This window comes from Flavobacterium xueshanense (assembly GCF_900112975.1).
Taxonomy (GTDB): domain Bacteria; phylum Bacteroidota; class Bacteroidia; order Flavobacteriales; family Flavobacteriaceae; genus Flavobacterium; species Flavobacterium xueshanense.
Genome location: NZ_FONQ01000006.1, coordinates 56,387 through 170,703 on the forward strand (window position 1 = coordinate 56,387; position 114,317 = coordinate 170,703).

Below are 114,317 nucleotides of genomic sequence, written 5' to 3' on the forward strand. Positions count from 1 at the left end.
TCAACAGAATATACGAAAGCGACTATAGAGAATTATTCTAAAAGATGGTTGGAATATCCGTATCCTGCAGCTACCAACGTTGCCGGTAATGAAGGAGGAATGGAATATCCAGGAATTGTTTTTTGTAGTTGGGAGTCAAAGGGAGCTGATTTATGGGGTGTTACAGATCACGAATTTGGACACATTTGGTTTCCTATGATTGTTGGGTCAAATGAAAGAATGTTTGCCTGGATGGATGAAGGTTTTAATACTTTTATTAATTCATTGAGCTCCATAGATTTTAATAATGGCGAATACAAAGTCAAGCCAGCTGATATGCATCAAAGAGCGGAAGTGTACACAAGTCCTAATCTTGAAACCATAATGAGTTCTCCGGATAATATGAAAGAGAGTAATATTGGTCTTTTAGCCTATTCAAAACCAAGTTCGGGATTAGTGATTTTGCGCGAACAAGTATTGGGACCGGAACGTTTTGATTTAGCATTGAAAACCTATGTCGAGCGTTGGGCATACAAACATCCGCAACCAGACGATTTTTTCAGAACAATTGAAAATGTTGCAGGAGAAGATTTAAGTTGGTTTTGGAGAGGTTGGTTCCAATATAATTGGCGTTTAGACCAAGGAATTAATTCGATAAAATATGTAAAAAACGATCCTAAAAAAGGCGTTATAATTTCTATTGAAAATTTCGAAAAAATGGCAATGCCGGTAAGTTTAGACGTAAAATCGAAAAGTGGAAAAATAACTCGTGTTAAATTACCGGTTGAAGTTTGGCAAAAAAACAAAGCTTGGTCATTCAGACATAATTCGACCGAGGAAATTGAGAGTATCACGCTAGATCCGGATCATGTTTTACCGGACAGTAATGAAGGGAATAACACTTGGACAGCAGCTAAAGGTTTGATTGAAAAAGATGTAATTCTGGATGGTTACTTAGGAACATATTCTACTAAAATGGCACCGCTAAAAATTACTTTTTCAGAAAAAAATGGTACGTTAAATGTTTTGATAACGAATTATCCTAGTTTTACGGTGGAACCTACAGGAAAAAATAGTTTCGAGTCGAAACAAGCGGGACTTAAATTTCAATTTGATGACAATCTAAACGGATTTGATATGACTGTTCCCGAAGGACAAAAGATACCATTTACAAAAGATAAATAGTTCCCAGACATCATAAAAGAGAAAAGACTTGTAAGAATTAAATCTACAAGTCTTTTTTATTTCTTTATTTTAAATCTATTCCGGAATTTGCTGACTTAAGCAGTGCAATGTTCCAAAACCCCATATAAAATCAGTTGCACTAATTCCGATGATTTCTCTATCAGGAAAACATTCTGAAAGGATATTCAGCGCTTTTCTATCGTTACTGTCGTTAAAAGTCGGAACCAGAACACAATTGTTCAAAATCAAGAAATTAGCATAACTGGCGGGTAATCTTAATCCGTCAAATTCTAAACGTTTTGGCATTGGTAAAACCACAATTACAGGTGATTTTCCATTTTCCAGTTTGGCGTTTTGCAATCGTTTTAAGTTTTCTTGCAAAGGTTTGAAGTTCTTATCGGTTGGATCTGTTTCTACAATGGTAACAATCGTATCCTCGTTGACAAATCGGCATAAATCATCAATATGTCCGTGCGTATCATCGCCTTCAATTCCGTCACCTAACCAAATCACATTTGTAATTCCAAGGTATTCTTTGAAAACGGCTTCGTAATCGGCTTTGGTGAAATCTGGATTCCGAACCTGAATATCGGGGTGCATTAAGCATTCTTCTGAAGTCAGTAAAGTACCGCGTCCATTAGTGTCAATCGCACCACCTTCAACGATTACCGCTTTTCCTTTGTACATCACTTGAGTCACAGGAATATGGAGAAATTCGCCCACTTTTGCAGGGATAAATTTGTCTAATTGAATGTTTTTATACTTAGCCCAGCCATTGAAATTAAAGTTTAAAGCTTCTCTTTCGGTTCCGTTTTTCACAATAATTGGACCCGAATCACGCATCCAACTTCTGTTGGTTTTATGAATGATGTACGAAACATTAGTTAGTTCAATATGAGCTGTTTCCAGCATCGTATTGACTTTTTCTTTTTGGTTTTCATCCGCGACTACCAAAAAGACTTGTTCGAAAGTAGCCACTTTTTTAATGAATTCTACAAAAGCCCATTGAACCGCTTCATATTTTCCTGGCCAATCCTTGCCGTTGTGTGGAAAACAAAGTAAAATTCCTTGTTGCTTTTCCCACTCAGCAGGGAATCTTCTGTTATTGGTCGTTTTCATCATTAGTCAATTGCTCTTTTTATGATATCACCAAAAGCGTCTATTCTTCTGTCTCTAAAGAAAGGCCAGTTCTGACGCACATTTTCTTGTAAGTCTAAATTTACTTCGGCAATAAGAATTTCTTCTTTATCGTGTGAGGCTTGCGCCAAAATTTCGCCTTGTGGTCCCGCAATAAACGAAGATCCCCAAAACTGAATTCCCGCCGTATCAGGCAAGTATTGTTCTAAACCGATCCTGTTTGCTGCTGCCACATAAACGCCATTTGCAACAGCGTGACCTTTCATTACACTCATCCAAGCACCATGTTGGTTTACTCCATATTCATCTTTTTCACTGGGGTGCCATCCAATTGCTGTTGGGTAAAACAAGACTTCTGCACCATGCAAAGCAGTTAATCGAGCCGCTTCAGGATACCATTGGTCCCAACAAATCAGCGTTCCAACCTTTCCTTTTTTAGTTGGAATCGTTTTAAAACCCAAATCACCGGGTGTGAAATAGAATTTCTCATAAAAATGTGGATCATCCGGAATGTGCATTTTACGATACAATCCTGCTTCTGAACCGTCTGTGTCAATAATGTACGCACTGTTGTGGTAGATTCCTGCCATTCTTTTTTCGAAGAAAGGAACAATAATTACCACGCCTAATTCTTTTGCCAAAGCGCTAAAAGCAATAAACGAAGTGCTGTACAATGGTTCTGCCAAAGCAAAATTATCTACATCTTCGCTTTGACAAAAATAATGACTGCTGTATAATTCCGGTAATGAAATCACCTCGGCACCAAGGTTTGCAGCATCACGAACCCAACTCAAACATTTTATCAGGTTGTTTTCGGCAATATCATTAAGGTTTAATTGAATGACTGCTATTTTGTATTTCTTGTTTGACATGACTAAAATTTTATACCGCAAAAATAGTGAATTTTATAAGGAGTAGAAAATAGGGGTCCAGTGTTTTTTAAAAAGTATGTGAATGCATAGTTACTCTGGTGCAAACTAAATTTTTCTCGGTTATAATTTCCATTCTGGAGTCTATTGCTATTTATTATCTTACTTTAAAATTTCTCCTACCGGATAGGAATAAGTAACTTTAAATCAATCTTATAAATTTTTAAATTAATTACATTGCGGTCTCGTTTTTGGCTTTATATTTATTTTTTAGAGAAAAAATTTAGGATGTTGCCGCAATCTCCTAATTGAGTTACCCGAAAAAACTTAAATATTTTCATCTCCTGATTGAAAATCATTAAATTTTATTTTCTTGAAATAATATTTCCAATTGCTAAAGACAAGCGGTATTACCTTATTCAAAGCTTATTTCAATTATGGTTTCTATTGCTTTTTCATTGGAATAAAACATTTTCAATTCTACTGAAATACCTGATGCTGTGGCAGTAAAAACAATGATTTCTTAAGAAACCGACAACCAAGAATTTACGTTTCCTTCATCATCACAAAAACTATCTTTAATTTCAAAACTTAAATGCGGCGTTATGGCTTTCTAATCCATGTGTACCCAATATTTTTCATTTTGAGGTTCTACTTTAGCGCACAAACAGTGACCGCCAAAAGAAAAGTGAATCGTTTTTGTTTCAGTTTTCCAAGGTTTTGTCACTCATCATTGTTCTAACAATTCACTTTCCGTGCAGCCACGCCAAACTTCTTCAAGCGGGGCGCTAAATGTTCTGGAAACTAGAATTGATTTTTCTTCTAAATCTTTTACAACAAGTGTTTTGGGAGTAGTTGCCATTTTATTTTGACTAAAGAATAATAATTCTAATGGATTGATTCAAACTTTATTACTTTTCATTCGGAATGAAAAATGAACAATAAAAGTTAATTTATTTCTTACCAAACAAAAATTTGATTCATGTACCAATTGGATTAAGTATTGAAAGCCCTCTTTTTGCTGTAAAGCACTTTATCTTGGTAGAAAAAATGAAGTAGAACGAATTTAGCGTGCCGTGGGAACGCAACGAAAAGGTGAATGTTGCGTACCTAAAGCACGTTAACAAATTTCATATCTAATTGCCACCAATATTTAATTCCTAACGGCACATTCCAATCCTTGATTCAAATGAAAAATCAGTTAATAAAAATCATCCAATCCTTTTTTCCATAACAATAAATTCCAAAGGTTCTTCTGTAATAGGAATATGAACATCACTTGCCGGGAACGGTTCTTTTGTGCCCGTATCCTGATAACCGTTGCGTTTGTACCAAGCAATCAGTTCCTTACGAACAGAAATTACAGTCATTACAATTTTGTGCAATCCTAATTCCAAAGCATGAATTTCTGCCTGTTGCAGTAATTTTTTTCCAACGCCACTGTTTTGTAATTCGGGTGAAACCGTCAGCATCCCTAAATACAATTGCTGCTCTTTTTCGACCAATAAAACACAACCTATAATCTGGTTATTTTCCGTAAATTTTAGAATTGTATTTTTATGGTCTTGAATGGTTTCAGTCAGTTCTTCTTCAGTAGTTCTGAGTCCTTCCAAAATGTTTGCTTCAGTTGTCCATCCTTTTTTGGAGGATTCCCCGCGGTACGCTGAATTGATTAATTTATTTAATTGCGAAACGTTCTCTAGTGTTGCTTTTGTAATCATCCGTAATAGTCTTGTGTTTTCGTATTTTTCAAAGGTAGAAAAAAGGTTTACACAATTGCATCTCGCTGTAGATTCTCTTTATTACCCTGGTTTTTTTTACGCTACAATTAATTTGTTAAAGAAAAAAATTAAATTATTGATAATCAATATTTTGTGTTTTTAAGTAAAGATTTTTTTTTATCTTTATCTAAAGAAGCGTAGCAAACAATTTAAAAGTTATAATTATGAAAAAGCTAAATAGTATTTGGTTAATAGTAATGGTTTGTGTTCTAAACACAGCATTAATATTTGGGCAAACGACCACTAAAAAGAATAAAATTATTGCTGATAGCGAAACCGCAAAGAAAGAATTTATCAAAAGTGATCCGTTGATGAAAGCACTTTTTGATAAAGCATACGGCTATGTTATTTTTCCTAATGTGGGCAAAGGAGGATTCGGAATTGGAGGAGCAGCGGGCAACGGTGTCGTTTATGAACAGAACAAGCGAGTGGGTATGGCCAAGCTGTCGCAAGTGAGCATAGGATTTCAAGCGGGCGGACAAGCGTATCGGGAAGTAATATTTTTTGAGTCCAAAAATGAAATGGACCGTTTTAAAGAAAGCCGATTCGAGTTTTCGGCACAAGCCTCAGCAGTTGCGGCAACTGAAGGCGCTTCCGCAAATGTAAAATATACGAATGGCGTGATGGTCTTCACCATGCAAAAGGGAGGACTCATGTACGAGGCATCAGTTGGCGGACAAAAATTTAAGTTTAATAAAATGTGATAAAAACTAAAACGGCTGAAAAAATTTTCTCAGCCGTTTTGGTTTTTTACTGATTAAATCATTTCTTTTTCTTCTCTAATATAATGTACTTTTTGAATACATATTTCCAAGGCATGAAAAGTATCGGTATAATAATTCCTATGAACATATACGCCATTTCTTCTGCTGGTGAACCTTTTAGCGTGCCTGCGGACCATAAAGGATGTGCGACAACAATAAGCCAAAGTCCTTTGTAGAAAATCATAAAAAGCATAATGGGTAACATTCGCAACGTATGGAATACTCCTAAAAGTGCCAATGTTGAATAAGCAGCCCAAGTACACCAAGCAACAGCTTTTATGGGGTCCCATGCACCTTCATGTGTAAGAATAAACTTCCAGGAATCTGTAGCAACAAAAACAAACATTAACGCGAAAAACAGCCGCATCACATAAATATTGATTCTGCGAACCCCTTCGTAGTTTTCGTAGTCCGGAACAAAAATGTTTTTGATACTGAACTTTGATGACTTTTGCTGTTGTGACACTTGTTCTGTTGTGTTCATATTTTTTCCGGTTGGTTTTTATTGCGAGCGCGATCGGGTTAAATTTTAATCTAAATGTTTACAAATTAGCTCATCTATATTAATAATATATTTTTTAAGCGCTATGATGTTTTCAGTCAAATCTTTATTAGAAACATCTGATGCTTCATCATTGTGATGAAGAATTTTATTTCTTTTCACAACGATTGAATTTATAGCTTCTTTTTGTATGTTGAATTCTGAATTTTTTTCAAGTTCAATTCCAAATTTTTTAAATAAATCTCTTGTTTTGAAAGGGTTTCCTGAAATGGAATCATCTAAGTCTTTCTTTTTTATTTCCAGTTTGAGGCTTTTAAATTTTAAATCTGTTTCTTTAATATCTTTTTTTGCACCTAAACCCCACAAAATTAAGTTATGTGGCAATTTTGCAGAAACTAATTTGGCATTTGTGTCATCAACTATGGTCATTAATGAATCTTTTAAGTAAGATTCCAGATATGCACACATCGTTATTAAAAATGCTTTAGTGAAAAAATTAGCATTATCATAAATTAGCGAATCCGGTGGATCGGAAATTATACGACTATTTGTATCCTCAATAATTGACGACAACTTCTCTAACTGCAAAATATATGATTCTTTGTACGGCGTTTTATCCATTAAGTGTTTCCAGTTTTTTAGTCCAAAGTTGACGTCTTATTAATATCGAATATTTAGACTGAAGTCCACCAGAGAGACTCTTTGTGAAATTTGGTTCGTTACAAAGCTCATTGAACTTCGTCAATATGCTTGCTTTATGTTCGGTTAAAAACTCTATTGATAAGCCTTTAAAGCTCCACATTAACAAATCGTAATAAACTAAACTTTGTCTTTGCTTCGTTTTTGTTATATCAACAAAAGGATTATTATTAAATACGAATAAACATTTTTCGAGCGTTTCTGTAAAATCCTTTTTTAATTGATTAATTGTTGCTTCATCGGGGTTTTGATTTGTCTCAATATATTTGTCTAAATATTTTGAAAGTTTATTTTCATAATCTCCCAAATCATTTTGCATCGCAAAAAAGCGTAATATCATTTCCTCTTGTTCGCGACTGTCTTTTTCTTTAGTGCCTGATTTTCCTTTACCAAATGCGTTAATAAAATGATGTCCGCCAAGTTCAATAAGTAAACTATCAAGATTTCCAGGATAAATAGCGTGTCTTATCTCTTGATCCGAAAGTTGAACAGCTCCTTGATTTAAACGAGCGAAAATTTCTTTGACAAGTTCTTTAGGATTTTCTTTTCTAAGAATAACGCATCGAATTGTTGTGCTTTCAAGTTCATTTTTATAATCTCCGAGTTCAGAAAACAATTTTCCCTCTAACTCTCGAAAAACGGTCATTCTTTCAAGTTTAAATTCATCATTAAAGAATTTTTTGATAGTGGTTATTCTTTGGACACCATCAATAACATCGTGATATCCGTTATCATTTTCCGCGAAATAACAAGCCGGTAATGGAATTCTCATTAGACAGGATTCAATAAATTTTGAGGATCTTTCATTTCCATCTTTATCCCACTTATATTTTCTTTGGAACTCTGGATTTAATATTAATTTAGGAGGGTTTGAATTTGCTCGCTGAATTAATGTTTCGAAAGGATAATCAATCGGATAAAGATTTAAAACTTTACTGGTATCGCTCATTTGTTTGGTTTTAGCTGTGGAATATAATTAAAATTTACTGATTACCCGATTTCTTAAAGCATATCAGCTAACTTCTGTTTACTCGCTACTTTGTAGCGACTATAGGTCCATATTTGTTTAATATGTACTATAATTTATTTTTTATGCTAACCAAACATAATGATTTTACTTACAGTAAACTAATTTAGAATAAAAAGAATTTCGACTGCGCTCGATTTTACATTAATTCAAATTATTTCCATAAAAAACACTAATAATTACTTTTCAGTCGGTTTGTTTTTTAGAATAAATCCTAAAATCCATCATCAGAAACACTCTCAATTCCTTCTAAATCTTAATAGGCAAACTCCCTTTTTCTTCAGACCAAATAGTACTTCTTATTGCTGTTTGGTGCTGTTATTTTTTAGAATTAGTTTAAAAAAAATCTAAAAAATAATGGTTTCCTGTGATGCTTTCTTGGTTGTTTTTAGTATTTTGGCAGTAGAATCATTTATAATTAACTGATTAGTATGAAATATAGAGTCGCTACTCCGTCATTAAATCTAAGAGATTTTCCGGCAACGCAGGATAATTCCAAAATTTTAATACAAATACCTTTTAGACATACCGTTAAATTAATTGAAAAAACAGCATCAGATTGGTGGAAAGTAAAGCTTTTGAACACTGAAAAAGAGGGGTTTGTGTTTTCAAAAGACATCGAGCTTGTCGATGAAACTAATCAAAAAAGTATGGATATCGAAGTACCCAATTTTGAGCCGGGTGCCGTAGCAAGTCTGGACAGTAAAGAGGAAACGTACAAACCTATTGGCGATCCTTCAATTCCGTTTAGAGATTTAACGAGTCTGGAGTCTAAACTGAGATCAATTCGTAAGATAATTACCGTGCTAAATGTTTCAAAAAGTTTCCGGTATCAGAAAGACGCATCGGATACTTATTGCAATATTTATACTTTTGATTATTGTTTTTTTGCCAAAGTCTATATCCCCAGACTGAGATGGACTGATAAGGCAATTGAGCAACTGGAGAAAGGGAACGAAGTATCATTGGTTTTTGATGAAACGGTAAGGCCTTTTTATTCCAATTATATCTACGATTGGTTTTTGCAATCGGGAAGTGAGTTTGGTTGGGAAAGAATCGATGATGTTGATGAACTTCAAAAGAAAGTAAATGCTAATGGAGGAGTAGGAATCATCTGTGCCAAAAGATTTATCCTGAATAAATCAGGGCATATTGTAGTGGTCGTTCCGGAAACGGATACTGATAAAGCCTTTAGGAAAGACGGCAAAGTCATTTATCCGTTGCAATCGCAAGCAGGAGCGGATAATTACAATTATTTTTCAGAAATCAGAAAAGATTGGTGGGACAATAAAGATCCGGAAAAAGGATATGCGGCTGCAATCTTTTATTATCACGAATAGTTTTAAAAAAAAAACCGTATTAATAAATACCCTTCTTGCGGGCTTACAGTCAACAAGAAGGGTAATTGTATAGAGCTTATTCTAAAAAGACAACTTGCATTTGTGATGCATGCTTATTTTTTAATTAGTAAAGAACTACAAAAGCCTTTTTCATAATAGGTAGCGTGTAAACTGCTGAATATTTGATCGTAAATTTCTAAAGGATCATTCGATTCTATCGTAATAGACAATATGTTTTCTAAAAGGCCGATGAATTTTGATGGTACATGCGTTTCCTTGCCGTGGATAATAGATTCGTAGACAAAGTTATTCCATTCCAAATCGCAAATCGGATTTTCGATTTCGTTTAACAAGGCATGATCCATAATAAAAACAAGAAAATTCAAAACCTCCTGTAAGTGCTTTTCATCGAAATAATCAAATATTCGAAATTCAATGCCATGATTTTTGTGCTTGTGAAAATTGATGTCTAGCCCAATTTTATCAATTTTTTCATAATCTGATATTTCAGAATAGCGGTTCACCCACCACAGCGGATTCTCATGCATCGGATGTTCGTCAAAATTCATCTGGACGATTTTCCCTGTTTTCATTACATTGGTGTCATAGGTTCCAACCCCAATGTATCTCGACATGGCACATCGTTGTGATGCTTTTGTTAAATTGACGCTGCTGTCATTGTGCGATAAATAATCAGAAGAACCGAATTTTATCATAAATAATGGGCTCAACCATTGGAATAATCGAATTGCTCTCTGGTGTTTTTTTATAAAACCTATTTTGTCTTTAATTTCACCATCTTTATTTAACTCAGTAGGAATAGTTAAATTGAAGTGATAGGTCATATTATTAAAAACAGAATAATTAGTGTTGTTTGAAATAAATATCGCAAAAGGATGGTTTTTAGAACATATTTTTATAGTGCCATATTCCGTAAAGATTTTATCTTTATCAAAGGCGCTTTGTAAGTTGTTTATGAAACCTTGTTTTATTGTTGCCAGTTCAGCAATGGCCGAGTCAATATCTGTTTTGTAAAATTTTTGCGTAACAAATTCAACTGTGTCACCGTCAAAAATGAATTCTTTTTGAAGCTCGTCTATAAAATAAGGATTGTTTTTTTGTAATATTTCAAAGATACTTTCCCCTGAATATTCAGGATTTGGTTCATTATCTATGGGGTCAAAAGTCTTATGTTGGTTGTTGATGTCCGTTTTTGTAAACGAATGGGAGTTCATCAGTACCGGCAAATAATATTCTTTATCGGATAGTATTTTCAGCAATGAATTCTGGTATATGTTTTCTTTGTAATTCTTAAAATGATTAACACTATACTTTTCATGAAGTCCTTTAGTCAGTAAAAAATCTTTGTCAACCACACGATGGTTTTCAAACTCTAAATAACATTCATTTTCGATTCCTACGCCCCAATACAAATCATTTGACTTATATTGATTCCTATAATCTTTGTGCTTATCCAATAATTCAATTTCAAAACTAACAGCATTCATGCTATGATCCGTCATAAACTTTTTTCTCCTTCTTTTAATAAATTATGTTGATATGGGAAGCTACTTTATCAGGTAGTTTTTTTGAAGTATTTTTTAGTCCGTTGAATTTTTAGTTAAAATTCAAACAGCTTCTCAAATACTTAGTTGTTTTTTTAATGGGGTTCAGGTTTGTTTTTTTACTCGCAAAAGACCTGAATAGAGACAACTCAATTTTTTTGCAAAATTAGGTATAATTTAAATCATATTCAAGCTATATTTTCAGATATGGAATTTTATTTTTTTGTGGAGTAAGGTATTGTTTTGCTTCTCTGTAAAATACTCATAATTATATATTTAAAATGAAAGTCTAAAACGCGTAGAATTGTTTTGTGGTTCCAAAATACAAGTTTAGAACCACTTTATAACTAGACTTATTTAGCGACAAAAAAACAGCTAAAATTGGATTCTTAGTCGTTTTTTATTTGATTGGACAAACATTTTTTATTCCAAAAAAGCTTTCAAATCCTCATACGTTTTAATTTTTACGCTCACTTTTTCCTTTCCCAATACGCTTTCAATTTGTGTAGGAATCGGAAGTTTTACATTTAATGTTGGTTCTACGGTGTCTAAAAACTTAATTGGGTGAGCGGTTTCTAAGAAAATACCAATCGCATTCGGGTGATTTTGTAATTCTTTTTTCAAACCCAAATAACCAACAGCTCCGTGCGGTTCTGCGATGTAACCATCGGTATTGTAAATGGTTTTCATAGCTTCAATCGTTTCTGCATCAGAGAACATAAACGAAGAAAAATCTTTTTTGAATTGTTCCAAATCATTTAGGTACATTTCCTGAATTCGGATAAAATTACTTGGATTTCCCACATCCATCGCATTCGAAATTGTCGCTTTGGAAGGTTTTGGGTCATAAATTCCGTTTTCTAAAAACCGTGGAACTGTATCATTTAGATTCGTAGCCGCTACAAAATGTTCGATTGGCAATCCCATTTTTTTTGCAATAATGCCCGCGCAAATATTTCCGAAATTCCCACTTGGGCATGAGAAAACTAACGGTTTGTTTTGTTTTTTTAATGTTTTATACGCAAAGAAGAAATAAAACATTTGCGGTAACCAACGCGCGATATTTATCGAATTCGCCGAAGTCAGGTTTTTATGTTTTAGACTTTCGTCCAAGAATGCTTTTTTGACCATATCCTGACAATCATCAAAAACACCATCCACTTCAAGCGCTTTTATATTCTGTCCTAAAGTGGTCAATTGTCGTTCCTGAATATCGCTCACTTTTCCGGATGGATAAAGTATAATCACTTCTACACCTTTTACGCCAAGGAAACCACTTGCTACAGCACCACCGGTATCACCAGAAGTAGCTACAAGAACGGTATTTTTACTGTCTTTGTTGTCTTTATTGAAATAACCCAAACAACGAGACATGAAACGCGCGCCTACATCTTTGAAAGCCATAGTTGGACCATGAAACAATTCAAGGGAATAAATGTTTTTTTCCACTTCAACCACAGGGAAATCAAAACACAACGTTTCGGCAATGATTTGTTTTAAAGTGGCTTCTGGGATTTCGTCGCCCACAAATTGTTGAATCGATTCAAAGGCAATTTCTTCATTGCTCTTATTTTCGATAGCATCAAAAAAAGTGGGAGGCAAAGGCAATATCGTTTCCGGAAAATATAATCCTTTATCAATGGCTAATCCTTGAATTACAGCTTCTTGAAAAGAAACTTTGGGTGCGTTATGGTTTAAACTGTAATATTTCATTGTGTTTAGTAGTTGTAGAATCCTCAACCCAATCCTGCCCGAAGGGAAGGTAGATCAAACTGGATTCAGAATGTATTTATTGTAATTTTAAAATCACTATGTTTTTTCTTTTATTCCCCTTTCGGGGGTTAGGGGGCTATTATTTTCATTCCTTCATCATTCACTTTAGAAACGTGAATTTCATACGGCAAATTCATTTCGTCGTATACGGCGCTCATGGCTTTGGCGATTTTATCAGCGATTTCCTTTCCTTTGCTTAAAGCAAAAATAGAGGGACCGGAACCTGAAATCCCAGAACCTAAAGCTCCGTTTTCTAAAGCAGTTTGCTTGATTAAATCAAATCCGGGAATCAAAACACTTCGCAACGGTTCTACGATTTCGTCATGTAACGACCGACCGATTAAATCGTAATCTTTGGTATACAATCCTGCGATTAATCCGCCCACATTTCCCCATTGCATAATAGCGCTTTTCAAGGAAACCGTTTGCTTCAATACCGAACGCGCATCCGATGTTTTCAACTCAATTTGAGGGTGAACCACTGTGGCATACAATTCTGAAGGACTTTCTATTTTGATAATGTCCAAAGGATTTGAACTTCTTACCAACGTAAAGCCCCCCAAAAGGGCAGGAGCAACGTTATCGGCATGGGCGTTTCCGCTAGCTAGTTTTTCGCCTTGCATGGCAAATTGAACCAACTCTTTTCGAGTAAATGGACGTCCCAATAACTCATTGATTCCAAAAACCGCTCCAGCTGAACTGGCGGCACTACTCCCAATTCCGCTTCCGGCTTTGATGTGTTTGTAGATTTCGATTTCAAATCCAAATTCTGTTTCAATGGCTTCCAGCATTGATAAAGCAGATACTCCAGCTACATTTTTTTCGGTTTCTAAAGGCAAGTCGGCACCCACAATTTTAGTGATGCGAATCCCTTTTATATTTGATTTTCGAATAATCATTTCGTCACCCGCAGTTTCTAAACACAGTCCGAGGACATCAAATCCGCAGGAAAGATTAGCTATTGTAGCAGGACAAAATATTTTTATTTCATTCATAGTTTTTATTTTTTTTGCCAGTAAGGCATAAAGACACAATGTTTTTTATCCATTTTTAAACTGAAAACTGCGACTTTACACTGACCACTAATTAAACGTTTCCAATTCTGATTACATCAGCAAATATTCCTGAAGCCGTTACTGCAGCTCCTGCACCAGCACCTTTTATTAATAAAGGTTGGTCCACATAACGGTCCGTAAAGAATAGTACGATATTGTCTTTTCCTTCCAGATTGTAAAAAGGATGGTCTTTAGGAATAAATCTTAAACCAACATTTGCTTTTCCGTTTTCGAATTGCGCGACGTATTTTAGTCTGGATTCTTTGCTCAACGCTTCTTTATAAATAGTTTCAAAATGTGTTGCATGATTTTTCAGTGATTCGAAGAAAGCTTCATTTGAAGTAGTATCCAAACATTCTGCCGGCATGAAGGATTCATTGACAATTTCATCAATTTCCATTTTGTATCCACTTTCTCTGATCAGGATCAATATCTTTCTGGCAACGTCAATTCCGCTCAAATCAATCTTAGGATCCGGTTCTGTAAATCCTTGTACTCCTGCTTCTTTTACAACATCATGAAAAGTATTGTTTTCGTCAAAATTATTAAAGATAAAGTTCAAACTTCCTGATAAAACCGCTTGAATTTTATTCACTTTATCACCTGAGGCAATCAGATTTTTTACGGTATCAATAATTGGTAATCCAGCACCAACATTGGTTTCAAATAGGAACGGAGCGTTAAATTGTCTGGATAATTTTTTTAATTTTTTATAATTATCGTACTCCGAAGCACAAGCAATTTTGTTACAAGTTACTACGGCAGTATTGCGTTTTAAATACTGTTCGTAGGTTTTAGATACACTTTCATTTGCAGTAATATCAACGAAAATGCTGTTGCGTAAATTGAGTTCTTTTACATTTGCAATGAACTTTTCTTTATCAGCTAGTTCTCCGGTTTCTAGTAAAAATTGCCATTCTTTTAAAGCGATTCCATCCTCATCAAAATACATTTTTCTGGAATTGGACAAAGCAATAACGCGTAGGTTTATTTTCAGATTGTGTTTAAGGAATTTCTTTTGTTGGTGAATTTGCTCGATGAATTTCTCCCCCACATTTCCAACGCCCATCACAAATAGGTTTAACTGTTTCGTGTTTTCTTCAAAAAAGTTTTCGTGTAAAGTATTTAGTGCTTTCTTAACGTCTCTTTCATTGATAACCGCCGAAATATTTCTTTCGGATGCACCTTGAGCAATCGCTCGGATGTTGACGTTATTTTTACCTAAAGTGCTAAACATTCTTCCGCTTAAACCTTGATGATTTTTCATGTTTTCGCCAACCAAAGCAATTATGCACAGGTTTTTTTCAACAATACAGGGATCAATTTTATTTTGTAAAATCTCTACTTCGAAAGCTATGTTGATGGCATCTTCAGCCACATCAGCATCCGAATTTAAAATTCCAATGCAAATTGAATGTTCCGATGAAGCCTGAGTAATAAAAATCACATTGATATTTTTATGTGATAATACTTCAAAAAGTCTTTTAGACGAACCTGTAACACCAATCATTCCTGGTCCTTCAAGTGTAATCAAGGTAATATTATCGATATGGCTAATTCCTTTTACCGGATTAGTGTGAGCCATTTCCTGATTTGAAATATAAGTTCCTTCGGCTTCCGGTTCGAAAGTATTTTTGATGAGAATTGGAATATTCCTTTTCAATACCGGTTGAATGGTTGGCGGGTATAAAACTTTGGCACCAAAATGCGACAACTCCATCGCTTCCTGATAGGAAATGAAGGCGATAGGTTGCGCTTGCTTTACAATTTTTGGATTAGCAGTAAACATTCCGTTTACATCAGTCCAGATTTCTAAGTCTGATGCATTCAAAGCTCCAGCTAGAATTGCAGCTGTATAATCGGAACCACCACGACCTAGCGTAGTGTTTATGCCATCAAGTGATGCGGCAATAAATCCTGGCATTACAACCACTTGATTCTCATTCGAAGCAAAGAAATCAGCAATTAATTGGTTTGAAACTTCAAAATTTACGGTTGCTTTTCCGAAATGATTGTCGGTTTTTATCAATTCGCGACTGTCTTTATAACCGCTATTTTTTAGATTTTGTTTTAATGCTTCTGCTACAATGTAAGAAGACAATAATTCGCCAAAACTCAAAATAGTATCGGAAGTTCTAGCAGATAATTCTCCCAAAAGAAAACAACCATCCAGTAAAGTTTCCAGATGATTTACAATTCTTTTTACATGACTTAATAAACTGCTTTGCTCACTTACGGGAATAAATTCTTTTAAAGCATCTAAATGTTTTTTCTCTATTTCGACAAGAATATCTTTGAAACTTTCATCACCGGCAGCCGCTTTTTGGGAAGCGAGTTGAAGTAAATCAGTTACTTTACTAAAAGCAGAAATTACTACTATTAATTTTTCTTCTTGTGCTTTATTGATGACTATGTCCAGTACGAGTTTTATATTTTGCGCATTGGCTACCGAAGTTCCGCCAAATTTTAATACTTTCATAACGAAGTTATTTATTTTTAATATACTAGTAAATCGCCATTTTCGTGATTAATGGAATGTGGGCGATGTATTGGTGTGTGTTGTTTTTTATGAAAAATGTAATGTTTATTATATATCCAAAGACTGCCTTTCTTTCGAAAAAAAAATATAATAAAATAGGATTATATGTAAAATGTTTACCCCAAAGGGGTAGTTGTAGTTGTTGTAGTAAACGTAACAATAGCGCCAACCCAGATTTGAGTTGTTGTTGAAGAGTGATATGTAGCTTTGTTGTTTACCATTTTGATATTTCAAAAGTACGAATTTTTATAAAAGACAAATCATTCAATAGTGTTTTTGCGAATATTTGAAAATAGTAGGTTCTATTTGAGGATTGTTAAATATTGTATGATTTGCGAAGGAGGTAATGGAGTTATTCGTATAAATCTTGAGATTTTTCGAATAATATTCACGGTTGCAGCATAATTTTATTAGAGATTGAGAATGCAAATCGGCCCTTATTTTTTTTAAAATAATCAAATTTACTTTTCTCTTATTGAAAAAAAGTTCTCCTTGCATCATAGAGGGAAGACAATGTGACAATTATAAATATTGTATTGTAAGTCGAATAAGAATATTTGCATGAAATCTAATTTTTGGTTTTGTTTAACTGTAAGTTTAAATTATTAGCAATAAATGTTGTGTAATTATAAAGATTTATTCAATTTTACCTTTTAAACACTTTCAAAATGGATAATACGCATTATATTAGTAATGAATTACTTAGCCTGGAAACATTAGCTGAAATTGTTTCGCATCATAAATCATTGGCTTTGTCAGATGAGGCGAAAATAAATATTCAAAAATGTCGCGATTATTTAGACAAAAAAATGGCTTCGCATTCGGATCCTATATATGGGATAAATACAGGTTTTGGTTCGCTTTGTAATGTGAAAATATCCAAGGAGAATTTATCAAAATTACAGGAAAATTTAGTAAAATCACATTCTTGTGGAACAGGTGAGGAAGTGCCAACTGAAATTGTGAAACTGATGTTGTTGCTCAAAATCCAGTCGCTGAGTTATGGACATTCGGGAATTCAATTGCAAACGGTCGAGCGATTGATTGCATTTTATAATAATAATATTCTGCCGGTAATTTATACACAAGGTTCATTGGGAGCTTCGGGAGATTTAGCGCCTTTAGCACATTTATCATTACCTTTATTAGGAGAAGGCGATGTTTATTTTGAAGGAAAGAAAGTGCATTCCAGCGAAGTTTTGAAACATTTTGATTGGAAACCGATTGTTTTGCAGTCAAAAGAAGGATTGGCTTTGTTGAATGGAACGCAATTTATGACTGCTTATGGAGTGCATATTTTGATGAAAGTGAGCAAATTTTCTTATTTGGCTGATTTGATAGGAACAATTTCACTTGAAGGTTTTGATGGGAGAATTGAACCTTACAACGAATTGATACATTTTATTAGACCTCACAAAGGACAAATTGTAACAGCCAACCGCATAAAAGGATTTTTGGAAGGAAGTGAAATTATTAAACAGCCCAAAAATCATGTGCAGGATCCGTATTCGTTCAGATGCATGCCGCAAGTTCATGGCGCTTCTAAAGATGCGATTGATTATGTCAAAAAAGTGTTCAAAACAGAAATCAATTCAGTGACAGATAATCCTAATATTTTTATAGAAAGCGACCAAATTATTTCTGGAGGGAATTTTCATGGACAACCTTTGGCTTTGGCTCTAGATTTTATGGCAATCGCTTTGGCCGAATTAGGAAGTATATCGGAGCGTAGAACCTATCAATTGATTTCAGGGACTCGAAATCTTCCGGCATTTTTGGTGGATAATCCGGGTTTAAATTCAGGTTTGATGATTCCACAATACACTGCCGCCAGCATTGCGAGCCAAAACAAGCAACTGGCAACTCCCGCTAGTGTCGACAGCATTGTTTCCAGCAACGGACAGGAAGATCATGTCAGTATGGGCGCAAATGCCGCTACGAAAGCATTACGTGTTTTGGATAATCTGGAACGCATTTTAGCTATCGAATTAATGAATGCTTCGCAAGCCATTGAATATAGAAGACCATTGCTGTCAAGTGATTTTATTGAAATGTTTTTACAAGCGTATCGCGAAGAAGTACCTTTGATTAAAGAAGACCGAATTTTGCATTATGATATTGAAAAGACAGTTTCTTTTTTGAACACTTTTCAAATAGAAAATAATTTGTTAACAATAGCTTAACATTAGCAGGTAATAATGAAGTAATTTTGCCAAACTAAATTTTAATGAAATGAACATAAATAATTTTTTCCAATTTTTGGTTCCTAAAGACAAAAAGTTCTTTCCACTTTTTGAAGAAGCGTCAAGTAATTTAATTGAAATTGCTACAAATTTGCATGAAGCTGTAAACCTTCCTTTAAAAGAGCGTGAAGTTCTTTTTCAAAAAATTGATGTTTTGGAGCAAAAAGGGGAGGATATAACACGTCAAACCAACCTTGAGTTGAGCAGAAATTTTATTACTCCATTTGACAGAGAAGATATTTACTCATTAATAAGTTCGATAGACAACGTTGCCGGTAATCTTCATGGTGCAGCGAGTAGAATGCGATTGTACCAAGTGGATAAAATTACAAAATCTATCAGAAAACTGACCGAAATTAATCTTGAAGCATGTCAGAACATTGATGTCGCGGTAAGAGAATTGAGAGATTTGAAAAAAATGAAGAACATCACTGATGCTTGTCTTCGAATTAATAAGTTGGAAAATAAATCAGATAACGTTTATGATAAAGCAGTTCTTGATTTATTCGAAAATGAAACTGATGCTAAAAACATTATCAAATACAAAGAAGTGTTGTCAGTTTTAGAAACTGCAACGGATAAATGTAAAAGTGTAGCGAGTGTTTTAGAATCAATTTCTGTAAAACATTCTTAATTCAATCAGTTTTATTCTGAAATTATAATTATGGAATTTACTCTACTTATAGTTATTATAGTTCTGGCACTGATCTTTGATTATATCAATGGTTTTCATGATGCTGCCAATGCTATAGCGACGGTTGTTGCCACAAAAGTATTAAGTCCTTTTCAGGCGGTTGTTTGGGCAGCTTTTTTTAACTTTTTGGCCTATTGGGTCTTTGGTTTTGGAGTAGCGGATACTGTTGCAAAAACAGCTAACACGATGGATATCAATTTAGTTGTGATTCTGGCAGGGGTAATTGCTGCAATTATTTGGAATTTATTTACCTGGTGGCAGGGAATTCCGTCGAGTTCTTCCCATACTTTAATAGGTGGATTTGCCGGAGCAGCAATTGCTCATGCAGGTTTTGGTGTTGTTTCTTGGTACAAAGAAGGAAAAGATGGCGGCATGCCTTCAGGAGTTTTAATCATTGTTGCTTTTATTATATTAGCACCCTTATTAGGAGCTTTAATTTCTTATTTAATCTCGATTTGGTTGCTTAATGCTTCTAAAAAGAGTATTTATCCAAAGATTTTTACAACTTCTTTAATGATTTTGACAATCTGGTTTGTAGAAAGCCAGATGGTATATTACAATCAAATCGCAAAACCACGTTTCGATTCCCATTTTTGGAGTGTAGCGTTAGAAGCTCATAATATAAAATGGTTTTTAGTAGCATTCATTGTTCTTTCCATCAGCACATTCTGTTTGATATTTAGTAGTTTAAATTTAAATCAAGCTACGGCATGGTTGAAAAAAATGCAATTGCTATCTTCCGCCGCTTTTAGTTTAGGACACGGTGGAAATGACTCGCAAAAAGTGATGGGTATTATTGCCGCAGCGGTTGCTGTTTATATTAATACAAGTGGTGTTGCTCAGGAAGCATTGCCTAATTGGTTAGATGTGGTGTTGCCAAATGATGAAGGTGCATTCAAAATGCCGACTTGGATTCCGCTAGCGTGTTATTCTGCAATTGCAGCGGGAACATTAAGTGGTGGTTGGAAGATCGTAAAAACGATGGGTTCAAAAATCACAAAAGTAACTTCTTTTGAAGGTGTAGCCGCAGAAACTGCTGGAGCTTTGACCTTATATTTTACTGAACATTTTAAAGTGCCTGTAAGTACAACACATACTATAACCGGATCTATTATCGGGGTGGGACTTACTAAAAGAGTTTCTGCAGTACGCTGGGGAATGACGGTAAGCTTATTATGGGCTTGGGTTTTAACCATTCCAATTTCAGCAATATTAGCAGCAATCATTTATTATATTTTCAGTATTTTTATCTAATATGCGAATACTATTCATAAAAAAACCATTCCTTAGGAATGGTTTTTTTATGTTCTAAATTTAAGTTTGCTAAAATTGGAGATCTTGAATTTCTTTTGTTTTATCAAATATGCTTTTTGCGAATGAACATGTGGGAACAATTTTAAGATTATTTTCGCGAGCATATTGTGCGGCTTCTAATACCATTTTTTTGCCCACACTTTGTCCCGAAAAATCAGGATTTACTTCGGTGTGATCAATGATAAATTTATCAGTTCCAGACCAAGTGTATGTCAATCTGCCGGCTTCTACCTTATGGACAACCGCTTTAAAATGGCCACTTTTAGTTTCGTTTAAATGTTCAATTGTCATGAATTTATAATTTAATTTGTTACTATTTCAATGGGACGTATGGTTAGTTTATTCCACTTAGACTTTTGTAAATGTGTTTTCGCTTGTGATACGTTTGTTTTAAATTTTGATTGCCTGAGATAATGCTGATGTTGCCATCAATTTCAAGCATAGCGAGTTTTACATCTTTAAAATATTATATTCCATGTTCGCGCATGGCTTCTTTCAATTCATCAGCAGAAATGTTCAATTTGCATAATGTTTTAAAATCCAAATTTCCCTCGTGGATTAAGATTTCTGGTTTTTCTTGCATGAAATCACTAAATTTGGGGTACTTAAACATCAATTTCTTTAAAATAAAATTATTGATAAATAGGACTGAAGCTGCGGCCAAAACTCCCCATAAACTGGTATTGTTTCCTACCATTGCATTTTGAACGGAGTTGCTGATGAGCAGAATCAATATTACATCAGCGGTGTTCAGCTGCGACAATTCTTTCTTGCCAAAAAGACGTAATGCAATAATCATAAAAAAATAAACGGCACTACTACGGAGAATTATCGTTAAATACTCATTCATTTTTTTAGGTTTAATTCATCTTTAAAAACTACTTTACTGACAATAATTCAATATCTGGTACTTGCAGTAATGCAGAATTATTAATTATTTCAACTCAGTTTTTTGCTTGAAATTTTTTTCAATTGCTTTGATCATTTCTCCGGCTATGTCTTTATTAGTAGCTCCTTCAATTCCTTCTAATCCCGGTGATGAATTTACTTCCAGCAATAATGGTCCTTTAGCGGAACGAATAATATCAACACCAGCTACTTTCAAGTCCATTGCTTTCGTTGCTTTGATGGCAATCCGTTTTTCCTCTGCAGTAACTTTTATGACAGATGCCGTTCCTCCAAGATGAATGTTGGCTCTAAATTCGCCTGGCATCGCTTCGCGCTGAATGGCAGCCACTACTTTTCCGTCAATTACAAAACAACGGATATCTTTTCCGTTGGCTTCCTTAATGAATTCCTGAACTAATATATTGGCATTTAAACTTTTGAAAGCATTGATAACGCTTTCTGCGGCTTTTTTTGTTTCGGCTAAAACCACACCCTTTCCTTGAGTTCCCTCTAACAATTTTACGATTAATGGAGAACCGCCTACCATTTTTATCAAATCATCAGTATCCAAAGGAGAATTAGCAAAACCAGTCGTAGGAATTTCTACACCGTGATTTAGAAGTAATTGCAAAGAATATAATTTATCGCGTGATTGCGTAATGGCGTTCGATGAATTCAAACAATATACTTTCAATGCTTCAAATTGTCTTGTCAAAGCGCAACCGTAAAATGTAATACTTGGTCTGATTCTAGGAATGATGGCGTCAAATTGATTTAATATCTTACCTCCACGATAATGGATTTCAGGTGTTTTTGCATCCAGTTTCATGTAACATTCCTTTATGTTTAAGAAATGCATTTCATGGCCTCGCATTTCTCCGGCTTCCATGATTCGCTTGTTGCTGTACAATTCAGGATTACTGGCTAAAAGCCCAATACGTAAACCAGAAGTCGCTTTTTCAGAATTTTTATATAATTCTTTTAAAGTATCTGTTGTAGGTTGTCCTAAAAGATATTTTTGTTCCGGATCTACTAAAACTCTTCCACTCATTGCTTCACGTCCCAAAAGCATTCTGAAACCCATCGAATCTCGATTAGTCAGTGTCATTTCTATTGGCCACTGTGAACTTCCAATTTGTAGATTTGTTTGAATAACATAACGTTGCTCTCTAAAACCACTGGAACTTTTTACAATACGTTTATCAATTAATGCTGCTTCACAATGAATTACCGTTTTTTGATTATTTTGTATCGGATTAATGTCAAATTTTACCCAGTTGCTCTCATTTTTTATAAATGGAGCGATGTTGATAGCGTGTAAAGCTGATGTTTTTGCACCCGAATCCACTCGGGCTTTTATAGTGGGAATTCCTAATTCTGGAAAAGAACACCATTCTTCACTACCTAGAATAACTTTATTATCTGACATAAAATAATTTTAATTAACCTTTTTTATAAAGACCAAATGTAAATATTTGTTTTCAAAAAAAGTGTGTTAATGGTAAAGAATAAACCCGCTATGTTATAAAAACGTAACGGGTTTAAATTATATATTCCTACCAGGATTTAAAGGTTGGTAGGCTCTCCAGCTTTGTGAACCTTAACTGTTAATTCTTGTGCACCATCTTCTATATCCATGAAAATTTCATCTCCAATTGTAATCTTTGAAGTGATAATTTCCTCAGCCAGCGTGTCTTCAACATATTTCTGGATGGCTCTTTTTAATGGTCTTGCGCCAAATTGCCTGTCGAAACCTTTATCTGCAATAAAAGCTTTGGCTTTGTCAGAAAGATTCAATTGATAGCCCAATTCTGCTACTCGAGCATATAGTTTTTTCAATTCAATTTCAATAATCAAATCAATATCATGTTTTTCTAAAGCATTGAACACAATTACATCGTCAATTCTGTTAAGGAATTCTGGAGCGAAAGTTTTTTTCAATGCGTTTTCAATAATGCTTTTCGAATTGTCATCAGCCTGAGCGACTTTTGCAGCAGTTCCAAAACCAACTCCTTGACCAAAATCTTTTAATTGTCTGGCTCCAACATTCGAAGTCATGATAATTATAGTGTTTTTGAAATCAATTTTTCTACCTAAACTGTCGGTTAAATCGCCATCATCCAAAACTTGCAACAACATATTGAAAACATCAGGATGCGCTTTTTCTATCTCATCTAACAATACAACACAATAGGGTTTTCTGCGAACTTTTTCCGTTAGCTGCCCACCTTCTTCATATCCTACATATCCTGGAGGCGCTCCAACTAAACGGGAGATTGCAAATTTTTCCATGTATTCACTCATGTCAATACGAATTAAGGCGTCTTCAGAATCGAATAATTCTTTAGCCAGAACTTTAGCTAATTGGGTTTTACCAACACCAGTTTGTCCCAAGAATATGAAAGAACCAATTGGACGATTCGGATCTTTTAATCCGGCACGATTTCTTTGTATCGAACGAGCAATTTTCATTACTGCTTCTTTTTGTCCAATAACCTTCCCTTCAATTAGTTCTGGAAGTTTAGCTAGTTTGTTACTTTCTGTTTGGGCAATACGATTTACAGGAATTCCGCTCATCATAGAAACTACGTCGGCTACATTATCTTCTGTAACTTCTATTCGGTTATTTTTAGCATCTTCTTCCCATTGTTCCTGAGCAACAGCTAAATCTTTTTCAATGCGTTTTTCATCGTCACGAAGTTTTGCGGCTTCTTCGTATTTTTGTTTTTTCACCACAACATTCTTCAATTCACGTACGTCTTCTAATTGACGTTCGAGATCTAAAATTTGTTTTGGAACTTCAATATTGGTAATGTGAACTCTAGAACCTGCTTCATCTAATGCATCAATCGCTTTGTCCGGCAAGAAACGTTCAGACATATACCTGTCCGTTAATTTAACACAAGCTTCAATTGCTTCTTGTGAGTAAGTAACATTGTGATGGTCTTCGTATTTGTTTTTTATGTTGTGCAAAATAGTTATCGTTTCGGAAACTGATGTAGGTTCCACAATTATCTTTTGAAAACGTCTTTCTAATGCACCATCTTTTTCTATATATTGTCTGTATTCGTCTAATGTTGTGGCACCGATACATTGAATCTCTCCGCGAGCTAATGCAGGTTTAAACATATTAGAAGCATCAAGTGAACCTGTTGCGCCACCGGCACCTACTATCGTGTGAATTTCATCTATGAAAAGAATGATATCGTCATTTTTTTCCAATTCGTTCATCACCGCTTTCATACGCTCTTCAAACTGTCCTCTGTATTTCGTACCCGCAACAAGACTGGCTAAATCTAAAGTAACCACACGTTTATTGAATAAAGTACGTGATACCTTCTTCTGGATTATACGTAATGCTAAACCTTCGGCGATAGCTGATTTCCCCACTCCTGGTTCCCCAATAAGTAATGGATTGTTCTTTTTTCGACGGCTCAAAATTTGAGAAACACGTTCAATTTCTTTCTCGCGTCCTACTACAGGGTCAAGTTTTCCTTCTTCGGCCATTTCTGTTAAATCCCTTCCAAAATTATCTAAAACAGGAGTCTTCGATTTTTTATTGGATTTATTGGCTGGATTGTTGAAAGTTCCTTCTTTCAGACTGTCATCTTGTCCTGAATCGTCATTGTATGATTCGTTTCGGGGCAAATTTTCTATGAAATTTTCTTCGTTTGGAGTCATGTTTAAATATTGTTCTTTAGCTACGTCATAATCAATTTTCAGTTTATTTAGTAGCTTGGTTGTTGGATCGTTTTCGTTTCGTAATATGCACAATAATAAATGTGCGGTGCTAATAGACGAACTTTGAAATACTTTAGCTTCAAGAAAAGTGGTTTTCAATGCTCGTTCTGCTTGTCGTGTTAAGTGTAAGTTTTTCTTTTCAACATTTACTTCCAAGCTTGGACTTGCTGGGCTTAGGATTTCCACTTTTCTGCGTAAGTAATCTAAATCAACATCCAAGTTGTTCAATATTTGAATTGCTTTTCCGTTTCCGTCTCTTAGAATGCCTAACATTAAGTGTTCTGTGCCTATAAAGTCATGCCCTAATCGCAAGGCTTCTTCTTTGCTGTAAGTAATAACGTCTTTTACTCTTGGTGAAAAATTATCATCCATAATATATATTTGATATCGTAAATTTAGTGAATTAATGATAGAGAAACAAAAACCATTCCTATAAGAAGTCATGTCAGCTAAGAGACAAAAATAATCATAATATAATAGTTAATTTTCCCTTAAATTATTAACTAAAAACGAAGTTTAATTTGTTAATAAATCATTGAAATAAGTATTTTAAAATTAGTTTAAAAATTTCAAAAAAGCGTATATTGGCACGTTTTGAAACTAATATAATTATTTAATATAACAACCTATGTCTGAAGGAGAAAAGTTAATTCCTATTAACATTGAAGATGAAATGAAAACAGCTTACATCGATTATTCGATGTCAGTAATTGTATCAAGAGCACTTCCAGATGTCAGAGATGGCTTGAAACCAGTACATCGAAGAGTACTTTATGGAATGCATGATTTAGGAGTAAACTCTAGATCTGCCCATAAAAAGTCCGCAAGAATTGTCGGGGAAGTTCTTGGAAAATATCACCCACACGGTGACACATCTGTTTATGATGCCATGGTTCGTATGGCACAAGAATGGAGTATGCGTTATTTATTGATTGACGGTCAAGGTAATTTTGGTTCTGTGGATGGTGATAGTCCTGCAGCAATGCGTTATACGGAGGCTAGAATGCGTAAAATTTCGGAGGAAATTTTGGCGGATATAGATAAAGAAACGGTTGATTTTAAATTAAATTTTGATGATACGCTAGAAGAGCCGACAGTTATGCCAACGCGTGTTCCTACCTTATTAATAAATGGGGCAACAGGAATTGCAGTAGGTATGGCTACAAATATGCCTCCTCACAACTTAACCGAGGTAATCAACGGTACGTTAGCCTTCATGGATAATAATGATATTGAGATTGATGAGTTGATGACGCATATCAAGGCCCCGGATTTTCCTACAGGTGGTATTATATATGGATATGAAGGCGTTCGCGAAGCATTCAAAACAGGTAGAGGACGTATTGTAATGCGTGCCAAAGTAGGTTTTGAAGAAGTGGACGGAAGAGAATGTGTTATCGTTACCGAAATTCCTTATCAAGTTAACAAGGCCGATATGATTAAGCGTACGGCTGATTTGGTTAATGATAAAAAAATTGATGGAATTGCGAATATCCGAGATGAATCGGATAGAAACGGGATGCGTATCGTTTATATTTTAAAACGTGATGCTACGCCAAACGTAGTTTTAAATACACTTTATAAATTTACACAATTACAGTCTTCTTTCAGTGTAAACAATATTGCAATTGTAAAAGGGCGTCCGCAAATGTTGAATCTGAAAGATCTAATTCATTATTTTATAGAGCACCGTCATGATGTGGTGACTCGCAGAACGCAATTTGAATTGAAAAAAGCGGAAGCTAGAGCACATATATTAGAAGGTTTGATTATCGCTTCGGATAATATTGACGAAGTAATTGCTTTAATCAAAGCTTCAAAAAGTACCGAAGAAGCAAGAGAAAAATTAATCGAAAGGTTCAATTTATCCGATATTCAATCTCGTGCAATTGTTGAAATGCGTTTGCGTCAATTAACAGGTCTTGAACAAGATAAATTAAGAACAGAATACGAGGAAATCATGAAGTTAATCGAGCATTTAAAAGCTTTATTAGCAGATGTAAACTTAAGAATAGCCTTGATTAAAGAAGAACTAACAGAAATTCGTGATAAATATGGCGATGAACGTCGTTCTATAATTGAATATTCAGGAGGAGATGTAAGTATTGAAGATTTAATTGCCGATGAAAATGTAGTTATCACGATTTCACATGCAGGATATATTAAACGTACGAATCTTACAGAATACAAAACTCAGAATAGAGGTGGAGTTGGACAAAAAAGCGCAGGTACAAGAGATCAAGATTTCTTGGAGCACATGTTTGTGGCAACAAATCACCAATACATGATGTTCTTTACCCAAAAAGGAAAATGTTTCTGGATGCGTGTTTATGAAATACCAGAAGGAAGTAAAACGGCTAAAGGCAGAGCAATCCAAAACCTAGTAAATATTGAAAGTGACGATAAAGTAAAAGCATTTATTTGTACCCAAGATTTAAAAGATCAAGACTACATCAAAAGCCACAACCTTATTATGGTAACTAAAAAAGGTCAGGTTAAGAAAACTTCTTTAGAGAAATATTCTAAACCTAGAGTTAATGGTGTTGCTGCAATTACGATTAAAGAAGGCGATGAATTATTGGAAGCAAAACTAACTAATGGTGAAAGTCAAATTATTTTGGCTGTAAAATCTGGTAAATTAGTTCGTTTTGAAGAAACAAAAACCCGTCCAATGGGCAGAACGGCTTCTGGTGTTCGTGGGATTACACTAAAAGACGATACGGATGAAGTAATTGGCATGGTTACTGTAAACGATATGAGCAGTGAAATTTTAGTTGTTGCCGAAAACGGATACGGAAAACGTTCCAGCCTCGACGAATACAGAATCACAAATCGTGGTGGTAAAGGAGTGAAAACTTTAAATATTACCGAGAAAACTGGAAAACTGATTTCGATAAATGCAGTTACAGATGCAGATGATTTAATGATTATCAATAAATCTGGATTGACGATTAGAATGGCTGTCGAAGATTTGAGAGTAATGGGACGTGCGACGCAAGGTGTCAAATTGATCAATATAAAAGGAAACGATTCGATTGCTGCAGTGACTAAAGTAATGAAAGACGATGTTGCAGAAGTGGTCGTTGACGAAGAAGGTAATGTCATAGAAACGGAAGCTATCGAAAGAGTGAAGCCTATTTTAGAAGTTCTTGAAGATGAAGGTACAGATGAAGATGACAAAGAAGATGATTCTGAAGAAGAGGACTCTGATGACGAGGCTGAAGGAGAAGATGAAGATGATGAAGCATAAATAAAAATAGATAACAAGAATAATTATAAAACAAACTTAGAATATTATGAAAAGTAAATATGTATTACTAGCATCAGCGTTATTGATATCAGTAGCTACTTTTGCTCAAAAAGATCAAATAAAAGCAGCTGAAAAATTATTAAAAGGAGGTAAATCGCAGGAAGCGGCAACCATCTTGATGGAAGCAGAGTCGTTACTATCTAATGCGACAGATGCTGAGAAAGCTCAGTTTTTCTTTTTAAAAGGAAATGCGTTATTAGATTTGGCAAACAAAAATGTTGATGCAAACACGAATCTTTCACTTGCGGCAAAAGCGTATCAAGATTTAATTGCTGCTGAAAAAACTTCTGGAAAAGCTAAATTTTCAACACAGGCAGCTGCTTCAATTACTGATATTAAATTTAAATTGATTAACGGTGCAATTGCTGATTCAAAAGTGGATAAGCATTCAGATAGTGCTAAAAAATTATCTGACGCTTATTTGTTAGATAAGAAAGACACAATCAATTTGTATTACGCAGCTTCTACTTATGTTAATGCAAAAGAATATGACAAAGCGCTTGAATTGTATGATAATTTAAAAACGCTGAACTATTCCGGCAAAGGAACGAGTTATTTTGCTGTTAATAAATTAACTACTCAAGAAGATTTTTTTACTACTGCTCAAGAAAGAGACAGAATGGTGAAACTTGGAACGCATGAAAAGGCAAGAACTGAAGTTGTACCTTCTAAAAGAGGAGAAATTTATAAAAATATGGCTTTGATTTTAGTTGAAAAAGGTAAAACTGAAGAAGCTAAAAAAGCAATTTCTGAAGCGAGAAAAGCAAATCCTGAAGATACATCTTTGACTTTGACAGAAGCTAATCTTTATTTAGAAACGAAAGATTATGAAATGTATAAAAAACTAATCGCTGAAGTTTTGCAAAAAAATCCAAATGATGCGGATTTGATTTTTAACTTGGGAGTATTAAGTGCAAATGCAAAAAATGTTGCAGATGCTGAAAAATATTACAAAAGAGTTATAGAAATTAATCCAAAATATATCAATGGTTACATCAATCTTGCTGCAATGAAGTTAGAGAATGAAAAAGCAATTATTGACGAAATGAACAAATTGGGAACTTCTGCAAAGGATATGAAACGTTATGATGAATTGAAAAAGAAAAGAGAAGAGCTTTTTAAAGCAACAATTCCTTATCTTGAAAAAGCGGTTGAATTAGATCCTAAAAACGTAGATGTTTCTAAAACTCTTTTAGGCGTTTACAGTGCGTTAGAAATGACTGCGCAATACAAAGCATTAAAAGCAAAAATGTAAAATTTGCTTTTGAAATGTACAAAAAAACCTGTCTATATTTAGACAGGTTTTTTTATACTATTTTTTTAATGACTCTCAATTTGTGGGTATGCTTGTTTGTTTCAGCATTAAATATTCCTAAATGATCCAAGCGGTCTATCCGAACTTTTCCACTGGCGTGAATGATATAATTGTCAGCCATTATAATTCCAACATGAATGATCTTGCCTTCTTCATTGTCAAAAAAAGCTAAATCTCCAGGTTCGCTTTCTTCAATAAAACTTAAGGCTTCTCCTTGCGTTGATTGTTGCGAAGCATCTCTCAGCAATTTGTAGCCATTGAGTTTGTATACCATTTGAGTAAATCCGGAACAATCTACACCAAAAGGAGTTTTTCCTCCCCAAAGATAAGGAGCATTCAAATACATAAAGGCTGTATTTAGTAGGCTTTCTTTAGTTTTCTCGCCGCTGATTTTAGTTCCTTCAAAATCGAAATTTGAAATATTTATCTCATTGTGATTTATAAACGACACCGAAGAACCAAGCGGAATCGGTATCAACAGACTATTTGGTGTCGTGATATATTCTATTAAATCAGCATTTAAAATGATAGCCTCGTTCGATAATTGATTAAAATTGGCTTCGGAAATCAGTTGCAATTGTTTAGAATCTATCCATCCTTCATAATTGTCATACTGCATTCTGATTTTGGACCATTGCTTTAGTTGTTCTAAAATTTCAAAATGTTCACCAAATAAAACTTGAGAGACGATTTCGCTTCTGTCATTAGGTTCAATTCGAAGTGGGATTATGGCTAGATTACAAATTCCGAACATTTAGATTGTTTTATGAGTTAAGAATTAAGAGTTATAAGTTTTTTAAGCCGATAACTCTTAAAATATAATTATTTAAGCTCTTTCAATAACAATTGCTGATGCGCCTCCGCCACCATTGCAAATTGCAGCAGCACCGATTTTAGCATTGTTTTGCTCTAAAACATTTAATAATGTAACGATGATTCTGACTCCGGAACAACCGAGAGGATGACCTAAAGATACGGCACCACCATTTACATTTACGTTGCTGTCACTTAAACCTAAAATTTTTGAATTAGCTAAACCTACAACAGCAAATGCTTCATTGAATTCAAAATAATCCACATCATTAATTGTTATTCCAGCTTTTTCCAATGCTTTTGGAATCGCTTTTGAAGGGCTTGTAGTAAACCATTTTGGCTCCTGCGCCGCATCAGCATATCCGTTGATATACGCCAATGGTTTCAGTCCTAAAGCGATTGCTTTTTCTTCACTCATCAAGATTACTGCTGCTGCACCATCATTTATTGTTGATGCATTGGCTGCGGTTACAGTTCCATCTTTTGTGAAAACGGCGTTTAGTGATGGTATTTTATCTAATTTTACATTAGTGAATTCTTCATCTTTAGAAACTATGATAGGATCTCCTTTTCTTTGTGGAACAGGAACAGGAACTACTTCATTGTCGAATTTTCCGGAATCCCATGCTTTTGCGCTACGCTCATACGATTGAATTGCAAAGTTATCTTGGTCTTCACGGGTAAAGCTGTATTCTGATGCACATAAGTCAGCACACACTCCCATAGCGCTGTTATCGTAGGCATCAGTAAGTCCGTCTTTCTGCATTCCATCAATCATGGTTGCAGGGCCAAATTTAGTTCCGTTTCTTAAATGCATGTAATGTGGAATTAAACTCATGTTTTCCATTCCACCAGCAACCACAATTTCGGCATCGCCACATTGAATAGCTTGCGCACCCAACATAACTGCTTTCATCCCTGAAGCGCAAACTTTATTTATTGTAGTACAGGCAACCGTATTAGGTAAACCGGCAAATATAGCAGCTTGTCTGGCAGGAGCTTGTCCTACACCAGCTTGAACTACGTTACCCATAAATACTTCATCAATCAAATTTGGATCTAATTTTATTCTATCCAAAGCACCTTTAATAGCTATTGCACCTAATCGTGGAGCGGTAACTGTAGACAATCCCCCCATAAAACTTCCGATAGGTGTTCTAACGGCAGAAACGATAACAACTCTTTTGTTCATGACTTTCATAATGTTAGTTTATGTAGCAAATTTAATCTTTTTTAAACAATTTAATCTTTTGATGTTCAGATTATCTTTTTTATATTAATTTTTATTCTATATGTTTGATTGTGAAGCTTTTTTATAAAAATGATAAAAAAGATTGAAAAAAAGAAGTAAAATAGTTGTGAGAAGTCTAAAGATGTCTTAATTTTGCAACCGCAAAACAGGACACGTTTCCTTGAGCTTGGAGGGGTGCCAGAGTGGTAATGGAGCAGTTTGCTAAACTGTCATCGAGCAATCGGTGCCAGGGTTCGAGTCCCTGTCCCTCCGCTGTTATAATTTTGTTTTTCGGGGTGTAGCGTAGCTCGGTTATCGCGCCTGCTTTGGGAGCAGGAGGCCGCAGGTTCGAATCCTGCCACCCCGACTTAATTTTTTACATGAGCAATGGAGGCATAGCTCAGCTGGATAGAGCACCTGCCTTCTAAGCAGGCGGTCGAAGGTTCGAATCCTTCTGCCTTCACAACAAAACCCACTGGATTCAGTGGGTTTTTTGCGTTTAGTGATTTTTGTATTTCTTATTTTCCTACATTTACAACAACAAAACGCAACTTTTTCCGCTATTTGTATAGCAATGTAACTCGAATACCTAGTTCTATTGCTAGTTCATTAATATTAAATCTTTTATTACTAAGTTCAACGGTTTTTTCTTTAAAAGACATATCGTAAATTTTGCGAACTGTTTTCATATGTTAAAATTAAGCTTTTCTCTTAACTTTATCTCCCAGCTAAATTATTATATCCAAAAACCGGTGCATTGAAAAAGAATTGGTGTTTTATTCTGATAGAGGTGTCCAAAATGCCAGTAAAAAGTTTACCAATTTGATTGATTCCTGTAAAATGATTACAAGAAACATGAGCAGAAAAGGGAATTGTTGCGACAATGCCTTGGTTAAGAGCTTTTTTAAGACTTTGAAAACGGAACAAATCTATGGTAATAAACTTATATCAAAAGAGCAAATGAAACTCGATATATTTGACCCGAACGAAGCGAACAGACGAAGCAATTTGTTGAAATCTAGTACAACAGAAAAAGAAGACATTCCGCTTTAAAATACAAAACAATAGAAGAATTCTGGAAACAGGAAAATAATTTTAAAAATGTTGCTTAACTAATGCAGCGAGTTTTATTTGCATATCCATTATAGTTGACCTCAAAAATTCCCTCATAACTTTTTTCAAGTTTATTGAGGTCACTGTTGATTGGCATTACATTTTGATACCGAATACGTTTATTTTCCTCTGTAAAAATGGTTGCTGTTTTATAAGCCAATCCGCCACCATGCCTTGATGTTAGGTTGGAATTGATTTTAAATAGAGCCGAAATTCTTGGTAAGAGAGAAAATTCTTAATCAAAAACATAATCACCTTTAAGACCTGCTTCAATATCGAGCCATTCTTTAGTTTTTACAATATTTTGAACAAAAGCTCCATCAGTATATTTAAAACTTTCTAATTAATAGAATAAAGCAGATTTAATCCCATAAAAAAAGCGCAAGGTTTATTAACTTGCGCAGCTTAGAGGGAAATATATTTTTTGGAAAGTACAGCTTTGCAATGCGCAGGTCAGATTCTCCAGCAAATATAATTATAAAAGGTAATTCCTTTATTTAAGGACGAATTAAAAATCGTACTGTTGTTTTATCATTAGCTTGATTATAAATATCAACTATTAGGTAGGTGTTAGTAGTAACACCGGTAATTAAATACGCAAAATCATAGTCAATTTTATTTTTTGCTGTCGTATCATCCGTTAAAAATGGAGTACTTGATCCCTCTTTTGTAATTATAACCTTAGAAAGCGCAATCTCAGATTGGATACGGCCGCTCACTACATATTCGCCTTGCGAATTAGCTTTACCCTCGGTTTGATTGAAAGTTATTGTTGGCCGTGCAGCATCATCCTTTGAGCAAGAATTCAAAAATAATCCACATGCTAAAACGAATATTGCAGTAATAAAAAAATATTTCATTCTCATAATTATTTGTATTTAAATTATTGTAAATTAAGCGTTTAAAAAAAATGTTTCCTTAAAAAATGTGTTAATGTTATTAAGACGGTTGTACAAAACTAAAATATTTTGAAAATATACAAACGAATTTACAACTAATTGCCTCGGACTCGCCCAATAGAAAGATAAAGAAATTGGAAAAAAGTAACTATTATGACGCGTTTATAAAAACTCTCTCGACTATTTAAAGCATTATCATACCGAAGGGAGAAACTTCTTTGCATCAGAATTAATGATGTTAAAAGAGGTAACGGTAGAATGGATTATTTAGAAGACTCATGAAACACTTACCAAAACAAGTAAAAAAGACTACCATTTAAAGGTAGCCTCTTTTTTAATTAATCCGTTTTAATTTAATTAATCCTTGTCATCTAAGTCTGTTTCATTTTCAAGCAAGTTTTTTATTTGCTCTCCAATATTCTGATGACCATCGTCGTTATCGGTACTAATTTCGATAACTCCATCCCCATCTGTATCTATCAATAAATTTTGATTGGCTAAAGTAACAAGTCTTGCCATTATGGCATCAAGATGTATTTTTATGTTAAGTGACATATCGTTACCATTAACTATAAAATCTTTAGTTTGATCTGCAAAGTCCATTTCAAGTTCAGCATCTTTTCCACTATAGATAACAAAGTTTTTACCGTTTATTGTCCCTTTAATTAAAAAAGTTTTACCTAACATTTCGCCCGGCACAATACTTTTTTCAAATTTAAATTCAATTTCCTCATACTTGGCATTCGGAATATTAACTGAAGTTATAAACTGAGTCAAAGTTTTGTTAGGATCTAAAATATCTATTAAAAAAGGACCTACCAGTTTTACATCATCATCATAAAAAGGATCTACAAGATTATATTTATCATCTTCTTCATCTAATTCAAATTTTATCTTTCCAATGTTTATTTTAAACTCCGTGAACACAACTGTTGATGCAGCAGTACGTGCAGTTGCAGAAGTTTTTCCTGTTGCAGAAACGGATGAAGCTTTTAAGGTAACATTACCGCTTGTAGATGGATCATCTGTGCAAGAACTCATCATAATAACAAGTAGTGCTAAAATCGATGTTTTTTTCATTTTTTTCATTTTTTCATTTTTTTTAAGGTTAAATAATATATAATTAGGGGGTATTAATTAATGGTTGTGAAAAACAATTTCAATAACTGTATCTATAAAAAATAGTTCCTTTAAAATTTAGAGTAAGTTGTTTTTGTTCAGTTTTAATTAGTTCTTGGTGAAATAAAGATAATCAGTTGCTCCATCGCTGGAATTTTTATTTTTCAGTCTAACATTTGTGGTTGTAAATTCTGTAATTTTCCAATCTTCCTCCAATTCATCTAATTTACTGTCATCAAATTTTAACAGAAATATGTCTTGACCACTATTTACAAAAGTGGACCAATTTCCGGCTATTGTATTTTTTTCCTTTACAACCGTAACAATTCCATTAGAATTGAAAGTAAAATTATATCCCTTGTAATTTAAAGTCTCATCACTATCATCAAAATAATAAGATACATGCCAGGTTCCATTTGTCAAAATCGAAGCGAAATTCTGGTTTCCTACAGAGCCTGAATTAGTATTACAATCTTTAATTCCATCTTCAATACTGCTTTCAAAATTAGAGTTGTTTGTAATTACAACAGTTTGACCCTTAAAATTTGTAATAGAAACTGGATAATTGATAGATATAAACACATTACTTTCTACATCTTTCAAAAAGTTGTATAAATCTTTATTGTTTTGAATGGTAATAGTTTTTGCAATTTGATTATCTGCATTGTAAATACTAATCTTTATTGGATAATTTATATGTAGGCAATCAATCTCATCAAACCCGTCATCATCATCGCAATTATCAATAACATCCTCTAATTGATCCGGATTTATAATAAGTTCTGTCTTGAAACTTTGATATTGAATTGTTATTGGATATACAAAGTTTACTATATCATCATCATTTGAAAAAGCATCTAATGCGTTTTGAACCACTTTATAATCATTTTGGCTAGACACTGTAATATGCTTTCCATTTACAATAACGCTAACCGGCAACCGAACATTAAAACAACTTGATTTATCCAAAATATTATCCTTAGACGTAGGGTTTTGTGATACCCTAGATATCAAACTCGCAAGAGGAGATTTAGCTGTTAAATTTTGTGTAATGTCTTGAATAACCAATGTTTCCTCATCTTGACACGAAATAAATACCACTACAGCAACGCACATTAATAAATATTTAATTGTTTTCATATGTAGCTAATATTTAATACGTAGAATACCGAACTGATATTTTTTTATATTGTTTTTTGTGGCATAGAATTCCGTTTTGCGTATCCGCTTCGGTGTTTATAGACCGTTTTCATTTCGCGTATTTCATATTAAAAGATTAACGGTTTAATAGTAAAACAGTTTACATCTATATTACCCTACCAAAATTTAAAAATAAATATATCTTTGTAAAGCAAAAAATTACGAAATAAATGACAATACATTCATTATCAAAGACTTGTGATAAAATTATTTTTTCAATATTTTTCAAAAGTCATGCGAAAGCGCTTCGCAATTTTCTTTTTTATAAATATGGGAACAAAGACCAAGCCGATGATATAACTCAAGAAGCTTTCATTAAACTCTGGCAAAACTGTGCTGCAGTCCCTATTGAAAAAGCGAAATCTTATATATATACCATTGCAAATAATAGCTCTCTTAACGAAATTGCACATCAAAAAGTAGTTTTGCAATATGAAAAAAATTTTGTTGGTCATGATAATACAAATGAAACTCCGGAATTTATACTCGAAGAAAAACAATTCAAAAGTAAGCTCTTAAAATCAATTGAAAATTTGAAAGAAACACAGCGAGTTGCTTTTTTGATGCATCGAATAGACGGTAAGAAATATAGCGAAATAGCAGCGGAATTAAATATAAGTGTAAAAGCAGTTGAAAAGCGGATACACTTGGCTTTAATTGAATTACGAAAAGAAATTGATATGATAAAGTAGGGTAAATTTGTTTTTACATGTTTTAAATATAATACGATTAATGCAATGGAAAAAAATCACATTTTGGCAAAATGGCTAAACAACGAATTAACAGAAGATCAATTAGCTGAATTCAATGCTAATCCTGATAATGAAAAATACGAACAAATTAAAAATTACACTGCTCATTTAGAAGTACCACTATTTAATGAAGAGAAAGTTTTAGAGCATGTTATTAATCACAAAAAAACAACACCTAAAGTTATTCCTTCATACAAAAAATGGTTATTCAAAGTGGCTGCCGTTTTTGTTATTGGATTAGGAATTGTATTTATGATGCAAAATTTTGCGTTACAAACACAATATGCTCTTAATGGTAAAAAAACCACTTTCTTATTACCGGATAATTCTAAAGTAGTTCTGAATGCCGGCTCTGAAATTAAATATAAAAAATGGAATTGGGACAATAACAGAAACCTTGAGTTGCATGGCGAAGCCTATTTTAAAGTAGCAAAAGGTAAAAAATTTGAGGTTGCAACTGTTCTTGGAAAAGTTGCTGTTCTTGGAACTCAATTTAATGTAAAAGTACGGAAAGATCGTTTTGATGTAACTTGTTTTGAAGGAAGGGTACTCGTAAAGTACCAAGAAAAAGAATTGATTTTAACTCCCGGACAAAGTGTTGCTTTTAAAGATGGAAAACAAATAAATACAACCGTTGCTACCGCTCAACCAGAATGGATGGAAAACACCATTGCTTTTAATAAAGAAAATTTACGCAACATTTTAGATGAAATTGAAAGGCAGTACAATATTTCTATTGAAGTGAAAACAAAATATTCGAGTGCATTATTTACTGGAAAAATTCCAATTAACAATCTTGATGTTGCCCTTCAAATTATTGCTACAACCTATCATTTAGAACCCAATAAAATTACTGCAAACAAAATAATTTTTGAAGGAAAATAAATATTTTAAATGAAATACACTTCTGTTTTATTCTTTTGCCTTGTTTTTGTCTTGAGTATGACAGCTCAAAACAGAAGTAAAGCAATTGCATTAAAAGATATCCTGCAATCTATTGAAAAACAACATCTTATTTATTTTAATTATATTGACAATGAAATAGTTACTCTTAAAATTGTACCTCCAAAAAAATCGTTGTCTTTGAACAAGAAAATCAGTTATCTTGAAAAAAAAACGAATCTCTTCTTTGAAAATATCGATAATAAATTCATTACTATTCATAGCAATAATACGGTAGACTCAAAGAATATTTGTGGATATGTATTTTCTAAAGAAGATAATTCTCCACTGGAAAATGTGAATATTAAGTTTGAAGATGGTTTCAGTACTTCAACCAATAAAAAAGGATATTTTGAACTAAAAAAAGAAAAGTCAACTGATTTATTAATTAGTAACATTGGGTATACTACTGAAAAAATTTCTGTCTCTGATTTACAAAATAAAAATTGTTTAAAAATTTACATTGAAGTGGAAGTTTCTGAATTAAATAATATAATTGCGAATCAACTTTTAACATCTGGAATCTCAAAAAAAATTAATGGAACATTTGAAATTAAACCAAAAAAACTGGGAATATTACCTGGCTTGATTGAACCTGATGTTTTACAAACCATGTTGCAAATTCCCGGTATTTATAGTGCTGATGAAAGTATTTCTAGTATTAATGTCAGGGGAGGCACGCATGATCAAAATTTGTTTTTATGGAATGGAATAAAAATGTATCAAACGGGACATTTTTTTGGATTAATTTCGGCGTTCAATCCTAATTTAGCCCATACCATTTCTATAACTAAAAATGGAACTTCTGCTTTTTTTGGAGAAGGCGTTTCAAGCTTTGTGGATATTTCCTCAAACTCCAATAAATTTAAAAAAAACAGTTTTAGTGCAGGAATAAACATGATAGATGCCGATGTGTATTCAAAGTTCAAAATCTCCAAAAAAAGTTTTATAGAAATTTCAGGAAGAAAATCCATTACCGATTTAGTAAAAACACCTACCTACAAAGAATATTATAATAAAGCCTTTCAAAATACAAGTATTACTAATTTTTCCAATAACCAAAATATAGATTATTTAGGTGATGAAAAATTTAATTTTTACGATATTACGGCTAAATATTCTCAACAAATCGGAGAAAAAAACCATTTTATTTTAGATTTTATTACAATTAACGATCAACTTAAAATTTTTCAAACAACCAACGCCAGTTCTCAGATTCAGTCTGAAAATAATATTTTATACCAAAAAAATTACGGAGGTAATCTTTCATGGGTACGAAACTGGAATACTAAAAATAGCACTCATTTAAATGCTTATACATCGTCCTATGTACTTAATGCCGAAAAAAACAAAATACAAGATAATCAAATTATAAAACAAAAAAATGAAGTATTAGACAATGGCTTTAAGCTTGAAAATAGCCATGCAATCAATTCGAAATTTACTCTTAAAAATGGATATCAATTCAACGAAATTGGCACCATAAATTCAGATGAAGTAAACAGCCCTATATTTTATAGAAGAATTAAGGAAGTATTACGAATTCATGCGCTTGTAGTTGAAGCAAAATATAATGATACTTTATCCAAAATATATTTTAATGCAGGATTGCGATTAAACTACATCGAACAATTCAAAAAAAACCTTTTAGAACCACGATTACAGTTTAATTATGCAATTACAAAATATTTTAATTTAGAAGTATTAGGAGAATTTAAAAGTCAAAATTCTTATCAGGTTATTGATTTGCAAAACGATTATTTTGGTATTGAAAAAAGAAGATGGATATTGGCAAACAATACTACGATCCCTATTCAAAGAAGTAAACAAGCATCAATTAGTTTATTTTACAACAAAAATAATTGGTTATTTACGGTAGATAATTTTTATAAAAAAGTAACTGGAATTAATAGCTCGAGTCAAGAATTTCAAAACCAATTAGAGTTTGTAAAAACCAATGGCGATTATGAAGTTTTAGGAATGGAAATGCTGGTTCAAAAAAAGATAAATCATTTTATTACCTGGTTTAGTTATACTTACAATACTAATAATTATTACTTTCCAAATTTAGAACAACCTGTATTTCCAAATAATTTTAAATTAGACCATATCATCTCTTGGGCTGGTATCTATGAAAGAAAAAATCTAAAAATAGCATTGGGATCAAAGTGGTATTCTGGAAAACCAGAGACCACTCCTGTAAGTTCGACAATAAATTATAGTAATTTCTCCAATCCAAAGATTGATTACAATACTCCAAACAATAAAATACTAGATGACTTTTTTCAAGTTAATTTTTCGACAACATACAAATGGGAAAGCTTAAATCAAATTCAATATAAATTGGGGTTCTCTCTATTGAATGTATTGAATCGAAAAAATGAAATCAATGAATATTATAGAATAAATACGGTTACCAATTCTATTGAAGATGTAAAAACTTTTTCACTTCGACGCACTCCAAATTTAAGCTTTAGAATAGCTTATTAAACGAGTTCCATAACATTTAATAAATTTACCAGTTTACTCAATTGTATCAATTGTTTAAAAAAACCATGTATCTGCATACTCTGCTATTTAGTGTATTAAAAAGTATTAAAAATCGCATTGTTATCGGAACGCTACTTGCCTAATTTGTAAAAAAAAATAAAAAATCAGCCTTAAAATAGGTTAAAAAACAAACTCAAGGGTAGTATAAAAAGTTCTTCCAGCAGAAAGTATCATTCTGGCCGTGGATAATCGGTTGCTCTGCTGGTGAAATAACTGTTATTTGTAAAATCGAGGATTCCGGCTATTAGTTTCATTTTTTCCATTTGTAAAAGGTTGAAAATTCAGCAACATAGTAGTGTATATGCTAACTTATCAATCACAGATAGTTAGGAAATATTCTTAATTATAACTTATGAAACAAGTGCGCAAAATTGATGATAAAGCTATCAAAGAAAAAGCTGTCCATTTGATTTATATGAGAATAAACATATCAGAACTCGCCAGAGAGTCAGGAATAACAGCGCCATAGTTGTATAAATGGCGTCAAGAGTTCGAGGAATTTGGAGAAGGAAGTTTTCCTGGAAAAGGAAATATAAAATCAAGTCTCAAACAAGAAAAAATCCGTGAACTGGATAAAAGACTTAAAGATGCAGAGTTAGAGTGCGAAATATTAAAAAAAGCAATCGGCATTTTTTCTAAGAGCGGTCGATGATTTATAGTTTCATTAAAAACAATGAACAAGTACTTCCGATTGAAAAATAGGTAGGCATTTTCCCTTTCGGCAAATCAGGTTCATCAGCAAGCAATGACGCAAAAAAACGAAATTTGGAAAGTGGGAAATAGAAGGTTGAAAAAACTAAACCGCCAAACTTAAGCTGACAATTAAAATGTGGAAAGTGGCAAAGTAAGACGTACGCAAAAAAAACAGAGATCCTACAAAATTATTGTAATTATTGAACAAAAAACAATGATAAATTAAGATTAATACTCTGATAAACAACAAGCTACTTTTTTTCTGTTTTTTGCTAACAATCAATTAAAATAAATAAAAAAAAACAATTATATTGCTAAAGAGACACTTTTTTATAACTAAATTTACTTGTAATAACAGGACCATAATAGTGTAAAAGACAGCCCTGATAAAATTGAGACAGAGGACAAACATAAAATATCAAAAACTTAAGATCAATTTTCGGAGGGCTTTTTGTCGATTTATCAAGCCCTCGCTTAAAAATTGAAATAATTAATCTCCAACTTCAATCTGTTAAAATAAATACTATGAAGAGCGATGATAAATTTTTAAGAATAATTATAGCCACTAATAAAAATATAATTCGTGTTTTAAGTAGCATTATGACTTTAATACTAGGAACAGTACATCTAATCTATTAAGAATTTAAAAAAATCACCGCTCCTCCTTATCTATTGATTAATATTTCCACTTTATTCGAAGTATTTAATTTGATATCGATTATTGCGGTAAGATATGAACTTATAAAAGCATTGCTATTAATTATTTCGTCCAATAAAGTTCCTACTATTCAAATTATAGAAATCTTAATAATTGCTATTTCAACTAAAATAATTACACTAGATATACAGCAAGCAAATAGCAATATTATTATGAGTTTAGCTTTGATGATTGCTGCACTGGGTCTTGCTTATTTTTTGTTAAAATATTGTAAGAAATCACAAAACAAACCCTAAACAAATCCAGTAACGCTCTGTATTTTAATTATTTAATTGTATTAAAAAAAAGATAACAACTATAAATTGAAGTTTTTATGGATCACTTACTACAAAATAAAAAATGGCATTCAGTTTCTTATAATGATGTATTAGAGAACTTCAATGCTTCCTCGCAAGGTCTTAATACGACAGAAGCCGAGAAACGTCTGAAAATAGTAGGACCCAATATACTGCACAGGCAAAATAGAGAAAGTGCCTTTAAAATTTTGCTGAGGCAATTTCTTAACCCACTTATATATGTTCTCCTTGCTGCTACCATCCTTGCTATAGCTATGGGTAAAATCACTGATGGAGTAGTGGTATTTTGTGTTGTAATTATTAATGCTACTATCGGGTTTGTTCAAGAATACCAAGCAGGTAAAACCATTCAGGGGCTTCTTCAATTGATACCGGAGAATGTTACGGTAATGAGAGACGGAAAGCAAAAGAATATCCAGGCTGCTGACCTTGTACCAGGGGATTATGTATTGCTTCAGGCTGGAGACAAGGTATCAGCAGATATACGGCTTACATTCGTAAAAAACATGCAGTGTAATGAATCTATCCTTACCGGAGAATCCTTCCCGGTAGAAAAACACTCGGATAGTATTGACTTATATGCAGGCGTTGCTGATCGTAAGAATATGGTTTTTAGCGGTACAATGATTACTTCTGGTACTGCGGAGGGCGTAGCTGTTTTAACAGGTATAGAAACTGAAATCGGTAGAATTTCCGTACTTCTTCAAACCACCACGTCAGTCAAATCTCCACTGACAAAATCTCTTGAAAAAATTGCGCGCGGAATTACGTATTCCATCATATTTGTTGGTGTCTTAGTTTTTCTAATTGGAATATTTCGTAATTATACACTCATTGATGCAATATTTTTTGCCATTACTCTTGCGGTAGCAGCTATCCCGGAAGGACTGCCTGCCGTAATTACTATCGCATCAGCTATCGGTATTATGCGAATGGCAAAAAGACAAGCTATTATCCGGCATTTATCCGCTGTAGAAACCTTGGGCAGCACCACTGTAATCTGCTCAGACAAAACGGGAACGCTTACCCTTAACGAAATGACCGTTCAGGTACTGTGGAATGGAAAGCAAAAATTCGATGTTACAGGAGTAGGCGTCAATGCTGATGGTGAAATTTTAAAAAATGATTCCGATGAAGAAGGAACAGATGAGGAAATTGGAGAACTTATACGGGCTGCTGCATTATGCAATGACGCAACACTCCACAATAAAGAGGGCCATTGGAAAGCAGTAGGAGATCCTACAGAGGTTGCCCTCATAGCAGTAGCCGGAAAATTTGGAATAAACGAAGACGAATTAAGAAGCAAATGGCCGAGGCTGGATGAATTACCCTTTGATTCCGAAAAAAAAATAATGGCGACGCTACATCTATCCCCTTTAGGAGAAAAAATAATTTACCTTAAAGGCGCCCCTGAATCAGTTATTCCACTTTTATTAAATAGTGAAAATTCATCCGCCGTCTTTGATACAGAACTGGTACGAGCGGAGGCTTTACAGTTAGCAGGAACAGGAATGAGAGTATTGGCTTTTGCTTTTAGAAAGTTAGATCGCGAACATTCATCACTCATTACGGAAGAGGATCTTGACGATTTTACTTTTTTAGGAATACAGGCCATAAGTGACCCTCCAAGAATGGAAGCAAAAGAAGCGATCGATGCGTGTCATAATGCAGGTATTACGGTGAAAATGATTACAGGAGACCATCCTGCAACAGCCGCAGCAATAGGCAGGGAACTTGGATTTATAAATGCAGATTGCGTTATCACCGGAAAGGAGCTTCAGAATTTGAATGCCCTAGAGATTCAAGAAATAGTAAAAAACACCAATATTTTCGCAAGGGTATCCCCCGAAGATAAATTAAATCTGGTAAAAGCCCTTCAGGCCAACGAGGAAGTGGTAGCCATGACAGGAGATGGTGTAAATGATGCCCCAGCACTTAAACGTGCAGATATTGGTGTAGCTATGGGTATCAGTGGTACGGCTGTTGCCAAAGAGGCGGCAGACATGATCCTGACCGATGATAATTTTGAAAGTATAAAGGCTGCTGTTGAAGAAGGACGCAGAGTATTTGATAACCTGCTGAAATCGATTGTATTTCTTCTGCCTACAAGTATAGGATTGGGATTGGTTATTTTTATTGCCGTTTTATTTTTTCCCTCAAAAGAGGGAATTCTACTCATCCCAATACAACCTGTTCAGGTATTATGGATCAATCTTATAACTGCCGTTGCCTTGTCATTGCCGCTTGCGCTTGAAGCAATGGAACCCGATGTAATGAATCGTCCTCCACGTAAGCCCAATAAACCTTTATTAAGTTCCTTGATAATTTTCAGGATGATATTAGTTTCTCTGGTAATGGCAGGTGGAACAATTGGATTATTTCTTTGGGAATATAATAAAGAACTGTCTAGGGGCATGGCACATTCACTTGCCATTTCGGAAGCTCAAACAATGGCTGTAACAGCGATGGTTTTATTCCAGGTGTTTTATCTTATTGATTGTCGCTCTCTTAATTTTTCAGTCAATAAAATCGGGCTTTTCTCCAATCCATTTATTTATATTGGAATTGCAACAGTACTACTTGTTCAGGTTGCTTTTGTTTATTTTCCATTTATGAATCGGTGGTTTCATTCATCTCCATTAAAAGCGGAGGCTTGGGGTGTGTCAGCCATGGTAGCTTTTTCAATTCTAATAATCATTAGTATTGAAAAATGGATTCAAAGAAAATATTTTAAAAGTGTCAAGATGTAATATTGCTGTGAAGAGAAACCTTTTGCAACGCATTTATTTTTAGTTTTGATCTTGATTGAAATTACCGATTTGATTTTTTCGGCAGATAGCATTCCTGCAATATTGGCCATTGTGCAAGACCATTTATACTTCAAATCTTTTTGCTATACTTGGCTTGCGCTCTCTAAATTTTGCTTTAGCGGTCATAATGGATAAATTCTGGTATTTTTCGAAGGGGTTTGCTGTGATATTCTATAAACCGTAAACTTTCATAAAACCACCACGGTTATCCTTCCGTTCAATGGAGTGCTGCACAATTAAATCCCCAATTGTAATCATGTTTAGTAATTCGTACAGCGCGACACTAATTTGATGGGTTTTACTAATTTCTTCCATTTCATTTTTCCAATGTAAAAGCTGTTCTTTCGCTTTCGGTAAATCCAATTCATTTCGCACAATTCCTGCATTCTGACGCATCAAAAGCTGTAATTGGGCCTTCCTTTTAGCCAAATAATCCGAATTAATTTCAGGTTTTTCAGCGGATTTCCAATTTGAAATGATCCCATTAAATGGACTATTTTCAATAGAAACATGGGACAAATAAGCATAAATTTTGTCGGAATATACGAGCGCTTCCAATAAGGAATTGGAGGCTAATCTATTGGCACCATGCAAGCCGGTTCGGGAACATTCGCCACAGGCAAATAAATTTTCTATTGATGTTTTCCCGTTTTTATCGACTGTAATTCCGCCACACAAATAATGCTGTGCGGGAACAACGGGAATCCAGTCTTTTGCTATATCAATCCCAATGCTTTTGCAACGCTCATAAATCATGGGAAAGTGCTTGATAAAAGCGTCTAAGTCCAGATGGCTACAATCTAAATAAACGCAATCATCTCCTGATTTTTTTAGTTCCAAATCAATGCTTTGCGAAACGATATCTCTGGACGCTAATTCTCCTCTTTCATCATAATTCAGCATAAACCGAAGTCCTTTTTGAGTACGCAAATACGCTCCAAAACCGCGAACTGCTTCCGAAATTAAAAATTTAGACCCTGCTGAAGCATCATATAAAGCGGTAGGATGAAATTGAATAAACTCCATGTCTTTGATGGCAGCATTTGCACGAAAAGCCATGGCGATACCATCTCCGGTAGCTATAACCGGATTGGTCGTATGACCGTAAAGATGGCCTATTCCACCTGTGGCCAGCACTGTAAAATCAGATTGGAATGTGATAACTTCTTTTGTTTTTTCATGCAATGCATAAGCGCCAAAACAACAATTATTTTGGGTTATCAAATCAAGTGCAAAATAATGGTTCAGAACGGTTATGTTTTCTTTTTGATGCACTTGCTCTAAAATGGCACGCTCAATTTCATAACCCGTTTGGTCTTTATGATGTAATACTCTGTTGCGTGAATGGCCGCCTTCTTTGCCTAAATCAAAACTTCCTTTTGCCGTTTTATCAAATTTGGCACCCCACGCTATGAGTTCCTTCAATCGTTTCGGGCCTTCGGTAACGACCATTTTAACGACATCAACATCACATAAACCATCTCCGCAAATGAGGGTGTCGTCAATGTGTTTTTGATAAGAATCCTCGGTTTCGTCAGTGACTATGGCAATCCCGCCTTGAGCATATTTTGTATTGGATTCATCTTCGTTCGATTTGGTAATTATCGTGATTTTTCTATCAGGAAATCGTTCTGCAATTTTTATGGCAAAAGTCAATCCTGCCACGCCAGAACCAATGATTAAGTAGTTTGTTGCAATCATTATTTTGATAATTCAAGCATTCGTTCAATGGGAACCAAGGCTTTTTTTCTAATATTTTCAGGGATATTAATTTCCGGACTTTCATTAAGCAAGCAATCATATACTTTTTGTAATGTATTCATTTTCATGTAGCCGCATTCGCTGCAAGCGCACGTATTATCTTCTTTTGAAGGAGCCGGAATCAAAATTTTATGTGGTACTTCCTGTTGCATTTTGTGTAAAATTCCCGCTTCGGTAGCCACAATAAATTGATTGTTCGGATTTGTTTTTACATAGTTAATCATCCCGGCTGTTGAACCAATATAGCTTGCTGTTTGCAGAATATGTGTTTCCGATTCTGGATGTGCAATTATCGTCGCAGCAGGATATTGTTTATGGACTTCGATTAATTTATCTAGCGAAAAAGCTTCATGTACCACACAGGAACCGTCCCATAGCAGCATGTCTCTTCCTGTTTTGCTGATGATGTATTTTCCTAAATTCTTATCCGGGGCAAAAATAATGGGCGTTTCTTTGGGAATGGATTCCACTATTTTTAAAGCATTTGATGAGGTACATACAATATCACTCAACGCTTTAATTTCGGCAGAACAATTCACGTAAGTGATGACAATATGATCGGGATGTTCATCAATGAATTTTTTAAATAAATCCGGTGGACACGATTCTGCCAATGAGCAACCTGCTTTCAAATCGGGCAGAATTACTTTCTTTGTCGGGTTTAATATTTTGGCAGTTTCGGCCATAAAATGTACGCCGGCAAAAAGGATAATATCGGCATCCACTTTCATGGCTTCTTGTGATAATCCCAAGCTGTCACCCACATAATCCGCAATATCCTGAATATCGGCTTCTTGATAGTAATGGGCTAAAATAACCGCATTTTTCTCTTTTTTCAATTCCAATATGCGCTTTTTAAGATTTTTCATTAGTTAAGTTTTAAAAAAAAAACATCATTTGTCATGAATTTCCACTTCAAATTTAGGAAGTAGATTTTATAGTTCATTACACTAGAACAATTTCGTTTTTCTGTTGAAGTGCAGTTTTTAAGTCTGTTATAAAAGCCATCAAATGGTCGATTTCGACATGATCCATAATAACAATTTTGTACCATTGATTATTTCCGTCGTGTTTTTGGGGAACCAAATCGAATTTTTTTACCAGTTCTGGTGTAATATATTCGGCTTGAATGGTTGCAATATTCATAAAAGGTTCTCTGAAATAGTTCACGTGTAATGCATCCAACTGTTCACACAACCACTCTGTTCTCATTTGTAAAATGCGAATTTTTTCACACCATCCAAAAGGGCCGTACGTAAATAATATCATCCAAACCGCTACGGCATTTGCACCGGAACGACTTCCGCAGAGCGTCAAATCCATTCCTTCGACATATTCAGCTTCTTTTGTCAAAACATTTTCGATTAATCCTTTTCGGCAAATAAAAACTCCTGTTCCATAAGGAGCCTGAAGCATTTTGTGCGCATCAATGGTGATGGAACTGATTTTTGGGTTTTCAAAATTGATTTCGGAGGCTTTGTTGCTAAACGGATATACAAAACCACCATAAGCGGCATCAATGTGTAATTTGTATTTTAAGTCGTGTTTTTCGAGAATTTCAATATAATCATTCGGGTTATCGATCGCGCCAAACATTGTAGTTCCCATATTAGCAACTACGATAAAATATTTTTTCCCTCGTTTTTTAGCATTGACAATGCTGTTTTCTAGCGCGAATATGTCAATGGTGCGGGTTTCAAAATCAACAGGAATTTTTAACCAATCCAGCATCAATACATTGGCCGCTTTCGGAATGGAATAGTGGGTATCTTCTGAAGCTATTATAGCAATTTCGGACAGACTGGAATTCAGTTTGTTCATGAAATAGTTGCGATACATCCAAATGGCCTGAATATTCGCTTCGGTGCCACCAGGAGCAATATAACCGTCAAAGGAATTGGGTTCAGCTTTAAAAACATCAACGGCAAGCACATTCAAAACCTCCCGTTCTATTTCCTGTGTTCCTCTAAAAGCTTTTTCAGAAGTGCCAAAAGTATGGCAGCCAATATGATTGGGATTGGCAACATAGGTTTGTAAAATGGGCGCATCTTTTAGAAATTGAGCTTCTTCATTGAATACTTTTCCATCTAACTTGGATGCAGGATACCCCAAAGAGGCATCATGAGAGAAATTCACATTCTCGCCTAATGCTTTTTGAATGCGAATTTGCCTTTCTGTTGGGGTGATTTTTTTCCAGAATTGCATGATTACTTTTTTTACCAAAGCTACATGCTAAAAAAATCAGAAAATATGATAAATGTTAGGTTTTGGTTTTAAAAAATAGAAATTTTATAAGCGTAATTTTGATAGTGTGGGTTCAGGAAATTGCGCAAAGTCAGAGATATTTGCGCAGCCTTAATGAGAAAATTATTTATAGGGAAACTTTGCGGAGCTGGTTTTTGATTTGCCAGTAAAGAGCTTTTTTATTTTGAAAGTATAAAAAAATAATAACTTTAATTATTTGTTGTTGTGGCTTATTTTTTAGGGCACGGATTGCAAATCCGCGCTATCGGGTATTTTTGTCTAAGACCAATATTAAATTAAGCGAAAACCCACAATGCAAAACTTTTGTTGGACGATGTTTTTTTTAGCAAACTTTATTAATTTGGTTCAAAAGTTTTTGGTATTTTTTCTGCTCTTTCTCTTTCAAATAACAGTGAGACGATACTCCATTTTTCTTTGTCAAAGAAAAGCTGAATACTATTTATTCCTCTTCTTGCTACCGATCCATTTTTTATTAATCTTGTTTCATAAGTGCTCCAAACTTGCGCAATATTTCCAAATATTCTCACTTCTCTGTTAATTTCACTTTCATAAAAGGCTGTTTTCATTACCATTGCATCGGTCTCTTTGTGAAAATCTTTCAACGACATTGTTACTTGTTGTAAATTTCCATTTATAGTATCCAAATAGGAATAAATTGCATTGGGGTTATGAATTGACAAATCTCTTTCCCACTGTCTTTTTTCTCCTGCTTCTCCAGAAACTACCTCATAAAACGCTTTAATGATTCCGTCGATTGTTGAAACGTCTTTTTTTAATGGATATTTTTCACTTATTTCTTGTGCTTTTGAATTTTGAGTTGTCATAATTAAGATTGTAATTAGTTTAAAAAATGTTCTTTTCATTTTCATTTTTGAACAAACTAAAACGTAATAAATCTTTTAGAAAATTTTTTTATTCAAACGTATTGATTTCTTGTTTGGTTGTTACTATTTCTTATTTTCTTGTTACAACATAAATTTATTTAGGGAGGAATTTAAACATTCTTTGTAACTTTTTCCGACAGCAATTTTTACGTTTTTCAGGATGATGTGATTATCTTCTAAAATATCAATGTTTGTTAAATTTACAATATAAGAATTATGAACTCTCATAAATTCATCTGGTAAGTTTTCAATCAAATCTTTTAACGATTTGTAATAAGTGTATTTTTTGTTTTCGCTTGTTAGAATTTCTACATAATTTCCTAAACCTTTAATTATAGTAATTTCGTCAAAATATATTTTTATTAATTTTTTGTCAGATTTAATAAAAGTAAATTTTTCATTTTTCATAAAAAGGTCTTGTTTCTATTCGGTGGAGATTTTCAGTACTATGGTTTAAGTTTTTAACCAAGCCAAATATACAAAAAGAAGTTTCGGTTTAGCCTTAAAACCCACTTGCTTAAAATCGTTTTTAGGCGCTGTCTTTATTTCTTTTTTTAAATCAATACTTTTCGACAGCAATAACGATTGTAATTCCGTGCACGTAAAGTTTTTTTTAAAAAAAATATGATGAAATAATAACTTTAATTATTTGCTGTTGTGGCTGATGTTTGTGGGCACGGATTGCAAATTCGCGCTATCGGGTTTATTACTATCTTTTATTAAAAAAGTCTATCAATATTTTATTTATTAAATCAGGTTTTTCCCAAAACACGTCGTGAGAAGTATTTGGTAAAATACAAAATTGTGATTTTTTGATTGCTCGGTGTAATTCTAATCCAAGTTCGGTTGTGTACATATCCCTGTCTCCGTAAACAAGTAATGTTGCTGTATTTATTTCAACTAAAACTGATTTTTGGAAGTAAATTTCTTCAAACCACATTCTTTTTGCCTCAATTATGTATTTTTTCCAATTTCCTGTTGGAGATTTTTCTTTATATTGTTTTATCCAAGGTTTTAGTTCTTTTATTACCCAAGTTGTATCTGAAAATTTATTAAGATCTTCTAATGATTCTTTTGTTGTTCCTTCAAGTTTATAAGTTGCACCAGAAACAGCAATTTTCTTAATCTTGTCAGGTCTAATTTTTGCAAGAAGTAATGCCACATTTCCAGCATCGCTCCAACCAACTACAAAAGTGCTATCTAACTTCAATAAATCTATTGCCTCAGAATAATAATGAGCCATAAGTTTATAAGTCATTGTACTATCAGCGAACTCTGAACGCCCAAGTCCAGGTGCATCAAAAGCAATTACTTTATATTTTTTTGATAAATTAGGAATACATTTTTTAAAATCAGCAATACTTCCTAAACCTCCGTGAAGTAAAAGTAAAGGAATTCCTTTTCCATATTCTTCATAATAAAGTTTAGTTCCACGAATTGTCAAATATTTTCCATTATTTGAACCATATTTAATTTGCGAAATCCCATTTGTGGATAAGAATATTGTCAGTAATAGTGGTAATAATTTTAATTTCATTTTTGCTTTTTTAAGATTACTTGCATATACCAGCCATAAAAGGGCTCTAATCCACCCGTTTTTGAATGGCTTCCTGCCACAAAACAGTTTTGTAAATATGAGATTACTTTTGGTTAATACCGCAAAAAAGTATCGCCTGATTTTATTCCCATTGCTAATTCTTCCAGATTGGTGTTTTCGAGCATGAAAGCCAATTCATTTCTGATAGCCTTGAATTTATCGTGAACCGGACAAGGATGATCCTCAGTGCAGTGACTTAATCCTAAACCACAACCGGTAAAAACGCGATCTCCATCTAATGACGTTACAATTTGGGATAGTTTTATTTGGCTCATGGTTTCTTTTGGGATTTCAAATCCGCCACCAACACCTTTTATAGAACGGATGATATTAGCCTTGGATAATATCTGTAAAATTTTGGCCGTAAAAGCCTCGGGAGAATCTATTTTTTTAGCAATATCTCTAAGCCCAACTCTATTATTTTGATAGGATTCGGATGCTATAAAAATGGTGGCCCGAATTCCGTATTCACAGGTTTTAGAAAACATAGTTGTTTTTTTACAAATTTAGAGAAATACTTGCTATTCCTTTTGAATATTCTTTATTCTTTGGGTTGGCTATTTTTTTAAATCCAAAAGGGATCATTGTTATTTTCTGTAAAAGACTCTTCAGTATGAATTTCTTTAATTTTAGCCAATTGGTCTTGGGTGGCCATTTTTTGAATTTCAACAAATAAAATGCGTTCCTCAAAACGAATGTGTGCTTCCAATTCTTCTTCAATGAGTACTAAAGACTTTTCTACATTGGTAGTTTGCTTGAATAAACGTTTCAAACGACGATGTTCCGTTAAAGATCGTTTTATAAGGTCATTTTCTGCACCTAAAATGGGAAATACGTATTTTTCTTCCAATTCGAAATGCGGTTTTAAATGCGTTTTGTAAAACCAGTCCGAATATTTTTTGATGCGATTGGGTTCAATTTGCTTTGAAAAACCGGTTCGTATTTTCCAACACAATTGCAAACCATGATGATGATCGTGGCTTAGAGGTTGCAATTCCGGAGCTCTTTTTAATGGTTTATTTGATATCATAAGGTATAAATTTAAAACCCGCCAAAACGGATGTAAGAGCCAAAAATGAGCATCAATACACCAATTGTCGTTACGGATAGTATGTGAAAAGCCATTTCAGGCAATTTGTCTGGATTATTTTTAAGTTTGGGAATTACCCTAAACTGTGCGCTCAAGGCGAAGGCTGCCGTCAAAAACAATAAAAGTAATTTTGTTGAAACTACTTTCTCAACAGGAGTGGCAAACTGAAACCAATATTCGATGCTAACGCCATATTTGTACGCCATTAAAATTCCGGTAACGACCAGTAAAACCAATGCTGTCATTCCTACAGGCTCATACTTTTTTTCGTAATTTAAAATAATGCCCGGGTCTTTCTCTTTAAGGGCTTGTGGTAAATGACCAAAAACCAGCAACAAATGGCCGCCCACCCAAACTGTGGCACTTAAAAGATGGATAATTAACAAAAAATGATGGTTCATGTAAAATTTTATTTGTTTTTAAAGATACGCTTTTGTCAGCAACTTTACTTTAAAATCAACCTCTAAAATGTACTTTAATGCGTGCGCTTGAAAGATTTTCCTTTTCCAATTCCCTAACAGAATAGCCCAATTTTTCTAACGTTGTTGCGCCATTTACAAAATGCTGGATGTAATAATTTCCCTGATAGTTTTGCTGTTCTAAATATCGTATCATGGCTTGCATGTGATTCGTATCTATCAAATCTGAATGTACCGTGGTGCGAACTTCAAACGGAAGCCCACTTTCTAATAATAAACGCAGCGATTTTTCAAAAGGCAGAAAAAGATTGGACTGTGTTATCTTTTCAAAATGAGCGGGCATGGCTTTAAAATCCAGCGCCACATAATCGATTAATCGATTTTCAAGTACTTGTTGCAAAACTTCAGGTCGTGAGCCATTGGTATCAATTTTTACTAAAAAACCCATTTTTTTAACTTCGGTTATGAGTTGAATGCTGTTTTTATGCAATAAACATTCGCCTCCGCTAAAAACCACCGCGTCCAGCAAATTTTTTCTGGAATGAAGAAAAGTGAGCGCTTTTTCAAATGAAATTGTTCCTTTTCCAAGCACAATTTCAGGATTGTAGCAATACAAACAACGCATATTACAGCCTGCAAACCAAAGAATGCAAGCTGATTTATGCGCATAATCTAATAAAGTGAAAGGCGTTATGCTGAAAATGGGGTTACTAACATTTTCCTTCACTGAAATGAGTTCGCTGTTTGTGTTCTCCTTTTTTTCCAATATTGAAACTTTCTACGGGTCTGTGATAGCCCATTACTCTTGTGTACACTAAACATTTGGTTCTCAAATGTTGGTTTTGTTCTAAAATCGGGTTGGTTTCTGTTTTCATATTTTTAAAGGTTTAAAGTTAAAATTGTATAAAGTCAAAAAAGTTATATGCTATAAATTTCAAGTTGATTTCTCAACAGGTCAAACGCATTAAATATCTGAACCACATAGAAACATAGAATTTAATTTTTGATTTAAATGGGTTCCGAACAGTCGAAATTTAGGTGACATAGAAAAAAGCAAATGCTTTTTTTTCTATTGTAAACTCTTATCACCGTCAAAATTTATTTTTACAGGAATAAACACTATGTTTCTATTTGGTTTAAACTTCAATTTATTTTAAAACGTTTGCCCTGAGTTACTCAACTTTAAACTTTTTTCTTCAATTAAAGCGTCATCGCATTTTGGGCAATATTCGTGTTCACCATTTAAATATCCATGAACCGGACACACACTAAACACTGGCGTAACGGTGATGTAAGGCAATTTGAAATTAGATATTACTTTCTTTACAAACTGTTTGCAGGCTTCTGGCGAACTGATTTTTTCACTCATATACAAGTGTAAAACCGTTCCTCCAGTATATTTACATTGCAATTCGTCTTGCAAAAACAACGCTTCAAAAGGGTCTTCGGTGTGATCTACCGGAATCTGGGAACTGTTTGTGTAATAAATATTGTCTCCTTGTCCGGCTTGTATAATGTTTGGAAAACGTTTTTTGTCTTCCTTGGCAAATCGGTAGGTAGTTCCTTCAGCCGGTGTGGCTTCCAGATTGTATAAATTCCCGGTTTCTTCCTGGAATTCTTTCATTCGATTCCGAATATGCTCCAAGATTTCTGATGCAAATTCGATTCCTGACGATGAAGTAATAGCATCTTGATTTCCGGTAAAATTTGCAATCATTTCGTTCATTCCGTTTACACCAATGGTCGAAAAATGATTTCTGAAATGTTGTAAATACCGTTTGGTGTACGGATACAACCCACGATCGTACATTTCTTGGATAAATACTCTTTTTTTCTCTAAAGTAGATTTAGAAATATATAATAACCGATCTAATTGTTTGAATAATTCTTGTTTGTTTCCTTTGAATAAATAACCCAAACGCGCCATATTAATGGTCACGACACCAATGCTTCCCGTCATTTCTGCACTTCCAAAAAGTCCGTTTCCTCGTTTTAACAGTTCTCTTAAATCGAGTTGTAAACGACAGCACATACTGCGAACGGCATTCGGTTTATACGCGTTTTCGTTTTCTGTTTTATTGCCATTTTCATCCAAAACATATTGACTTCCAATGAAATTCTGGAAATAAGAAGAACCGATTTTGGCTGTATTTTCAAATAGCAAATCGGTATTTTCGCCATCCCAATCAAATTCTTCGGTAATGTTTACTGTTGGAATAGGGAAAGTGAACGGTTGTCCGTTGGCATCGCCTTCGGTCATTACTGTGTAATACGCTTTGTTGATAAGGTTCATTTCCTTTTGAAAATGTTCGTAACGCAATTCGGTTACTTTTGTAACACCTCTTTCCCTGGCTCGCAATAAGAGATCATAATCAAAATTATTTTCGAAAAAATGATAGTCGTTTTTCGTTGGAATTTGGGTTTTCAAATCATCGGGAACAACCCAGTCCAAAGTAATATTTGTGAAAGGCGATTGTCCCCAACGCGCCGGAACATTCAAATTGTAAACAAAACTGCGAACGGCTTTCAAGACATCCTCAAAAGATAAATCATCTTTGAAAACATAAGGCGCCAAATAGGTATCAAACGAACTGAAGGCTTGCGCTCCGGCCCATTCGCTTTGCAAAATCCCAAGGAAATTTGCCATTTGTCCCAAAGCCTCTCTAAAATGTGAAGGCGCTTTGCTTTCCACGCGTCCGCGAACACCATTAAAACCATCGTTGAGCAGCACCCGCAGGCTCCAACCGGCACAATATCCGGTCAAACAATCCAAATCATGAATATGAATATCGCCATTGCGATGCGCATATCCTTCTTCTTTTGTATATACTTTGTCGAGCCAATAATTAGCAATAATTTTTCCGGCAACATTGTTGACCAATCCTGCATTAGAGTAGGAGGTATTGGCATTGGCATTAATGCGCCAATCCGTTTGTTCAATGTATTCCTCGATGGTTTGCGTACTGTCAACATAAGTGGTGTCTTCGTTTAAACCATTCACATGTTCGCGTTGCAATTTGCGAGTATGTCTAAACAACATAAAGGAACGCATGACTTCGAAATATTGTTTTTCAAAAAGATTTTTCTCGATTAAATCCTGAATTTCCTCAACGGCCCAGGTTTCTTTGGATTGTAAATCCTGAATAATTTTTTCGAAAAGAATTTCATCAAATGCTATGGAAACACTCTGAAAGCTTTTTTCAATTGCGTCTTTAATTTTGAAAGGCTCAAAAGGTTTGTATTCGCCGTTTCTTTTGATAACATATTTTTCCATAGCACGTGATGATTTTAAATTATAGAATTGGAGTGTATTTTATTCTTGTTCGGAGAATTTTTTTTCTAAAAGCATCGCGCTTGGAAACAAAATGTTGTTTTCCAAATGAATGTGTTTGTGTAAATCCTGCTCAAAATCAGCTAGCATCGCATAAGTCACGCGGAACGTACTGCAACCATCGGCCGGTGGCGTATAATTATTGGTTAATGCTGCTATCTTAACAAAACGATCGCCTTCGGTTTCATGCTCTTCCATCATCATGGCAATGGGGTTTTTTACGGTTCCAAATTGTGGTTTCGCAATTTGTTCCTCGGTAAGCGCTGCTTTTGCCATTTTTTTGATAAAAGGAAACAACATCAGTTCTTCTTTTTTCATGTGTTGCGCTAATTCGCCTGCACAACCAATAAAGAGTTCATTGATTTCAAATAATTCAGGATGATTAGCGCCATGTACTTTGCACAGTTTATCTAAAAAAGGTAGTAAAATTTGCGTTTTTTCTTCTACATAACGGTGATGCGTTTTCTCAATGTAATCGGCCAATAAGTCTAAAGGCCATGTTTTGAAATCAATGGCACTATCATTTTTGGTTGCCAAAACCGTATTTATCTGGTCCATTAATTGATCCGTATCAACGCCTTTTTTTTCGCAAGCTTCCTCGATTGTTCTATTGCCTTTGCAACAGAAATCTATTCCGTATTTTGAAAATATTGCTGCGGTTCTAAAATCTTTTGCAACGTATTCTCCGATTGTTATTTTCTCTAAAGTTTCCATAAGATCTGTTTTCGATTAAAATTTATTTATACAAAAATAATCATTATTTTTAATAAAAGACAAATTTATCCTTAATTAATTTTTTAATTTAATTTTATTTATAAAGTGCTAATTATAAGGCGTATGTGTTTTTTTAAAATCATTTTTAATGAATATTAATGATATAATTTAAAAAAAAATAAAAAGATGATTTATATCATGTTTTAGCTTTTTTTAAAGTTATTAATTTGCAACAAACAAATAAAAGACACTTTTGTCTTTTATTAAAATTAGAGTAAATTTATTAACAAACAAAAACAAATACTTATGCTTTCAAAATCACAGGCAAGAGCATTTTTTTTAGGAGGAACATTAGTCACCTTTTTAATCTTTATAGGACTGACTATTTATTCGTTCATGCCAAGGAATGATCAAACAAACTACAGTAAGATTACTAAAGAAGTAGTGAGAGGAAAAGAAATTTGGGAGACCAACAATTGTATGGGTTGTCATACTATTATGGGCGAAGGAGGCTATTATGCTCCCGAGTTAACAAAAGTAGTGGAGCGTCGCGGCGAAGGGTACATCAAAGCGGTTTTGATGTCGCCAATTCCTTGGGCACCAAATGGGCGAAAAATGGTGGCTTATAAAATGAATGAAGCGGATGCCAATGCCATGGTTGCCTATTTCGAATGGATTGGAAAATTAGATTTAAATGGTTTCGACCGCATCATTTCCCCTTTAGCTAAAGAAAATAATTAAAATTTTTAAAAATGAAATATAAATCACAGAAAGTAGCCTACTGGTTTTTTGCATTGTGCATGCTTTTGTTCTCGCTGCAAATTGTCTATGGCTTTATCATGGGCTTTGACCGAATAGGAATCCAAGGATTACATGAAATTATTCCTTTTAACGTGGCACGAGCGGTGCATACTAATTTGTTAGTGGTATGGTTATTAACCGGTTTTATGGGTGCGGCATATTACATTATTCCCGAAGAAGCGCAACGCGAATTAATAAGTGTGAAATGGGCTTATGTACAACTGATTTCCTTAGCTATTGTTGGCGTTGTTACTATAATTGGCTTTCACTTCAACCATTGGGAAGGAAGAAAATTTCTTGAAATTCCAAGAGAATTAGACTATTTGGTAGTCATAAATGTACTGTTGTTCTTATTCATAATTTTGGGTACGCTTTACAAAGGAAAACGACAAACCACCACGGCTTTGGTACTAACAATGGGATTGTTTTTTGCAGCGTTGCTTTATATACCCGGAATGATTTGGTTTGACAGCCAGGTAATGGACTCATTTTTCCGTTGGTGGGTGGTTCACTTGTGGGTTGAAGGTGTTTGGGAATTAATTATGGGAGGTATCCTTTCGTTCTTATTGATCAAGTTGACCGGAGTGGACAGAGAAGTTATCGAAAAATGGTTGTATGTAATTGTTGGTCTTACCTTTCTTTCCGGAGTTTTGGGAACTGGGCATCACTACTACTACATTGGAGTAAATAAAATTTGGTTAATCGTTGGTGGAATTTTCTCTGCCTTGGAACCTTTAGCTTTCTTAGCGATGGCATTATTTGCTGTGAATATGTACAGAAAAGGGGAAAAAAGTCATCCGAATAAAATTGCTTTATTCTGGACTATTGGTTCAGCTATTGTTTCTTTTGTAGGTGCGGGATTACTTGGTTTTGCACATACTTTGCCACAAACAAACCTGTATACTCATGGAACTTTAGTAACAGCAATGCACGCTCATTATGCATTCTGGGGCGCTTATGCGATGATTGTTCTAGCGATAATTAGTTATGCTTTACCCAATCTTACGGGACGTAAACGTTACGAAAGTGCACAAGGGATGATGGCTTTTTGGCTATCCAATATTGGAATCTTGGGAATGACCGTAGCTTTTGGTGTTGCCGGAGTTGCTCAAGTGTATATGGAACGAAAAATGAAAATGGATTTCATGGTTGTTCAAAGCGAAATCAGCATCCATTTTGTAGTGCTTCTTATTTGTGCTACCATGTTTACAATAGGAATTGGTCTGTTTATTTTTGATTTTATCAAATACGGCAGACCTACAGATGAAGCTTTAGATACCGACAATCAAGGATATAGAGTAGATGGATATAAAATCGATGGCAATGTAATTGAAAATCTAACAGGAACAAGTGATAAAAAAGGAAAAACAGTGATTTAAAACTGAAACCTTTTTTGTGTAACGGAATACTTAAAATAAAATTTCCAGAATGCTTTAACCACCGTTTTTTAGAACTGCATTTCCGAAAAAACAATAGTTATCGCGTTCTGGTTTTTTCTCTAAAATAATAAAAATGTTAGTAAATATCCCATATTATCACGCCGTAGGCAAAGAAAAAGAGGTCTTTGAACACGCCTATAAAAACAAAATTCCTTTCCTGTTGAAAGGGCCAACCGGAACAGGAAAATCCCGTTTTGTGGAATACATGGCACATCATTTGGATAAAAAAATCATCACGATTAGTTGTCACGAAGAAACGTCATCAACGGATTTAATTGGACGATTTATCATTAAAGGTGCCGAAACAGTTTGGCTGGATGGACCATTGACCACTGCCGTAAAAGAAGGAGCGATTATTTATTTGGATGAAATTGCCGAAGCGCGACCAGATGTTATTGTAGCCATCCACTCCCTGACGGATCATAGAAGGGAATTATTCATTGACAAATTAGGCGAAACCGTAAAAGCGCATGACGATTTTATGTTGGTTGCTTCTTTTAATCCCGGTTATCAAAGAGGTTTTAAAGAGCTAAAACCATCGACTCGTCAGCGATTTATTGCCGTTTCTTTTGAGTATCCGGAAACGAAAATTGAAATTGAAATTTTGGTAAAAGAAACGAATGTTGATCCTGATGTTGCCAAAAAACTGGTAGCCATTGGAAACAAAATCAGAAACCTAACCGAATTGGGGTTGACAGAAACCGTTTCGACCCGACTTTTAGTGGATGCCGCCAAAATTATTCATTCGGGTCTTCCAAAACGATTGTCGGTTCATGTGGCTATTGTAGAACCGTTAACCGATGATTTACAAACAGTCGAAGCATTGAAGGATTTGTGTGATTTGATGATATAATAAAAAGCAATCAGTATTCAGTTTACAGTCGCAGTGAAAAGTGAGACCAAGACTGAAAACTGATCACAGAATACTAAGAAAAAATGGGTTTCGAAATAGACGAATATATAGTTGGGAAGTTATTCAGACACTTAAAAAAAAGTAAAAAGATTCATCCCGAAATTATTGCAAGAACTGTAACGCTTAATGACATAAAACCTCGATTGACTATTTTGGCTCGTGCTTTGACGGGGAAACCAATCGAAATTTTCCCTGCCGAAAGAGAAGGAGGATATAAAAATGATAATTTTTTTCTTCCTATTTCTTTTTCCAAATTGTCAACAAAAAAAGAGAACCTTACTTTTTATCTTTTTAGAATTTTATACCTGAGCGTACAACAGCGATTGAATTTGAATTGGACTTTTGAAGATAAGGACCAACCTTTGGCACTTTCTCAACAAAAAGCATTTGAAACATCAGAAGCTATTTTAGCCATTTTGTTTGAAGAATTTTCTATCGATAAAAAATTTCATACCGAAACAAAATTGCATTTTATTCAAAAAGAGAACGGGAAAAATGCTCCTGATTTTTCTTGGCTGTATGGCAAATGGATGCAAAATGAAATAGAAAAAAACAGTAATTCCACTCTCGAAAATTTCTCTGATAAAACCAAAAAAGCGAATGAAAATCAGGCTTTAACTACTTTAAAAACAAAAGCGGTAGAAGAAGTGATTACTGTTGAGGTCGATAAAAAACAACAGGAAGATTATGTCCTGCTTCACAATTTCGAAAAAGTGGAAACTGCCGAAGAATTCAATGGAACCTGGCGTGACTTTGATGGTTCAGACGAATTAGAAGAGCATCAGGAAGCATTGGAAGAGTTGAATATGAAATACACGGTTCGGGTAGATGATACGGCACATTCCGTTTATCAATCTGATTTTATTGAGAATACTTCCATCTCCGAAAGTGCCGAAATTGATGCTAAAGGATTCCATCTTACGTATAACGAATGGGATTTTAGCAAGCGTATTTATAAGAAGAATTTCTGTAAAGTATATCCGAAATCACAACAGAAAACGGCTCCTAATTACTACAAAAAGACCATTGCAAAAAATGCTTCAACCTTATTGGGTTTGCGTAAAATGCTGACCAATGTCAATAACAGAATGCAACAGCAAAAACGACAGACACAAGGAGACGAATTTGATATTGACGCTATTACGGATTTGTATATTGATGTTCATTCGAAACGGACACCTTCGGAAAATATATACATTTCAAATCGGAAAAAAGAGAAGGATTTATCGATTTTAATCCTTTTGGATATCAGTCTTTCCAGTGATGGATATGCCGCAGGAAATCGTGTGATTGATGTGGAGAAAGAAGTTTCTATTCTTTTTGGAGAAATTTTAAACGAGTTCAATATCGATTTTTCCATTGACAGTTTTTACTCCAAAACCCGCAATTTTTCGACCTATTTAACGGTAAAGGATTTTGATGAAAACTGGAACATCGCTAAACATAAAATTGGAGCGATGGAACCGAATGGTTATACAAGAATTGGAGCCGCTTTACGTCACGCCGGTGCAAGACTTGATAAAAGAAACACAAAAAATAAATGGGTCATCCTGATTTCTGACGGAAAACCCAATGATTATGATAAATACGAAGGAAAATACGGCATCAATGATGTGAAACAAGCACTTCGGGAACTCAACAACAGGAATATTAATTCCTATGCATTGGCTATTGAAGCTCAGGCAAAATATTATCTGCCGCAAATGTTCGGGCAAAATCACTATCAAATTCTAACAACACCAGTCGAACTATTGCGATCCTTGGTGCAATTGTACGAAAAAATTAAACATCAAAAATAAATACTATAATGAACGATATTTCAAATACCACAATACTTCCGGAAGGACATCCGGTTCAGATTTACTTTCAGGAAAACGACATTATTCAGGCACTTTTAGAAGAATTATCAGCTGTAAATCCTGAGGATGATTTGCAGAAATATACTAATATATTCAATCAGCTTCATACCATCGAGAAACGATTTGCCCGTAAAGAAAATCAGCTTTTTCCGTTTTTAGAAAAAAAAGGATGGAACGGTCCTTCTCAGGGAATGTGGTCCTTTCATGATAATTTAAGAGAGCAATTCCGTTTAATCCAGTACTATCTTAAAATGAATAATCCAGAAAAAATTAGTATCAATACTCCTTTTCTTGTCAATGGAATCGAGCGATTGATGCAGATGGAAGAAGCGGTTTTGTTTCCAAATGCCTTAGAATTGCTTACTGAAGCCGACTGGATTGAAATGCGCAAAGGCGAAGAAGAAATTGGCTGGATGCTGCCAGAAGCTCCTGCTCCTTATCCAAAACAAGAATACATTCACCCAAGTGAAGATTTTACCAAAAGAGAAATGTCTTTTTCGCTCGAAAATACGGCTCATTACGATGAAGGATATATGACGGTGGAGCAGGTGAATTTACTTTTTAAAACGATGCCGTTAGATTTGACTTATGTTGATGAAAACGACAAAGTGATTTTCTATAATCGGGGAGAAGAACGCGTATTTCCAAGAAGTGCCGGTATTATTGGTCGTGAAGTCAAGTTTTGCCATCCACCAAAAAGTGTAGGAACCGTTCTTAAAATTCTGGATGAATTTAGAAAAGGAACAAAAAACGAATCCTCATTTTGGATTAATTACAAAGAACGTCTTATTTACATTCGCTATTTCGCGGTAAGGGATGCTGATAAAAACTATAAAGGCGTTATCGAAATGTCACAGGATATTACTGATATCAAGAAAATAGAAGGCGAAAAACGATTGTTGGACTGGGATTAAATTATATTTAAATACAGATTAAAATGAACACACACAAAATTGATTACAAAAACATCTACTACCCTCCAGGAGGTATTTTGATGTGGATTATTATTTTTCTGGAACTCCTTACCTTCGGGATGGCACTTGTGGTATTTGTTTATTATGGAAAAGAGCAACCTGAATTGTTTCATCAGTCACGGTTGCAACTCAACAGTACTTTAGGAGCAATTAATACTGTTTTTTTGTTGACAAGTGGTTTTTTTATGGCCAATGCTGTACATGAGTTTAAAGAGAATAACTTAAAAAAATCCTCTTTATATTTTAAATTAACCATGCTTGGCGGACTATTATTTTTAATACTAAAAAGCGTTGAATATTACCATAAAATTGAAGCTGGTATTACACCGGAAACCAACGTTTTTTATACTTTTTATTGGTTGCTAACCGCTTTTCATCTTATTCATGTAATTATGGGTTTGGTTATTTTAATCTGGACCAACTATGGAATGATGAAAAAAAAATCGGATACAGGAGTTGAAGACATCGAGGCTTGCGCCGCTTTCTGGCACATGTGCGATTTAATCTGGCTTCTTTTGTTTCCTGTTCTCTACTTAATTTTTTAGAAAATGAAAAAAACACTTTTTATCACGTATGGGTTATTGATCGTATTGACGGCTTCGACCGCTTTGATTTCGAATTCAATGTCTGTTTCTCGCCTTACTATTATTTTAATTATAGGCTTATCAGCAGTGAAATTTCTCTTGATTTCTTTCAAATTCATGGAACTTAAAAAGGCAAATGCTTTTTGGAAAGTGAGTTTAATTTCAGTTTTAGGATTAATTGTTTTAGGTATTATTTTGTAGAAACAATTCTTAAATAAAAGTTAAATACATGACAAATGTCATAATAAAGGATAAAGTTATCTTTTATTTTTACACTATAAAATCACGATTAATTTAACACCTAAATTATTATGGAAATTACATTTAATTTCAACAAACAGAGTAGGGTATTGGCCATTGCTTTTTTTGTAGCCCTTGGTCTGTATTCTTGTTCTAAAAATGAGGAAAAAGACTCAAAATATTATGAAAGTATTACGATAGATGGTCAAAAGACAGCAGAACTGACGGCACCTCCTTTTGTTCCTAAACCAGTGGGCGATCGTTCCGCTACGAAATTGGTTGTGAACATGGAAATTAAAGAACAAGAGGGCGAAATGGTAGATGGTGTTAAATATACCTATTGGACGTTTGGAGGATCAGTTCCTGGAAGTTTTATAAGAACTCGAGTTGGTGATGAGGTAGAATTTCATTTGAAAAATCACCCCGATAATAAAATGCCACATAATATAGATTTACATGCGGTAACTGGACCAGGTGGAGGAGCAACATCTTCATTAGTGGCACCGGGACATGAAAAAGTATTCAATTTCAAAACGTTGAATCCTGGCTTGTATGTTTATCATTGTGCCACAGCTCCCGTGGGAATGCACATTGCAAACGGTATGTATGGTTTGATTTTAGTAGAACCTGAAGGTGGTTTGCCTCCAGTTGACAAAGAATACTACATCATGCAAGGCGATTTTTATACCAAAGGAAATTATGGAGAACAAGGCTCTCAACCATTTGATATGAATAAAGCGATTAAAGAACAACCTGATTACGTAGTGTTTAATGGAAAAGTAGGGGCATTAACAGGAGATAAAGCCTTAACAGCCAAAAAAGGGGAAACAGTACGTATTTATATGGGTAACGGTGGACCGAACTTAGTCTCTTCGTTTCATGCAATTGGTGAAATATTTGACAAAGTTCATGTAGAAGGTGGGGATTTGATTAACAAAAATGTCCAAACAACTTTGATACCAGCCGGTGGCGCTGCAATAGTTGAATTTAAAGTGGAGGTTCCCGGTACATTTATTCTGGTAGATCACTCTATTTTTAGAGCTTTCAACAAAGGGGCATTAGGAATGTTAAAAGTAGAAGGAGATGATACTAAAAACGTCTACTCCGGAACTACTCAAGAAGGAATTTATTTACCGGAGGGTGGTACGATACAAAATATGCCTAAAGTAAAAGGGGTAACTAAAAGCGTTGCGGTAAAAACTGTAGCTGAACATGTTAAAGCAGGGAAACAACTTTACGGAAGAACCTGTCTCGCCTGTCACCAATCAGAAGGGCAAGGAATTCCTAACGCATTTCCTCCATTAGCCAAATCAGATTTCTTAAACGCTAATTCTGATAGAGCAATAAATGCTGTCTTGCACGGATTGAGCGGAGAAGTTACTGTAAATGGTAAAAAATTCAATAATGTTATGACCAGTCAAAATTTGACCGACGATGAAGTAGCCAGTGTGTTGACTTATGTCTATGATAGCTGGGGAAATAATAAAACGGTTGTAACGCCGGCAATGGTTAAAAAATTGAGAGGAAAAGTGGCGCCAAAAGTAAAAGATATTCATGAATAAAAATGGGATTTAATCCAAATTGAAATAAGTATTTAATTTAATTATAATAATATGAAAAAGTATATTTTATGCATCGGAATGATGGGACTGGCTTTACAAGGATACAGTCAAAGCGCTGCAAATGGAAAAGGAATTTATGCGAAAACGTGTATCGCTTGTCACCAAGCTGCCGGGCAAGGAATTCCGGGTGCTTTCCCCCCTTTAGCGAAATCAGATTACTTAAATAAAGATGTGAATCGCGCCATAAAAGGAGTCGTAAAAGGATTAAAGGGACCGATTACTGTAAATGGTAAAAAATTTAATAGTGCCATGCCCGCACAAGCATTAAGCGATCAACAGATAGCAGATGCAATGACTTATGTTTACGCCAGTTGGGGAAATAATAAAACCAAGGTTACACCAGCAATGGTAAAAGCCCAAAGAAAATAATTCGTACAACTTAAAAGAAATTAGCCATGTTAAATATGAAAAAATTTTTGCCACTATTTTTGTTTCTTATTACAGCATCGCTATGGTCTCAAGTTGTTAAAATGGCTTCTATTGAAAGAGGGACTTTTGTCCCTCTTTATGGAGCTACAAGTAAAAAGCCAGTGCAAGTTGAAGCTTTTAGCCTTGACATTTATCCGGTGACCAATGCCCAGTTTTTGGAATTTTTAAAGAAATATCCAGAAAACAGCCGCTCAAGAATGAAAGGTATTTTTGCCGATAAAAGTTATTTGTCGCATTGGGAAAGTGATTTTAATTATGGCTCTGCCAATTTAAGTACTGCTCCGGTAACGAATATTTCTTGGTTTACAGCCAAAAAATATTGTGAGTGTCAAGGAAAACGATTACCGACTATGGATGAATGGGAATATGTTGCCATGGCCGATGAGAAACGAATTGACGCACGTACCAAAGAAAACTTTAATAATTACATTTTGTCTTGGTATGAAAAGCCAAAAACCTATGCAAATCCTGTAGGTCGTACTTTCAAAAATTATTGGGGCGTTTATGATATGCATGGATTAGTTTGGGAGTGGACAGCCGATTTCAACAGTGTTTTTCTTTCTGGGGAATCCAGAAAAGATAAGGATACGGACCGGAATCTATTTTGCGGAAGCGGTTCTGTCAACGCAACAGATTTAATGAATTATGCTGCTTTTATGCGTTATGCTTTCAGAGGAAGTCTTAAAGCACGATTTACTACTAAAAACCTCGGTTTTCGATGTGCGAAAGATAAAAAGTAGCGCTCAATATCAACTTAAATGACAACAGAAATGAAATCAAATAGTCATAACCCCAGCTTATCAGAACAGGCAAATCTTTCAAAAATGAAAATTAAAAAAAATACTTGTAAAACGCTTTTTTTAGGATTGGTTTTAATTCTTTTATCACTTCAATCCTGTGTAAATAAATCAAAAGTAGAAACAATAGACAAACCTATTTCGGATTTATCCATTTATAATCTTCCTTCAAAATGGACCAATGAAGAAGGTGAAAATCTAGAAATGAAAGATTTGAAAGGAAAAGTGCTGGTTATGGTAATGATTTACACTTCTTGTAAGTCTGCTTGCCCAAGATTAGTGGCTGACATGCGTAACATTGAACAAAGATTGCCGAATAACCTAAAGGATAATGTGACATTGGTTTTAGTGAGTATCGATCCAGCTGTAGATACGCCCAAACGTTTGAAAGCATTTGCCATTGAAAATAAAATGGACGGCCCACAATGGGTTTTCTTACGCTCATCAGAAGAAAACACAAGAGAATTTGCAGCAGTTTTAGCTGTGAATTATAAAAAAGTAGCACCATTGGAATTCTCCCATTCCAATATCATAACTGTATTTAATGCTGACGGGGAATTAGCCTATCAACAAGAAGGTTTAGGTGTCAATTCAGACCAAACCATTCAAAAGATTACTGAGGAAGCTCAAAAAATAAATTAAACATGAAACTATTTAAAATAATTGGTTTGTCATTTTTAGGAATGGTAAGCATGGGAACTTATGCCCAAGAGTTGGATGTAAATCTGCAACTGAGACCGCGTTATGAATACCGAAACGGTTTTAAAAGCATGATGCCAAACGGTGAAAATGCAACGTCATTTGTATCGCAACGTTCCCGATTAAATTTTAATTACAAGCAAGAAAAATTAAAAGCCAAATTGACTTTTCAGAATATTCGTACCTGGGGTGATGTGGCAACAACAACACTGGTTGATAAAAACGGAATTGCTTTATTTGAAGCTTGGGCGCAATATGATTTTGATACCAAATGGAGTGCACGTTTAGGCCGCCAAGTGATTTCGTATGACAATCAGCGTATTTTTGGAGAAATCGATTGGGCGCAACAAGGACAAAGTCATGATGCTGCTGTAATTACGTTTCATCCTAAGAATCATCAATTGGATTTAGGTTTTGCTTTGAATGCCAATGCAGAAAATTTATTGGAGCCGAAAATCGCTTACACGACGAACTACAAAAACTTGCAATATGCATGGTATCATACCCAGTTTAGCAAATTAAATTTGAGTTTGCTGCTGTTAAATACCGGATATGAATTTGAAAAATCCATTGGCAATTTAGAAATAGTTTACAAACAAACGTTTGGCACTTACTTTTCTTTTAAGGAAAAAAAATGGGATACTAATTTTGGGGCTTACGGACAAACTGGAAAAAGCGCCGATAAAAAGGTGAACGCCTGGTATGCAGGAGCGTTCCTTGGTTATGCGGTCACCAATACATTCAAAGCGGGATTAGGATATGAATATCTTTCGGGTAAAAACCAAAACGATAACAGTTCCGACATAAAATCGTTTAACCCAATTTTTGGAACCAATCATGGTTTTAATGGTTTCATGGATTATTTTTATGTAGGAAATCATCAAAATAGTGTGGGATTGCAAGATGCCTATTTAAAGTTAAACTACACGTCTAATAACTGGCAGTTTACGTTGATGCCACATGTTTTTAGTGCGCCGAATTCTGTTTTGGATGCTACCAATAATGAGATGGACAGCTATTTAGGAACAGAACTCGATTTTACTGCCAGTTACACGATTCAGAAAGATATTGTTGCTTCAATGGGATATTCTCAAATGTTTGGTTCTGGAACTTTAGAAAGATTAAAAAATGTTACTGATGCTGGAAATACCAATAATTGGGCTTGGGTAATGGTCTCATTTAGTCCTAGATTATTTAGTTTAAAATAGATTGGGTTTAGGTATTCGATGATTAAATTCTGTGTTGGTTACACAGATGAGTTTGGAAGTACGTTATTAGTTCGAAATGAGGCTGTGCTGATTAGTACAGCCTTTATTTTTTTAAAATGAGATAAAGTCCAAAATAATATAGATAATACAAGATGAAAAATCATTTTTGAACCGTATTCTTAAATTTAGATGAAAACACAAAATATGTTTTCAGTTCAAGATGCGTTTTCGATACTAAATATTGTCGACCAAAATTTAAAGAAGTAGAATGTACATTGCTTCAGGCCCGAAATTACATTTTGTCAAATGCGCTTTCTTTAGCTATTACTATGCTGACATCCAGACAATCAGTTATAAACGGTTTTGCTTTTCGTTTGCACGTGATGCTTTGGAATATAAAATTATCGGGGAACTTTAAGCAGAGTATATTTGACATGAATTGTAAACTAAAAATCTACCCTGATAAGTATAGATTTCTTGAAAACAATATTATAAGCTTGAACGTCACTTAATTTCAGGTTGAGATTTTTCAAGTAATTCTTTAAGATATTTACCCCATATTTTTGGATTTGAATGTGTGCCATGGCCAGTGGTTTTATCTGTTATAGGTAATAAGATATATTTTCCGTTTTTAACGTTTTTAATTTCTTTTTCCATCAATCCGAGTTCAGGAGGATTTACTTGATCATCGGCAGAATTTACAGCAATTAAAGAGGCTTTAATTTTTGATAAGTAAGGCTGCGGATTGTAATCTCTTGAGGAATCAAAAGCATAAATCAGATCATTAGCGTCTAATGTTGATGAGTATCGGGCTAAAGTATTTTCCATCATTACTTCTGCTTTCTCTCTGGTTGGGGCTGCAATTTGCCATTGTAACGGACTGCTCACCATAAACATCAGAGATAATATAGCTCCAGTCATTCCTTGTCGTGGTTGTTGAATATAATTTCCCCCTTTCCACTCAGGATCCAGTTCGATTAATTTAATCGCCATTTTTCTTTGAATGCGGTTTCTGCCGGCTATTTCTGCCGGCAAGCTTGCCAAAGGCATTAATGCATCCATAAAATCAGGGTAGGTGTAACCCCAAACCCAAGTGTGCATTCCGCCCATTGATGTTCCCATTACCAATCGAAGATGGTCTATTTTTAAATGTTCAGTCAGTAACCTGTAGTTTGCCAAAACCATATCGTCATAATTGTATTTAGGAAATGCCATCTTTAAGCCATTGCTTGGTTTACTCGATTTTCCGTGTCCAATATCATCTGTTAAAACAATAAAATACTTTGTGGCGTCTAACAATTGACCTTTTCCAAATAAATTGCCTCCAAACTGTTTGCTTAAAAAAACGCTTCCGCTTCCCGTGGTGCCATGCATAATTAAAATAGCATTGTTAATTTGACCTTTCTTATTTTTTGTTGGTCTTCCAATGGTTGTGTAATGTAGTTTTAGTTGGTCTAAATATTCTCCACTTTTAAAAGCAAAATTATTTATTATATAATCTCCAACAGTCGGTGCTGGGAAATCTGTCTGTGCAGTAACACATTGGACAGATAAAATATAAAATAAAATGAAAGAACATGCGTTTTTGATTAACATTTCATTAAAATTTAAATTAATAATTTTGGGAGTAAGATCAGGTTAAATTCTATAACTTATCTTTTCATTTCACTGAGACAATTCGAACATTGAAAAGTTCTATTAGATATAATATTGTTAAAAAAATAGAAATTAATATCCTGCGGCCGCACCATCTTTTCTGCTTTCTGAGGCTCCAAAATACACTTTCCTTATTGCGTCATACATAATTGCCTGATAACCTCCATAATAACCTCCAAAGCCAACTTTATGTCCCTTTTGGATCAATTTTTTTATTTCTTCAAAATCAAAACCACTTTCAATTAGGATTTCGCCTTTGCCTATTGACAGTTCACCCGTATAATCAGTTGAACCAATGTGTTCAAACCTTGGTGCATCTCCTGCTTCCTGTAAATTCATACCAAAATCAATCAGGTTCATCAGTACCTGAACATGACCTTGAGGTTGAAAATCGCCTCCCATTACACCAAAACTCATAAATGGTTGTCCATCTTTAGTAACAAAACCCGGAATAATAGTATGAAAAGGTCTTTTCTGAGGGGCATACGAATTTGGCGTTCCTTCAACCAAATTGAAGCATTCGCCTCGATCCTGCAGCATAAACCCTAATTTTGGCGGAACCATTCCAGATCCCATGCCTCTATAATTACTTTGAATCAAAGAAACCATATTTCCTTCTTTATCGGCAACAGTTAAATAAACTGTACCGCCATTGCTTTCTTTTCCAGCTTTAAAAGTACCTGCACGGTCTGGATTAATTAAAGCCCTTCTTTCAGTTGCGTATTCTTCAGACAACAAATCATTTACAGAAACTTTCATGAAATCTGGGTCAGCATAATATTTAGCCCGGTCTTCAAAAACAAGTTTTTTTGCTTCGTTTACAATGTGCAAATGTTGAGCGCTACCAAAGAGTATTTTACTAAAATCATAACCTTCTATAATATTAAGCATTTGCAAAGTAGCCATTCCTTGTCCGTTAGGTGGTAATTCCCATACATCATAACCCCTGTAATTTGTTGCTATAGGTTCAATCCAATCCGAATGGTGTGTTGCAAAATCTTCGTAAGCTAAAAATCCGCCCTGAGCTTGAATAAATTTAGCTGATTCTTTGGCAATATCTCCCTTATAAAAAGCATCTCTTCCTCCTTTGGCAATTTTTTTATAGGTATTAGCTAAAAATTGGTTTTTAATAATATCTCCTTTTTGAGGTAATTTGCCATCTACAGTATAGGTTTCCTTTATATTAGGATACTGTTTCATGTATTTATTTATCGTGACTTGCAGATAATAGGCAATTAATTCTGTAGTTGGGAAACCTTCTTCAGCATATTTTATACTTGGATTTAAGATTTCCTGCATAGGTAGTTTACCAAATTTATTATGCAATTCGAACCAACCATCAACACAACCTGGAACCGATACTGGTAGGGGACCACTAGGTGGAATATGTGTAATATTATTTTTAGTGAAGTAATCTAAAGTTAGTGCCTTTGGAGATCGTCCGCTGGCATTCAAGCCATAGAGTTTTTTTGTTTTTGCATCCCACACTATCGCAAAAAGATCACCACCAATGCCGCTACCTGTTGGTTCCATCAAACCTAATGCGGCATTTACAGCTATTGCGGCATCCACTGCTGTACCTCCTTTTTTTAAAATATCGATTCCTATTTGTGTTGCTAAGGGCTGACTGGATGCTACCATTCCGTGTTGCCCAATAACCTCGGATCTTGAAGCAAAATTTCTGCCCGTTAACCGGTCTTGAGCAAATATAAATGTTGTTGACATCAGCAACAAAAAGAGGAATCGATTTTTCATTTGTGTATGATTTTTAATTACTTTGATTCAATTAATAAATGCAACATTTGGAAGTTGCGGTGTGGTTAAATTTTTTCAGAAAAGAGAAAAGAAAATTAATTCTTTTCCCCTTTTGCTGAATGGTAAATTTAGCCTTACTTGCTCCTCGACCAAAAATTGCAATTCATGAGCCAAATTTCACAAGAGCAAAGATACATAATAGAAACATTGTTGAATGAAAATTATTCAAAACCCGAAATAGCCGAACGATTAAAAAAAGATGTTTCCACAATTTATAGAGAAATCAAGAGGAATTGCGATAAGCGAAATAACAGGTACAGAGCGGTTTTAGCCCACCGCCGCTGCGAAGAAAAGCATTCCGGTAAAAATAAGAATACTCGATTTACCTCTGAAGTTAAGGATTTTGTTGAGCATTGGGTTAAACAATAATATAGTCCAGAGCAAATAGTGGGAATAGCAAAAGAGCAAGCACTCAATTGTGTATCTCATGAACGAATTTATCAATACACTTGGAAAGATAAAAAACAAGGGGGTGACTTACATCTTTGGTTACGTTCTCAAGGAAAGGTTTATAGAAAAAGAGGTGCGTCAAAAGATAAGCGAGGTCAGATAATCGGTCTGGTAGATATCGACCAAAGACGCAAAAGCGTAGAAGAAAGAAAGACAATTGGTAATTTAGAAATAGACTTAATGATTGGAACTGGGGGTGAAGGAGATTTGTTGACAATCAACGACAGGGCAACAGGAGTATCTAAAATACGAATATTAAAATCAAAAGAAGCGACAGAAGTAATTCAGGCAATAATAGATACACTTCAAGATTGGACGCCGTTTTTAAAGACAATTACATCCGACAACTGAAAGGAATTCGCACAACATCAAAAGGTGTCTGAAATATTAGAAGTTGATTATTATTTCGCAAAACCATATCATAGTTGGGAAAGAGGTTCAAATGAAAACATGAACGGATTAATAAGACAGTATTTCCCGAAAGGGACGAATTTTGAAAACATAACAGACATTCAAGTACAGAATGCAGAAGATAAATTAAATAACAGACCTAGAAAAAAAAGGTTTGGATATAAAAATCCAAACGAAGTATTTATACATTCATTAAATAAAAATGGTCAAGTTGCATTTATGACTTGAATGAGCCTTTTTATATAATCCTTAAATTATCGATTGTACGTTTTGGAGAGATACATCTTCGTCCTTCTGAATTAAGTCCATTTCGGCACTTAAAACCTTTGATCTAATCATGTCGAGATAACTATTTATTGAACGGGCTTCTTCCGTGTTCCCTTTCATTTCCGCTAGCTCCGGTGACCATTTCGCTTTGTCTATGAATTTTTTAGAAATAAATTCCGTTCGTTCGCCATTAATGGTTAACCGAACATAAATAGGCAAACTGCCTTTAACATTCATTTTTGTGCTTTTTGCATAAAAATGTAAAGTGATTTTTGTTTTCACAGTGGTGACCTTTTAATTATTATTCAATTTAAATTACTGAGCAATAACAAACAAGATGTACATCTTTTGAACTGCATAATCAACAGGCTGGAGGTAGAGTGTCTGCGAGCCTTAAGAAAATTAAGCAAGACCCTAGATTTGAATTTTTTCTAGGGTCTCGATTTTACCTCTTAAGATTTAAGATTGAATAAATATTTTGAAGTTGTCAAAAAAACAAAAACCCAGTAAATCATAAGATTTACTGGGTTTTGAGATTGATTGTATTCTCAATCGTGGGGAGAGCAGGATTCGAACCTGCGAAGTTTGCACAGCAGATTTACAGTCTGCCCTCGTTGGCCGCTTGAGTATCTCCCCAAGACTCAACAAGCATTGCTTATTGCGCTAACTGGGTGCAAATATAAAAACTGTTTTGATGTTTCCAAACTAAATTTGCACTTAATTTCAGTATTATTTTTAATACATTGGTATTGAATAAAATAAAAAAATCTCCACTGGGGAGATTTTTTTTATTTGTATCAAAGAAGCTGTTTATTGAGCTAAAAGTTCTAAAATTTTAGCTCTAAGGGCATCTCCTCGTAAATCTTTTGCGACTACATTTCCTGATGCATCAAGTATAAAAGTTGCTGGAATAGACTCCACTTTATATTGTGCTGCGATAGGCTCATCCCAAAATTTTAAATTTGAAACCTGATTCCAAGTTAATTTATCTTTTGCTATAGCGTCTTTCCAAGCTTTGGCATCTTTATCTAAAGACACACCAATAATGTTAAGACCTTTGCTGTGTAATTCTTTGTAAAGAGCGACAACATTTGGATTTTCTTGACGACATGGTCCACACCAAGATGCCCAAAAATCGACTATAGTTACTTTTCCTAAACTTTCTTTGAGAGAAATAATTTTCCCTTCTGGATTAGGACCTGAAAAATCTGCTCTTCATTTAGCTTCTCCAACAGGAGCAGCTCCTACAGCAGCAGGCGCTTTCATTTCAGCTAGTTTAGTTTTGATAGCAATTCCTGGTTTTGTTTTTTTTAATGATTCTTCTAAATTATTGTACAACTTTTCAGATTTTGCTACATCAGCTGTTGGATCGTTCAGCATACCTTGGATAATCAAAGCAGTAATAAATGATTTAGGATGCGTTTCAGCATAAGCAACATATTTTGCTTTCGAAGCTACACCAACTTCTTCTTGAATTTTAGAAAATTCTTTCATCAATCCATTGATTACAACAGTATCTTTGGCTTGTTGAGCGGCATTCATAGCCTGCATGTTTTTGTTTTGGAAATCCATAAGTTTCTTTTGAACTTTAGTGATTTCTTTATTGAAATTTACATACTCGTCGTTATTATAAGTACCTGAAACTTTAGATTTTTGAATGCTATCTTTATCAATGGCAATAGTTACTTCACCATTTTCTAGTATTAAAGGTATTTTAGCTTGCGCTCCTTCTAATTGAATGGTGTAGAAAGCAGGCTCCGTAATAGTTCCTTTCATTTCAAATTTACCGTTTTGAACTTTTACAGTATCTTTTGGTAACATCATTCCGGTTGCATCTTGTGTTTCCAAGATAATAGTTTTACCATTATCAATTCCTGTTGCAGTTCCTGTAATGAGGTATTCGTCTTTGCCAACTTTGCTACAAGAAATTAAAACTACAGCTGCTGAAAGTAATAAAATTATTTTTTTCATTATTAATTAGTTAATTAAGTTAAGACTGCAAAAGTATTTAAAAAATATAAAATACAAATAATTTTAGAACCTAAATTTTTGTTATAATTTGGTATTAATTGTGTATTATTTTAAGAATAGAGCAATACTAATTCCGTTCACTATTTATGGCTTTAGATTGCAATGGTAATTAAATCATCTTAAAGGAGTTAAGATGTTTTTTCCTCGGACAAAGAAAAAAAATTTAAAAAAAAGACTCGGAATCAATTACAATAAAATACAATTACATTTTTAGTGATATAAAATCAGAATACCATTATTGCGCGTCAGCCGACTTGTGTATTTTATAATTTAGTGTAGCTGCCGTTGTTTAAACTGAAAATTAACTAACGTATTATAACATGAGTTCTGTTTCATCAACAGTTTCTGAGCCGTATTTAATAATGGCGGATTCAGCATGTTCCATTTCATTTTCTGTAATCTTGATATTTAAGTTTACAGTTCTTAATTCTTTATGAAGAGTAGAACAAGATGGGTTTGAATGCAGATTAAGATCAATTTGGTCTCTTTGTTTTTCCAGCATATCAAGTGTTTCTTTCGCTTTTTTATATTGTGATTGGTACAGCTTGCAAAAGTCTTTCATAGTAAGTAAGGTAAGTTGGTGTAATTTTGAGTGGCTAAATTACTAAAAACAAGTTTATTACACAACAGGGTTTGTCAAAGGAACTGATTTAACCTTTTTTGAATAATAGATCATACCCACTTAAACAAAAAAAGCATCCTTAAGTAGGATGCTTGTATATTTTATACTTGAAAATAATTAATCTTGATTGATCGTTTTTCTCCAAGTAAATGAATTCAAAATATGTCTTTTTGCAAATCTTCCAGGAGAATCTGCGTTTACCATTTTGACATAAGTTGCTTTAGGAACACTGATGTATTCATAAACACTACCATTCGAAAAATTGATAATTAATCTTCCTTCAACAAATTTATAATCTGTGATTGTTGATGTAGAAATGGTTTCAGTATATTCTGGTAAGTTTGCTTTTGTAGTCTCAGGATTGATACTTACCAAAAAGTGGTATGCTTCAATAATTTTTTTACTATTTTCTTCTGCAGCTTTCAATCCAGCTTCGTCACCTGAAAATTTATCAGGATGTGATTCTTTCATCGCATTACGATAAATCGTTTTCAAATCTTTTAGCTCTGCAGTTTTATCTACATTTAGCAGTTTGCGGTATTCAACTATTTTTTTCATAAATAAGGTAACTACTTGTCTTTTATTATAAAATCAATATAATTTGATTTTTAAATCGACAAATTTTTTGCAAAGGTACACTTTTTTTTATTTTTTTTTATTTACACCAATAAATTTTCAAAAAAAGTACTTTTTAGTACTCCAATTAAAATAATTTTAAAGCTGAAGATTAACTATTGTTGCGGCTTATTATTTGCTTTATCAAAGTTTTTAGATTTTTTTTGATATTTGTTGTAACTAATATCACTAGGATTTTCAATGATTGATTTTATAGTAATGTAATCTCCAACAGCATGTTTTTGTGCCATTTTATAATCTAAAAGATATTCTCCACAAAAAAAGTTGTTATTTTCATCTTTTTCCATAATTCCGGTGTAAACACCTTTTTGTAACATTCTTTCTTCAGAAGCTTTGGTCATAATCCGTTTATTTTAATAATTCTAGAGGGCAAAGTTAATCAAATATAGTTTGTCTTGCTACGATTTAAGCTTTCTGATTACCTTTGCCTAATGGAAAAAATTTTTCGACCAAACCTTAATTCCTTTAAAAATACTTTCTGTACATTTGATGAAGTGTCAATGGATGCTGTAAACGGATTAAAAATTCAGTTCGACAGCAAATCGGGGAGCAAGTATTATTACACTAAATCAGGAATGTATCGTTTGTCCAATCATTGGGGTCGATTGGCTAACAGCAAATGGCGTTTAAAACCTTTAGAACCTGAAACCATTTCCAAAATTAAATTGGGTTATGCCGCTTGGGAAAATTTTTACCCAGATAATGCTGTTGAAGAACTCTATTATTTAGAAGCAAATCACCAAAAGAAAACGGTCAATTATCAGCATAAGAATAATCCAGATTACGATAAAAAAGCGGTATTAAGAACCAGCTTTGAAACTACTAAACGCATCAAGCAGATTCGGAATTTATTCAATCTTACTTCCTGGGCCAAGTATTTTGAGTATTACGATATTGATCTTTTAAGACAAAAAATTATCAATGAACTAATCTTTACCAATAAAAGTTTGGAGGAAATAAAAAAAGAATTTCTGTAAAACCATTTACAAAATGATTTTTCTCCACCTTAAAATTTCTTTTGAATGTTAATTTTTCTGTATTTAATCGTTCGATGCAATTAATACTAAATCATTAACTGTAACCGGTTTAGATAAATAACCTAAAATGTTTTCATAAGACTTTGATTTGCTTTTGTCTTCAACTGCAATAGATGAACTTACGATGTAAACGACAATTTCTTTAGGAAATTTAGGTTTTATTAATCCCATTTCTTCCATGAATTCCCAACCATCCATTAATGGCATATTGATATCCAGTAAAATTATATCCGGAAGATTGGCATTATTTTCTAAAGCATTATACAAATCATCAATAGCTTCTTTTCCATTTTTAAAAGAGGAAATTACAGAAAACATTTCAGATCGTTGAATTATTTTATTTACGATAATTTGGTAAATTGCATCATCGTCCACTATCCAGATTGCTTTTTTTGTCATTGAATGTAGATTTTAAATGTAGTTCCAATATTAAGTTCACTTTCTACAGTAATTGTACCTCCCATAGCATCAACTTGATTTTTTGTAATGAACAATCCTATTCCTTTTGAATCTGAATTGTTAGTGAACGTTTTGTACATGCCGAAAATTTTGTTGGCATTTCTAACAAGATCAATTCCTATTCCATTATCGGAAATTTGAAGAACATTTATCTCATTTTCTTTTACAAAATTAATTTTTATAATTGGTTTTCGACAGGGATGTCTGTAACGAATGGAATTTGAAATAATATTATAAAGGATGCTTTCCAGATAAGCCGGATTATAATTTATCATTGTATCCGTTGGAATTTCTGTTAAAATGGTGACTTCATTGGATGAGATTTGTTCCGAAAGTACATTTTTTACTGTATTGATGTACTGTTTTAAATATAAAGGTTCCGATACTAAACCAATATTTGTTCTAATGTTAATCACTTCGTTCAAGTGAAGCATAGTTTCGTTAAGCGAGCTAGAGACTGTTTTTAAAAGCTCCATCATTTGTTCCCTTTCCTCTTCAGATTCTGAGGATTCAATCAAAGCAACTATTGAAGCAATATTGCTAGTATGTGATCTTAAGTTGTGAGAAACGATATAGGAAAAATTTAGCAATCTTTTATTTTGTTCCGTAACAAGAGTAAAGGATGTATTTAAATCTTTTTCAGCTTCTTTTGTTTTAGTAATATCAATCATAATGCCTCGCAATCTTACTGCTTCACCATTTTCAATGACAACATTTACGATGTCACGCAGCCAAATTAAATCCCCATTTTTGGCTACCATTCTATACTCAAAATCATGGTCTGCCTTGTCATTTATTTGTTTAGTGCAATAATCCTGAACCCATTCACTATCTTCTGAGTAGATATGGTCACGCCAAAAAGTAGGGCTTTTGAGCCATTCCTCCGGGGTATAACCTAATATGTTTTCAACTTTCTGACTAATGAAATTAAAAGAAAAATCAGTAGCATCGCATTCCCAAACAATTCCGTCAATGGTATTGATCAGCGATTTAATTCTTTGTTGGGAATCTAGAATTATTTTTTCAGAGTATTTACGATCAGTAATATCTTCTGTGGAAACAATGATTCGTTCCAATGTTTTTTCATAACCACGAATAACATTCCATCTTAAGTTAATGTCCCGTAATTTGCCTTCTGCATCTTTTATTACGGTGTCCAAAATAAATTGTTTGTTATCTTGAGTAATTGAGATCAAATTTTTTATGAAATCTTCTCTGGACCTCATATTAAATAATTCTCTTTTAGTACTAATTAATTCCTCTAATGTGGAAACTTTATAAAGCAATAAGTTAGCTCTGTTAGCACTGATAACTTTAATTAAGGAATGACATTTATCAACAACTGCCGGATTATTGTTGAAATATTTTGTTACCTTTTCTTTGGTTTCCCCAAACAAATTTAATTCCTCCAGATATCTTTTAACATCTAAAAAATCCTCTTCTCTAAGAGGTAATGGCGAGTCCTCAAATAAGCTTTTGAATCGAATTTCACTTTTTTTGATCAATTCTTCAGCTTCCTTTTTTAAGGTAATATCTTCAATAATTGAAATTGCGCTAATTTGTTTTTTGTTTTTATCTACTATTGGCGTAACATTCAAATTTACCCAAATAATTTTTCCTTGCTTTGTATAATATCTTTTTTCCATGGAATATTCATTGATTATTCCATTTTCTAGTTTATTCACATTTGTTACACCTTTTTTAAGATCATCAGGATGAGTTATGGTTTGAAAATTTTTTTGTTTCATTTCATTTTGAGTGTAGCCTAAAAGTTCACAAAATTTATTATTTACTTCCAAAAAATTCCCTGTTGCAATATTAATATTAGCGATACCAACTGCTGCTTGATCAAAAATAATTTTAAATTTTATTTCAGAATTCAATAATTTAGTGGCTTGTGCAGTTACTAAAGATTGTAATTCCTCCGGAATTTTCAAAAGTGTATAAATTAAAACGCCAAAAAGTGCCGCAAGAATAATTCCAATAATTCCAGGAATTAAAATCTGTGAATAAAGATAGTTTTCGTTTTTTGATATTAAATATAATTTCCAGTCGCCATCCGGTATGTCTGTACAAATATTATAATTTTCTGAAAAATCAGTTTTGTTGGGCAAATAGAAAATTTCCTTTTGTTTCTCAGCATTATATTTTGAAAACTGGAAAAAATATTTTGAATCATCCACGTTTTTAATTCCAGAAGCTTTTAAAAAAGTTTCTAATTTAATGACAACTGCGGAGAATCCCCAAAATTTATTATTTTGAAAAACGGGAAACCGACCTACAATTCCAACTCCGCCTTGTTTTAATTCAAAAGGACCTGCAAAATACATCTTTTTTTTTGCGACTGATTTTAAGGCTTCTTTTTTAAGACTTGGGGTAGTTAAAATATTTAAATTTAAAGCCGCTTCATTTCCTTTTAGCGGATAAACATATTTTATTATTCCATCAGGGACTAATTGAACAGCGCTAATATTGGCATTTGATTCCATTAATTTTTCACTCACGTAATCAAAATTTTCAGGAATGCCTTTATCGTTGATAGTCAGCGCCAGCGTTAAAGTGGTCGTGTAACAGTTTTTAAGGGCTTGTTCGATATTTTGATGAACAACAAGTAATATATTATTCATCTCGCGTTCCTGATCTTCTTTTATCAGCTTATATTGCTGTGAGACTATGAATGCTGCTACATAACTTAAAAATAAAAATGTTATGAAGCCTGTTGTTTTTGGCCTTTCTAAGAACCATCTGATGAATTTTGGGTATTTTTTTTCACACTTCATGTATTGTATTGGTAGGTTTTGTAGACAATTTGGTTTAGAAAATAAAGATATAAAAAAAAATGTATGAGCACTCTAATTTATTAAATATCGTTATATTCTTAGTTATTTGCTTCTAAAATGCTTTTTTGTAATTCAGTAAACAGAATAAATGGTTTTAAACCTATCATTTGTAGTATTAGCGATTTGATTTTAAATAATTTTTTAAATCATTCAATGATATACCTTCCAAATTGTTGATGCGATTTACCAGCAAAAAGAAAGTACCAAACTAAAAAAAAATTTAATTTCAATAATAAAACCGAACTTTGCAGTAGTTTTTGAGTCAAATACTTGATTTGATAATTTAAAAGTATAGATATGAGCAGAAATAACGAAAGAAATATTAAAAAGCACAACGATAAATTGCATAAAGCGCAAGACAAAGCAAAACAAGCCGTACTGTCACGTAAGGAAAAACTTAAACAAATTACAAAAAAGTTCAATGAAGATAAGGCTTCAGAAGAATAATATAAAAATCGTATGATGGAAAAAAATAAATTTAATCAAGTGAAAAATGGAGTTCAGCAAATAATTGATTTTGTTGCCGAAAAAAACGCCAAAGAAGCCAACAATAAATTAGATGAACTTTTAGATTTTGCTGATGAAGATGAAGATTTAATCGAAGTAAGCCGCTTTCAAGTATTGTTAAATCAGTTGCATCAAAAAATAGTTGGGCTTAATGGACAGGCAACTGGCTCAATTTAAAATTTTTAATAATTAACATGATCGAAAATAAATGTTACTGCGGTTCCGATAAAAATTTCCAGAATTGTTGTGAACCAATTATAAAAGGAGTTCAAAAAGCGCCTACAGCTAAATTATTGATGCGTTCTAGATATTCCGCTTATGTGACACATCAAGCCGATTATTTGTTGGCAACAACCCATATTTTGGAAAGAAAACAATATTCGAAATCCGAAATTTTATGTTGGGCAACCAGCAACAAATGGCTTCAATTGGAGATTATAAAGTCCACTGAAAATACGGTGGAATTCAAAGCCTATTTCTTAGACAGCAAACTTCAAAAACAGATTCATCACGAACTTTCTACTTTCAAATTCGAAAATGGAAGTTGGTTTTATTTGGATGGACAATTTTTTAATTAGCTTATCTTCCCAATAAAATCCAACTTCATAGTGTCTGAATGTTTTTAACTAAAAATTAATAAACGTTTGTATTCAGTATATTTTTATTGATGTAATTTTATTGTCTATGAAAAATGATACTAAAAAAGGATTTTATTTCAAGCAATACGAAGCGCCTTTTCAATCTCCGTTTGATAAACTCTTTGGTATTTTCAAAGAATTAATCACACATACTTCGGGAGATTTTGATGAAGCAATCGACTGGTTGCGGGAATTAGACAAAGAATATAAACTCACAGATGAACACTACACCATCGATGATTTTATTGAAGATTTAAAGAAAAAAGGGTATATCCGTGATGAACTTAAAGAAGATGGAACTTCGGGAATCGGTATTACCGCCAAAACGGAACGCGCCATCCGGCAGCAAGCTTTAGACAACATTTTTGGTAATTTAAAACGCTCCGGAAGCGGGAATCATAAAACGAAACATTCCGGAAATGGGGACGAACATACCGGAGAATTTCGGGAGTTTCATTTTGGTGACGGACTCGAACGAATCTCGCTGACTGAAAGCTTGCGTAACGCCCAAATCAATAATGGAGTAGCTGATTTTATGTTAACCGAAAATGATTTGGTAGTCGAAGAAACGCAATATAAATCTCAGATGAGCACCGTTTTGATGATTGACATTAGTCACAGTATGATATTGTATGGAGAAGACCGAATCACTCCAGCCAAGAAAGTGGCGATGGCTCTTGCTGAATTGATTACGACACGTTATCCAAAAGACACTTTAGATATTTTAGTTTTTGGAAATGATGCCTGGACTATTGCAATTCGGGATTTACCGTATTTAAAGGTGGGACCTTATCACACGAATACAGTTGCCGGTTTACAGCTAGCCATGGATATTTTGCGTCGAAAACGAAACACCAACAAGCAAATTTTCATGATTACCGATGGAAAACCAAGTTGTGTCCGCGAAAAAGACGGTTCCTATTATATGAACAGTAACGGGCTCGACGAATACATTGTGGATAAATGCTATAATCAGGCGCAGCAAGCCCGAAAATTACACATTCCAATCACCACTTTTATGATTGCCAATGATCCATATTTGCAAAAATTTGTAAATAAGTTCACAGAATCAAATCAAGGAAAAGCCTTTTACACCGGATTGCAAGGTTTAGGTGAAATGATTTTTGAAGATTATGAAACAAATCGAAAGAAGAGAATAAAATAGTAGTCAGTTTACAGTTTCAGTGGTCAGTTCGCGCGCAGTCTAGATTAATAGCAATTTTAATAACAATTAAGCTCAACTGCAATATCAATATCAATAAAAAATAATAAATGAATACTATAAAAACACTCGGAGAATTAAAAAAATCAGGTTACGAAAGTAAAAGCATTAAAGATGAATTGCGATCCAACTTAAGAGAAAAAATCAAATCTGGAAAACCAACCTTTGAAGGCGTTCACGGTTTTGAAAATACCGTAATTCCAGAACTAGAACGCGCTATTTTATCGCGTCATAACATCAATTTATTAGGTCTTCGTGGCCAAGCCAAAACCAGATTAGCACGCAAAATGATCGAATTGTTGGATGAATACATTCCGTTTGTATCGGGTTCCGAAATTAATGATGATCCTTTACAACCAATTTCGCGTTTTGCCAAAGACATCATAGAGCTCAAAGGCGATGAAACTCCAATTTCTTGGCTGCATAGAAGTGACCGTTTTTTCGAAAAATTAGCAACACCTGATGTGACAGTTGCAGATTTGATTGGAGATGTCGATCCAATAAAAGCGGCAAATTTAAAATTGTCCTATGCGGATGATCGTGTGATACATTTTGGGATGATTCCAAGAGCAAATCGTTGTATTTTTGTTATCAACGAATTACCTGATTTACAGGCGAGAATCCAAGTAGCGCTATTTAATATTTTACAGGAAGGAGATATTCAAATTCGTGGTTTCAAGTTGCGAATGCCACTCGATATGCAATTTGTGTTTACGGCAAATCCGGAAGATTACACGAATCGTGGAAGTATTGTAACACCATTAAAAGATAGAATTGGTTCCCAAATATTGACGCATTATCCGGAAACTATTAAAATTGCCAGAACCATTACAGAGCAGGAAGCGAAACTTGATGTAACGCAAAATGATATGGTTTACGTGCCTTCATTGGCAAGGGATTTATTGGAACAAATCAGTTTTGAAGCAAGAGAAAGCGAATATATTGATAACAAAAGTGGCGTGAGTGCCAGATTAAGTATTACTGCTTTCGAAAACTTACTAAGTACAGCAGAAAGAAGAGCACTTAAATCCGGTGCTGATAAAACAACGTTGCGTTTATCTGACTTTATGGGAATTATTCCTGCCATTACTGGAAAAGTGGAATTGGTTTACGAAGGAGAGCAGGAGGGAGCTGCCGCTGTAGCGCAACATTTATTGGGAGATGCGATTCATACTTTTTTCCCTGCATATTTTCCAAAAATTGAAAAATTAGAGAAAGAAGGCGTCAAAAATGCGTACACGGATATCATTGAATGGTTTTTTGCCGAAAGCGGTTTTGAATTATTAGACGATGCTTCCGATGAAGAATACGAAAGGATTTTGGGAAGTATTGTCCCGCTTGAAATTTTAATCAAGAAATACCAACCGCAACTGGAAAAAGAAGATAAATTTTTCATGAAGGAATTTATACTTTGGGGATTGGTGGAATACAAGAAACTGAGTAAAGACCGCTTCTCCGAAGGCTATCAGTTTAAAGATATTTACGGTAGTTTTATCAGTAAATTATAAAGAACAGACTTTTTTTTTTACGGTACGAGTCATTTAAGGAATCAACATTTTGTAATTTCTTAAATGACTTTTATGTTTTTTTTTGCGACTGGTATTCAATGATTTAAGATTGATTTGCAATACCTAAAAAGTCTAAAAACTTCACGCAGAAAAATTATTTAATGTACATTGATGGTTTGATTTGCATACCAAGATGTAAGCATGTAAGTCATCTAAGCAATTTACTAATTTGTAGTTTCTTAAATGACTTATATTTTTAAAAATGAAATTGTAATTTTATTTTTTTCTTGCAAAAGTTATTAGTTTACCATTTAATTTTTTATTTATTTCAGAATAAGTCTTTGACGATTTTTATTAGTCTACCTTGCCCCGTTGGCGGTATTTTCAGTCAATGCGAAAGTCATGGAAAATAACTTTGAGGATTTAATTGCCTCCTACATTGAAAATAAAGTTGGAATATCTGAACATTTTTTGAGTACTGATTTGGCCCATAATCTCAGACAAAATTTGATTGTTTTGAAGCAAAAAAGCTTGTTGATGCAAGCTGGAATTGGTAATTCTGAGAAAGTTTCTTATGATGGTGCGATACGAAGCGATTCTATTTATTGGTTGGATAAAAAACACAACAATGCATTTGAAAATGAATTCTTTGCCCAAATAGAAGCCTTTATTGTTTATTTAAATCAAAGTTGTTATGCTGGAATTACGGGATATGAATTTCACTATTCGTTGTATGAATCGGGTGACTTTTATTTAAAGCATTTGGATCAATTCAAAAATAATCCCAGCCGAAAATATTCAATGATTAGTTATCTGAATAACAATTGGAAAGAAAGTGATGGTGGCGAATTACTAATTCATCAATTGGATAACAATCAAAAAATTGCGCCTACTCAAGGTAAAACTGTTTTCTTTAAAAGTGACGAATTGGTTCATGAAGTTTTGGTTACCCAAAATACCAGAATGAGCATTACGGGTTGGTTGAAGAGTGACTGATATTTATAAAAAAAAACACACTTAGTTTCCCTTTATCCGTGTAACTATTTTTTGAAGTAATCGCTTCCCGTCTCTTTTACTTTTTGGGACTTCTACTGCTGTCATTTCTGCATTGCTTGCAATAAATTGATAGCTGAAAGCAAATTGAGGGTTTTTTGGGTGATCATTTAACAGTCCAAAACGCAAATCATTAAAGTATAAAGATCCCTTTTTTTGAGAAATGATATACCAGCCTTCACTGGCTTTCTTCAGTTTTTCAAAATCCGAATTTCCTTTTAATTGCGATTCTAAAATTTTGTTTTTGCTGTAAGTAGTAAACGAAATGGATTGCGTATCAAAAAGAGAGTAGTCGCCTAATATGTAATTATTCGCAGTTGCGACGTTAGCATTCCATAAAATTAGGTTGAAAGCGGTAGGTTTTACAATAATTTCAGAATACTGAATTCCTTGTTTTGTTAATGCTTTTTCAAATTGGCTTAAGGCATATACTTTTATAAAACAAGACAAAAGGAGATAAGCACTACTGATAAATAATCCTAAGACTATGTATTTTTTACGAAGTATGATGTCTTTTGTTTTCCAGACCATAATCAATGCAATAATAAGTGGAATGGTGTACAGTGGATCAATTACGAAAATGGTTTTTAGCGCAAACCGATCGTCTAAAGGCCATAAAATTTGCGTGCCCCAAGAAGTGAACATATCCAGTAGCACATGGGTAAACAAACACCAAAAAGCCATAACAGTTGCCTGAGCAAAGTTGATTTTATCTCTTTCTATTTTTGAAATAATCCAACCCAAAACAGGGGATAAAAACAAAAAAAGAAAAAGAGAATGACTGATGCCACGATGAATCAGGATGGCATCGACAGGATTTAAAAAGAGTCCCACTACAACATCTAAATCAGGAATTGTGCCTAAAATCGCACCGTATAAAACCGTTTTGTTTTTGATTTTTTTGCCCGCACATACTTCAGCTATGGCAATTCCTAAAGCGATTTGAGTAAAAGAATCCATCCTGCAAAAGTAGCTGAAATCAGGAGATATGTTGATGGCTCCGTAATAAATGTTTCCAATGAATTACACTTTTTTTAGTGTAATTGAAAAAGAGTAATTCGAAAAAGAAATAGATTTGTAAAGGTGAAAATTTTTAGATAATTTTTAATATTTTGGAATTTAATAGTTGTTTATGTATCCATTAAAACAGATTAATCGGATGGTTCTACAACGCGTGTTTTTTTGGTCCAGAAAAAAACAAGAGTATTTTGAATGTTTTTTTTTAAAATCCATATTAATCAAAAGAGATTTTAAAATAAATATGCACTACCTTGTCCAATCATAAATAAACCGAGCCATGTATAAAATTCATACTATTGATTTACACTTTCAATCCGAAAAACATTCTATTGGTGCTTTTTTAATTGAAACTGCAAAAGGGCCGATACTTATCGAAACCGGACCGGAATCTACTTGGGAGTATCTTGATAAAGGAATCCAAAAGATAGGGTATGAAATCAAAGATATTCAGCATGTATTCTTGACGCACATTCATTTTGATCATGCCGGAGCAGCTTGGAAATTGGCACAAAATGGCGCTAAAATATACGTACACCCCATTGGAATTCCACATTTAGCTAATCCAGAGAAATTATGGAATTCAGCCAAAATGATTTATACAGACAAGATGGAGCTTCTTTGGGGAAAAATGGAATCTATTCCGGAGCAACAATTGATTGGGGTAACGGACGGTGATGTTGTAGACCTGGGAGATGTTCAAATAAAAGTATGGTATACACCGGGTCATGCTGTGCATCATAATGCTTATCAAATTGACGATGTGATATTTACTGGGGATGTGGCTGGAGTAAAAATAGGAGATGGTCCTGTTGTACCTCCCTGTCCTCCGCCGGATATTAATATTGAATTATGGAAACAATCCCTCAAAAAACTAAAAGATTTAAAGCCCAGAGCCTTATATTTAACACATTTTGATTTGCAAAAAAATCCGGATGAATTATTGTCAGGCTTAGAAATAGTTCTGGATGATTGGGTTAGTTTTATCAAACCTTTCTATGACAATCAAACTCCGCCAGAAAGTATAGTTCCCCAATTTATGGAATATACCAGAAAGCAGTTTTTGGACAAAGGACTGAATGCGGAAGAAATTCAAACCTATGAGTTTGCTAATCCAAGCTGGATGTCTGTAAATGGTTTATTGCGGTATTGGAAACTCAAAGAACAGGGAAGGATTTAAGATTGATACAATTTTGATGTCTTTTGTTTTCCTTTTTATTACTAAAACCGTATTGGTCCTATTTTTTTTATTGAAATATTGCTTTTGATACTTTTATAAAAGAGCAGTAGGAAAGACAATAAATGGTAATTTAGCCATTTAAAAATTCGCTATGCTATTTCTGATTTTAAGTATTATTTGCAGTGTAACCGTGGGAGTGTTGTTTAAATTTGCGCGCAGATACTCCATAAATCCGATTCAAATTGTCGCCTGGAATTATGTATTTGCGCTAATTCTTTGTTATTTTTTCTTCAGTCCCGATTTAACTAATTTAGGAACTTCGGCACCTTGGGCAATCTATATTCCTATTGGAATTTTGCTGCCTTCTATTTTTCTTTTCTTGGCAGCTTCGATAAAACAGGTAGGAATTGTAAAAACCGATGCAGCTCAAAGACTTTCGCTGTTTATACCTATTTTGGCTGCATGGTTGCTATTTAAAGAAGATTTCAATATTTTAAAAATTACAGCACTTTTGATAGGTTTTCCTGCGTTGCTGCTAATTCTCTCTAAACCTTCCGAAAAAACGGAAAATAAATGGATTTATCCTGCGGTTGTTTTACTCGGCTTTGGAATTATTGACATCCTTTTCAAGCAAATCGCTCTGTATACAAGTCTGCCTTATACTACGTCATTATTTGTGGTATTTGGAATTGCGTTATTAATCATGATTGGAGCGGTAGTGTATAATGTGATTGTGACTAAAACACCGTTGAAGTTTAAAAATATTATTTTTGGAGGTTTGGTAGGTATTTTCAATTTTGGAAACATACTTTTTTATCTAAAAGCGCATAAAGCTTTCGCTGAAAATCCATCTACAGTTTTTGCAGGTATGAACATGGGCGTGATTGTAATAGGAAGCCTTGTAGGGATTTTTGTTTTTAAAGAAAAACTAACAAAAATGAATTATGCAGGTTTGTTTCTGGCTTTGATTGCGATTGTTTTAATCGTGTTATCACAGACCGTTAAAATATAGTAATCTGTTGATTGTAATTCAAGTTTTCTGTTAACACATAGAAACAAAGTTTTTATGTGTTGCTATTGAGGAGTTTCACTTTATTAAAGAAAACCATCGATATGTTGTTCCAAGTATTTGGTTTTTTATTTATTTAATACTTTACCGTAAACTGGCACCATGTAATTCCCATTTAAAAACGGAATTGGATCAATTTGACTTTGAAGTATAACTCCGCTCAATGATGATTCAAGCAAAAGTTGCGCTGCCTGAACTAAAGGTGCTGCTGTGGTTATTTGTATCGCTCTTAACTGATGTTTCCCTACTATTTGCGGAACAATGCGCTTTGCAATTTCTCTTCTGCGTAAAACTCCCGTTGCATCTTTGCCTTCCACAGCTGCATATAAAATGATTTGGTCGTCTTTAACATGTGGAATCATGGCTTCCATTTTTTCTTGTAAACTTTTGATAGCATCTGACGTATTCTCCAGATTATCCAATTGTTCTTGTAGCCAGGCATAATGTCCAGGATGTCGTAAGGTTTTGTAGTCGAGTGAACGTACCTTTCCCGACAAGGCATCCGGCAAATCAGCAGCACCACCCGAAGTTAGATTCTCTTCATACATGATTCCATCAATAATGATTGTGGCTCTTTCAGATAATGGTGACAGATTCGTTTTTTTATAATCCCGAAGCACGATAGTATCTTTTATATATTCAGTAGCCACTCCAATAGGGCTCCAAGTAAAACCATAATAATGTGGAGCAACGGCATGATTGGTCAGCGCTCCAACTTTAAATTCCAGTTTGTCTACTTTATCAACCTCAAAGTCTGAACAAAATTGTTGAAATAGTCCATTGGCGAGTAAATCAACATACCCAGGTGCTAAACCGGTTTGAAGTATAAAACCAGTTTCGGCGTCTTTTGCTAGAGCTATTATTTCTTCGGTTTCTGCAACGTATTCTGTAAGGTTTGCATAATGTAAATTATAATCTTTGGCAAATTGTGCTATCCTGGGTGCTTGGCTACCCGGTAAACAGTCGAGAATGATGTCTCCTTGACGTAAGATTTTCTTCATTTCGTCCGTTAGGCCTTTTTCAGCAAGATGAAAGTCGTGGACAGATCCTGATTTTGTTGTTCCTTCTTGAATCCAACGCGCTACTTTTTTTGCTTTTAAATGCATTCTGTCACCTATAAAGAGAGTAGGAGGAACTTCGCCCCATTCCAGCAGTAAAAGACCAACAGCTTCTGCGATTCCACCGGCTCCTGCAATAATAATAGTATAATGCTTTTTCATATTTTAAAGATACCATTTTTTATTGGTAAAGCATTTGAGTTGTGTGGTAAATTGGTTGTGATCAAATGTAGATTCTCTGTCAAGGATAGCAACGGAAAGCCCGCAAAGGAGGAGGTCCTTTTATTAAACAAACCCTAAAACAGCGACTACAGGAAGCTCGTTTTAGGGTTCGTTTTAAGGAATGATACCTGCGGACTTGCAGTGGATAGCCTGCCCGGACAGCATACTTTAAGTGTAATTAAAGCATTACGAAAATATATTTCAATTAATTGATAGTCAGTTAAAAACAAATAAATTTAAATGTGTTCATAAACTGCTATTTTTGAAAAACTTTTAAAGAATACACTTTTTGATTAATATTAAAAACAGCAGCACTGGATTCTAAAACGTTCATTATTCAGCCACACACTCAACAGCTGTGAACTTAAACTTTACACTTTCAAAGTCTATCGGTGAGCCTTTTACAAAATAAGTGGCTCCCAAAGTGGTTTGCATTTTTCCATTTCCTAAAATAAGTTGTTCCCCTTTCTTTAGAAATGCCATCGGATTTTTAAATGTTATTTTTTTGTTATCACCCTGAATAAAGGTGTAGCTAACAAATAACGTATCTCCACTGAATTCTCCTGCAATTTTTCCAACCTTTTGGGGTGTGTTAAAAAATTTCATCATCATATCACCAGTTATTTTTCCGTTTTTTAAAGTGTTCATTTTTAAATCTATAGTATCTTTTTCATACAAAGCTTTATAGCATTGGACACTTATCGGTTTTTCAACTGGGATTTGTTTAGAATTAACGACTTGCTCGTTTTCATTTTTTTTACAACTTTGGAATCCTATACTGGCAAACAGTAAACAAAAAAGAAGGGGAGTTTTCATGATACTAAATATTTAATTATTAACTATTGCTAATTTAGTCAAAAAAATCTTATTATATTTAAAATACTATTAAATATTGATTGTCAATGTTTTAAATACTTTTTTTAATTTTACTTTCCGATGCAGAAATTAGCAAAAATATTACCTAACAACTCATCATTAGTAACCTGTCCGGTAATCATTCCAAATTGATATAATGCTTCTTTAATATCAAGAGCCATCAAATCGCTGGATAAGTTAGTTTCCAAACCGTATTTTACTTTTGTAATTTCTTCTAAAGCTTTTAGTAACGAATCATAATGCCTTGTATTAGTTACGATTGTTTCATTATTGCGCAAAGCACCTGTATTAACAAACGAAAGTAATCGATTTTTTAAATCCTCAACTCCCAGTTTTTCTTTTGCAGAAATTAGCAAGATTTCAGGAATTTCCGATTTCAAATTTTTGATTTCGATTTCTTTTAATTTGTCGGCTTTGTTACCAATTATAATTAAAGGCTTTAACGGAAACTGATTTTTAATTTTTTCTAATTCCACTTTTAACTTTAAACCTGAAACTTTAAACTCGGAACTGTCAAAAAGAAAAGCTACAACTTGCGCTTGCTCTATTTTTTCGAATGTTTTACGAATCCCGATGCTTTCCACTAAATCCTCCGTTTCCCGAATTCCAGCGGTATCTATGAATCTAAAACCGATTCCACCAATCACTAATTCATCCTCAATTGTATCACGCGTTGTTCCCGCAATTTCTGAAACAATGGCGCGTTCTTCATTCAATAAAGCATTCAAAAGAGTCGATTTCCCTACATTGGGTTCACCCACAATAGCCACAGGAATTCCATTTTTGATAACATTTCCCACCGCAAAAGAATCAATCAGTCTTTTCAGTACAAACTCAATTCTATTCAGTAATTCATGAAATTGGGTTCTATCGGCAAATTCTACATCTTCTTCAGCAAAGTCGAGCTCAAGCTCAATTAGGGAAGCAAAATTCAACAGTTCTTCCCGCAGTTTAGCGATTTCATTAGAGAAACCACCACGCATTTGTTGCATCGCAATCTGGTGTGACGCTTCATTATCGGAGGTAATTAAATCGGCAACGGCTTCTGCTTGGGATAAATCCAATTTTCCATTTAAGAAAGCTCGGAGTGTAAATTCACCAGGATCAGCCATTCGGCAACCTTTTCGAAGCAATAATTGAATGATTTGTTGTTGAATGTAAGTTGAACCATGGCAGGAAATTTCAATCGTATTTTCACCCGTATAGGAGTTTGGTCCCTTGAAGATGGACACCAGAACTTGATCTAAAGTTTTAGAGTCATCCATAATATGACCTAAATGTAATGTATGCGTTTTTTGTGTCGTTAATTCTTTATTGTTTATCGATTTAAAAACAGAATTTCCAATAGTAATGGCATCTTGGCCGGAAATCCGAATTACGGCTATAGCTCCCGCTCCCGAAGGAGTGGCCAATGCCACTATGGAATCGTGAGGTATCATAATTTATGCAATTTTATGCAAAAGTAAGTAAAATTGAGTACGCATCAATAAGTACGAGGCAAACCATTAACTTTTTTTTTTGTTAAAAATTTGCCAAATTGATAATTATCATATTTTCTTACGTTTCTGTTTTGTAATTTTATTGAACATTGATTTATAGTTAATTGTCTTCTCATGAAAAAAATTTTATTCCCAACCGATTTTTCCCACGTCTCTAACAATGCATTTATTTATGCATTAAAATTGGCTGATTCCATCAATGCTGAAATCATAACAATGCATGTTTATCATTTGCCACAGGTTAATTATATTAATGTTTCGGAGTATTTACATGAAATTTATGATGTAACGGAGTTGAGTCATTTTGAAAATTATAAAGATGAAGTTCCCGTTCTAAGAAGAATTGCTGAAGAAAATAATTTGGATCATGTAAAAATCAGCCATGTTTTGATTTTAGGAAATTTAATTGAAGAAATACAAAAAATTACCAAGCACGAGTTTATTGATTTTATCGTTATGGGAACTAAAGGAGTAAGTGGACTAAAAGAAACATTTTTAGGAACAGTAGCTACAAAAGTGATGAATGATGTGAAAGCAGTTGTTTTGGCGATTCCAGAACGTTGTAAATACGAACCGGTAAAAAATTTACTTTTTATCACTGAATATCAAGCGGATGATACGCAATCTTTTCTAAAAGTTAAGGCGTTGGCCAAGGTATTTCAAGCTCATATTGAATGTCTTCGAGTAGTACCTCAACACCGTGAAAACAACATTAATAACATGAGGAATTGGGAAGAATTAATTGATAATCATAACATTAAATTGCATTCTGTTACAGGAAATGATGTGGAAGGGATTATTTTAAACTTTATCGATTCACATAAAATCAATATGATTGCTATGCATGTACATCGTAAAAATTTCTTTGAAAAACTATTCGAAATCAGCCTTTCAAAAAAGTTGGCGTTTCATATTAATATTCCAATTTTGGCTATTCATGAATGAAAGTATTTTAATTTGAATATGCTGATAAATGAAGTTCAATAATTTATTTTAGTAAATCAACCATTTTAATAAAAGATAAAATGAAAAAAATTTTATTTCCAACCGATTTTTCTGAAGTGGCTAGTAATGCGTTTATGCATGCTTTAGAATTTGCAAAAATAGTTCAGGGCGAACTCGTTTTATTGCACACTTTTGAATTGCCAATATACGATAATCAGTTTTTTCCTGAAAACTACGCCGTCATTTATAATTCAATAGAGTTAGCTCAATTTGATATGTTCAAGGATGAACTCCCAAAATTGCGAGCCATAGCCGAAGAGCGACATCTTGACAAAATAAAGATGTCTCATAGACTCAAGGATGGGGATTTGCTTCATAATATTAAAAAATCTATCAAAGAAGATAAAATTGACTTTGTAATTATGGGTACTTCCGGAGCTACAGGTTGGGATGCTTTTTTTGTGGGTACTAATACCGGCTCTGTAATTTCTGGAATAGACGTTCCGATGTTGTGCGTACCAAAGGAAGCAAAATTCAAGAAAATTGAAATTATTGGTTTCACGACCCGTTTTAGAATGAAAGACAAAAAAGCTTTGAAAATGGTGTTAGATATTGCCAAAAAAACAAAAGCGAAAGTCAAATGTTTGTATGTAAAAACCAGTGATTCCGATGTTTCAAAAGAGACAGTCGCTAAATGGGAAGATGAATTTATTAATGAACCCGTTGAGTTTTTTGTGATTAATAGTGATGAAGTCAAAGAGACGATTTTAGATTTTATCATGTACAAAGAAATAGATGTTTTGACAATGCTCACTTATAAAAGAGGGTTTTTTGAAGGGATTTTCAAACCTAGTTTGACTAAAAAAATTGCTACTAATTTTGAAATTCCAATTTTAGCAATTCATATTGATTGATTCAGCTTTAATTCTATTGAAATCTTGAATTCTATGTAGTGTGGCATCGCCATTGCCTTTTAATTTAGACTTCAAAGTAATCTATTTCGTTATATTTGCAATTCATTAATTGAATTATGGAAATATACAAAGCAAAAAAGATACGCTTTTCAACAGCATTGACTGCAATCAATAAAAAGTACAATAGTATAAGTATTTTAAGACTTCTTTCTATTGTACTTTTTTTGGTTTCTATTTATTACTACATCAAAAAAAGCGAAATTATTTTCATAATTGCCGCCATTTTTCTTTTTGGACTATTCGTAGTATTGATGCGCATTCATTCTAAATTAGTTTTCGAAAAACATGTCAATCAAGCCTTACTTGATATTAATGAAAATGAAATTTCCTATCTGGAGAGAAATAAAATCCCTTTTGAAAACGGACAGGAATTCAATGATTTTCACCATCCGTATGCCTATGATTTAGATATTTTTGGCGAGCATTCTTTGTTCCAAAACTTGAATAGAACCGCTACTTTTATTGGAAAAAAAACATTCGCAAACCAGCTTTTATCAATTTTGCCCAATGAAGAGATTCTTAGAAATCATCAAGCAGTAAAAGAATTATCCGCAAAATTAGATTGGCGTCAGGAGTTTTTGGCTTTCGCCAAAATAAGTAATGACAGTCAATCGAATTATGAGACTTTGCTCAAGTGGAGTACATTCAATAGCACACCTTTGTCTAAACTGAGTATTTTTATTTCGTATTTTACGCCACTTCTTTTTCTGGGAGTTTTGATTGCCTATTTAGTGACTTCCAATACCACTTTCGCTTCTGTATTGTCGTATTTATTTGTTATTAATTTAATGATTTTAGGACGGTTTATCAAGCGTATCCAGGCCGAAATTGCTAATTCTACTAACATTGATAAAACCATTCATCAATATAGTTTGTTGCTGCAAAAAATTGAAAATGAATCTTTTCAGTCGGAAAAGTTAATCGATTTGCAACAAAAACTGACATTTAAAAAAGAAAATGCCAGCGTTCATTTAAAACAGTTAGCGGCTTTATTTTCAAAAATGGACAGCATCAGTAATTTCGTTACCGCTATTGTATTCAATGGAACGTTTCTTTTTAATCTACATGTTTTAAAATCATTAATTCAATGGAAAAACGATCATGCGGATGCCATAGAAGATTGGATGAAAGTTGTTGGTGAATTCGAAATGTTGAATAGCTTGGCTAATTTATCGTATAATAATCCGGAGTTTGTTTATCCAACATTGAACACGAATTTCGAAATTGATTTTCAGGATTTAAGTCATCCTTTATTGAATAAAAAAACCAGAATAGGAAATGATGTGCGTTTTCATCCCGAGTCGTTTATGATCTTAACGGGTTCTAATATGTCCGGGAAAAGTACTTTTTTAAGAAGTTTAGGAATCAATATGGTATTATCAGGAATGGGTTCGCCGGTTTGTGCTAGCCAAGCTAATGTACATTCGTTGCCCGTTTTAGTTTCCATGCGATTGTCTGATTCGTTGTCTGATAGCGAATCGTACTTCTTTGCGGAGATTAAACGCTTAAAGCAAATTATGGACGAACTCGAAAACAGACCCGCATTTGTATTATTAGACGAAATATTACGCGGAACCAATTCAGATGATAAACGCAACGGAACAATTGAAGTGGTGAAAAAGATAATTGGTAAAAAAGCCGTTGGAGCCATAGCTACGCACGATATTGAAGTTTGCTTTACCACGAATGATTATCAAAACATATTAACCAACAAATGTTTTGAAGTGGAGATTATCAATGATGAACTCCATTTTGATTATAAACTTCGGGACGGAATTTGTAAAAATAGAAGCGCTACATTTCTGATGAAAAAAATGGGCGTGATTTAGAAATCCATTTTTATAAAAAAAATCTTAAAAAAAATAAAATGAATTAATTTAAATTACTACTTTCATAATTCAAAAGAAAGATAAAATTTATGAAAGAAAATATATTTGTATTTTTGTTATTTGCCTTCACGTCGGCAATTTTTTCTCAGCACAATCAATTGAATTTGCATAGTAAAGTTATTTACATGGAATACAAAAATTATAAATCATTGAAAAAAAGTGGTAATAAAGTTATAGATTCAATTGGTTTTAATATTGTCAAGAATGATACTTTAATAATTATTAATGGATATGATGAGAAAGGAATAAAAGTTCTGTATGAAGAAAAAGATTCTATATTTTTAGAACGCTATAAACGATTAGTTTTCAATAAAAAATATCAAAAAAAAGAAGAGAGATTAAAACCAAGAATGAAAATTTGGAAAGATGAAGTGAAAATTTATTTTGACAAATCCGTTAGCCATCATAATAGTAAAAAGCTTAGCGAATTTATTAATTATCTTGATAAAGAAATTGATTCATTAAAAATTACTGTCGTAAAAGATAAAGATAATTCAAACTATTTTATTTATTCCATAGACGGTACGAATGATATAAATTTAGATATAAGAATACAAGGGAATGACGGTTATTATCTTTTATGGAATAACAAACAAAATATTTATAGTTGCTCACTAAAAATTAACGCGAAAAAAAATCTAAATGAAGAACAGGTATTAACTAATTTGAAGGTTAATTTTATAAGATCGTTGGGGTATTTTTATCAAGAACTTGATTATTCAGATTGCAATAGTTATTTTTCAATTTGTAAATCAGATAAAAAAGAATTCGGAAAGAAAGATCTTGAAATTTTAAAATATCATTATTCTTATGGAATTTGTAAAGGAACTAATTTAGAAACATTTGAAAAAAATCATAAAGATGCGAAAGAATCAATAAAAAAAGGAAATACAAAGTTTTATTTTATTCATAGTGAATAAGCAAAAAAAAACCATCTCGTAATTAAACGAGACGGTTTTTTAAATATAAAAATGGTTTGGTTAATAGCGTATTTTTAAATTGAATTAACTGTTCAACATTACTGGCATTACAAGCATCGTTACCGTTTCACCTTCTTCTAATCCGTCTACAGGAGTTAGAATTCCGGCTCTGTTTGGCAATGACATTTCAAGCATAATCATATCCGATTGCAAGTTAGTCAACATTTCAGTTAAGAAACGAGAATTATACCCTATTTGCATATCATCACCTTGATAATCACAAGTCAATCTTTCCTCCGCTTTATTGGAGTAGTCAATATCTTCAGCAGAAACATTCAATTCAGCACCAGCGATTTTCAAACGAATCTGGTGTGTAGTTTTGTTCGAAAAGATGGCAACACGACGTACAGAACTCAAAAATTGAGAACGGTCAATCATTAATTTATTTGGATTTTCTTTTGGAATTACTGCTTCGTAATTTGGATATTTTCCATCAATCAAACGACACATTAAAACATAATTGTCAAAAGAAAAAGTAGCATTCGAATCGTTGTATTCAATTTTTACTTCAGCATCTGAAGTACCAAGAATATTTTTTAAAATAGTCAAAGGTTTCTTTGGCATAATGAAATCAGCCACTTGAGAGGCGGTTACATCGGTACGTGCATATTTTACTAATTTGTGCGCATCAGTGGCAACAAAAGTCAATCCTTGTGGCGAAAACTGGAAGAATACACCAGACATTACCGGACGCAAATCATCGTTTCCTGCAGCAAAAATAGTTTTGCTTATAGCAGTTGCCAAAACATCAGAAGGAACAAGCGTCACAGATGGATCGTCTAAATTTACTGATTTTGGAAATTCGTCTCCAGGAGCATAAGCCAAAGCATATTTTCCAGAATTAGAACTGATTTCTATCGTACTGTTTTCTTCAACTGTAAAAGTTAGCGGTTGTTCAGGGAACGTTTTAAGGATTTCCAAAAGTAATTTTGCAGGAACAGCAACGCTTCCTTTACTTTCTGAATCAATTCCTAAAGTAGCAGACATGGTTGTCTCTAAATCAGACGCAGAAACCGTTAGCACATTATGGTCTAAATCAAATAAAAAGTTATCTAAAATAGGCAAAGTATTATTGCTGTTGATAACGTTACCTAAAACCTGTAATTGCTTCAATAAGTACGAACTCGATACTATAAATTTCATCTGTTTTGTTTTATTTTTTAAGGTATTTCTGTAAATCCGAAATACGTTAGATTTTACAAATATATCGTAAACTATTCTAGTTTCGAAACTTTTTTATTAACATCTATTTGCTGTATTTTCTTTTTCGAAGGAAAGTAAATACTACACCAAAAAGCACCAAAATAAGAATTGGAAGCCCGATAGTTAAGATTTGTGTTCGGGTGTAGTTTTCATAAACTTTTTCTTTATCCAACAAAGGTAAATCAAGATCTTTGCTTCGAATGTTAATAAGTCCGGTATCATCCAATAGATAATTGACACAATTTATTAGGAAATCTTTATTATCATATAAATTTCCAGACCTTTGATCGTAACCTAATTCTACCGGTTGAAAGTTTTTATCCAATTGGTTTTTTATCAAATCCCCATCTGATATCACAATCATCTTATTCTTTTGTCCTGTGGCTTGAAATGTTTTTTGTTCAAATGGCAACACTCGATTCTCAAACATCGAGCGAAACGAACCTTCCAATAAAACCGAAAGTGGAATTTTTCCTTTGTTTAAATAATCATTTGGCGAAGTTTCCTCGGCAACGATGTTAAGATTTATCTCTGTTGGAGTTCCTATTTTCTTCGAATATTGTGACGATTCCAACAGAATAGTTTTCTTTATTCCGTTTTTCAAAGTATCGATTGGATTCGCAAAATCATATTTGATCCCACCTAAATTTTTCACAATCGGATGCAAACTGTTTGGATACACTTGTGGAGCAAACTTCCAATTAAATTCCTGAAATTGAGTCGCACTTCCTTGTTCTCCGGTGGCCAGTTTTATGGGACTTCCTTGTTCGTCTTTTACTAAATCAGGGTTGATACGGATTCCGTATTTAAAGAACATATCATTCAAATTCAAATCTTTTGGATAAGCCAAAGTTGCTCCGGATGAATCGTATAAACTGTCCATTTCTGCCGTAACTTGATCAATCAGCCACACAGTTTTTCCACCGTTAATAATAAATTGATCTAAAACCTGTTTCTCCTCGTCTGTAAAAGTTTCAGTGGGTTTTGCAATAATGGCCAAGTCATATTTTTCTAAAGCTTCTAAACTTCCAACAGGATTTTTGGCAACCGAATCTAAAGTAAAAGGGCCGATATGATAGCTTTCGCGTACTTGTAACAGAAATTTAGCCATCAAGATATCTTGCAATTCACCATTTCCTTTGAGAACAGCGATTTTCTTTTGTTTTGCTTTGGTAATTTTATTCAACGCTTCGGCGATTGAATATTCCAGATGCTGAACAGATCCAATAACTTTCTGGGTAGTTGTCGCGCCCATAATGTTTTTCAACAAGGGGATATTAACTTCCTTATTGTCATAAACGGCAATTGCCCATGGAAAAACCATCGCTTGAGACTGCTTTCCTTTATCGTCAACGGTTATGTTTATTGGCGTAAGCCCTTTTCGATACAACTCTTTAATATTATCCATGCTGGTGTCTTTGTTCTCCAATGGATCAACGAATTCAAAAATAATATTACTATTGTATGCTTGAAATTCTTCCAGCATTTGTTTCGTTTCTTGTTGTAACCGTTTAAATTCAGCCGGTAAATCGCCTTGCAGATATACTTTTATAGACAACGGATTTTGGACTTGCTTTACGATATTCAAAGAAGCAGAGGAAAGAGTGTATCTATTATCTTTTGTTAAATCAAAACGATGGAAAAAGGAATTTCCTATTACATTTACTAGCAATACAATCGCAAGGATAATCAATACTGCTTTGAGGTTATTTTTCTGTAAAGTTGTCATTACGATTTGAAAGATTTTAGATTATAAACAGTAAATGAAAGAAAGACAACGGTTATGCTTGTAAAATAAAGAATATCTCTGGTATCTAATACGCCTCGGCTCATGCTTTTAAAATGATCTTGCATACCTAATGATGCAATTATGGAAGATACATTTGGAACAGCAGCAGCCAAACCTTCAAATCCAAAATAGAAGAAGAAACATAAAAATACTGCGATAATGAAAGCCACAATTTGATTATCAGATAATGTTGAAGTGAATATCCCAATGGCTGAATAAGCAGCAATCAGAAATAATAATCCAAAATAAGAACCAATCGTGCTTCCCATATCGATATTCCCTTCCGGCATTCCTAAGCTGGAAATAACTTCTACATAAATGAATGTTGGGATTATCGTCATTACGACTAAAAGCAAAGCACCAAGAAATTTTCCGTTTACAATTTGCCAAATACTCAAGGGTTTGGTCAGCAATAATTCTAATGTCCCTTGTTTTTTCTCATCCGAAAAACTGCGCATGGTTACCGCTGGAATCAAGAATATTAAAATCCAAGGCGCTAAGGTGAAAAATGGAGTCAAATCAGCAAAACCGGTATTCAAAATATTATAATCGCCTTCGAAAACCCAAAGAAACAATCCATTAATAATTAGAAAAATGGCAATAACTAAGTAGCCGATGGGCGAACCGAAAAAGGATTTTATTTCACGTAACACTATTGATTTCATGTTTTATTTTTTGTTTAAAGTTTAAAGTTTTTTTAGTTTAACGTTGCTCAACTTTAAACTAAAAAACTTTAAACTAAAGTAACTAATTTATCCACGCTCCAAGCTTCTGGTTTATCGTTGAATAATTTCTTGGTGAATGTCCAAACATCGTAAAAAAGTTCAGAATTCCTGTAATTTTCTAAATCAGCTTCTGTTTCCCAATAACTATAGGTAAAGAAAATTCTTTTGTTGTTTTTGTCCTGATACAATTCTAAGAAACGATTTCCGGGTGCATTTCGTATTTTATCTTTCATTAACTCAAAGTTTTCTAAAAATGCAGGAATATGTTCCTCATGAAAACTCAATTTTACTATTCGTACAAACATTTTGGATTTATGATTTAAGATTAACGATTTATGATTTCAGATTTTGCAATTAGTTAAGAACAAATTTGGCATTTTCTCTAAAGTGGAACTTTCCTTGAATTTTAGATGTAATTAAATCTCCCATTGTTAAATCAATTTTGTTTGATTTATGTTCTTTTATAAAGAAATTGAATTTATCAATTTTATATGAATATTTATTTGATAAAAAATTGAAAAGATAAGAAATAATACCTTTAGTAATGAATAAAGGAAGCAATAAAACAGATAAAATAGACCAAATACTAATGGTTAATTCACACTCACTTTGAAAATGTTCATCATATTTAAAATCTGAAAAATCTATATTGTATTTTGTAATAAACTTTTCTAACATATCATAATTGTCATCTCCCCAAAGACTTAAATCATTTGCTACTTTTGATTTGTTATAAATTTTTTTTTCTCCAGATTCTTTTTGAAGAAATTGTTGCACTTCAAGATAATTTTGTTTCAAATCTTTAAAACTTATTTTTATAATTGTTTTCATATTGTCTTGCTTTAAATCTGAAATCATAAATCGTTAATCTTCAATCAAAAATCAAAAAAAAATTATCTGAATACTATATTTATTATATCTCTGTAATTTAGCCCCAATAAACTATTAGCGGAGCCTACTTTGGAAGGATTGCTTCTAAAAATAGCAATTTCAAGAAAACCAGCTTCGTTGAAAATGGCTAATTTTTCTCCTTCATAGGATTTGATTGGATATTTTTCAGAACTTGCAATTGCTGAATAGTTGGGCAAAATTGTTTTGATATTTTTAGTTTTCAGAACAATTTCATATGGCCTTCCTTTGGCAACTTCAATAAAATATTTTTTAGAGATATTGGTAATTACATTCCCAAAATGATCGATGTAAATCACATTTCCTTTTAGTGAATTCCCATCTTCTGAAATTGTGGCTTGCAGATTTGTAACGTGCTTTATCGTATTGATTTCTTTACCAATGACATTCATTAATCCTCCTTTGGATAAATGACAGGCTACTTTTACAAAAACATCCAGATCAGTAGCTTCACTCGGTAAACGATCGTGTATATTGATAACTACCATTTTTTGCGGAACAATTTTTTGTGAAAGCATGCTTAAAATCCCATTATCGGCAGCAATAAAATAATGATCGTTCCATTGCATGACAATGTGTTGATTCTCTTTATTGGATTCCATATCTACTCCTACAAGGTGAACGGTTCCTTTTGGAAAGCTCGCATACGATGCTCCAATAATGTAACTAGCTTCTAACGTGTTAAATGGATCAATATCATGTGAAATATCAATAATTACAGCTTCGGAATACTCAGACAAAATTTTCCCTTTCAGTGCGCCCACAAAGTGATCTTTCAAACCATAATCGGTAGTTAGGGTAATTATTGACATAAATTTGTTTATAACTATTGGTGTTTTGTAAACCTAATTTTCATTAAATTTGAGAAACGCAAAGCTAAAGTATTTTAAGCTTTATTTGAATAGAATTTCAAATTTGAATGAAAACAAAACTTATGATCAAACCCATTTTTTTTCTTTTGCTTTTCTTTTGTAGCTTACAAGCGTATTCTCAAAAACTAGTTTACAAGTCCAACGGCAATATTACAGATTCTGAAAACCAAAATATTTCGCCAGACCAAGTCAGGGAATTATTAAAAGACAATGAAAAATTACTGGCTGATTACAATGTTGCAAGAAAAAAGAAAACCGTTGGTAATATTTTGCTTATTGGGGGGGCTGTACTAATAGGAACAACTGTAACCGTTGCAGTAATAGACTTTAGTGAGGAAATTCAATTAAAAAACAGCACCAAAAATTATGTTCAAGCTATATATATTGTTGGATTGGCTTCAGTTATAATTGCAATTCCTGTCAAGATTGGGTTTTCTAAAAAAATAAAAAATGTGGTTACTGAATATAACAATCAAAACAATACTGGATACAAACAATTTAATAATCAAAAACTGGACTTAATTACAAATTCTGACGGAATTGGATTGCGATTAACTTTAAATTAAAATAACCTAAAAACTACCTCATTTGAACGAAAGAATAATCGAGCTCATAGACATCGCTCCAACAGACTTTTGGGGCGCTCAAGACACTCATCTTGAAACAATCAAAAAATATTATCCAAAATTAAAGATTGTCGCCCGGGGAACAACCTTAAAAGCTTTTGGTGAAAAAGAAGTTTTAGACGAGTTTGAAAAACGTTTTCAACGATTAATGGTGCACTTTTCAAGATACAATAACATTGATAATAATGTAATCGAGCGTGTTATTCGTGGTGATGTTCAGGAAGACAAAAAATTTCAAGGACAGGATAAAATTTTAGTACACGGCGTTGGAGGGAAAATTATTAAACCGATGACACCCAATCAACAATTGTTGGTGGATACCATGGAAAAAAATGATATGGTTTTTGCAGTAGGACCTGCCGGTACAGGAAAAACGTACACCGGAGTTGCCATGGCTGTTAAAGCGCTGAAAGAAAAGCAAGTCAAACGTATTATACTTACGCGTCCAGCGGTAGAAGCAGGGGAGAACCTAGGTTTTCTGCCAGGTGACATGAAGGAAAAATTAGATCCTTATATGCAACCTCTTTATGATGCATTACGTGATATGCTGCCTAATGAAAAACTGGAAGATTATATTTTAAAGGGAATTATTCAAATTGCTCCTCTGGCATTCATGCGTGGAAGAACGCTGGATAATGCTTTTGTAATTTTGGATGAAGCTCAAAACACTACACATTCCCAAATGAAAATGTTCTTGACGCGTATGGGGAAAAGTGCCAAATTCATGATTACAGGTGATCCTGGACAGGTCGATCTACCCCGAAGAACCATATCCGGACTCAAAGAAGCGCTATTGGTTTTGAAAGACGTTGAGGGAATTGGAATTATATATCTGGATGATAAAGACATTGTAAGACACCGATTAGTTAAAAAAGTAATTGATGCCTACAAAATGATTGAGAATAATGATTAAAACAAAAGGAGGCTTTTTTATAAAGCCTCCTTTTGTAATTTTTTTATTAATCCTGAAACATAGTTCTCCAAGTTTTGAATTCTAAATCAGAAAGCGTGTACTGATTTAAACTTTCAATAAAACCTTGATAAGCGGTATTGAATAATGATTTTAGTTTGCAATCGTGTGATTTAAAGATACAAGGTTTTGAATCACAATTGACGATAGGTGTATCGTCTTGTTCTAATAGGTGAATTAAATCGCCTAATAGAATTTCTCTTGCTTTCTCCGAAATCACTATTCCGCCATTCTTTCCTCTTTTGGTGAGAATTAATTGATTTGCCGATAAGAATTGAACCACTTTAATGAGATGATTTCGCGAAATTTTAAAAGTATTGGCTAAATCATCCAAAGAACTTTGGGGAGTATCATTTTTTTGATTTAAATACATCAAAACGCGCATACTAAAATCGGTAAAGTGATTCAATTTCATATTAAAATTTACTAATTAAGGCTTAATAATTGAGGGCCAAATTCTTCATACAGAATATTTTCTCTATTTACGCCAAGTGCAACCAAAGATTGATATTGAACTTTTATAAAAATAGCCGGTCCGCAAATATAATATTTTGCATCTTCAATAAGGATTTCTTCTTTTATTTGATGTAAATCAATTCTTCCTTCGATAGCATTTGTTTCTGATTCGGGTAAAGTTTCATAAAAAACGAAAGAGGTTAACCACTCATTTTCGTTGTTTAATTCCTCGATAGTATCTTTAAACGCATGAACATTTTCATTGCGACAGCTGTGAATCCAAACTGTTCGATTTTTTTGAAGTGAATTTTTATTGGTTTCAACCATACTCATCATAGGAGTAAGTCCAACACCGCCACTAACTAATACCAAAGGATTTTTAGCTTCTGGATCTGCAAAAAACACCCCCGCTGGTGCGCTAACTTCAATTATATCACCTTCCTTTTTGTTATGTAATGCATTGGAAACAATTCCATCAGGAGTTGTGTTTTGACTGATTTCTTTTTTTACCGAAATTCTATAATATTCACTATTAGAATAAGAAGACAGGCTATATTGTCTAGGCTGTTTATAACCTAATTCAGGAATAAAAGCACTCACAGATATATATTGACCCGGATAGAAATCGGCAATTTCTTTGCTGTCTTCCGGCTTAAGATAAAATGAATTAATTTCGTCGTTTTCTTTTACAATTTTGGAGATTATGAAGGTTCTCCAGCCTTTCCAGCCTCCTTTTTTATTAATTGTGTTTTGATACATTTCAGCCTCAATGCTAATCATTATTTGAGCCAATTCATTGTAAGCACAAGTCCAGGCTTCAATTAATTCTACTGTTGCGAGATCACCTAATACTTCTTTTATCGATCCGATTAAATGGTTTCCAACAATATCATATTGCTCTGGTTGAATATTTAAACTTACATGTTTATTTCCAATTGATTTTAACGTATTGATCAAAACAGTAGGATTTTCTATGTTTTCAGCGTAAGCAAGTACAGCTCCACTTAAGGCATTTTGTTGTTTTCCACTAGCTTGATTTGCCATGTTAAAAATGTTTTTCAACTCTGGATTATTGGATAACATTCTTTGATAAAAATAGGATATCAAATCATTTCCATTTGTTCTTAAAATTGGTATAGTTGCTTTTATTAATTCTTTTTGACTTGCATTCATGACTTTATTATATTTTAATTTTTACAAATATAGCAATCATTTTATATATTGTTGTATTTTAAATGCAACAATGTGTTTTAAATGTATTTTTTAAAATATCGTCAAGAAAGGATAACCTAAACTTTTTATAAATTTTTGCGTTTCTCTTAAAAATGCAATAAATTTGTAATAAATAAAATTTCAGTTAAAAAGAAATGATTTTAAAAGAAAAAATTAAAGTAGTTATTAGTGATTTAGACGGAACTTTACTCAATTCAGATCACAAAATATCCCAATATACAAAAACTGTTTTTCAAGAACTTCACAATCAAAATTATTTAATTATTGTAGCAACTGGCCGGCATCATTTGGATGCAATGCCTATTGTAGCGGGTTTGAATATTCCTCTTTATCTAATTACATCAAATGGGGCACGTATACATTCCCCTGAAAAAGAACTTCTTTTTTCTTTAAATATGGAAAGCGATGCGGTTAAATCAGTCTTGTCAATAGATATTGATCCTGAAATTACAACCGTATTATTTAGAGAAAATGTTTGGCAAACGAATAAGCACAACGAAAAGCTAAATGCATTTCAACCGGAAGTAAATTATCATCCTGAACTTGTAAATTTTGATAGTTTGGAGGATTTAAGTGCAATAAAAGTATTTTTCACGCACGATCGACATTCGAAATTAATCGAGTTAAGAGATCGAATTTTAGAAAATCATACCGGACTTTTTAGCCATGCTTTTAGTCTTCCGCTTTGTTTAGAATTTATGGACAAATCTGTAGATAAAAGTGTTGCGATTGCCAAAATTTTGGAACTAGAAAATTTTGTTTTTCAGCAAGCACTATCTTTTGGTGACGGTTACAATGATGAAAACATGCTCAATTCTTCCGGTAAAGGTTTAGTAATGGGGAATGCACCTGATAGTTTGAAAAATAAACTTTCTCATTTGGAAGTGATTATGACTAATGATAATGAAGGAGTTGCAAAATATATTACAAAACTACTATTAAATAATTAATTTTTTTAACTAACCATATTTCCCCATTTACACATAAAACTAAAACCAAATGAATAAAAAAATAATCCTTGGGCTCTGTATTTTGTTTTCCGTAATAATTCAAAGTCAAACGCTAAAACTGGAAGAAATCATGAAAGGTAATGCTTTCATTGGTGCGCAACCAGAGAATGAAAGATGGTCTTTAGATGGACAAAAAGTTTATTTTGATTGGAATCCAAATAATGAATTGGGTACAAGTACTTATTTTTGGAAAAATGGATTATCAAAACCAGAATTAGCATCTCCAAATGAAGCTGCTTTTTCAAAACTAGATTTTAAAAAAACAACTAATCCAGATTTATATTATTACATCGATAAAGGAAGATTATTTTCTTATTCTTTAAAAAGTAAAATCTCGAAAAAATTATACCAACAAAGCAGTCCGATTGCTAATTTGCAAATGGGTTCTGTACCGGGAGTGCTTTATTTCAGACAAAATGAAAATCTTTTTCAATTTAATACTAATGAAGGATCTGTCATTCAAATCACGAATTTTCGTAAGGGAAAATCGGATGAGAAAGAAGGTACGGAAAAAGAGTCTTTTTTGAAAAGCCAACAATCAGAATTATTCCAATTTGTCAGAGATCAGGAGGCGTTGAAAAAATGGAATTTGGCAAAATCAAAAACTACAAAATCTGATTTTCCAAAGCCTTATTATTATGGAAAAAATACCTTTGGAAGCTTAAAAGTGGATCCAAAAGGAAACTTCGCCACCTTCAGATTAATAGAAGATTCAGAACGTAAGAATGAAAAAATGGAACTTTTCATAACTGCTGATGGCTACAATCAAATTGAAGATACTAAGGAGAAAGTTTCAGTAGATAATTTGTTGGCAACCAAATTTGGAGTGTATAACATCGCCAAAGATTCTGTTTATTTTGTAAATTTTTCAACATTGAGTCACATTCAGGATGTTCCTAAATATTTTGAGTTGTATGAAAAATCAAAAACGACAGAAAAAAAGAATAAACTAATCGTGGTTCAAGAACCTATTTACAATGAAAATGGTTCTTACGCTATTGCTGAAATAAGAAGTCAGGACAACAAAGACCGATGGATTTTCAGTTTAAATTTAGAGAAAGGAACCTTTCAGGAATTAGACCATCAACATGACGAAGCTTGGATTGGAGGACCTGGAATCCCTTCCAATTCTTATGGAAGAGGAACGTTGGGATTTTTAGGAGACAATAAAACCATTTATTTTCAATCAGAAGAAACCGGTTATTCTCATTTGTATACTTATAACTTAGAGTCAAAAAAGAAAACTCAACTAACCACAGGAAATTGGGAAGTGCGCAACGTGAGTTTGGCAAAAGATAAAAAGTCTTTTTATTTGACCACAACTACTACGCATCCGGGAAACAGAAATTTCTATAAATTAGAAGTGGCAAATTCGGTTTTACAACCAATTTTAACGAAAGATGGTGCTCATGAAGTGAGTTTGTCTCCAGATGAAAGCACCTTATTGGTTCGTTTCTCGTATAAAAATAAACCTTGGGAATTATATGTTGCGTCTAATAAAAAGAATACCAACTTAAATCAGATAACGTCTTCCACATCGGAAAATTTCAAAGGATATTCTTGGCGTGAACCAGAAGTAATTACTTTCAAAGCACAGGATGGAACTTCTGTAAATGCCAGATTGTATAAGCCGCAAACTGCCAATGCGAATAAAGCCGCTGTCTTGTTTGTTCATGGTGCCGGTTATCTGCAAAACGCACATAACTATTGGAGTACCTACCACAGAGAATACATGTTTCATAATTTATTGGTCGATTTAGGCTATACTGTTTTGGATATTGATTACAGAGGCAGCGATGGATATGGACGTGATTTTAGAACAGGAATTTATCGTTTTATGGGTGGAAAAGATTTAACAGATCAAATCGACGGAAAGAAATATTTACTAGATAATTACGGAATCGACGCTTCAAGAGTTGGGATTTATGGCGGTTCTTACGGTGGTTTTATCACGTTGATGGGAATGTTAACTACTCCAAAAGAGTTTGCTTCGGGTGCTGCATTGCGTTCTGTCACAGATTGGGCGCATTACAATCATGGCTACACCGGAAATATTCTTAATTTTCCAGAAACAGATCCAGATGCCTATAAAAAAAGTTCACCAATCTATTTTGCAGATAATTTACAAGGTAATTTACTAATGCTTCACGGAATGGTAGATGACAATGTTGAATATAAAGATATTGTTCGTTTGTCTCAGCGTTTTATAGAATTAGGCAGGAAAAAATGGAGCCTTTCCTCGTTTCCTGTTGAAGCTCATGGTTTTAAAGAAACTTATTCCTGGGTTGATGAATATAGCCGAATATTAAATTTATTTAACGAGACGTTGCTTAAAAAAGAACTTTAGAGATAAAATGAAATATAAGAGTTCTCTTTTTTGCGTAACTCTATGAAATAGTTTTAAATTTGTAAGAATAAAAATAAACAAATACACAACTTGTATAATGAGCAACACCATCACAACTACTGATTTTAATTTTCCAAACCAGAAATCTGTTTACCGAGGTAAAGTAAGAGAAGTGTATAATATCAATGATGAACTTCTGGTTATGGTAGCGACGGACAGGCTTTCGGCTTTTGATGTAGTTTTGCCAAAAGGAATTCCATATAAAGGTCAAATTTTAAACCAGATTGCTACTAAATTCATGGAATTAACGCAGGATATTGTGCCTAACTGGTTAATTGCAACTCCTGATCCTAATGTTGCTGTTGGTCATTTATGTGATCCTTTCAAAGTAGAAATGGTCATTCGTGGTTATCTCTCAGGTCATGCTGCACGTGAATATACACTTGGAAAAAGAGTAATTTGCGGGGTTTCAATGCCTGACTATTTGAAAGAAAATGATAAATTTCCAGAACCTATTATTACTCCAACTACCAAAGCGGATAATGGCGAACATGACGCTGACATTTCTCGTGAGGATATTTTATCGAAAGGAATTGTTTCTGAAGAAGATTATGTTGTTTTAGAAAAATTCACAAGAGATTTATTCGAAAGAGGAACTGAAATTGCAGCCAGTCGTGGTTTAATTTTGGTTGACACCAAATATGAATTTGGTAAAACTAAAGAAGGAGTAATTGTCTTGATTGACGAAATTCACACACCGGATTCTTCTCGTTATTTTTACGCCGGAGGATATCAGGAACGCCAAAACAAAGGCGAGGAACAAAAACAATTATCGAAAGAGTTTGTTCGTCGTTGGTTAATCGAAAATGGTTTTCAAGGATTAGAAGGACAACAAATTCCTGATATGACGGACGAATACATTCAAACAGTTTCTGAAAGATATATTGAATTGTATGAAAATATCTTAGGGGAGAAATTTGTAAAAGCAGATATCACCACTATAGATGAAAGAATCGAGAAAAATGTTTTGGAATATCTAGCCAATAGATAATTATTTATACTAAAGGTAAAATACAAAACCGCAATTCATAATTTTGAATTGCGGTTTTTTATTTTTTAATTAATGATTCATAACAAGTAATCCATTCTTGAACTGACATTTTTTGGACGAGTGCTGCAATTAATTCAAACGGAATTTGGTCCATCTTCTTAAATCGGATACAACTTTTTCCCATGTCTAATTTTTGGGTGCTGTGTTTTGGGTATTCCTTTATTAACCACTTCAGTAATTCCGGATTGGCATAAATCCCCATGTGGTACAGCGCGATAAAATTTTTCTGTGATGCAATATTAATAAAAGGCAACGGTAGTTTTGGGTCACAATGATATCCATCAGGATAAATAGAATGTGGAACTACATAGCCAATCATGCCGTATGACATTTGTTCAACAAATCCGTTTGGAATATTTTCTAAAATATTTTCTCGAAGTTTAGCAAAAGAATCTTTTTTCTCTGCGGAGATTTTTTCTAAATAGACGTCGATTGATGTGGCGGTTGATTGCATTTTTAAGAATTGTTTGAGTAAATTTAATAAAAAAACCACAATTCATAATTTTGAATTGCGGTTTTTAGCCCCGATAAAAGTGGAAATCCTTTCTAGTCCTGAACTTGTTTCAGGATCCTGAAACAAGTTCAGGACTAGAAAGATTGCAAAGGATAGCGGGATTAGCTCCTAAAACTATTTGAAATAAGAGAATGTTTCTTCGTTTTCTAACTTCAATAAGGTTTCGTATATTAATTTAATCACGTTTTCAACATCGTCACGATGCACCATTTCAACCGTGGTATGCATGTAGCGCAACGGCAATGATATTAAAGCTGATGCAACTCCTCCATTACTGTACGCAAAAGCATCAGTATCTGTGCCGGTAACACGAGATGAAGCCAGTCTTTGGAACGGAATTTCGTTTGCCATGGCGGTTTCTAAAATCAATTCTCTCAAATTATTTTGAACAGCCGGCGCATATGTAACGACTGGACCTTTACCAATTTTTGTATCTCCTTCAATTTTCTTTTCGATCATTGGAGTAGTGGAGTCATGACAAACATCAGTGACAATGGCTACATTGGGTCTGATAGTTTTGGTAATCATTTCGGCACCACGAAGCCCCACTTCTTCCTGAACCGAATTCGTAATATACAATCCAAAAGGAAGTTTTATATTGTTTTCGTGTAGCAAACGAGCCACTTCGGCAATCATAAATCCACCCATACGATTATCAATCGCGCGACAAACAAATTTATTCTCGTTCAAAATCATGAATTCATCAGGATATGTAATTACACAACCTACATGAACACCCATTTTATCAACCTGTTCTTTGGTTTCACAACCAATGTCAATGAATAGATTGTTAACTTTTGCTACTTCTTCTTTGTCTCTCATTCGTGTATGGATAGCAGGCCAGCCAAAAACACCTTTTACAATTCCTGCTTTAGTATGAATATTGACGCGTTTTGAAGGGGCTATTTGATGATCTGAACCACCATTTCTAATCACATAGATTAATCCGTCATCTGTAATGTAATTTACGTACCACGAAATTTCATCTGCATGACCTTCAATTACTACTTTATAAGGTGCATCCGGATTTATAATTCCTACCGCTGTGCCGTAAGTATCCGTTATAAAAGTATCAACATAAGGTTTCAAATAATCCATCCATAATTTTTGTCCACCACTTTCATAACCTGTAGGCGAGGCATTATTAAGATAGTTTTCTAAAAACTCAAGTGATGACTTGTTTAATATTGATTTTGTGCTCATAAAATTATTTTTTTGCTAAATTATAAATTTGGCATTACAGTTGCGTATATAATGTATAATTTTGACAATAAAATTTCCCTAAATGAAGCTAATTAAATTTTTGTTATTTTTTCTACTTACCACGATGTCTGTTAATGCACAAGTAATCCCTCAGGACACTACAAAGATGGGGTATGAGTTAGAAGATGACGAATTGATTCTTAATGACACCATTCAATTACCAGAAATAATAATATATAAGGGAAAAACGGATCCTGAAGCAAGAAAGCAATTTTTATTACTTCAAAGTCGTGTTTATAAAACTTATCCTTATGCAAAACTAGCTTCGGAGCGATTGACCATTCTTAATAAAGGAATGGCAAACCTTAAAACAAATAAAGAGAAAAAAAGATACTTCAAAATAGTAGAAAGTTATTTGAGTGATGAATTCGAAGCCAAGCTCAAAAAGCTTTCCCGCAAACAAGGTCAAATATTAGTTAAATTGATTCATCGTCAAACTGGCACCACAACTTTTGAATTGGTTAAAAATCTCAAAAGTGGCTGGAAAGCATTTTGGTCGAATACGGCGGCAAGTATGTTTGACATCAATTTAAAAACAAAGTATGCACCTTTCGATATTAACGAAGACTATCTGATAGAATCGATATTAATTCGAGCATTTGATTCCGGAAGATTACAAAATCAAAATCCGGCAAAACCAGTTGATTATAACAATCTAACCGATTCCTGGGAGTCCAGAGCCGAAAATCTAAAAAAATAATTTTCATTTTGGCGTTCCTCCTTATATAAAGAGAGGCAATTATCTAATTGGGTAGTTGCCTCTTTTTACATAAGGAGTCGGGCTATTCGCTGCAAGTCCTCGTCCCGCCAAAAAAAGGCGGGACTGCGGGCTTTTCGCTGCTATCCCTAACGCGAACCTCGATAATCTATAGCTTTTTGTTGTTTTTACGAATATTATGATACCTTATATATAGGAGTGAAAAAGGAATAGGACAATTTAGTATGATGTAATATGTAGGACAAAAGCATTAGTTAGTTTGATCATGTGTTCGAATAATGGCAGGAAAGTAACCTCTGAAGGAGGCAAAGCGTAGTCATAAATAGGGAAAAAGGCAATAATGCGTGAATTCATCAAGATTTTATAAATAGGAATGGATAGTTGAAAGCTAACTGTCCGCAATGGGATTGGCGATTTTGAAGTACAAATGGCTTTACCGGGTGTTTGATTGTAGTTTTGTTTAAAAAACTTCTTCCTTCAAAAAACGTGATATCAGATAGTTAAAGATAAAGTTAAGAAAAGTTCAAAAAAAAGGTTTAAAAAAGCTTGTAAAAGCGAATAAACGGTGTAATTTTGCACCCGCAATGACGCAGACGTTCTTTAAAAGACTGGCAAGTAAAACGAATCAAAGAAGAAAATTTATTTTCAAAAAAAGATTCTGAAAAGCTTGTGAGAATAGAAAACGGATGTTACATTTGCACCCCGCAAAACGCGCAACGTTCCTTGAAAGATTGATAAGAAAAAGCGAAGAAAAAGAGATAAAATATTTCTTAAAAAAAATTCAAAATTTTCTTGCCAGTTGAAAAAAGAAGTTGTACTTTTGCACCCGCTTCGAGAAACACTTTAACGAGTGTTAAACGAGAGGAGAAACAAGAAAGAACACGTTCCTAGACATATTGAATTGACAGCCGTTTTAAGAGAGATCTTAGAACAAAAGAATAAGAGTAATAGAATCGAGAGATTTGAAAAAACCACTAGAATTTAGTCGAATAAACAAAGAGAACAGATTTATCTGAACTCAACAATATACGATGAAGAGTTTGATCCTGGCTCAGGATGAACGCTAGCGGCAGGCTTAACACATGCAAGTCGAGGGGTATGCTTCTTCGGGAGCAGAGACCGGCGCACGGGTGCGTAACGCGTATGCAATCTACCTTTCACAGAGGGATAGCCCAGAGAAATTTGGATTAATACCTCATAGTATAGCAGTTTCGCATGAAACCACTAT

General features: G+C 33.8%; 100 protein-coding genes, 4 tRNA genes, 1 rRNA gene and 4 pseudogenes (1 of these 109 cut by a window edge). 51 read left to right on the forward strand and 58 right to left on the reverse strand.

Annotation, left to right across the window (positions count from 1 at the left end):
• Nucleotides 1-1,164, forward strand: the 3' portion of a protein-coding gene (locus BMZ76_RS07600; protein ID WP_091204606.1) for a M1 family metallopeptidase. It extends 1,104 nt beyond the left edge of the window; only the last 1,164 of its 2,268 coding nucleotides appear in the window; the start codon falls outside the window, past its left edge; its stop codon occupies nucleotides 1,162-1,164.
• A 75-nt stretch (nucleotides 1,165-1,239) separates the two neighbouring features.
• Here BMZ76_RS07600 and BMZ76_RS07605 read toward each other — a convergent pair whose 3' ends face one another.
• The 4 genes from BMZ76_RS07605 to BMZ76_RS07615 form a co-directional block, all read right to left on the reverse strand.
• On the reverse strand, nucleotides 1,240-2,286 hold the full coding sequence (locus BMZ76_RS07605; protein ID WP_396230397.1) for an agmatine deiminase family protein: 1,047 nt from the start codon (nucleotides 2,284-2,286) through the stop codon (nucleotides 1,240-1,242).
• Entirely contained in the window at nucleotides 2,286-3,173 is an 888-nt protein-coding gene (locus BMZ76_RS07610) for a carbon-nitrogen hydrolase (protein ID WP_091204608.1), read from the reverse strand. Before BMZ76_RS07610 ends, BMZ76_RS07605 begins: the two co-directional genes overlap by 1 nt.
• A 727-nt stretch (nucleotides 3,174-3,900) precedes the next feature.
• Entirely contained in the window at nucleotides 3,901-4,032 is a 132-nt protein-coding gene (locus tag BMZ76_RS16300) for an SRPBCC family protein (protein ID WP_262987277.1), read from the reverse strand.
• 349 nt (nucleotides 4,033-4,381) lie between these two features.
• On the reverse strand, nucleotides 4,382-4,891 hold the full coding sequence (locus BMZ76_RS07615) for a GNAT family N-acetyltransferase (protein WP_091204611.1): 510 nt from the start codon (nucleotides 4,889-4,891) through the stop codon (nucleotides 4,382-4,384).
• Nucleotides 4,892-5,115: 224 nt separating this feature from the next.
• Between BMZ76_RS07615 and BMZ76_RS07620 the strand changes: the two genes are divergently transcribed.
• Nucleotides 5,116-5,655 (forward strand): lipid-binding SYLF domain-containing protein, encoded by a 540-nt coding sequence (locus tag BMZ76_RS07620; RefSeq protein WP_091204612.1) that lies wholly within the window; start codon nucleotides 5,116-5,118, stop codon nucleotides 5,653-5,655.
• A 58-nt stretch (nucleotides 5,656-5,713) separates the two neighbouring features.
• Here the strand turns inward: BMZ76_RS07620 and BMZ76_RS07625 are convergent, their stop codons facing one another.
• Genes BMZ76_RS07625 through BMZ76_RS07635 form a run of 3 tightly spaced genes read right to left on the reverse strand, consistent with a single transcriptional unit; the run spans nucleotide 5,714 to nucleotide 7,865 of the window.
• Nucleotides 5,714-6,199, reverse strand: coding sequence for a hypothetical protein (locus tag BMZ76_RS07625; RefSeq protein WP_091204614.1), 486 nt, complete (start codon nucleotides 6,197-6,199; stop codon nucleotides 5,714-5,716).
• A 45-nt stretch (nucleotides 6,200-6,244) separates the two neighbouring features.
• Nucleotides 6,245-6,838 (reverse strand): HEPN domain-containing protein, encoded by a 594-nt coding sequence (locus BMZ76_RS07630; protein WP_091204616.1) that lies wholly within the window; start codon nucleotides 6,836-6,838, stop codon nucleotides 6,245-6,247.
• Complete coding sequence (locus BMZ76_RS07635; protein ID WP_091204618.1) at nucleotides 6,831-7,865, reverse strand: DUF262 domain-containing protein; 1,035 nt, start codon at nucleotides 7,863-7,865, stop codon at nucleotides 6,831-6,833. The genes BMZ76_RS07630 and BMZ76_RS07635 overlap by 8 nt, the downstream gene beginning before the upstream one ends.
• A gap of 509 nt (nucleotides 7,866-8,374) precedes the next feature.
• Here BMZ76_RS07635 and BMZ76_RS07640 point away from each other — a divergent pair.
• Nucleotides 8,375-9,283 carry an SH3 domain-containing protein gene (locus BMZ76_RS07640; RefSeq protein ID WP_091204621.1) on the forward strand — a complete coding sequence of 303 codons (909 nt, stop codon included), beginning with the start codon at nucleotides 8,375-8,377 and terminating at the stop codon, nucleotides 9,281-9,283.
• A gap of 113 nt (nucleotides 9,284-9,396) precedes the next feature.
• Here the strand turns inward: BMZ76_RS07640 and BMZ76_RS07645 are convergent, their stop codons facing one another.
• The 4 genes from BMZ76_RS07645 to thrA form a co-directional block, all read right to left on the reverse strand.
• Nucleotides 9,397-10,806, reverse strand: coding sequence for a hypothetical protein (locus BMZ76_RS07645; RefSeq protein WP_143071065.1), 1,410 nt, complete (start codon nucleotides 10,804-10,806; stop codon nucleotides 9,397-9,399).
• A gap of 465 nt (nucleotides 10,807-11,271) precedes the next feature.
• The gene (gene thrC, locus BMZ76_RS07650) at nucleotides 11,272-12,561 is read right to left on the reverse strand and encodes a threonine synthase (RefSeq protein WP_091204625.1); all 1,290 of its coding nucleotides are present in this window, start codon (nucleotides 12,559-12,561) and stop codon (nucleotides 11,272-11,274) included.
• A 128-nt stretch (nucleotides 12,562-12,689) separates the two neighbouring features.
• Complete coding sequence (locus BMZ76_RS07655) at nucleotides 12,690-13,616, reverse strand: homoserine kinase (RefSeq protein WP_091204626.1); 927 nt, start codon at nucleotides 13,614-13,616, stop codon at nucleotides 12,690-12,692.
• A 91-nt stretch (nucleotides 13,617-13,707) separates the two neighbouring features.
• Complete coding sequence (thrA, locus tag BMZ76_RS07660) at nucleotides 13,708-16,155, reverse strand: bifunctional aspartate kinase/homoserine dehydrogenase I (protein WP_091204627.1); 2,448 nt, start codon at nucleotides 16,153-16,155, stop codon at nucleotides 13,708-13,710.
• Between the two features lie 728 nt (nucleotides 16,156-16,883).
• Here thrA and hutH point away from each other — a divergent pair.
• Genes hutH through BMZ76_RS07675 form a run of 3 tightly spaced genes read left to right on the forward strand, consistent with a single transcriptional unit; the run spans nucleotide 16,884 to nucleotide 20,406 of the window.
• Nucleotides 16,884-18,398: a histidine ammonia-lyase gene (hutH, locus tag BMZ76_RS07665; protein ID WP_091204628.1), complete on the forward strand. Its 1,515-nt coding sequence runs from the start codon at nucleotides 16,884-16,886 to the stop codon at nucleotides 18,396-18,398.
• 49 nt (nucleotides 18,399-18,447) lie between these two features.
• The gene (locus BMZ76_RS07670) at nucleotides 18,448-19,092 is read left to right on the forward strand and encodes a DUF47 domain-containing protein (RefSeq protein ID WP_091204629.1); all 645 of its coding nucleotides are present in this window, start codon (nucleotides 18,448-18,450) and stop codon (nucleotides 19,090-19,092) included.
• 30 nt (nucleotides 19,093-19,122) lie between these two features.
• The gene (locus tag BMZ76_RS07675) at nucleotides 19,123-20,406 is read left to right on the forward strand and encodes an inorganic phosphate transporter (RefSeq protein ID WP_091204630.1); all 1,284 of its coding nucleotides are present in this window, start codon (nucleotides 19,123-19,125) and stop codon (nucleotides 20,404-20,406) included.
• A 69-nt stretch (nucleotides 20,407-20,475) separates the two neighbouring features.
• Here BMZ76_RS07675 and BMZ76_RS07680 read toward each other — a convergent pair whose 3' ends face one another.
• From BMZ76_RS07680 to BMZ76_RS07695, 4 genes and pseudogenes are all read right to left on the reverse strand, one after another.
• Entirely contained in the window at nucleotides 20,476-20,757 is a 282-nt protein-coding gene (locus BMZ76_RS07680; protein WP_091204631.1) for a GNAT family N-acetyltransferase, read from the reverse strand.
• A 43-nt stretch (nucleotides 20,758-20,800) separates the two neighbouring features.
• A pseudogene (locus BMZ76_RS07685) lies at nucleotides 20,801-21,316 on the reverse strand (DUF421 domain-containing protein).
• 84 nt (nucleotides 21,317-21,400) lie between these two features.
• Entirely contained in the window at nucleotides 21,401-22,783 is a 1,383-nt protein-coding gene (gene rimK / locus BMZ76_RS07690) for a 30S ribosomal protein S6--L-glutamate ligase (RefSeq protein ID WP_091204632.1), read from the reverse strand.
• Between the two features lie 137 nt (nucleotides 22,784-22,920).
• Nucleotides 22,921-25,467, reverse strand: coding sequence for an ATP-dependent Clp protease ATP-binding subunit (locus tag BMZ76_RS07695; RefSeq protein ID WP_091204633.1), 2,547 nt, complete (start codon nucleotides 25,465-25,467; stop codon nucleotides 22,921-22,923).
• A 256-nt stretch (nucleotides 25,468-25,723) separates the two neighbouring features.
• On the opposite strand from BMZ76_RS07695, the gene gyrA reads away from it, so the two are divergent.
• Together gyrA and BMZ76_RS07705 are read left to right on the forward strand one after the other, a co-directional pair.
• Nucleotides 25,724-28,345 (forward strand): DNA gyrase subunit A, encoded by a 2,622-nt coding sequence (gyrA, locus tag BMZ76_RS07700; protein ID WP_091204634.1) that lies wholly within the window; start codon nucleotides 25,724-25,726, stop codon nucleotides 28,343-28,345.
• A 46-nt stretch (nucleotides 28,346-28,391) separates the two neighbouring features.
• On the forward strand, nucleotides 28,392-29,660 hold the full coding sequence (locus tag BMZ76_RS07705) for a tetratricopeptide repeat protein (protein ID WP_091204635.1): 1,269 nt from the start codon (nucleotides 28,392-28,394) through the stop codon (nucleotides 29,658-29,660).
• A gap of 52 nt (nucleotides 29,661-29,712) precedes the next feature.
• Here BMZ76_RS07705 and BMZ76_RS07710 read toward each other — a convergent pair whose 3' ends face one another.
• Nucleotides 29,713-30,474, reverse strand: a complete 762-nt coding sequence (locus tag BMZ76_RS07710) for a C40 family peptidase (protein ID WP_091204636.1) — start codon at nucleotides 30,472-30,474, stop codon at nucleotides 29,713-29,715.
• Between the two features lie 72 nt (nucleotides 30,475-30,546).
• Nucleotides 30,547-31,725, reverse strand: coding sequence for an acetyl-CoA C-acyltransferase (locus BMZ76_RS07715; RefSeq protein WP_091204717.1), 1,179 nt, complete (start codon nucleotides 31,723-31,725; stop codon nucleotides 30,547-30,549).
• 228 nt (nucleotides 31,726-31,953) lie between these two features.
• On the opposite strand from BMZ76_RS07715, the gene BMZ76_RS07720 reads away from it, so the two are divergent.
• The 4 genes from BMZ76_RS07720 to BMZ76_RS07735 all read left to right on the forward strand — a co-directional run bounded on the left by BMZ76_RS07720 (nucleotide 31,954) and on the right by BMZ76_RS07735 (nucleotide 32,817).
• Nucleotides 31,954-32,037 (forward strand) — tRNA-Ser (locus BMZ76_RS07720).
• 19 nt (nucleotides 32,038-32,056) lie between these two features.
• Nucleotides 32,057-32,131 (forward strand) — tRNA-Pro (locus tag BMZ76_RS07725).
• A gap of 22 nt (nucleotides 32,132-32,153) precedes the next feature.
• Nucleotides 32,154-32,227: transfer RNA gene (locus BMZ76_RS07730), tRNA-Arg, on the forward strand.
• A gap of 377 nt (nucleotides 32,228-32,604) precedes the next feature.
• Complete coding sequence (locus BMZ76_RS07735) at nucleotides 32,605-32,817, forward strand: IS3 family transposase (protein WP_091204637.1); 213 nt, start codon at nucleotides 32,605-32,607, stop codon at nucleotides 32,815-32,817.
• A gap of 557 nt (nucleotides 32,818-33,374) precedes the next feature.
• On the opposite strand, the gene BMZ76_RS07745 is transcribed toward BMZ76_RS07735, so the two are convergent.
• The 3 genes from BMZ76_RS07745 to BMZ76_RS07755 all read right to left on the reverse strand — a co-directional run bounded on the left by BMZ76_RS07745 (nucleotide 33,375) and on the right by BMZ76_RS07755 (nucleotide 36,035).
• The gene (locus tag BMZ76_RS07745) at nucleotides 33,375-33,743 is read right to left on the reverse strand and encodes a hypothetical protein (protein WP_091204638.1); all 369 of its coding nucleotides are present in this window, start codon (nucleotides 33,741-33,743) and stop codon (nucleotides 33,375-33,377) included.
• 390 nt (nucleotides 33,744-34,133) lie between these two features.
• A complete protein-coding gene (locus BMZ76_RS07750; RefSeq protein WP_244281765.1) occupies nucleotides 34,134-34,865 on the reverse strand; it encodes a hypothetical protein in 732 nt (243 codons plus the stop codon).
• A 138-nt stretch (nucleotides 34,866-35,003) separates the two neighbouring features.
• Complete coding sequence (locus BMZ76_RS07755) at nucleotides 35,004-36,035, reverse strand: hypothetical protein (RefSeq protein ID WP_091204639.1); 1,032 nt, start codon at nucleotides 36,033-36,035, stop codon at nucleotides 35,004-35,006.
• A gap of 230 nt (nucleotides 36,036-36,265) precedes the next feature.
• On the opposite strand from BMZ76_RS07755, the gene BMZ76_RS07760 reads away from it, so the two are divergent.
• The 6 genes from BMZ76_RS07760 (at nucleotide 36,266) to BMZ76_RS07790 (ending at nucleotide 44,991) form a co-directional block, all read left to right on the forward strand.
• Nucleotides 36,266-36,787 carry an RNA polymerase sigma factor gene (locus tag BMZ76_RS07760; RefSeq protein ID WP_091204640.1) on the forward strand — a complete coding sequence of 174 codons (522 nt, stop codon included), beginning with the start codon at nucleotides 36,266-36,268 and terminating at the stop codon, nucleotides 36,785-36,787.
• A 45-nt stretch (nucleotides 36,788-36,832) separates the two neighbouring features.
• Complete coding sequence (locus BMZ76_RS07765; protein ID WP_091204641.1) at nucleotides 36,833-37,732, forward strand: FecR family protein; 900 nt, start codon at nucleotides 36,833-36,835, stop codon at nucleotides 37,730-37,732.
• A 9-nt stretch (nucleotides 37,733-37,741) separates the two neighbouring features.
• Nucleotides 37,742-40,279: a TonB-dependent receptor gene (locus tag BMZ76_RS07770; RefSeq protein ID WP_091204642.1), complete on the forward strand. Its 2,538-nt coding sequence runs from the start codon at nucleotides 37,742-37,744 to the stop codon at nucleotides 40,277-40,279.
• A 1,404-nt stretch (nucleotides 40,280-41,683) separates the two neighbouring features.
• Nucleotides 41,684-41,986 (forward strand): phosphate-starvation-inducible PsiE family protein, encoded by a 303-nt coding sequence (locus BMZ76_RS16445; protein ID WP_396230399.1) that lies wholly within the window; start codon nucleotides 41,684-41,686, stop codon nucleotides 41,984-41,986.
• A gap of 77 nt (nucleotides 41,987-42,063) precedes the next feature.
• Nucleotides 42,064-44,796, forward strand: coding sequence for a cation-translocating P-type ATPase (locus BMZ76_RS07785; RefSeq protein ID WP_091204645.1), 2,733 nt, complete (start codon nucleotides 42,064-42,066; stop codon nucleotides 44,794-44,796).
• 69 nt (nucleotides 44,797-44,865) lie between these two features.
• A complete protein-coding gene (locus tag BMZ76_RS07790) occupies nucleotides 44,866-44,991 on the forward strand; it encodes a hypothetical protein (RefSeq protein ID WP_396230400.1) in 126 nt (41 codons plus the stop codon).
• Nucleotides 44,992-45,027: 36 nt separating this feature from the next.
• Here the strand turns inward: BMZ76_RS07790 and nadB are convergent, their stop codons facing one another.
• The 13 genes from nadB to ric all read right to left on the reverse strand — a co-directional run bounded on the left by nadB (nucleotide 45,028) and on the right by ric (nucleotide 56,917).
• Entirely contained in the window at nucleotides 45,028-46,557 is a 1,530-nt protein-coding gene (gene nadB, locus BMZ76_RS07795) for an L-aspartate oxidase (RefSeq protein ID WP_167547435.1), read from the reverse strand.
• On the reverse strand, nucleotides 46,557-47,486 hold the full coding sequence (nadA, locus tag BMZ76_RS07800) for a quinolinate synthase NadA (RefSeq protein WP_091204646.1): 930 nt from the start codon (nucleotides 47,484-47,486) through the stop codon (nucleotides 46,557-46,559). Before nadA ends, nadB begins: the two co-directional genes overlap by 1 nt.
• Before the next feature lie 76 nt (nucleotides 47,487-47,562).
• Entirely contained in the window at nucleotides 47,563-48,822 is a 1,260-nt protein-coding gene (locus tag BMZ76_RS07805; protein WP_091204647.1) for a pyridoxal phosphate-dependent decarboxylase family protein, read from the reverse strand.
• Between the two features lie 395 nt (nucleotides 48,823-49,217).
• Entirely contained in the window at nucleotides 49,218-49,745 is a 528-nt protein-coding gene (locus tag BMZ76_RS07810) for a hypothetical protein (protein WP_244281766.1), read from the reverse strand.
• A 102-nt stretch (nucleotides 49,746-49,847) separates the two neighbouring features.
• On the reverse strand, nucleotides 49,848-50,174 hold the full coding sequence (locus BMZ76_RS07815) for a LytR/AlgR family response regulator transcription factor (protein WP_091204648.1): 327 nt from the start codon (nucleotides 50,172-50,174) through the stop codon (nucleotides 49,848-49,850).
• Nucleotides 50,175-50,475: 301 nt separating this feature from the next.
• The gene (locus BMZ76_RS07820; RefSeq protein ID WP_091204650.1) at nucleotides 50,476-51,303 is read right to left on the reverse strand and encodes an alpha/beta fold hydrolase; all 828 of its coding nucleotides are present in this window, start codon (nucleotides 51,301-51,303) and stop codon (nucleotides 50,476-50,478) included.
• Between the two features lie 113 nt (nucleotides 51,304-51,416).
• On the reverse strand, nucleotides 51,417-51,851 hold the full coding sequence (locus tag BMZ76_RS07825) for an RrF2 family transcriptional regulator (protein WP_091204651.1): 435 nt from the start codon (nucleotides 51,849-51,851) through the stop codon (nucleotides 51,417-51,419).
• Between the two features lie 77 nt (nucleotides 51,852-51,928).
• The gene (locus BMZ76_RS07830) at nucleotides 51,929-52,393 is read right to left on the reverse strand and encodes a hemerythrin domain-containing protein (RefSeq protein ID WP_091204652.1); all 465 of its coding nucleotides are present in this window, start codon (nucleotides 52,391-52,393) and stop codon (nucleotides 51,929-51,931) included.
• A gap of 11 nt (nucleotides 52,394-52,404) precedes the next feature.
• The gene (locus BMZ76_RS07835) at nucleotides 52,405-52,854 is read right to left on the reverse strand and encodes a CopD family protein (protein ID WP_091204653.1); all 450 of its coding nucleotides are present in this window, start codon (nucleotides 52,852-52,854) and stop codon (nucleotides 52,405-52,407) included.
• Nucleotides 52,855-52,909: 55 nt separating this feature from the next.
• The gene (locus BMZ76_RS07840) at nucleotides 52,910-53,599 is read right to left on the reverse strand and encodes an anaerobic ribonucleoside-triphosphate reductase activating protein (protein WP_091204654.1); all 690 of its coding nucleotides are present in this window, start codon (nucleotides 53,597-53,599) and stop codon (nucleotides 52,910-52,912) included.
• The gene (nrdD, locus tag BMZ76_RS15715) at nucleotides 53,583-53,747 is read right to left on the reverse strand and encodes an anaerobic ribonucleoside-triphosphate reductase (RefSeq protein WP_131477748.1); all 165 of its coding nucleotides are present in this window, start codon (nucleotides 53,745-53,747) and stop codon (nucleotides 53,583-53,585) included. The genes BMZ76_RS07840 and nrdD overlap by 17 nt, the downstream gene beginning before the upstream one ends.
• A gap of 278 nt (nucleotides 53,748-54,025) precedes the next feature.
• A complete protein-coding gene (locus BMZ76_RS07845) occupies nucleotides 54,026-56,146 on the reverse strand; it encodes a ribonucleoside triphosphate reductase (RefSeq protein ID WP_091204655.1) in 2,121 nt (706 codons plus the stop codon).
• Between the two features lie 39 nt (nucleotides 56,147-56,185).
• A complete protein-coding gene (gene ric, locus BMZ76_RS07850) occupies nucleotides 56,186-56,917 on the reverse strand; it encodes an iron-sulfur cluster repair di-iron protein (RefSeq protein ID WP_091204656.1) in 732 nt (243 codons plus the stop codon).
• Nucleotides 56,918-57,223: 306 nt separating this feature from the next.
• On the opposite strand from ric, the gene BMZ76_RS07855 reads away from it, so the two are divergent.
• From BMZ76_RS07855 to BMZ76_RS07910, 12 genes and pseudogenes are all read left to right on the forward strand, one after another.
• Nucleotides 57,224-57,658, forward strand: a complete 435-nt coding sequence (locus BMZ76_RS07855) for a c-type cytochrome (protein WP_091204657.1) — start codon at nucleotides 57,224-57,226, stop codon at nucleotides 57,656-57,658.
• An 11-nt stretch (nucleotides 57,659-57,669) separates the two neighbouring features.
• Nucleotides 57,670-59,097: a cbb3-type cytochrome c oxidase subunit I gene (locus BMZ76_RS07860; RefSeq protein WP_091204658.1), complete on the forward strand. Its 1,428-nt coding sequence runs from the start codon at nucleotides 57,670-57,672 to the stop codon at nucleotides 59,095-59,097.
• A gap of 133 nt (nucleotides 59,098-59,230) precedes the next feature.
• Complete coding sequence (locus BMZ76_RS07865; RefSeq protein ID WP_091204659.1) at nucleotides 59,231-60,010, forward strand: CbbQ/NirQ/NorQ/GpvN family protein; 780 nt, start codon at nucleotides 59,231-59,233, stop codon at nucleotides 60,008-60,010.
• Nucleotides 60,011-60,093: 83 nt separating this feature from the next.
• A complete protein-coding gene (locus tag BMZ76_RS07870; protein ID WP_091204660.1) occupies nucleotides 60,094-61,869 on the forward strand; it encodes a nitric oxide reductase activation protein NorD in 1,776 nt (591 codons plus the stop codon).
• 8 nt (nucleotides 61,870-61,877) lie between these two features.
• Nucleotides 61,878-62,843 carry a DUF438 domain-containing protein gene (locus BMZ76_RS07875; protein ID WP_091204661.1) on the forward strand — a complete coding sequence of 322 codons (966 nt, stop codon included), beginning with the start codon at nucleotides 61,878-61,880 and terminating at the stop codon, nucleotides 62,841-62,843.
• 23 nt (nucleotides 62,844-62,866) lie between these two features.
• The gene (locus BMZ76_RS07880) at nucleotides 62,867-63,448 is read left to right on the forward strand and encodes a cytochrome c oxidase subunit 3 (RefSeq protein WP_091204662.1); all 582 of its coding nucleotides are present in this window, start codon (nucleotides 62,867-62,869) and stop codon (nucleotides 63,446-63,448) included.
• Nucleotides 63,449-63,451: 3 nt separating this feature from the next.
• Nucleotides 63,452-63,688 carry a cytochrome C oxidase subunit IV family protein gene (locus BMZ76_RS07885; protein ID WP_091204663.1) on the forward strand — a complete coding sequence of 79 codons (237 nt, stop codon included), beginning with the start codon at nucleotides 63,452-63,454 and terminating at the stop codon, nucleotides 63,686-63,688.
• Nucleotides 63,689-63,798: 110 nt separating this feature from the next.
• Complete coding sequence (gene nirK / locus BMZ76_RS07890; RefSeq protein ID WP_091204664.1) at nucleotides 63,799-65,289, forward strand: copper-containing nitrite reductase; 1,491 nt, start codon at nucleotides 63,799-63,801, stop codon at nucleotides 65,287-65,289.
• Between the two features lie 105 nt (nucleotides 65,290-65,394).
• Nucleotides 65,395-65,718: pseudogene (locus BMZ76_RS07895) on the forward strand (c-type cytochrome); the annotation flags it as partial.
• Between the two features lie 35 nt (nucleotides 65,719-65,753).
• Nucleotides 65,754-66,518 carry a formylglycine-generating enzyme family protein gene (locus tag BMZ76_RS07900; protein WP_091204666.1) on the forward strand — a complete coding sequence of 255 codons (765 nt, stop codon included), beginning with the start codon at nucleotides 65,754-65,756 and terminating at the stop codon, nucleotides 66,516-66,518.
• 84 nt (nucleotides 66,519-66,602) lie between these two features.
• Nucleotides 66,603-67,217 carry an SCO family protein gene (locus tag BMZ76_RS07905; RefSeq protein ID WP_091204727.1) on the forward strand — a complete coding sequence of 205 codons (615 nt, stop codon included), beginning with the start codon at nucleotides 66,603-66,605 and terminating at the stop codon, nucleotides 67,215-67,217.
• A 2-nt stretch (nucleotides 67,218-67,219) separates the two neighbouring features.
• Entirely contained in the window at nucleotides 67,220-68,482 is a 1,263-nt protein-coding gene (locus BMZ76_RS07910) for an alginate export family protein (RefSeq protein ID WP_091204667.1), read from the forward strand.
• 504 nt (nucleotides 68,483-68,986) lie between these two features.
• On the opposite strand, the gene BMZ76_RS07915 is transcribed toward BMZ76_RS07910, so the two are convergent.
• Both BMZ76_RS07915 and ggt read right to left on the reverse strand, forming a co-directional pair.
• Nucleotides 68,987-70,078, reverse strand: coding sequence for an alpha/beta fold hydrolase (locus tag BMZ76_RS07915; protein ID WP_091204668.1), 1,092 nt, complete (start codon nucleotides 70,076-70,078; stop codon nucleotides 68,987-68,989).
• A 132-nt stretch (nucleotides 70,079-70,210) separates the two neighbouring features.
• A complete protein-coding gene (gene ggt, locus BMZ76_RS07920) occupies nucleotides 70,211-71,893 on the reverse strand; it encodes a gamma-glutamyltransferase (RefSeq protein WP_091204669.1) in 1,683 nt (560 codons plus the stop codon).
• A gap of 165 nt (nucleotides 71,894-72,058) precedes the next feature.
• On the opposite strand from ggt, the pseudogene BMZ76_RS07925 reads away from it, so the two are divergent.
• Nucleotides 72,059-73,042, forward strand: a pseudogene (locus BMZ76_RS07925) (IS30 family transposase).
• Between the two features lie 21 nt (nucleotides 73,043-73,063).
• On the opposite strand, the gene BMZ76_RS07930 reads toward BMZ76_RS07925, so the two are convergent.
• From BMZ76_RS07930 to BMZ76_RS07960, 7 genes and pseudogenes are all read right to left on the reverse strand, one after another.
• A complete protein-coding gene (locus BMZ76_RS07930; RefSeq protein ID WP_091204670.1) occupies nucleotides 73,064-73,363 on the reverse strand; it encodes an Arm DNA-binding domain-containing protein in 300 nt (99 codons plus the stop codon).
• Between the two features lie 273 nt (nucleotides 73,364-73,636).
• A tRNA-Tyr gene (locus tag BMZ76_RS07935) sits at nucleotides 73,637-73,717 on the reverse strand.
• Nucleotides 73,718-73,891: 174 nt separating this feature from the next.
• Nucleotides 73,892-74,278, reverse strand: a pseudogene (locus BMZ76_RS07940) (TlpA family protein disulfide reductase); the annotation flags it as partial.
• A gap of 18 nt (nucleotides 74,279-74,296) precedes the next feature.
• Nucleotides 74,297-75,052 carry a DUF4369 domain-containing protein gene (locus tag BMZ76_RS07945; RefSeq protein WP_091204672.1) on the reverse strand — a complete coding sequence of 252 codons (756 nt, stop codon included), beginning with the start codon at nucleotides 75,050-75,052 and terminating at the stop codon, nucleotides 74,297-74,299.
• A 373-nt stretch (nucleotides 75,053-75,425) separates the two neighbouring features.
• On the reverse strand, nucleotides 75,426-75,674 hold the full coding sequence (locus BMZ76_RS07950; protein ID WP_091204673.1) for a hypothetical protein: 249 nt from the start codon (nucleotides 75,672-75,674) through the stop codon (nucleotides 75,426-75,428).
• Nucleotides 75,675-75,851: 177 nt separating this feature from the next.
• The gene (locus tag BMZ76_RS07955) at nucleotides 75,852-76,292 is read right to left on the reverse strand and encodes a KTSC domain-containing protein (protein WP_091204674.1); all 441 of its coding nucleotides are present in this window, start codon (nucleotides 76,290-76,292) and stop codon (nucleotides 75,852-75,854) included.
• Between the two features lie 173 nt (nucleotides 76,293-76,465).
• The gene (locus BMZ76_RS07960; protein WP_091204675.1) at nucleotides 76,466-76,711 is read right to left on the reverse strand and encodes a hypothetical protein; all 246 of its coding nucleotides are present in this window, start codon (nucleotides 76,709-76,711) and stop codon (nucleotides 76,466-76,468) included.
• 90 nt (nucleotides 76,712-76,801) lie between these two features.
• Here BMZ76_RS07960 and BMZ76_RS07965 point away from each other — a divergent pair, with 90 nt between their 5' ends.
• Complete coding sequence (locus BMZ76_RS07965) at nucleotides 76,802-77,347, forward strand: hypothetical protein (protein ID WP_091204676.1); 546 nt, start codon at nucleotides 76,802-76,804, stop codon at nucleotides 77,345-77,347.
• A gap of 63 nt (nucleotides 77,348-77,410) precedes the next feature.
• On the opposite strand, the gene BMZ76_RS07970 is transcribed toward BMZ76_RS07965, so the two are convergent.
• Nucleotides 77,411-77,806, reverse strand: a complete 396-nt coding sequence (locus BMZ76_RS07970) for a response regulator (protein WP_091204677.1) — start codon at nucleotides 77,804-77,806, stop codon at nucleotides 77,411-77,413.
• Nucleotides 77,803-80,646, reverse strand: coding sequence for a PAS domain S-box protein (locus BMZ76_RS07975; protein WP_091204678.1), 2,844 nt, complete (start codon nucleotides 80,644-80,646; stop codon nucleotides 77,803-77,805). The genes BMZ76_RS07970 and BMZ76_RS07975 overlap by 4 nt, the downstream gene beginning before the upstream one ends.
• 357 nt (nucleotides 80,647-81,003) lie before the next feature.
• Between BMZ76_RS07975 and BMZ76_RS15890 the strand changes: the two genes are divergently transcribed.
• The 6 genes from BMZ76_RS15890 to BMZ76_RS08005 all read left to right on the forward strand — a co-directional run bounded on the left by BMZ76_RS15890 (nucleotide 81,004) and on the right by BMZ76_RS08005 (nucleotide 85,577).
• The gene (locus BMZ76_RS15890; RefSeq protein WP_091204679.1) at nucleotides 81,004-81,153 is read left to right on the forward strand and encodes a hypothetical protein; all 150 of its coding nucleotides are present in this window, start codon (nucleotides 81,004-81,006) and stop codon (nucleotides 81,151-81,153) included.
• Nucleotides 81,154-81,168: 15 nt separating this feature from the next.
• Nucleotides 81,169-81,390, forward strand: coding sequence for a hypothetical protein (locus BMZ76_RS07985; RefSeq protein ID WP_091204680.1), 222 nt, complete (start codon nucleotides 81,169-81,171; stop codon nucleotides 81,388-81,390).
• A gap of 17 nt (nucleotides 81,391-81,407) precedes the next feature.
• A complete protein-coding gene (locus tag BMZ76_RS07990) occupies nucleotides 81,408-81,791 on the forward strand; it encodes a YchJ family protein (RefSeq protein ID WP_091204681.1) in 384 nt (127 codons plus the stop codon).
• A gap of 106 nt (nucleotides 81,792-81,897) precedes the next feature.
• The gene (locus BMZ76_RS07995; protein WP_091204682.1) at nucleotides 81,898-83,016 is read left to right on the forward strand and encodes a vWA domain-containing protein; all 1,119 of its coding nucleotides are present in this window, start codon (nucleotides 81,898-81,900) and stop codon (nucleotides 83,014-83,016) included.
• Nucleotides 83,017-83,123: 107 nt separating this feature from the next.
• Nucleotides 83,124-84,581 (forward strand): AAA family ATPase, encoded by a 1,458-nt coding sequence (locus BMZ76_RS08000; RefSeq protein WP_091204683.1) that lies wholly within the window; start codon nucleotides 83,124-83,126, stop codon nucleotides 84,579-84,581.
• Nucleotides 84,582-84,983: 402 nt separating this feature from the next.
• Nucleotides 84,984-85,577, forward strand: coding sequence for a 2OG-Fe(II) oxygenase (locus BMZ76_RS08005; protein WP_091204684.1), 594 nt, complete (start codon nucleotides 84,984-84,986; stop codon nucleotides 85,575-85,577).
• A 21-nt stretch (nucleotides 85,578-85,598) separates the two neighbouring features.
• Here the strand turns inward: BMZ76_RS08005 and BMZ76_RS08010 are convergent, their stop codons facing one another.
• A complete protein-coding gene (locus BMZ76_RS08010) occupies nucleotides 85,599-86,594 on the reverse strand; it encodes a metal-dependent hydrolase (RefSeq protein ID WP_091204685.1) in 996 nt (331 codons plus the stop codon).
• Nucleotides 86,595-86,931: 337 nt separating this feature from the next.
• Here BMZ76_RS08010 and BMZ76_RS08015 point away from each other — a divergent pair, with 337 nt between their 5' ends.
• Both BMZ76_RS08015 and BMZ76_RS08020 read left to right on the forward strand, forming a co-directional pair.
• On the forward strand, nucleotides 86,932-87,831 hold the full coding sequence (locus BMZ76_RS08015) for an MBL fold metallo-hydrolase (RefSeq protein WP_091204686.1): 900 nt from the start codon (nucleotides 86,932-86,934) through the stop codon (nucleotides 87,829-87,831).
• Nucleotides 87,832-87,982: 151 nt separating this feature from the next.
• Nucleotides 87,983-88,843: a DMT family transporter gene (locus BMZ76_RS08020; protein ID WP_091204687.1), complete on the forward strand. Its 861-nt coding sequence runs from the start codon at nucleotides 87,983-87,985 to the stop codon at nucleotides 88,841-88,843.
• 125 nt (nucleotides 88,844-88,968) lie between these two features.
• Here the strand turns inward: BMZ76_RS08020 and BMZ76_RS08025 are convergent, their stop codons facing one another.
• The 3 genes from BMZ76_RS08025 to mnmE all read right to left on the reverse strand — a co-directional run bounded on the left by BMZ76_RS08025 (nucleotide 88,969) and on the right by mnmE (nucleotide 92,495).
• A complete protein-coding gene (locus tag BMZ76_RS08025; protein ID WP_091204688.1) occupies nucleotides 88,969-90,120 on the reverse strand; it encodes a saccharopine dehydrogenase family protein in 1,152 nt (383 codons plus the stop codon).
• Nucleotides 90,121-90,513: 393 nt separating this feature from the next.
• Entirely contained in the window at nucleotides 90,514-90,996 is a 483-nt protein-coding gene (locus tag BMZ76_RS08030) for a hypothetical protein (protein ID WP_091204689.1), read from the reverse strand.
• Nucleotides 90,997-91,106: 110 nt separating this feature from the next.
• Nucleotides 91,107-92,495, reverse strand: a complete 1,389-nt coding sequence (mnmE, locus tag BMZ76_RS08035; RefSeq protein WP_091204690.1) for a tRNA uridine-5-carboxymethylaminomethyl(34) synthesis GTPase MnmE — start codon at nucleotides 92,493-92,495, stop codon at nucleotides 91,107-91,109.
• A gap of 174 nt (nucleotides 92,496-92,669) precedes the next feature.
• On the opposite strand from mnmE, the gene BMZ76_RS08040 reads away from it, so the two are divergent.
• The 4 genes from BMZ76_RS08040 to BMZ76_RS08055 all read left to right on the forward strand — a co-directional run bounded on the left by BMZ76_RS08040 (nucleotide 92,670) and on the right by BMZ76_RS08055 (nucleotide 97,283).
• Nucleotides 92,670-93,500: a universal stress protein gene (locus tag BMZ76_RS08040; RefSeq protein ID WP_091204691.1), complete on the forward strand. Its 831-nt coding sequence runs from the start codon at nucleotides 92,670-92,672 to the stop codon at nucleotides 93,498-93,500.
• 80 nt (nucleotides 93,501-93,580) lie between these two features.
• Nucleotides 93,581-94,414, forward strand: a complete 834-nt coding sequence (locus BMZ76_RS08045; protein ID WP_091204692.1) for a universal stress protein — start codon at nucleotides 93,581-93,583, stop codon at nucleotides 94,412-94,414.
• 116 nt (nucleotides 94,415-94,530) lie between these two features.
• Nucleotides 94,531-96,303: a MutS-related protein gene (locus tag BMZ76_RS08050; RefSeq protein ID WP_091204693.1), complete on the forward strand. Its 1,773-nt coding sequence runs from the start codon at nucleotides 94,531-94,533 to the stop codon at nucleotides 96,301-96,303.
• 89 nt (nucleotides 96,304-96,392) lie between these two features.
• Nucleotides 96,393-97,283: a hypothetical protein gene (locus tag BMZ76_RS08055; protein ID WP_091204694.1), complete on the forward strand. Its 891-nt coding sequence runs from the start codon at nucleotides 96,393-96,395 to the stop codon at nucleotides 97,281-97,283.
• Nucleotides 97,284-97,367: 84 nt separating this feature from the next.
• Here the strand turns inward: BMZ76_RS08055 and dnaN are convergent, their stop codons facing one another.
• From dnaN to BMZ76_RS08085, 6 genes are all read right to left on the reverse strand, one after another.
• Nucleotides 97,368-98,486: a DNA polymerase III subunit beta gene (gene dnaN / locus BMZ76_RS08060; protein WP_091204695.1), complete on the reverse strand. Its 1,119-nt coding sequence runs from the start codon at nucleotides 98,484-98,486 to the stop codon at nucleotides 97,368-97,370.
• Nucleotides 98,487-98,589: 103 nt separating this feature from the next.
• The gene (gene gldG, locus BMZ76_RS08065) at nucleotides 98,590-100,275 is read right to left on the reverse strand and encodes a gliding motility-associated ABC transporter substrate-binding protein GldG (protein ID WP_091204696.1); all 1,686 of its coding nucleotides are present in this window, start codon (nucleotides 100,273-100,275) and stop codon (nucleotides 98,590-98,592) included.
• Nucleotides 100,275-101,000, reverse strand: a complete 726-nt coding sequence (gldF, locus tag BMZ76_RS08070) for a gliding motility-associated ABC transporter permease subunit GldF (RefSeq protein WP_091204697.1) — start codon at nucleotides 100,998-101,000, stop codon at nucleotides 100,275-100,277. The genes gldG and gldF overlap by 1 nt, the downstream gene beginning before the upstream one ends.
• A 68-nt stretch (nucleotides 101,001-101,068) precedes the next feature.
• Nucleotides 101,069-101,365: a putative quinol monooxygenase gene (locus BMZ76_RS08075; protein ID WP_091204698.1), complete on the reverse strand. Its 297-nt coding sequence runs from the start codon at nucleotides 101,363-101,365 to the stop codon at nucleotides 101,069-101,071.
• A gap of 49 nt (nucleotides 101,366-101,414) precedes the next feature.
• Nucleotides 101,415-101,891, reverse strand: coding sequence for a DUF1493 family protein (locus BMZ76_RS08080; RefSeq protein WP_167547436.1), 477 nt, complete (start codon nucleotides 101,889-101,891; stop codon nucleotides 101,415-101,417).
• Between the two features lie 62 nt (nucleotides 101,892-101,953).
• Complete coding sequence (locus BMZ76_RS08085) at nucleotides 101,954-102,781, reverse strand: SAM hydrolase/SAM-dependent halogenase family protein (protein ID WP_091204700.1); 828 nt, start codon at nucleotides 102,779-102,781, stop codon at nucleotides 101,954-101,956.
• 107 nt (nucleotides 102,782-102,888) lie between these two features.
• Here BMZ76_RS08085 and BMZ76_RS08090 point away from each other — a divergent pair, with 107 nt between their 5' ends.
• Entirely contained in the window at nucleotides 102,889-103,407 is a 519-nt protein-coding gene (locus tag BMZ76_RS08090) for a hypothetical protein (RefSeq protein ID WP_091204701.1), read from the forward strand.
• Nucleotides 103,408-103,429: 22 nt separating this feature from the next.
• Nucleotides 103,430-104,380 (forward strand): PhoH family protein, encoded by a 951-nt coding sequence (locus BMZ76_RS08095; protein WP_091204702.1) that lies wholly within the window; start codon nucleotides 103,430-103,432, stop codon nucleotides 104,378-104,380.
• A 46-nt stretch (nucleotides 104,381-104,426) separates the two neighbouring features.
• Here BMZ76_RS08095 and BMZ76_RS08100 read toward each other — a convergent pair whose 3' ends face one another.
• Nucleotides 104,427-104,852: an Rrf2 family transcriptional regulator gene (locus tag BMZ76_RS08100; protein WP_091204703.1), complete on the reverse strand. Its 426-nt coding sequence runs from the start codon at nucleotides 104,850-104,852 to the stop codon at nucleotides 104,427-104,429.
• 11 nt (nucleotides 104,853-104,863) lie between these two features.
• Nucleotides 104,864-106,066, reverse strand: coding sequence for an NO-inducible flavohemoprotein (gene hmpA / locus BMZ76_RS08105; RefSeq protein ID WP_091204704.1), 1,203 nt, complete (start codon nucleotides 106,064-106,066; stop codon nucleotides 104,864-104,866).
• A gap of 194 nt (nucleotides 106,067-106,260) precedes the next feature.
• On the opposite strand from hmpA, the gene BMZ76_RS08110 reads away from it, so the two are divergent.
• From BMZ76_RS08110 to BMZ76_RS08120, 3 genes are all read left to right on the forward strand, one after another.
• On the forward strand, nucleotides 106,261-107,076 hold the full coding sequence (locus tag BMZ76_RS08110) for a Cof-type HAD-IIB family hydrolase (protein WP_091204705.1): 816 nt from the start codon (nucleotides 106,261-106,263) through the stop codon (nucleotides 107,074-107,076).
• 49 nt (nucleotides 107,077-107,125) lie between these two features.
• Nucleotides 107,126-109,483, forward strand: coding sequence for a S9 family peptidase (locus BMZ76_RS08115; protein ID WP_091204706.1), 2,358 nt, complete (start codon nucleotides 107,126-107,128; stop codon nucleotides 109,481-109,483).
• 97 nt (nucleotides 109,484-109,580) lie between these two features.
• A complete protein-coding gene (locus BMZ76_RS08120) occupies nucleotides 109,581-110,534 on the forward strand; it encodes a phosphoribosylaminoimidazolesuccinocarboxamide synthase (RefSeq protein WP_091204708.1) in 954 nt (317 codons plus the stop codon).
• A gap of 58 nt (nucleotides 110,535-110,592) precedes the next feature.
• Here BMZ76_RS08120 and BMZ76_RS08125 read toward each other — a convergent pair whose 3' ends face one another.
• Entirely contained in the window at nucleotides 110,593-111,048 is a 456-nt protein-coding gene (locus BMZ76_RS08125) for a DUF1801 domain-containing protein (protein WP_091204709.1), read from the reverse strand.
• Nucleotides 111,049-111,222: 174 nt separating this feature from the next.
• Nucleotides 111,223-112,311: a M42 family metallopeptidase gene (locus tag BMZ76_RS08130; protein ID WP_091204710.1), complete on the reverse strand. Its 1,089-nt coding sequence runs from the start codon at nucleotides 112,309-112,311 to the stop codon at nucleotides 111,223-111,225.
• An 82-nt stretch (nucleotides 112,312-112,393) separates the two neighbouring features.
• Between BMZ76_RS08130 and BMZ76_RS08135 the strand changes: the two genes are divergently transcribed.
• Together BMZ76_RS08135 and BMZ76_RS08140 are read left to right on the forward strand one after the other, a co-directional pair.
• On the forward strand, nucleotides 112,394-113,071 hold the full coding sequence (locus BMZ76_RS08135; protein WP_091204711.1) for a DUF4294 domain-containing protein: 678 nt from the start codon (nucleotides 112,394-112,396) through the stop codon (nucleotides 113,069-113,071).
• Between the two features lie 1,046 nt (nucleotides 113,072-114,117).
• A 16S ribosomal RNA gene (locus BMZ76_RS08140) occupies nucleotides 114,118-114,317 on the forward strand; the annotation flags it as partial.

Bases quoted from the DNA above. Each gene is read 5' to 3' on its own strand.
- BMZ76_RS07860 (WP_091204658.1), top strand. From the start codon at position 57,670: ATGAAATATAAATCACAGAAAGTAGCCTACTGGTTTTTTGCATTGTGC.
- BMZ76_RS07680 (WP_091204631.1), bottom strand. From the start codon at position 20,757: ATGACAATTGAACATTTAAACGAAACTAAAAGTGGCCATTTTAAAGCG.
- BMZ76_RS08120 (WP_091204708.1), top strand. From the start codon at position 109,581: ATGAGCAACACCATCACAACTACTGATTTTAATTTTCCAAACCAGAAA.
- BMZ76_RS08000 (WP_091204683.1), top strand. From the start codon at position 83,124: ATGAATACTATAAAAACACTCGGAGAATTAAAAAAATCAGGTTACGAA.
- BMZ76_RS15890 (WP_091204679.1), top strand. From the start codon at position 81,004: ATGAGCAGAAATAACGAAAGAAATATTAAAAAGCACAACGATAAATTG.
- BMZ76_RS07615 (WP_091204611.1), bottom strand. From the start codon at position 4,891: ATGATTACAAAAGCAACACTAGAGAACGTTTCGCAATTAAATAAATTA.
- BMZ76_RS07745 (WP_091204638.1), bottom strand. From the start codon at position 33,743: ATGAGAATGAAATATTTTTTTATTACTGCAATATTCGTTTTAGCATGT.
- BMZ76_RS07955 (WP_091204674.1), bottom strand. From the start codon at position 76,292: ATGAAAAAAATAGTTGAATACCGCAAACTGCTAAATGTAGATAAAACT.
- BMZ76_RS07950 (WP_091204673.1), bottom strand. From the start codon at position 75,674: ATGAAAGACTTTTGCAAGCTGTACCAATCACAATATAAAAAAGCGAAA.
- BMZ76_RS08050 (WP_091204693.1), top strand. From the start codon at position 94,531: ATGGAAATATACAAAGCAAAAAAGATACGCTTTTCAACAGCATTGACT.
- BMZ76_RS08130 (WP_091204710.1), bottom strand. From the start codon at position 112,311: ATGAGCACAAAATCAATATTAAACAAGTCATCACTTGAGTTTTTAGAA.
- BMZ76_RS07715 (WP_091204717.1), bottom strand. From the start codon at position 31,725: ATGAACAAAAGAGTTGTTATCGTTTCTGCCGTTAGAACACCTATCGGA.
- hutH (WP_091204628.1), top strand. From the start codon at position 16,884: ATGGATAATACGCATTATATTAGTAATGAATTACTTAGCCTGGAAACA.
- BMZ76_RS07705 (WP_091204635.1), top strand. From the start codon at position 28,392: ATGAAAAGTAAATATGTATTACTAGCATCAGCGTTATTGATATCAGTA.
- BMZ76_RS07755 (WP_091204639.1), bottom strand. From the start codon at position 36,035: ATGAAAACAATTAAATATTTATTAATGTGCGTTGCTGTAGTGGTATTT.
- BMZ76_RS08030 (WP_091204689.1), bottom strand. From the start codon at position 90,996: ATGAAAACTCCCCTTCTTTTTTGTTTACTGTTTGCCAGTATAGGATTC.
- BMZ76_RS07910 (WP_091204667.1), top strand. From the start codon at position 67,220: ATGAAACTATTTAAAATAATTGGTTTGTCATTTTTAGGAATGGTAAGC.
- BMZ76_RS07645 (WP_143071065.1), bottom strand. From the start codon at position 10,806: ATGACGGATCATAGCATGAATGCTGTTAGTTTTGAAATTGAATTATTG.
- BMZ76_RS07835 (WP_091204653.1), bottom strand. From the start codon at position 52,854: ATGAACCATCATTTTTTGTTAATTATCCATCTTTTAAGTGCCACAGTT.
- BMZ76_RS07770 (WP_091204642.1), top strand. From the start codon at position 37,742: ATGAAATACACTTCTGTTTTATTCTTTTGCCTTGTTTTTGTCTTGAGT.
- BMZ76_RS08055 (WP_091204694.1), top strand. From the start codon at position 96,393: ATGAAAGAAAATATATTTGTATTTTTGTTATTTGCCTTCACGTCGGCA.
- BMZ76_RS07640 (WP_091204621.1), top strand. From the start codon at position 8,375: ATGAAATATAGAGTCGCTACTCCGTCATTAAATCTAAGAGATTTTCCG.
- thrC (WP_091204625.1), bottom strand. From the start codon at position 12,561: ATGAAATATTACAGTTTAAACCATAACGCACCCAAAGTTTCTTTTCAA.
- gyrA (WP_091204634.1), top strand. From the start codon at position 25,724: ATGTCTGAAGGAGAAAAGTTAATTCCTATTAACATTGAAGATGAAATG.
- BMZ76_RS07630 (WP_091204616.1), bottom strand. From the start codon at position 6,838: ATGGATAAAACGCCGTACAAAGAATCATATATTTTGCAGTTAGAGAAG.
- nadB (WP_167547435.1), bottom strand. From the start codon at position 46,557: ATGATTGCAACAAACTACTTAATCATTGGTTCTGGCGTGGCAGGATTG.
- BMZ76_RS07865 (WP_091204659.1), top strand. From the start codon at position 59,231: ATGTTAGTAAATATCCCATATTATCACGCCGTAGGCAAAGAAAAAGAG.
- BMZ76_RS08045 (WP_091204692.1), top strand. From the start codon at position 93,581: ATGAAAAAAATTTTATTTCCAACCGATTTTTCTGAAGTGGCTAGTAAT.
- BMZ76_RS07765 (WP_091204641.1), top strand. From the start codon at position 36,833: ATGGAAAAAAATCACATTTTGGCAAAATGGCTAAACAACGAATTAACA.
- BMZ76_RS08025 (WP_091204688.1), bottom strand. From the start codon at position 90,120: ATGAAAAAGCATTATACTATTATTATTGCAGGAGCCGGTGGAATCGCA.
- BMZ76_RS08110 (WP_091204705.1), top strand. From the start codon at position 106,261: ATGATTTTAAAAGAAAAAATTAAAGTAGTTATTAGTGATTTAGACGGA.
- BMZ76_RS07605 (WP_396230397.1), bottom strand. From the start codon at position 2,286: ATGATGAAAACGACCAATAACAGAAGATTCCCTGCTGAGTGGGAAAAG.
- BMZ76_RS07820 (WP_091204650.1), bottom strand. From the start codon at position 51,303: ATGAAATTAAAATTATTACCACTATTACTGACAATATTCTTATCCACA.
- BMZ76_RS08075 (WP_091204698.1), bottom strand. From the start codon at position 101,365: ATGTTTGTACGAATAGTAAAATTGAGTTTTCATGAGGAACATATTCCT.
- ric (WP_091204656.1), bottom strand. From the start codon at position 56,917: ATGGAAACTTTAGAGAAAATAACAATCGGAGAATACGTTGCAAAAGAT.
- BMZ76_RS08115 (WP_091204706.1), top strand. From the start codon at position 107,126: ATGAATAAAAAAATAATCCTTGGGCTCTGTATTTTGTTTTCCGTAATA.
- BMZ76_RS08080 (WP_167547436.1), bottom strand. From the start codon at position 101,891: ATGAAAACAATTATAAAAATAAGTTTTAAAGATTTGAAACAAAATTAT.
- BMZ76_RS07830 (WP_091204652.1), bottom strand. From the start codon at position 52,393: ATGATATCAAATAAACCATTAAAAAGAGCTCCGGAATTGCAACCTCTA.
- BMZ76_RS16300 (WP_262987277.1), bottom strand. From the start codon at position 4,032: ATGGCAACTACTCCCAAAACACTTGTTGTAAAAGATTTAGAAGAAAAA.
- BMZ76_RS07710 (WP_091204636.1), bottom strand. From the start codon at position 30,474: ATGTTCGGAATTTGTAATCTAGCCATAATCCCACTTCGAATTGAACCT.
- BMZ76_RS07760 (WP_091204640.1), top strand. From the start codon at position 36,266: ATGACAATACATTCATTATCAAAGACTTGTGATAAAATTATTTTTTCA.
- BMZ76_RS07620 (WP_091204612.1), top strand. From the start codon at position 5,116: ATGAAAAAGCTAAATAGTATTTGGTTAATAGTAATGGTTTGTGTTCTA.
- BMZ76_RS07900 (WP_091204666.1), top strand. From the start codon at position 65,754: ATGAAAAAATTTTTGCCACTATTTTTGTTTCTTATTACAGCATCGCTA.
- BMZ76_RS07945 (WP_091204672.1), bottom strand. From the start codon at position 75,052: ATGAAAAAAATAATTTTATTACTTTCAGCAGCTGTAGTTTTAATTTCT.
- BMZ76_RS07670 (WP_091204629.1), top strand. From the start codon at position 18,448: ATGAACATAAATAATTTTTTCCAATTTTTGGTTCCTAAAGACAAAAAG.
- BMZ76_RS07995 (WP_091204682.1), top strand. From the start codon at position 81,898: ATGAAAAATGATACTAAAAAAGGATTTTATTTCAAGCAATACGAAGCG.
- BMZ76_RS08135 (WP_091204711.1), top strand. From the start codon at position 112,394: ATGAAGCTAATTAAATTTTTGTTATTTTTTCTACTTACCACGATGTCT.
- BMZ76_RS07975 (WP_091204678.1), bottom strand. From the start codon at position 80,646: ATGAAGTGTGAAAAAAAATACCCAAAATTCATCAGATGGTTCTTAGAA.
- nadA (WP_091204646.1), bottom strand. From the start codon at position 47,486: ATGAAAAATCTTAAAAAGCGCATATTGGAATTGAAAAAAGAGAAAAAT.
- rimK (WP_091204632.1), bottom strand. From the start codon at position 22,783: ATGTCAGATAATAAAGTTATTCTAGGTAGTGAAGAATGGTGTTCTTTT.
- BMZ76_RS08010 (WP_091204685.1), bottom strand. From the start codon at position 86,594: ATGGATTCTTTTACTCAAATCGCTTTAGGAATTGCCATAGCTGAAGTA.
- BMZ76_RS08090 (WP_091204701.1), top strand. From the start codon at position 102,889: ATGAAAACAAAACTTATGATCAAACCCATTTTTTTTCTTTTGCTTTTC.
- BMZ76_RS07885 (WP_091204663.1), top strand. From the start codon at position 63,452: ATGAAAAAAACACTTTTTATCACGTATGGGTTATTGATCGTATTGACG.
- BMZ76_RS07655 (WP_091204626.1), bottom strand. From the start codon at position 13,616: ATGAATGAAATAAAAATATTTTGTCCTGCTACAATAGCTAATCTTTCC.
- BMZ76_RS07880 (WP_091204662.1), top strand. From the start codon at position 62,867: ATGAACACACACAAAATTGATTACAAAAACATCTACTACCCTCCAGGA.
- BMZ76_RS07985 (WP_091204680.1), top strand. From the start codon at position 81,169: ATGGAAAAAAATAAATTTAATCAAGTGAAAAATGGAGTTCAGCAAATA.
- BMZ76_RS07695 (WP_091204633.1), bottom strand. From the start codon at position 25,467: ATGGATGATAATTTTTCACCAAGAGTAAAAGACGTTATTACTTACAGC.
- ggt (WP_091204669.1), bottom strand. From the start codon at position 71,893: ATGAAAAATCGATTCCTCTTTTTGTTGCTGATGTCAACAACATTTATA.
- BMZ76_RS08020 (WP_091204687.1), top strand. From the start codon at position 87,983: ATGCTATTTCTGATTTTAAGTATTATTTGCAGTGTAACCGTGGGAGTG.
- BMZ76_RS07785 (WP_091204645.1), top strand. From the start codon at position 42,064: ATGGATCACTTACTACAAAATAAAAAATGGCATTCAGTTTCTTATAAT.
- hmpA (WP_091204704.1), bottom strand. From the start codon at position 106,066: ATGAATGCAAGTCAAAAAGAATTAATAAAAGCAACTATACCAATTTTA.
- BMZ76_RS07970 (WP_091204677.1), bottom strand. From the start codon at position 77,806: ATGACAAAAAAAGCAATCTGGATAGTGGACGATGATGCAATTTACCAA.
- BMZ76_RS07960 (WP_091204675.1), bottom strand. From the start codon at position 76,711: ATGACCAAAGCTTCTGAAGAAAGAATGTTACAAAAAGGTGTTTACACC.
- BMZ76_RS07810 (WP_244281766.1), bottom strand. From the start codon at position 49,745: ATGAAAAGAACATTTTTTAAACTAATTACAATCTTAATTATGACAACT.
- BMZ76_RS07675 (WP_091204630.1), top strand. From the start codon at position 19,123: ATGGAATTTACTCTACTTATAGTTATTATAGTTCTGGCACTGATCTTT.
- BMZ76_RS08005 (WP_091204684.1), top strand. From the start codon at position 84,984: ATGGAAAATAACTTTGAGGATTTAATTGCCTCCTACATTGAAAATAAA.
- BMZ76_RS07610 (WP_091204608.1), bottom strand. From the start codon at position 3,173: ATGTCAAACAAGAAATACAAAATAGCAGTCATTCAATTAAACCTTAAT.
- BMZ76_RS07635 (WP_091204618.1), bottom strand. From the start codon at position 7,865: ATGAGCGATACCAGTAAAGTTTTAAATCTTTATCCGATTGATTATCCT.
- nrdD (WP_131477748.1), bottom strand. From the start codon at position 53,747: ATGAAAACAGAAACCAACCCGATTTTAGAACAAAACCAACATTTGAGA.
- gldG (WP_091204696.1), bottom strand. From the start codon at position 100,275: ATGACAACTTTACAGAAAAATAACCTCAAAGCAGTATTGATTATCCTT.
- BMZ76_RS07815 (WP_091204648.1), bottom strand. From the start codon at position 50,174: ATGAAAAATGAAAAATTTACTTTTATTAAATCTGACAAAAAATTAATA.
- BMZ76_RS07855 (WP_091204657.1), top strand. From the start codon at position 57,224: ATGCTTTCAAAATCACAGGCAAGAGCATTTTTTTTAGGAGGAACATTA.
- BMZ76_RS07905 (WP_091204727.1), top strand. From the start codon at position 66,603: ATGAAAATTAAAAAAAATACTTGTAAAACGCTTTTTTTAGGATTGGTT.
- BMZ76_RS07870 (WP_091204660.1), top strand. From the start codon at position 60,094: ATGGGTTTCGAAATAGACGAATATATAGTTGGGAAGTTATTCAGACAC.
- BMZ76_RS08015 (WP_091204686.1), top strand. From the start codon at position 86,932: ATGTATAAAATTCATACTATTGATTTACACTTTCAATCCGAAAAACAT.
- BMZ76_RS07750 (WP_244281765.1), bottom strand. From the start codon at position 34,865: ATGAAAAAAATGAAAAAAACATCGATTTTAGCACTACTTGTTATTATG.
- BMZ76_RS07735 (WP_091204637.1), top strand. From the start codon at position 32,605: ATGATTACAAGAAACATGAGCAGAAAAGGGAATTGTTGCGACAATGCC.
- BMZ76_RS07625 (WP_091204614.1), bottom strand. From the start codon at position 6,199: ATGAACACAACAGAACAAGTGTCACAACAGCAAAAGTCATCAAAGTTC.
- BMZ76_RS08100 (WP_091204703.1), bottom strand. From the start codon at position 104,852: ATGAAATTGAATCACTTTACCGATTTTAGTATGCGCGTTTTGATGTAT.
- BMZ76_RS07875 (WP_091204661.1), top strand. From the start codon at position 61,878: ATGAACGATATTTCAAATACCACAATACTTCCGGAAGGACATCCGGTT.
- dnaN (WP_091204695.1), bottom strand. From the start codon at position 98,486: ATGAAATTTATAGTATCGAGTTCGTACTTATTGAAGCAATTACAGGTT.
- BMZ76_RS08085 (WP_091204700.1), bottom strand. From the start codon at position 102,781: ATGTCAATAATTACCCTAACTACCGATTATGGTTTGAAAGATCACTTT.
- BMZ76_RS07915 (WP_091204668.1), bottom strand. From the start codon at position 70,078: ATGTTAATCAAAAACGCATGTTCTTTCATTTTATTTTATATTTTATCT.
- BMZ76_RS08040 (WP_091204691.1), top strand. From the start codon at position 92,670: ATGAAAAAAATTTTATTCCCAACCGATTTTTCCCACGTCTCTAACAAT.
- BMZ76_RS07825 (WP_091204651.1), bottom strand. From the start codon at position 51,851: ATGTTTTCTAAAACCTGTGAATACGGAATTCGGGCCACCATTTTTATA.
- mnmE (WP_091204690.1), bottom strand. From the start codon at position 92,495: ATGATACCTCACGATTCCATAGTGGCATTGGCCACTCCTTCGGGAGCG.
- BMZ76_RS07805 (WP_091204647.1), bottom strand. From the start codon at position 48,822: ATGCAATTCTGGAAAAAAATCACCCCAACAGAAAGGCAAATTCGCATT.
- nirK (WP_091204664.1), top strand. From the start codon at position 63,799: ATGGAAATTACATTTAATTTCAACAAACAGAGTAGGGTATTGGCCATT.
- BMZ76_RS08125 (WP_091204709.1), bottom strand. From the start codon at position 111,048: ATGCAATCAACCGCCACATCAATCGACGTCTATTTAGAAAAAATCTCC.
- BMZ76_RS07990 (WP_091204681.1), top strand. From the start codon at position 81,408: ATGATCGAAAATAAATGTTACTGCGGTTCCGATAAAAATTTCCAGAAT.
- BMZ76_RS07965 (WP_091204676.1), top strand. From the start codon at position 76,802: ATGGAAAAAATTTTTCGACCAAACCTTAATTCCTTTAAAAATACTTTC.
- BMZ76_RS07845 (WP_091204655.1), bottom strand. From the start codon at position 56,146: ATGGAAAAATATGTTATCAAAAGAAACGGCGAATACAAACCTTTTGAG.
- thrA (WP_091204627.1), bottom strand. From the start codon at position 16,155: ATGAAAGTATTAAAATTTGGCGGAACTTCGGTAGCCAATGCGCAAAAT.
- gldF (WP_091204697.1), bottom strand. From the start codon at position 101,000: ATGAAATCAATAGTGTTACGTGAAATAAAATCCTTTTTCGGTTCGCCC.